The organism is Solwaraspora sp. WMMD937 (genome assembly GCF_029581175.1).
Classification (GTDB): domain Bacteria; phylum Actinomycetota; class Actinomycetes; order Mycobacteriales; family Micromonosporaceae; genus Micromonospora_E.
Genome location: NZ_CP120738.1, coordinates 1,267,602 through 1,382,944, shown reverse-complemented (window position 1 = coordinate 1,382,944; position 115,343 = coordinate 1,267,602). Strand labels below are relative to the sequence as shown.

The window sequence follows — 115,343 nt, the reverse complement described above, 5'->3', positions numbered from 1 at the left end:
CGCACCGCGTACGCGCTGTACGGCGGCATCCTCGACGAGATCGCCGCGCAGGGCTACGACGTGTTCCGTCGCCGGGCCACCGTTCCCAACCGTCGCCGGGCCGCTGTGGCGCTGCGGTCCCTGCTCACCCCGGCCGGCACCCCGGTCACCCTGCCCGGTCCGGTCGACGTCACCGCCCCGCCGACACCGACACCGACACCGACACAGTCGACACCGCCGCCGACCTCGCCCGCGCCCGCGCCAGCGCCAGCGCCAGCGCCCGAGCCTGAGCCGACCGTTCCCTCACCGACCGCACCGTAGCGCCGTGCGTACCGCTGTCGTGCTGTTCACCCGCGACCTGCGGGTGAACGACCAGCCGGCGCTGGCCACCGCCTGCGCCACCGCCGAACAGGTGGTGCCGCTGTTCGTCCTCGACCCACGGTTGGCCGGCCGGTCGGCCAATCGCGACCGGTTCCTGCGCCAGAGCCTCGCCGACCTGCGGGCGACCCTGCGTAGGCTCGGCGGCGACCTGCTGATCCGCCGCGGCGACCCGGTGGCCGAGACAGTTCGGCTGGCCCGTGAGGTCGACGCCGACGGCGTCGCCGTCTCCGCCGACGTCAGCCACTACGCCCGGGACCGGCAGCGGCGGCTGTCCGACGAATGCGAGCGGCACCGGATCGCGTTCCGCGCGTTTCCCGGGCTGACCGTCGTCGACCCGGGCGCGCTGACCCCGACCAACGGCGACCACTACAAGGTCTTCACGCCGTACTTCCGGGCCTGGGCCGGCGCCGACTGGCGCACCGCCTACGCCGCTCCGGAGCGGATCCGGCTACCCGGCGGTCCCGGCGTCGGACGGCTGCCAGCTGTGCCGGACGGAGAGTCGCCGCAGGCTGCAGCCGGGGGCGAGACCGCCGGGCGGCGCCGGCTGCGCGACTGGCTGGGCGACCTCGACCGGTACGGCGACAGCCGCCTCGACCGGTACGGCGACAGCCACGATGACCTGGCTGGCGACGCCACCTCGCGGCTCAGCCCCTACCTGCGGTTCGGCTGTCTGTCGCCGCTGGAGGTCGCCACCGCCGCCGGGGACCGCGCCGGTCCGTTCGTCCGGCAACTGTGCTGGCGGGACTTCCACTACCAGGTCGCGAACGCCTTCCCCGACCTGGCGACCACCGCGTACCGGCGCGGGGCCGCCGAGCAGTGGCGCTACGACGCCGACGCCCTCGACGCCTGGCAGACCGGGCACACCGGGGTGCCGATCGTCGACGCCGGCATGCGGCAGCTGCGGGCGCAAGGCTGGATGCACAACCGCGCCCGGCTGATCACCGCCGGGTACCTCACCAAGGAGCTCGGCCTGGACTGGCGGGACGGCCTCAGCTGGTTCGGCCGCTGGCTGCTCGACGGCGACCTGCCGAACAACTCCGGCAACTGGCAGTGGGTCGCCGGTACCGGCAACGACACCCGTCCGTACCGGGGTTTCAACCCGCTGCGCCAGGCGCACCGCTTCGACCCGGCCGGCGAGTACGTTCGGCGCTGGGTGCCGGAGCTGGCCAGCGTTGCCGGGGCGGCGGTGCATGAGCCGTGGCGGTTGCCGCTCGCCGTCCGCGCCGGCCTGGACTACCCGCCGCCGCTGTCGGACCGCTGAGTCGGCGTCCGGTCAGCGGGCCGCCCGGTCGGCGGGCCGCCGACGGTGGTGACATGCTGGCCGGATGAGTGAGCCGCAACAGGTGGACGTCGTCGTCGTCGGGTTGGGCGTGGCCGGTGAGGAGGTCGCCGGCCGGCTCAGCCAGGCCGGGCTGGACGTGGTCGGTGTGGAGCGCCGGTTGGTCGGCGGCGAGTGCCCGTACTGGGGCTGCGTACCGAGCAAGATGATGATCCGGGCGGCGAACGCGCTCGCTGAGGGCCGCCGGATCGACGGCCTGGCCGGCACCGCCGACATCCGTCCGGACTGGACGCCGGTGGCCCGACGGATCCGCGACGAGGCCACCGCCGACTGGTCGGACACGGCCGCCGTCGACCGGCTCACCGGCAAAGGGGTACGGGTGCTGCACGGTGCCGCCCGGCTCACCGGACCCGGGCGGGTCGACGTCGACGGGCAGGTGTTCAGCGCCCGCCGGGGCGTGGTGCTCGCCACCGGCACCGTGCCGGTGGTGCCGCCGATCGACGGACTGTCCGGCACGCCGTACTGGACCAACAAGGAAGCGATCGAGGTCACCGAGCTGCCTGAGTCGCTGGTCGTGCTCGGCGGCGGCGCGATCGGGCTGGAGCTGGCCCAGGTGTTCGCCCGGTTCGGCGTACGGGTGACCATCGTCGAGCCCAGTGAGCGGCTGCTGTCCCGGGAGGAGCCGGAGTCGTCGGCGCTGGCCGCCCGCGCCCTCGGTGACGACGGGATCCGGCTGCGGCTCGGCAGCCGCGCCGAGTGGGTCGAGCACCGCGACGACACCTTCGCCGTACACCTGTCGCAGGGCGGCCCGGAGAGCGGGCAGCGGCTGCTGGTCGCCACCGGTCGGCGCAGCGACCTCGGTGGACTCGGCCTCGACACCGTCGGACTGGACCCGGCGGCCCGGCACCTGCCGGTCGACGAGCGGATGCGGGTCGCCGACGAACGGATGCCGGTCACCGACGGGCTGTGGGCGGTCGGTGACGTCGCCGGCCACGGTGCCTTCACCCACCTGGCCATGTACCAGGCGGACGTGGCGGTGCGCGACATCCTCGACCAGGGCGGGCCGGCGGCCGAGTACCGGGCGGTCCCCCGGGTCACCTTCACCGACCCGGAGATCGGCGCGGTCGGCCTGACCGAACGCCAGGCCCGCGAGCAGGGCCTGAACGTCGCGGTGGCGGTGACCGACGTCGCCGAGTCGTCGCGTGGCTGGATCCACGGGCCGGGTAACGACGGCTTCATCAAGCTGGTCGCCGACGCCGACCGGGGATTGCTGGTCGGGGCGACCTCGGCGGGACCGACCGGCGGCGAGGTGCTCGGCGCGCTCGCCGTGGCGGTGCACGGTGAGGTGCCGTTGACCAGCCTGCGGCACATGATCTACGCGTACCCGACGGTGCACCGCGCCATCCAGTCCGCCGTACAGCAGCTCACCTGACCGGTAGCGGCCCGCCTCCATACTCGTTCTGGACGGACTCGGTCAGGCAAGCAATGATGTCCATCCATGAGACGCTTCCCGGACGGCTTCCTTTTCGGTGTCGCCACCTCCGGTCACCAGACCGAGGGTGACAACACCAGCAGCGACACCTGGTTCCTGGAGAACGTCGCGCCGACGGTCTTCGCCGAGCGGTCCGGCCGGGCCTGCAACAGCTGGCAGCTGTGGCGGACGGACCTCGACCTGGTGCAGGCGATGGGGCTGGGTGCCTTCCGGTTCTCCGTGGAGTGGGCCCGGGTCGAGCCAGAGGAGGGCAGCTTCTCCACCGAGACGTTGGACCACTACGCGGCGATCGTCGACAGCTGCTCGCGGCGGGGCCTGGCCGCGGTGGTGACGCTCAACCACATGACCTGCCCGCACTGGTTCGCCGTACGCGGCGGCTGGCTGGACCCGGCCGCTCCCGAGCTGTTCGCCCGCTACTGCGACCAGGTGATGCGCCACTTCGGTGACCGGATCACCATGGCCGTCACCCTCAACGAGCCGAACCTGCCGCAGTTGCTGTCCTGGGCGGACGTGCCGGAGTCGGCGCGGGAGTTGGAGCGGGCCACCCTGGAGGCGGCCGGCGCCGCGGCCGGGGTGCCCCGCTACCGGGTCAGCAACATCATGCTGCCGGAGGAGTTCGACGCGATGCGCGACGGCATGACGGCCGGTCATCTCGCCGCCCGTACGGCGATCAAGGCCAGCCGGCCCGACCTGCCGGTGGGGCTGTCCATCGCCATCGTCGACGACCGGGTGACCGGCGACGACGCCACGCTGCGCGACCGCAAGCGCGCCGAGCTGTACGACCGCTGGCTGCGGCTGGCCAGCGCCGACGACTTCATCGGCATCCAGAACTACGAGAGTGCCGTCTACGACGCGGACCGGATGTTGCCGCCGCCGCCCGGGGCCACCCTGCACCAACTGGGCTCGGCAATCGACCCGACGTCACTCGGCGGTGCCGTGCGGTACGCGTACCAGGTCAGCGGGGTGCCGGTCCTCGTGACCGAGCACGGTGTCGGTGTCGACGACGACGCCCTGCGGGCGGCCTTCATCGAGCCGTCGCTGGCCGGCCTGCTCGACGCGATCGACGACGGCGTCCCGGTGCTCGGCTACTGCCACTGGACGCTGCTGGACAACTTCGAGTGGGCAGCCGGCTACCGTTTCCACTTCGGCCTGCACATCGTCGACCGGGAGACGTTCGCGCGGACCCCGAAGCCGAGCACCGCCCGGTACGCCGCCGTCGCGACCAGCCGCGCCCTGCCCTGATCATCCCGCACCCTCCACTCATCATCCGGCGGTACCCCGCCGGTCAGCTCACCCGGTGCGGCGGCAGCCGGTAGCCGAGTTGCTGGCCGTAGGTCATCAGTGGACGCAGCGTCGGGACCAGGACGGTAGCCTCCGCCGACCAGTGGCGTCCCCGGTTTCCGTCGAGTCGACGGTGCCGGGCCGTCGTACGGCCGCGTTGGTGTTGTCCGTGCCGTTCGCGGCGCAGGTATTCGAGTCGCCTGGACGCCGTCGACCGGCCGGAGCGCCAGTCGAGCCAGCGCAGCCACCAGTCACGTACCATCTCGGTGATCATCTTTTCTCTCCTTGATCAATTGCTATGTCGACTGCCGTTTGGCCAGTCGGTAGAGTCCGTCGCGTTGCACGAATATCTCCCGCCGCTCGGCTGCGTACCCGCGTTCGTCTATGACGTAGCCGGTGAGCCAGACCCAGCCGTCGTAGGTCGGTTTCCGGTCCACCGAGATGACCCGAAATCGAATTCTCCGGTCGCCGGCGAACTGCATGCTCGCTTCCCGGCCGATCAACAGCACGTCCCCTGGTTTCGGCTCCGGCGTCCGCAGCAGCCGGCTACCCATCGGGCCTTCCATCGCCGCGTGGCCGTTGGACACCGTCGGCGCCCCGCTCCATCGGCCAGGTAGCGCGCCCGCAGCTGGGGCACCATCTGGATTTGACTTTGAACGACCACAGCCCGGCGCAGAAGCCGAGCAGCGCCGCCCCGACGAGCGCCCCCACCTCCACCGTCGCCCCCTCACTCGTCGAGTCAATCTCCCGTCGTGATCCACCCTGGACTCCTGCCCGAACATAGGGCAACATGAAAATCGCAGAGATAAAGATGAGCCCGAGTTATTGGAGGTTATAAACATGACTGAACTGCCTGTAGAGCTTCGACGGCTCCGGCTGTCCCAGCGCATGAACCAGACCCAGTTGGCCAAAGCGGCAGGCGTGTCGAAGTCGCTCATTGCCAGCTTCGAGACCGGTCGGCTGGTGCCCAAGGAGGACACCGCGAAGGATCTCGACAAGTTACTGAACTCCGGTGACCAGCTCCAGCAGCTGTCGAGAGAGGGCAGAGAGGACCGCCAACCTTGGCTGCGCTCCTGGGTCGACCACGAGCGACGCGCGGTGCTGCTGCGGGCCTGGGAGCCGACCCTGGTTCCTGGGCTGCTGCAGACCGAGGCGTACATGCGGCAGGTCTTCACGGGCGTGCCGTCCAACCGGGGCCGGCTCGAGGAGGTGATCGCGACCCGTCAGGAGCGGCAACGCGCGGTGCTGGACCGCGATCCCCCGGTGGACCTGGTGGTCCTGGTCGAGGAGACGGCGTTGCGTCGTGGTCCGCGCGAGGTGATGAAGGACCAGCTTGCCCACCTGGTCGACCTCGGGCACCGGCCAACCATCCGGATCCGTGCGGTCCCCGAGTCGGCCGGCCTCCACGCTGGCCTCAGCGGACCTCTGGCGCTGGCCACCATGAGCGACGGGAGGCGGGTCGGCTATCTGGACGATCTGCTGCGAGGACGCCTCGCCACCACCGCTGGTGACGTACTCGAACTGGAACTAATCTGGGAGGCAGTCAACGAGTTGGCGCTGTCCGCCGACCAGACCCGAGACCTGATGTTAAGGATGATCCAGTGATCAATGAACCAGCATGGCGGAAGTCGTCGCGGTCGAACGGTGCATCCGGCAACTGCGTCGAGGTGGCCGACAACCTGCCCGGCCGGGTGCTGGTCCGGGACACCAAGGACCGCGACGGCGGCACCCTGGCCTTCGGCCCGTCCGCCTGGCGCTCCTTCGTCGAGCTGGCCAAGCACCACCACTGACCAGCCGCGCCTACCCCTCCTCCGCCGACAACGTGTAGCAAGCGCCGGCCCTGGTCTCAGGGGATGGAGCCGTCCCGCACGCCCGCCGGACCGCCGGACCGCCGGACCGCCGGCGTAGCGTGACCGCAAATCGCGCATCTCGGTCCATCGAGTCTCGGTCCCGAGTCTCGGTGCGCCGTCGAGTGGAGGGCTCAGGCACATTATTCGCGCGAGTAACGTGCCTGAGCCCTCCACTCGAAGCAGCGTCGCCGATCGCGGGCGTCCGGATCTGAACCTGCCGCCACGCGCTGCTCCGGCGGTCGACGGTGGCGGGGCGGTACAGCGAGATCCGCTCACGCCGCGAACCGATCGTCCCAACGGGTGATGGCGGTGCCAGCTGCCGGCTCCGGACGCGCCGAGATCAGCACAGCTGATCATCCCAATGTTCGTACAGGTGCCCCGCTGGCAATCGTTTGCGCGACCCGACCACAGCCCACGCCGATGGTGCTGTCGTTTCTCGCTGCCGACCACCAAACCGCGATGCGCAACTCGGCGCGGCGTCTTCGCGTTGAGGTTAGGTAAGCCGGTTCATGGCAGCCCGGATCTTCAGCCATGACGGGTCGCTGTCTGATGCGTCGGTGACCGTTTGCAGATCGCTGGGCTGCCAGATCCGGCTTCCATCGGTGAGGTCAAGTTGGTTCATGTCGATGACCGAAGCCTCAGAGGTGCCGGCAAGGAACTCGGTTACTGCGGCGGTTGATGCCTCGGCTGGGCCGGCCCGTCCCCCCGACAGCACCAGAAGCGTGCCGTCGCGGCCGGCAACGATCAACTCGCCTGTAGCGGCAGCCGCCAGGGCCGTCACCATCGACCCGGGCAGCGCTTCATACTCGGCCGCCCGTTTCCCGTCGATCTCGAACTCGATGACGGCACCCTCCGGCGTACCGATCCAGAGAACACCCGGAGCTGGCCCGAACGCGACGTTGTGGCGCGACCAGGCGCGCATATTGTCCACCCGCTCCTGCGGGTACGGGTACCCCGGACTTGGGTCCCCGAGTGTCAGGCCGAGAACGCGACGCAGCGAAGGAAACTCGAACACCTCCAGCGATTCTTCGTAGGCGTTGCCCCGCACTACGAAATACCGCCCATCCGGGCTGAAGATAGGTGTCTCGTATCCGTCGCAGTCGAGGACCAACACCCGCCGCAATGGCCGCAGCACCGGCTCATCCCGAGAGAAGAGCACCAGCGTGGCACCCTGCTCGCTTTGTAGAGTGGCTAAGAGGCCACCGCCCGGATACGCCGCGACTCCGGTGTCCCAGCGCGGGCCGACTGCGGTTGCGCCGGAGGCGAGGTCGAGCGCGATGGAGGACTCCCAGCCGTTCTCTCCGCCGCTGGGCGACAACCAGAGCGTCTGACCGTCCGGACCGAATGCCACTTCCCGTTGGTACTCAGTCGACGGAACGCCATCGATTGTGGTGATGCCCAAAGGAGTCCAGCAGGCCGTACTGTTACCGTCCGCTACGATCAGCTGCGGCTCGTCCGGATGCCAGGCGGCGGAGGGTGTCCGCTTGCGCCGGGCATAGTCGGGGGCGTCGTAGACGGCCGAATCTGCACCGACACCGCCAACCTCACGCAACTGCCCGACCGTGTACTCCCAGATCCGGATCGCCGGGCGTTCGGTCTCCCAACCGGCTATCAACGGCAGCCTGGGATGGCAGAGCAACCGTTCGAGCGTTGGTACGGACCGCATCTGCGCCAAGATTTCCACCGGCGCATCGTACCGGTGAGAATCGCTCATGGACGGGCCACCGGGCCAGCGGATATGACCTTGAACTCGCCGATCTGCCGCTGCTGTCTGGATCTGCTGCGGACCGGGCGTTCAGGGGATCCGAGGGGGTCCAGCTACACCGTTACCGGGAACTGTGGTAGACGACGCCATCGAGTTCGTCGTCGGCGTAGGCGGCCGAGTTGGTGAGGTGTCCGTCGTACGGTCCCACCTTGGTCACTGTGGCACCGTCGCGGAACACGATCTGCAGGCCGTGCTCAGGTTCCCAGGCACACTCGCCCCCGATCGAGACATAGACGCGGCGATCGTCGTAGGGGTCGCGCACGACGATCGGCTCGTTGCCAAGCTGGACATGGGCCAGGACCTCGTCGGGGCCGCTGATCTCAACGTGCCACTCGTCGTCGCCGGCGGCCAGGAGGTCATCCGCGACATCGCGGTAGTAGGCGTAGATTGACGGCGCAGCCACCGCCAACGCCAATCGGTCGAGCGCGAGGAAGTTGCGAATCGCGGCGTGGAAGTCCTCCTGCGCCGGGTCGTCGTCGTAGCCGTCGACCCGGATGCGGCAAGGCCCACCGCCCAACACCGGCACCGGTATCGGCGCACTGCGATACCAGCCCGGCTCGGCGGTCTTCGTCACCGTACCGAGATGGGGAATCTGCACACCACCACCGTAGTCCTCGCGGTGAGGCAGCCTCTGATGAAGCATCCGCATCTGCCGCCGTCGGGCGTCACACCGAGTCGCAGGCGGCAATCGAGGCACGACCTTGCCGATGTAGTGGGCGGGGTGTCGAGTCGTCGCAGGACGACGACGGCCACCTCCGCGAACGGTTTGCGGACGTGCCCCTCCCGCGCCCCCTGGCATCCTCCCTTTGATGACCACGATACGCGCGCATCGGATCAGTCGAGCGTGATGCGAACAGCGTCGTGGGGTATCCAGGGGCTCGCGTCCGAAGTCCAGCCCTGGTCGTCCTGCTCCACGGCCTCGATGAACTCAGCCGGCGGTCGGTAGGAGTGGGCAGTGACGTAATGCCAGATGAGCGACGGTGCAGCGAACATCGCGCCTGGCCGTGATGGCACCCTGATCTCGGTGTGTCCCAACCAGACTCTGCCGCTCGGATGCTCCACGGAAACCATCGAGTCCCCCGGACGATTCGGGCAGAAGGGGCACCGGTGGAATCCGCGCACCGCGTTGATACGTGGAGCCACGATGATGTCGAGCAGCGTGTTCGCGAACCGGTCTGGCGTGGGTCCCACCTCGAACAGGTGCGAGGCATCGAGCCACCCGGTTGATCCGGTCGTATCCGGGCCGAAACTGTAGCCATTCCCGTTCCAGCTCGACGGTGTCGACCTCGCTATAGCTGTAGGTGGTCAAGTCGTCGAAGTAGGCCACCTGGCATTCGTACCAGATCGGCTGGTCGTTGCTCGCCTGCGAGCATCCGTTCCTGCCGGGGTCGTGCCCGACCGTCTATCGCGGTTGTGGACCGCGTACACGGCTGAGCAGGTGCTCGGTGTAGACCAGCGCCACGCTCAGGGCCACCGGCACAGCAAGGCTCCACGCCGCGTCAATGCATGGCAAGCCAAACTTGTCATTGACAAGATGCCCGCTCTGGACGATATCTTGTCATTGACAAGATATGGAGGTACGCGATGGCTCCCCTGATCGCCCTCATCGGCAGCTGGCTGGTCCTGCGCATGGCTGGACTGCTCGGCATCGACGCGCTCGACGGCTGGCAGCCGGCGCTGCGTGGCGGACTGGCCCTCATGTTTGTGCTGACCGGTGTGGCCCACTTCAGTGCGAAGCGGCGCGACTCGCTCATCGCGATGGTGCCACCTCGGCTGCCCCGGGCACCGCTGCTGGTCACCATCACCGGGGTTCTGGAGCTGGTCGGAGCCGTCGGCCTAGCGTTCCCGTCGACCGCCCCGGTCGCGGCGATCTGTCTCGCGCTCCTCCTCCTGGCGATGTTCCCAGCCAACGTGTCGGGGGCGCGGCGTCAGCTGAAGATTGCCGATCGGCCGGTCACGCCCCTGGTTCCGCGCACGCTACTGCAGGTGCTCTTCGTCGCCTCCTGCGTCGCCGCCGCACTCTGACCAGCGGATGGCCACTTTCGACGGGCTGCATGTCTGCTTGATCAGCGGGCGCGGCCCGGACACGACTCGCTACGCTGGCCTGGTGACCGCGGCCGATGAGATCGCCAGTAGCCGGTACGTCAGCCTGACCACCTACCGCAAGGACGGCGCCCCGGTGGCCACACCGGTCTGGCACGTACCGCACGGTGGCGAACTCTGGATCGTGACCGAAGCGGGCTCGGGCAAGGTCAAGCGGATCCGGAACAACCCGCACGTTCGGGTGCAGCCGTGTTCCTTACACGGGGCGGTGGCACCGGACGCGCCGAGTGTGACGGGAACGGCCCGGCTGCTGGACGGCGACGGGACGGCGCGGGCCCGCAAGCTACTGGCCCGCCGGTACTTCATGGCACGGGCAGGGAACTGGTTCGCTCGCCTGCTCCGGGTACGCCGCCCCCCAATGGTCGGCATCATCGTGTCGTTCTGATCGACCCGACTTTCCGACCCGTGACCAAGCCTAGCCAGCTGCGGAGCTGTCGCCGCCCGTGCAGGCCAGCCAACCGGAGGCCGTCACGATCCCTGGTTGGACCTCCCATGCCGGCCGACGCCACACATGCCGAGAAGCGCGCACCTCGGTCCGTCGAGTCTCGGTCCGCCGTCGAGTGGAGGGCTCAGGCACGTTATTCGCGCGAATAACGTGCCTGAGCCCTCCACTCGAAGCAGCGTCGCCGATCGCGGCGTCCGGATCTGAACCTGCCGCCACGCGCCGCTTCGGTGGTTGCAGGTGTCGGGGCGGTACAGCGAGATCCGCTCATGCCGCCGAGCGGGCGCTACGTACGTAGACACAGGCCTACGGTTGCTGGTTGACGATTCGGCGCACCGCAGCTGCGGCGATACCTCTGTCAGGTGGTAGCTTCCGGCGGTATGACGCGGGCGATCGGACGCAGTTTATCCATATGCCCCGAGGTCGACCGGATGCTCACCGCTCATGTCCAGCGCACGTCCGGGGCCACGATGTCCGCGACCGTCAACGCCGCACTGGCCGACTACCTGGAGGCTTCGGCGCTGAAGGCGTACCGGCGATGGGACGCCGAAGCCGACGAGGGTGAGCGGGCAGCCCTGGATGAGTTTGCCGCCCACCATGACGAGTCCTGCTCCCCTGGATGAGGTGGGGAGCACAACTCTCGCGGCATTGACAACCGCTGTCCGCAGCTACTTCGACGCGACGGACCGCGTTCCGTAGAGCTCCAACTTGGCCCGGCATGTGCAAGACCGTCGAGGTTTGGTGGTGGGTCAGGCGGGAACGTCGGGACGATGCGGGCACTGTTGATGAAGATCGAGCAGGCGACCGGGCTGGACCGGATCGGCGACCGGCTGCAGCAGAGCGTCCAGCGGCGGATCAGCAACGAACGGGTCCGCGACCTGCTGCACGGGGTGTGGCTGGGGCATCCGCTGCACCCGGTGCTGATCCAGGTGCCGATGGGTGCCTGGCTGAGCGCCGCCGTACTCGACATGCTGCCCGGCCAGCGACGGGCCGCGACCACCCTGGTCGGCGTCGGCACCGCCGCCGCGCTGCCGGCGGCGGTCACCGGGGCGAACGACTGGGCGAGCCTGTCCCGCGAGCAGCGCCGGGTCGGCCTGGTGCACGCGATCGCCAACACCGTCGGCCTGGCCTGCTACACCGGATCGCTGGTCGCCCGGCTGCGCGGCCGCCACCAGACCGGCCGTACGCTCGGATTCCTCGGCCTCGCCGCGGTCGGTGCCGGCGGCTTCCTCGGCGGTCATCTCGCCTACAAGCAGGCCGCCGGGGTCAACCACGCGGTGCCCGAGCTGCACCGGATCTCCGCCGGCTGGCACCCGATCGCCGAGTTCGCCAACCTGCCCGAATCGGGCATGATCAGCCGGCAGGTGGACGACGTACCGGTGCTGGTCTACCGGCACGGCGAGGACGTCACGGTGCTGCTGGCCCACTGCGCCCACCAGAACGGACCCCTCGACCAGGGTGAGGTGATCAGCGCGGACGGCCACGCCTGCGTGGTCTGCCCGTGGCACGGCAGCGCGTTCCGGCTGACCGACGGCACCGTCGCCCACGGCCCGGCCGCCACCGATCAGCAGGTGCTGCGCAGCCGGGTGGTGGCCGGCGTCGTGCAGGCCCAACTGCCCTGATCCGACAGTGCCACGGCAGCCGGCAACCGTACGGTGAACTTCGCACCGGCACCGGGGTGGCCGGCGGCCTCGATGGTGCCACGGTGCGCGGTCACCACCTCGCGTAGCAGCGCCAGGCCCAGGCCGATGTGCAGCCGGTCCGCCCCGGCTCCGCGATGGAACCGGTCGAAGATGCGCTCGTCGGGGTCGAAGCCCTCGCCGGTGTCCGCCACGGTCAGTTCGATCGTGTCGCCGACGGCGGCACGGCAGACGACGACGTCGATCCGCCCGCCCGGTCGGGAATGCCGCAACGCGTTGGTCAGCAGTTCGGACACCACCCTGCGCAGCGCCGAGGAGACCCCGGCCACCGGCAGCGGACCATCCGACCGGTCCAGGGCGATGACCACGCCGTACTCCTGTGCCCGGTCGCTCTCGGCGAGGACCGCGTTCTCGACGACGGCTGCCAGGTCGACCGGCACGTCCGACACCCGGTCGGCCGGGGCGGCGCCGAGCCGGGCGGACAGCAGCAGGTCGTCGACCACCTCACCGAGCTGCCGGGTGGTGCCGACCAGCCGGTCCAGGTCGGCGGCGTAGTCAGAGGGAATGTTGCCGTTGCCGTTGCCGGTACGGGCCCGGCGGGCGAGCACCTGCGCCCTGGTATGTACCTGGGCGATGGGCGTACGCAGCTCGTGGCTGGCGTCGGCGATGAACCGCCGCTGACGCACGAGTGCCTCGGCGAGTGGCGCGACCGTGAGCCAGCCGACGACCATCCCGCTGGCCAACGCGGCCAGCAGCCCGATCCCCTCGGTGATGGACAGGGCCAGGAGCAGCTGGCGACGGTCGGCGAGGTGGTAACGGGCGTCGAAGACTGCCTGGATGGTGTCGTCGCCACGGGGCTGGGTGAGGACGAAGTAGACGGTTCCGTTGCGCTCGATCCTGGTCACCTGCTCGATTCCGGTCGCGGCGACCGTCTCCATCACCTGACGTAGCGGGAATCCGGCCGGCGCGGGGACTCCTGCGGTCTGCGGCGCGAGGGCCGCCGCGTCCTGCGGCTCGCCGCCGCCGCGCAGGAACAACCAGGTGCAGCCCGGCGGGCCGGACGGGTCGCCGCGGCTGGCGGTGTACCGCAACTCCCGGTCGATCTGCTTCTCCTGCCCGTGCACGAGCATGCCGTAGGCGATCCCGCCGACCAGGGTGACCAGCGCGGTGACCGCGAGGCCGACCAGCGCGCCGACGCGCAGCCTGGCCCGCGCAATGACCTTGCGTTCGGCGGCGGCCCAGGAGGTGCCGAACGGCTCGGCCGACGATCGGGGCATCAGAGCTCACCGAGCCGGTAGCCAAGGCCGTGGACGGTTCGGATCACCGATCGACCGAGCTTGCGACGCAGGTAGTAGACGTACGTGTCGACGATAGAGGTGGCGTGGGCGTCCTCGAAGACCTGCCGACGCAGCCCGGACCGGGAGTGCACCCTTGTCGGCGCGGTGGCGATAACCCGGAGCAGGTCGAACTCCCGCAGCGACAGCGCGACCCGGGACCCGTCGGGCAGCACCACGTCACGCAGCCCGAGGTCGAGCCAACCGGCGCCGACGCGAACCGTCTCGGCCGTGTGCAGGCTCCGCCGGCACAGTGCTCGCAGCCGGGCCGCCAGCTCGTCCAGTTCGAACGGTTTCACCAGATAGTCGTCGGCGCCCGCGTCGAGGCCGGCGACCCGGTCGTCGACCGTGCCGAGCGCGGTCAGGATCAACGCACGGGCCTGCACCGCACGCGATCGCAGCCGGGCTAGCAGGTGCAGCCCGTCGATCGCGGGTAGCATGCGGTCGATGACCATGACGTCGTACGGTCGGGTCAGCCCCAGGTGCAGTCCGCGTTGTCCGTCATGAGCTGCGTCGACCCGGTAGCCTTCGTCGGCGAGCGTCTCGCTCAGCAGGCTCGCGAGGTCCGCGTCGTCCTCGATCAGGAGCAGGCGGTGTGCCGGTGGCGCCGCCACACTTGCCGTCATCACCCGTTGAGAATCGCACACCCGGACCCGGTTACCCCATAGACATTTGTCTATTCCTAGTAATCTCGACATGCGCCGGCACGGCCATGCCGCCACATGTCGCACAGCGTCAGTGGACGGCCCGCTCGAAGTAGTCGGCGCACAGTCGCAGCCGTCGCGCGTGGATCACCATCACGCTACCGAGGACCAGCTGGACCAGGCTGCGCCGAACGTCGGCCCACCGGTCCCCGGTGCGCATCAACCACATCCGCAGCCGCCCCGGAACCCCGACCGCCGCCGATCCAGCCGTGACCCCCGCCGGCCCAGCGTCGGTCGCCGGGTCGGCCGGGATGAGGAAACACGGACCCCGGCTCGGCAACGACCGGTCGTGACGTACCGAGGAGGCCAATGCGTACCGGCGCAGCACCTCACGGGTCACGGCGCGCATCATCACCGGCGCGACGCCGCGCGCCGGACAGGCACGGTTCGCGGTGACGCCGAACGGCACGAAGTGCGCCTCCCGCCGGGACACCCGCAACCAGCGGTCCGGATCGAATTCGTCATCGGCAGCCGGTCCGGTGCGCTGGTAGGCGAGATAGTTGAACAGCAGCACCGAGCCGGCCGGCAGGGTGGTATCGGCGTCCACCTCGATCGGTGCCGAGGTGATCCGGTGCGCCACGCCGAACAGCGGATGCACCCGCAACGCCTCGTCGATGACCCGGTCGAGCAGCCGATCGGCGTCGGCCGGCGGCCCGTCCAGCGCCCGGCGCACCGCGAGCTGCGTCGGCGGATGCTGGGCGATGGCCAGGAGCAGATGCGCCATCGCCTCGGACATCTGCACCACCGCCGTGTTGAAGAACGCACCCTGCAGCCACCAGGCGGTCTCCTGCGCGGTGAACGGCTCCGGCAACACGACCGGAGCGGTGCCCGCGTCGACCCGGGCCCGCAGGTAGCGGGTCAGCCGGTCGCGCCGGTCCATGTGCCGCAGCCCGCAGCACTTCAACGCAGTCACCACGTCGTCGGCGTTCGCGACGATCAGCGCCCGGGCGTCCGGCGAGCACGCCTCACCGAAGACCAGCTCGTAGTAGACCTCGGCCCAGACCGGCAGCATCATGTCCCGCAGCCGCACCCGGCTGACCCGGTCGGTAGGCAGCCGGTCCAACTGCCGGCGGGCGGCGGCCGCAGCCAACTCCGCCGACCGTTGCTGCGGCACCGCCAACACCCGCCGGGTGGTACGGGCGACCGCAAGGTACCGCTCACCTGGTTCCAGGTGCTCCTGGTGCATGTGCGGGCCCGGGGCCAGCCAGTACCAGAACAGGTCAGACAGCCCGGCGCCGCGACTGCGACCGTCCGCCGCCGGATTCGCGTACACCCGCTCGAAGTGTTCCGCGCCGACCAGCGGGCCGGGCACCGGGATCCCCTCGGTGCCGTTGACCCGGGCGAACACCCACTGCCGCAGGCCGATCACCGCCGGCGGAAGCCACCGGGGCAGCGTCCACAGCAGCACCGCCGCCGCAGCGACCAGCAGCACTGGTACGGCGAGCCCGGTCACCGCCGTACCCCCCGGTTGATCAAGTCCGGAGTGACCTCAGCCGGGCGAGCCGCCCCGGCCAGCGCCAACGTCCGGTCCAGGTCGGCCCGCAGCAGCTCCAGCACCTGCCGCACACCGGCTTCACCGGCGGCGGCCAGACCCCACAGGACCGGCCGGCCGATGCCGACCGCGACGGCGCCCAACGCCAGCGCGGTGAGTACGTCGGTGCCGCGCCGTACCCCGCCGTCGAGCAGCACCGGCAGGCGACCCGCCACCGCGTCGACGACGGCGGGCAGTGCGTCGAGGCTGGCCGGTACGCCGTCGAGCTGCCGGCCGCCGTGGTTGGACACCAGCACCGCGTCGGCGCCGTGTTCGACCGCCAGTGCGGCGTCGGCGGGATGCAGAACTCCTTTGAGTACGATGGGCAGCCGGGTCGTTGCCCGCAGCCACTCGATCCGCTGCCAGTCCAGCCCGGCGTCCATCTCGATCGACCGGACCTCCCCGGTCGCCGGATCGCGCATGTTCTCGCAGCACAACCCGTCCGGCAGGTCCAGGAAGCCGTTGCGCAGGTCCCGTTCCCGCCGGCCGAACACCGGCGAGTCGACGGTGACCACCAGGGCACCGCAGCCCGCCGCCTCCGCGCGCCGGATCAGCGACTCGGTGAACGCCAGGTCCGGCTGCGGGTAGAGCTGGAACCACAGCTTCGGCCGAGGCGTCGCCGCAGCCGCGATCTTCTCCACCGCGGTGGTGGCGGCCATGCTCACCACCATGATCGTGCCGGCCGCCGCAGTAGCGCGGGCGGAGCCCACCTCACCGTCCGGATGGGCGAGCCGGTGGAACGCCGTCGGCGCCACCAGCACCGGCATCGAGACCGTCTCGCCGAACAGCTCCGTGCGCAGGTCGCGGTCACCGACACCGCGCAGCACCCGGGGCAGTACGCGGTAGGCGTCGAAGGCGGCCTCGTTGTCCCGTACCGTCCGTTCGTCGCCGGCACCGCCAGCGAAGAAGTCGTCGTGTGCCGGGTCGAGCCGGCGACCGGCCGCCGCCCGCAGATCGGCCAGGTTCACCGGGGCAGGGCCGCTGGCCAGGGCGTACCCGTTCATCGGCGCACGGCGACCGGGTGACGGGACGGATGGTGACCCTGCACCCGGCCGCGTATCGCCGCAGTGACCTCGATGTGCACTGCGGCAGCCACGCGCCGTAGGTTGGCCGGGTGCAAGGAGCCAGTCAGATCGAAAACATCGATCCTGGTCGCCTTATGGCTGATCACCTCCCTGACCGTAGCCACAGATTCTCAGAACGGTCTCAGCCCGACCGTCCGGTGTGGTGCCACAGTCCGGGATCCGGCCTCCCGTAACAGAATCCGGATCTGAGTAATTTCTGATTTCGAGCCGCTAGCATCGCCGCATGCCGGCCGCGTCCATCAAGGAGCTCGTCGACCATGCCAGCAACTGAGCCGGGCACCCCGCCTGCAGCGTACCCACGGCAGATCCTGGACCTGCTGGCAGCCGCCGCCGACCGGACAGTGTTCGAGTACGGCGCGCGCGAGGTCACCGGCGCCGAGCTGCTGGACGCCGTCGGGCGGATCAGCACCGGTCTGCGGGCGGCGGGAATCGGGCCGGGCGACGGGGTGGCGATGACGCTCGGCGTCTCACCGGAGGCGTTCGCCGCCATGATCGCCGCCCAGGTGGTCGGCGCCCGGGTCTCCGGGGTGCGATCGGGTCTGACCCCCAAGCAGTTGCGTCACGTCCTCACCGGTGCCGGTACCGCTACCACGCCGGCCAACCGGGCGGTGGTGGTCGACCGGTCGACGGCGACCGGCGAACTGCAGCTCGCAGCCGACGGGCTCGACCTACTCGCCGTCGGCGACCTGCTCGCCGGACCACCGTCGGCGACCGCGCTGGACTGCGCCGGCCGTCCGGCCGACGCCGGGCGCATCGTCTACACCAGCGGCAGCACCGGCGACCCGAAAGGCTGCGTCGAGACGTACGCCGGGCTCGGCGCGGGATGGGCGGCCTACCCCGACCGATGGCCGACAGCCATCCGCGACCTGGCCACGAAGCTGGACCGCTTCCTGGTCTTCGGATCGCTGAGCAGCCAGGTGATGATGGAGTACACCGTGCTGACCCTGGCCGCCGGTGGTATCAACGTGATCGCCGAACCCACCGGCGGGCCGGAGCCGTTCCTGCCGTCCGCGATCACCCGGCTGCGGGCGACCGCCAGCGTGGCCGCCGTGCCCCGACTGCACCAGCTGGTCACCGGCCAGCGCACCGACCCGGTCGACCTCAGCGCCTTGCGTGCCCTGCTGGTCTCCGGGTCACCACTGGAACCCGGCCGGCTAACGCAGGCCGAGGCGGTGCTGGGGCCGATCGTCTACAACGGGTACGGCCAGACCGAAGCCGGCCTGATCTCGATTCTGACCCCGGCCGAGACGGCCGGGGCACCGGCCCGGCTGGCCAGCGTCGGCCGTCCCGCCGAGATGGTGCAGACGCAGATCCGGGACGGTTCCGGCAACCCGGTACCGGACGGAGGTGAGGGCGAGCTGTTCGTCCGTAGCCCCGGCCAGGGCACCGGCTACTGGGGCGACCCGGTCGAGACGGCGGACGTCTTCGCCGACGGTTGGGTACGGACCCGCGATCTCGCCCGCTTCGACGCCGACGGCTACCTGTACCTGCTCGGCCGGATCCGGGACGTGATCATCGTGCACGCCGACGTCCGGTACGCCGGCCCGATCGAACGGGTCCTGGCCAGCCATCCCGGCGTGGCCGAGGCGTACGTGGTCGGGATACCCGACGAGCAGAGCGGGGAGGCTGTGCACGCGTTCGTCGTGCCGACCAGCGCCGCGCGGCCGGACCCGGCCGAGCTGGGCGAGCTGGTGGCCGACCGGCTCGGCCAGGCCAGCCGGCCCCGTACCGTCACCTTCATCGACGTGGTGCCGGTCGGGCCGAGCGGTAAGCCGGACAAGCGGCAGCTCCGGCCGGGCGGCGGCTGAGCAGCCGGACACCGGCGCGGTCGCGGCGGTGCCGCCCGAGTCAGCCCCGGTCGCGACGGTACGGGCTCAGGTCAGCCCCGGTCGCGGCGGTGTCGACCGGTCTCGCCGGACGTTCCGGCGGTGCGCCGCTTCAACCCGAGCATGGTGCCGATCTGCGCGCCGACGATGCTCGCTGCGGTGATCACCGCAGTCACCGCGAGTGGACGGTTCAGGTTCTGCTCCGGGCCGGAGCGGCCGGCGGAGACGCCGCCGCCGAGGTTGCCGGTGGCGTCGTTGTCCACCTGCCAGGCGGGGCGGTCGGCATCTGACGGTACATCGACCGGCGGCGGGGTCTGTGGAGCCGCCGGCTGCTCCGGCGTCGGCGTGGGCTGTTCCGGCGTGGGCGTCACCGCCGGGGTGACGACCGTGCCGGTGGCGTGCGGCCGTACACCGGTGTCCGTCGCCTCGGCCGGCAACCGCAGCAGCTGGCCGGCCCGGATCCGGTCCGGATCGTTGATCTCGTTGAGGTCGGCCAGCTCCCGGTAGTCACTGAACCCGCCGAGGTAGCGGTCGGCGATGTGGCCGAGGTAGTCGCCCTTGGCGACCCGGTACACGGCCGGCTCCGCCGCCTCGTCCGGCTGGTCCGTCGGTGCTGTGTCGCCGCCTTCCGGGCCGGTGGGGGCTGCGGCGAGCGTGTGCAACGCCGCTGGCGAGACCAGCGGGGCCGGCGAGCCAACTGCGGCCGGTGCCGGCGCGGCGGACCGCCCGCTGGCACCGACGAGCTGGTTCGGTGTCGCCTGCTGGCCGGCGGGCGCGGCAAGCTTAGGGGCGCTGCCGAACCCGGTGCCCACCACCGCCGCCGCCGAGGTCGCCTCGACCGGCCCCGGTGCGGCGAACGCCGCCGCCGGACCGGCGACCAGGATCAACGAGATCGATCCGACCAGTGCGGCGGCGACGCGCTGCTGCCGGCCCATGCCGGGCAGTCTCGGTGTCGGCCGGCGCAGCAGTCGGGCCGGTACCTCCACCAGCACCGACAGCAGGAACGTCGCCCAACCCAACCAGCCGGCAACCGCCAACACCCGGATGAACAACTGTCCGTCGTCGCGGCTGGTCAGCGCGGTGCCGATCTCGTCGATGCCGGGCAGGTGGTCGGGCAGCGGGTTGCCGGCGAACGCGATCAGCGCGACCGGTGCGCCGGCGAGCAGGATCAACAGGACGGCCAGCGCACCCAGGCCGGTGAGGACCTGCCCGAGCCGCCGGACGGGGGAAACGCGGGTCGCGCGCATTGTGCCGCTCCTCTCGAGGGGTCAGCTTCCCGTCACGGGTCGGTCCGGAGCACGGCGGTGGCCTGCCCGGTCACCGGGATCCCCGGCGGGAAACCGAAGAGGCTGAGCATGGTGGTCTCGTAGGTCATGTCGACGGTCACCGTCATCTGCTGCTGATCGGGGGCGACCTCGACCGTGTACCCGGTCACCCCGGGCAGGTCGTCGAAGTAGTGGTCGACTGCGGCGGTGGCCGCCGGGACGTCGATGAACTGGCCCTCCCCGCTGACCGCCAGACCGATGTCGATCTGCTGCCCGCCGGTGCGGGCCGCCTCAGCGGCCAGGTTGTCCGCCCGTTGCTTGGTGCGGTACTTGCCGGCGGCGTCCACGGTGATCCCGAGGACGGTGGCCACGGCGAGGAAGGCCACGGCGAGGAAGACACTCACCCGCCCCGCGTCGCGGTGATCGTACGCACCGCCGTCGACGCCCGGCTGCTGGCGGCTTCCGCCCGGCCGCTGGCGGCTCATCCCCGCCCCCGGTAGCGGTCCAGCGGGGAACGGAAGTCGGCGCTGAGCAGCCGGTCCTGCGCCACCCAGGGCAGCCCCAGGTCGCCGAACTGGACCGTGCAGCTCACCCGGACGTGGATCAGCGCGGTGGTGCTGCCGGGCGCGGTGGCGAACGCATTGGTCAGGGTGTCCACCCCGTTCGGGGCGAAGTCGGCGGCCGGTTCCCCGGTGCAGGCGATGCCCTCCCAGTCGAGGCGCTGCTGCGCGGCGTACTCGGCGTTGGTCTGCGCCTCGGCCACGGACCGGGAGATGGAGGCGGCGCGGGCGGCGTCGTGCGCCGCCGCGTCCAGGGCGTTGCGGGCCAGCACGGTCCGCCCGGTCACCCAGGCGACGACGACCAGCAGCAGGAACGCCGGGGTCAGGATGGCCACCTCCACCGAGACGGATCCCCGGTCGCGGCCCCGTTCGGAGCCCTGGCCGGAACCCGCATGGCGTCGCCGCACGATCAGCCTCCCGCGACCTGCTCGAACCGCTCGATCTCGCCGTTGGCGGTCTCGCTGACGGTGAACGTCACGCCCGGCACCAGCGACAGTGCCTTACCGCTGACGGTGTACGACACGTACCGCCCGTCCGGGCCGACCGACGGCGCCGGCAGCGGGTCCGGGTCGAGCCAGTCACCGGCGTCGGCGAGGAACGCGGCAGCGCGTTGCGCACCCACCCCGGTGTCGGCGTTGCCGCTGCCCAACGCGTCGTAGCCGCGTTCGGCGGTGACCGCCTGCTGGGCTGCGCTCAACGCCACGGTACGGGCCAGGAACAGCGCGGCGACCTGGATCGAGGCGAACAGCAGCAGCAGGATCGCCGGCAGCAGGATCGCCAACTCGACCGGCGCCGCGCCCCGGTCCCGGGCGGGCCGGGCCACCGGGGTGCCGGCGGGCCGGACCACCGGGGTGGGGATGGTCCGGCCCGCGGCGGGCTCGGCGGGAACCTCGGTGGCCCGGCCGGCGAAGTGACGGCACATGTCGCCGATCAATCGCCGCCGCCCGGGAAGTTGCCCGAATCCGGCAGGTCGCTCGACGGGTCCGGGTTGGCGTTCATGAAGTCGAACGCCAGGTTCGACGCCCAGGCGAGGACGGCGATCGCGACGAGCGCCAGGCCGACGATGATCACCGCGGTGGGGACCGGGCTGTCGCCCCTGTCCCGTTCGTCGGCGCCGCGCAGTTCGCCGATCCGGTCGGCCACCGCGAGGTAGAGGCGGGTGAATATCTGCATCGTGACGGGTCCTTTCGGGGGTCTGGCCGATGGCCGCCGGGCGGTCATATCCGGGCCAGGAAGGGATAGAGGACGAATCCGATCAGGACGAAAACCAGGAACGCTCCCGGGATGTCGAGCCGGCCGGTGACCGCCTCCGCCCGAGCCAGGTTGTCGGTCCTGATCTGGTCGCGCAACGAGTCGGCGCGGCTCCGCAACGTCTCGTGCACCTGGGCACCTTCGGTGCCCGACGACTGCATGATCGATCCGACGTCACCGAGCTCCGGTACGCCGATCTGGTCGGACAGGTCGCGCAACTCGTCCCAGGGCGAATGCATCTGCAGCTGGGCCAGCCGCAGCGCCTCCCGGATCCGTTCGAAGACCCACCCGTCACACACCTTTGCCGCCCGTTCCAACGCCTGCACCGGCCCGTGCGCGGCGGACAGCTGCAACGCGACGAGGTCCAGATAGGTGCAGACCGCCCGGCTGAACTCCCGCCGGGCCTGCCGGGCCTTGCTGACCACGTCCTGGTGGGCGATCAGCGCGGCCGCCGCCGCCAGCACCAGGCTGGCGGCCACCGGTACGGCGACCGGCAGGTCGATGCCGACCACACCGAGCGCCATGCCCAGCACCGGTGGCGCGACCAGCCCGATCAACGCCGACAGCAGCAGCGACAGGGCGTACTGCTCCGGGGTCCGGCCGAGCAGGGCGAGTTCCTTGTGCGGTGGCCGCAGCCACCGGACCACGCCGGTCAGCCAGGCCAGATCGCTGTCTACGGCGACCACACCCGGCCGGCCCTGGGTGTGGTGCAGCCGGCGCAGCGCCGGCCCGAGCGCCGGCGTGGCCGGGCTGGTCTCCCGCAGCAGCAGGAAGACCCCGAGGCCGACCAGCGCTCCGCTGACCACCGCGACGGTCAACTGCCAGTTGAGGATCATGACAGCACCTCATCCGGATCCGGGGCGGCGAGGAACCGGGCCGGTCGGGGCGGAATGCTCATCTGCCGCACCCAGACGAGCAGCGCAACGAACAGGCCGCCCAGCGCGACCATGACCAGTTGGCCGGTCGGCGTGCCGTACGGCGCCATGTAGTCCGGGTTGACCAGCCCGTACCCGAGGACCAGCAGGGTCATCACGGTGAGGAACCGCACCGCGAACCGGGGCTGGGTGCGTTTGGCCTCCACCTCGCGGCGAGTGGCGACCTCGGCGGCGGCCGCGTTCGCGATCGACCCCAGGACGTCACCGAGCCGCTCGCCCCGGTCGGTGAGGTGCAGGATCAACGCCGCCACGACCTGGTCGCAGACCGGGTCGCCGATCTCGTCGGCGAACGCCAGCAGCGCGGTCCGGCCCAGCCAGCCGGCCTGTAGCCGGGACGCCAGATCCCGTACCTCCGGGTTGATCTGCTCAGGAGCGGTGCTGACCGTGCCGATGATTGCCTGCTGCAGGCCCTGGCCGGTGCCGGAGACATCCTTGAGTCGGCGGGTCCACTCGCCGACGGCTTCGATCCGGGCGATCGCCCGCCGCTCCGCCTTGCCGACGCTGAACAGCCACGGCGCCCCCGGCACGGCGACCGCGACCAGGATGCCGGCCACCGGCAGGCCGGTGACCAGGAAGGCGAACGCGCCGACCAGCCCGGCGGCGACCAGCAGCGCCTGATGCTGGCGCTGCTCGCGGCGGCTGGCGCCGGAGCCCAGCCAGAGCCGACGCACCAGCAGCCCGGCGCGCGACGGCGGCCCGGGTGGCCGGCTGGTGCCGATCAGCGCGACGACGGCGAGGACCAGGCCACCGATGCAGGCCGCGCCAGCGACCACCGCGATGACTTCGATGTTGGCAGGCAGGTTCACCGCTGCCCCCGCAGGACGGTGTGCCGTGGCCGACGCCAGGCACCGACTCCGGCCTCGATGTAGCGGGACAACGTCCGGGCGTCGTAGCCGACCCGCAGCAGCTGCTCCCGGATTCGTTCCGGCAGGTGCCGGGGGACCGCCCGGCCGTCCGCCCCGGGACCGAAGACGGTGGTGGTGGCGATCCGACCGCCCTCACCGACCCCGATCACCTCCTCGACGTGCGAGACGAACCGGTGTTTACGTCCGCCGATGCCGGTCTCGTCCTCGACGGTGACGTAGACGATCAGGTCGAGGGCGTTGCCGGCCATCCGGCGGGCCTGGTCGACGGTCATCTCCCGGCCGTGCGACAGGGCCAGCTCGACGATCCGCTCGCCGACCCCCGACGGGGTACGGGCGTGGATGGTGCACATCGAGCCACGGCTGGTCGTCATCGCCTGCAGCATCGGCACGATCTCCCGGGACCGGACCTCACCGACGACGATCCGCAGTACACCCATCCGCAGCGAGACCGGGATCAGGTCGGCGATGCTCACCTCACCGGCCGGACGGCCGTCGAAACCGCGTTCGCCGTGACCCTCGCGGGCCTCGAAGCTCATCACCGCCCGGTGCCGATCGGTACGCCGGGCCGGCAGCAGTTCCCGGCTCTCCTCCAGCAGCACGTACGGCTCGTCGGGTGGGATCTCGTCCATCAGCGCCCGTACCACGGTCGTCTTGCCGGCCCCGGCCAGCCCGGCGACCATGATGTTCAGCCCGGCCCGCATCGACGCCCGCAGGAAGTCGCGGACCAGCACGTCGATCATCTCGTCCAGGTCGGGTCGGCCGCCGGCCACGTCGTCGAGGCTGATGTCCAGGGTGTTGTGCTTGCGGATCACCGCGTACGGGCGGTGGCTGACCAGGTAGACGGCGGCCAGCCGGCTGCCGTCGGGCAGTTGCAGGTCCAGCGTCGGCTTCGAGGTGGACAGCGACCGTTCGGTGGCCCCGGCCCGTCGGGCGGCCGCCTGCAGGATCTCCACCAGTTCGTCGTCGCTGTCGGCGATCGGGGCGTGCCAGTCCACCTGCCCGTTGCGCCGGGTGATCCGCACCTGGTCACAGCCGAGGATGTGAACCTCTTCGATGGTGTCGTCGACCAGCAGGGTCTGCAGCCGGCCGAGCCCGACGAGTTCGGCGGTGACCTGGTCGAGCAGCACCCGTTCCTCGTACGCGGTCAGCGGGGTGCCGGCCCGGCGGACCTGGTCGGCGTACTCGGCGACGACCGCGACGGCGAGCCGGGCCCGCTCGACGTCCTCCTCGTCGATGGTGAACTCGCGACCCCGCTGCCAGCGGGTGAGCCGGGTGCTGAGCTCCCGGCGCAGCTCGCGGACCAGCGCGAAGTCGGTACGCGGCCGGGCCAGCGCACCGGTGCCGGTGGTGTCGGAGGTGGCCGGTGGCGTGGTGGCTGGAGCCAGCGCGGTCGGCGGCGGAGCGACGGGGCGCGAGGCGACGGGTGGCGGAGCGACGGGGCGCGAGGCGACGGGTGGCGGAGCCGTCGGCGGCGGGGTCACCTGGGGCAGCGCGGTCGGCGGCAGGGTGGCCGGGGCGGCACCGGGCTGGATGCCGGGCCGGGGTGCGCCCGTGGGCCGGGCGGTGGGCGGCGCGCTGACCGGGACGACCAGCGGCCAACTGTGCCGCGCGCTGTGGCCGTGCTGCGCGGGACGCAGCGGCACGCCGCTGTGCCGCGTCGCGGCGGGCGGTACGGCTTCGCCGGGGGCGGCTTCGCCCGGAATGCCGTTCGGACCGAGTGGCGGGGTGATCGAGGTGAGCGGGTCCGGCCGGTCCCGGGCCGGCCGCTGCGGCCGGCCGGCGGTGTTGTCGGACTCGTCGCGGGGATCGCTCAGAACTGGCTCAAATCGCATTCGGCACCCCTTCCGGCGTTGCCCACCGCAGCCGGGCCTGCCGTCGCTCGATCAGCGAACGGACCGGGACCTCCAACGCGCCGGCCGCCCGCAGCAGCGGCCGGTTGAGCTTGACCGTGCCGCCGTGGCTGAGCACCTCGGCGGTACGGGGGTCGGCCGGCAACCGGGAGATCACCGGCAACTGCAGGGCCCTGCTGATCTCGGCGCGGCTGTGGCCGTCACCGACCAGCAGCAGCCGCAGTGAACCGGGCGGCACCCGGTGCTCGGCGAAGTCCCGCTCGATCGTGGTCACCGCCGCGCGGGCGCTGGACAGGTCGGGCAGGTGCGCGGCCGCCACCACCAGGACGACGGTCGCCGCCCGCAGGATCGGCCACGGTGGATTAGCGACGTAGAGCCGACCACAGTCGACGATCACGTCGTACGGTGGACGGCCGCGTTCCAGGCCGACGAAGAAGTCGGCGAACCGTTGCCAAAGAGGGGTGACGCTGCCGATCTGCGTCGGGTCGACCACGCCGGGCAGCAGCAGCCGCTCCCGACGGGGGGCGTCCAGGTCGACCAACTGGCTCCAGAAGGCCTCCTCCAGGTTGCCGTCGCGCAACTCGCTGACCGCCAGTTCCCCGATCCCCCGCCGGCCCTCCAGGGCACCGCCGAGGTAGCCGGCCATCAACGTCCCGCCGGCCGGATCGCACTCGGCGAGCACCACCCGGTGATGCCAGGAGAGCGTGCAGGCGAGTGCACTGGTGGTGACGCCGGGGGAACCCTTGGCGGAGACGAGCGCGACGATGGCCATCCGTCAGGCCGCCGGGGCCAGCACGACCGCGATCCTGTCCTCGGCGGCGAGCACCACCACCGCCGGCACGTCCCGTGCGGCGAGTGCCAGGTAGGCGATGACCCCGCTGCGGTCGTCGGCGGCCACGTCGATCACGGTCGCGTCGAACCGGGTGACCGCGTTCTCGCTGGCGTTACGCGTCGGCGTGCCGACGAGGATCAGCTTGTCGCCAGGGTTCAGCTGCCGGGCCGGCACCTGGTCGGCCCGCAGCCCGATGGCGATCTGCTGCTGGTCCGGCCCGATCATCGGCTCGTTGGTCAGCTGCGCCGGGGTGAGCAGACTGCCGGGCACCAGGGCGACCGCGGCCCGCAGCCCGACGACCTGGTCGAGCTGGCTGGCCGGCACCGGCTTGATCGCCTGCCCACCGGCCACCTGCACGGTCACCAGGTCGTCGGCGGACAGCACCGCACCGACCGACACGTCCCGGGCGACGGCCAGGTAGGAACCGGTGGCCCGGACCGAGGTGACCGCGAAGGCGGACCCGAGCCCGCCGAGGGCGATCAGCAGCACCGCCAGCCCGAGCAGGCCGGGCCGGACCCGCCGCTGCCGGACGATCTTCGGCGGGGTGACCGGCGCGTCGACGCCGCTCTGGCCGGTACGTGTCGTCGCCACGGTCATCGCCGTACCACCTGCAGTTCGTCGATCTCGATCTCGATGGGGTCGCTGCTGACCTGCGGGCTGGCGAAGATGTCCTGCTCGACCCCGTTGATGAACCAGGTGACGTCCCAACTGACCGTTGCGGTGATCCGGTAGTTGCCCGGCGTCGGGTAGCCGTTGTCGTAGCCGCAGCCGGGGTTCCAGGGGTTGTCGGCCGCCGGGTCGTACGCGTCGAAGACCTCGGCCCGTTCGCAGCTGAAGCTGTCGCCGTTGCCCATGTTGAAGGTGATCTCGTCGACTTCGGCGACCACCCGGACGCTGACGTCGCGGTCCGCCTCGTCCTCATCAAGCGGCCCCCAGACGGCGTCGGACTCCTCGGACCACACCCAGACCGGCAGACCGACCAGGCCGGGCTTGTCCGGGTCGGGCGCGGTGTGGATGACCGGAGGTACGAACTGGATCCGGGCGTACGCGCGGCGGCGCAGCTCGTACGGGTCCGGTGGCGCCTCGTAGCCCGGCGGCGGGTCGGTGAGCCACACCGTGATCCGGTTGACCACACCGGCGGCGCAGCTGCGCTGGTACGCGGTTTGGCCGGGCTCTCCGTCCGGCGGTTGCGGCTCGGCTCGCATGTAGTAGCACCCGTCGTCCCGGTTGAACCAGCCGAGGATCTCGTCGTAGCAGGGCAGCTCGACGCCGTCGCGGTAGCAGGGCTCGGCTCCGCCGTCCCCACCGCCGCCGTCGCCGGGTCCGCCACCGCCGTCGTGACCGGGGCCGCCGGGGTTGCCCGGCCCCTCGACCCAGCCGTCGCATTCGGGTTGGGTGACCGCGCAGCCGCCGCCGGATGACTGGGCGGCAGCCGGCCCGGCGGCGGTCAGCCCGGCAGCGGTCAGCAGGGCGATGAGGACCAGCCCGGCGAACCGGGGACGGTTGGTGGCAGCGGCCCCGGTCAGCATGGCTGGTCCCGGTGCGAGAAGCCGCCGCTGATCAGCCAGCGACCGTCGTCGTAGCGGGTCGCGGTGGCGGTGGCCAGGTAGCGACTCACCTCGGTGCCGGGAACGACCGTGTCGGTGTCGTCGGCGTAGACCATCCGGTAATTCGTGGCGTCCAGGCAGTCCTGGATAACCACGGTTACCGGGACCGAATCCAGATTCACCTCGGTCACCGTCGGTTCGGAGATTAGCGAGCCGGTCCGCATCGCGCCGTGCTCCTTCGCGTCTCGAATGCTCAGCCGGACCTGCGCCAGGAGCGGATCCGCCAGATACTTCTTCAACTCGGGGTGGTGGGGGTCGGCCGCGTGTTCGGCCTTCTCGGCGGCGGCGAGGTAGCCGTTGTACGCGGCGAGCGCGGCTTCGGCGGCCTCGGCGGCGGCCGGGTCGTCGGTCGCCGCCGGTACGCGCAGTGGTGGCAGGGTGGCGGACTGCTCGCTGGCGCAGCCGGCGAGTGCGGCAGCCGCGAGCACCGACGCGGCCAGCATCACCGCTGGCCAGGGGCGCTGACTTGGCCTCACGTCCGTCCTCCTCGGTGCCCGCCGGGCCGGCCAGGGTGGCGCAGGGCGACAAGCACTATTGCCAACATCGATGTGTTGGGTGTTGCCGTACTGTCCGCTGGAATGATCCAGTGCTGCCTCCGGCTGGTCCGGCCAGGTGTCGACCGACGCATTTCCGCCGGTCGGTCGGATGTTTCCCGGCGGTAGTGCATCGCTCAAGGGGGGAGCATAGGCTGACGCCCGCGACAGCAACAGGGGCAATTCAGAACAATACTCAGGGTTACGATCTTCGAGTCCGGTCCCGGCGGAGGGTGGTGCGATGCCCGGTCATTCCGATCACCGCACTAAGACGCGTCGGAGTACGTCTGTCAAGTGGGCAGCGGTGATCGAAAACCGACACTCGTCATCGCGAATTGCCAGCCTGGGCCGGATTCTGTCCCATTTGGAAGTCGACGGTCGGCGCGACCACTGTCAGCCGGCGAGCCGACCACGGTGCGCGTCGGAACCGGTCGACCGGACCCCGCCAGGCCGACCGACACCGAAAGTAAGCGATCATGAAAACACGGAACGTGACCGACGTCGCGGACGCCGGGAGAGGGCGCAGGGATGATCACCGGTAACGAGCGCCCGATCGGGACCGGGCCGGCACCGGCCCCCGCCGGGCGACAGCCTGGCCAGGCCGGCAGGCTGCTCGGCGTACTGCTGGTGCTGCCCGTGCTGCGCCGGGCCGTCGCCGTTCACTCGGTGGCACCCGGCGAACCGTGGCGGACCGGCTGTCCACGGTGCGGCGCGCCGCTAGGCGCGGCCGGCCCGGCGGGGTCACTGTCTCCCATGGCGTCGCTGTCCCCACTGGCCAGATGCGGCGGCTGCGGCACCCGGGTCGGCCCGCCACCGTTCGCCGTCGAGGTGGTCGCCGTCGCGGCGCTGGCAGCGTTGGTCTCCGCCGGCCTTCCCTGGCCGGTCCTTCTGGCGCTGATCTGGTGGGCGGCCTGGATGGTCCCGCTGGTCTTCGTCGATCTCGCGGTGCACCGGCTGCCGGACCGACTCACCTACCCGGCCGCCGCCGGGACCTGGGCGCTGTTCGGTGCGGCGGTGCTGCTGGGTGAGCCGTCAACGGCCTGGCTGCGGGCGGTCATCGCCGGTACGGGCGTCGCGGCGCTGTTCGCCGCCACCACCCTGGCGTTCGGCGCCAGAGGGTTCGGGCTGGGCGATGCCAAACTGGCGCTCAGTGTCTGCGCGGTGCTCGGCTGGTTCGGATGGCCGATCGTGCTGCTCGGGCTGCTGGTCGCCTTCGTCGGCTCGGGCGGCGTGGCGGTGGTCCTGCTGGTCGCCCGGCGGATCCGGTGGACCCAGCAACTGCCGTTCGGGCCGTTCCTGGTGCTCGGAGCCGTCGTCGGGGTACTGCTGGCCGGTCGACTGCCGGCGGCCTGAGCGTCCGTCGCCCCCAGATGCGTCACAGATGCCTCGGAAGCACCCGGGCTCCGTGTCGTGCCGACGGGTTTCAGAGGCGGCGGATCACCAGCCCTGGCTTGACGTCCGAGGCATCCGACAGGTGCGCGATGTCCTCCGGGTCGCTGGTGAAGACGATCGCGCCGCAGGCAAGCGCGATGGTGACCACGCTGGCGTCGACCACGTCACGCGTACCGGCCTTCCCGCACAACACCCCGGCCGATTTGGCCAGTTCCAGACCGACTGGAACGATTTCGCAGCTGCTCAGGAACCGTCCGAGCTGGACCTGCCGGCGGGCATCTCGCCAGGCCTGGCCGACCACGACGGAAGGGACGAGCAGACGTCGCCCTTCCTCGACGGCCAGATGGTGTATCGCCCAGATCCGTCGGTCATTGCTGCCGATAGCCAGCAGCACCCCTGTGTCGTAGACGTAGGGGATGGTCACGCGGCGGCCCGGCCGGGCGCGCTGAGCGCCTGGGCGTCGGCGGCAGCCATCTCCGCACGTGCCGCAGCAATCTCTTCTACGGTGAACGCACCGTGCTCGGCCTGCCAGTCGGCGACCAGCCGCCGCCCGACCCGCCGCCGGAGCTCACTTTCCGCAGCGCTCGCCACCAGCCGCGACAAGGGGACGCCATCCTCGCGAGCAGCCTCGCCGAGCGCCTCGACCAGTTCCTCGGGGAGGGTCACAGTCACCTTCTTCGCCGCCACACATACACCATACAGCGATATGGCGGCGCCTGAGGCGAGTGCTGCCGCCCTCCCGACCGGTTCGCCACCTGCGAACCGGGGCAGGATGGGGTGCATGGGCAGGGCGAACGAGCGACGCAGCGTGCTGCGGATCGACGTCGGCGGCGGGCCGACCCGGCGGGTCCGTCGGATGGACACCGTCGCCGGGGAGGAGCCGCTGGAGATCCGGGTCGGCCCGGCCGGTGCGGCGCGGCGTCCCCCGCTGGCCGTCACCATGCGTACGCCGGGAAACGATATCGACCTCGCGATCGGCTTCCTGCTGACCGAGGGTCTGATCGGGGCCGCCGAGGACGTGGTGACCGCCCAGCTGTGCGCCGGCACCGACACACCGAACACGTACAACGTGGTTGACGTGACGCTCGCCGGGCATGTTCCGCCGCCGCAGACCGACCCGTCCCGCAACTTCTACACCACCAGCTCATGTGGGGTCTGCGGGAAGGCGAGCATCGACGCCGTCCGCACCCGGTCCCGGTTCGACGTGGCTGCCGACCGGGCCACGTTCAGCCCGCAGACCCTGGTCGGCCTGCCGGACCAGCTGCGCGCCGCCCAGCAGGGCTTCGACCGCACCGGTGGGCTGCACGCCGCCGGCCTGTTCACTGCCGATGGGCAACTCCGAGCGGTACGCGAGGACGTCGGCCGGCACAACGCCGTCGACAAGCTGATCGGCTGGGCGGCCCGAGAGGACCTGCTGCCGCTGCGCGGTCATCTGCTGCTGGTCTCCGGGCGGGCCAGCTTCGAGCTCACCCAGAAGGCGTGGATGGCCGGCATCCCGGTGCTCGCGGCGATCTCCGCGCCGAGCAGCCTGGCGGTCGCCCTCGCCGAAGAAGCGGGGATGACCCTGGTCGGGTTCCTACGCGGATCGACGATGAACGTCTACGCGGGCACCGACCGCCTCACCGACTGACCCGGACGTGCCCGACGCTGCCGTTCGCCGTACGGCTCGCCGGACTCCGCGTGCCCGATAAGTTCACGTCTGTCGCCGGTTCTCCTGGATCCAGCGCTCGACGTCCGACTTCAGCCCACACCGGACCCATTGCGAGGGCTGTGGTCGTTCAAGGTCAAATCCAGCTGGTGCCCGGAATGCCGGCGTACGACGTCAGCAACTCGGCTACCGGGTCATCCGGCACGGCTCACCCGCGGCGTCAGCGATCCGCGAAGCCGGGGAGCAGAGGATCTGTGTCGTCGGCTCCGTACACCTCACTTGCGGACGTACCCGGACGTGTACTGCGACCGCACGGCCAACGGCGCGCACTCGTGACGCGCGCCGCGTACCCCCGCAAGATCCCTGCCGTGTCTATGCTCGGCCCTGAACAGCGCAGACAGCCTCAGATCGGAGACGGGGACATGCAGGTCGCCGAAGTCCTGGAGGTGCTCGAAGCACTGTTCCAGACCAGCAAGCACCCGGACATCACCGACGTCCGTCGGTACGGGCAGGACACCGAGCCCGGCGGCAATTCGCCAGCCGGGGTACGGGTCTACTACTCGACGGGATCGACCGGGATGCTGTGGGCGGCCGTCGGCAAGCCCGCACCGGCACCGGCGTCGTTGCCGGCCGAGATGCCCGCACCTCGCGAGCGGGCGCGCCGCACGCTCGCGTTCGCCGTACAACTTCTGGACTTCGCCCGACCCGAGGAGTTCACCTCATGGGAGCCGTGCGCCTTCACCGGGGTGCACAGCTCCCCGTCCGGGGTGAAGATCACCTGCCGGGACGGCAGCGCCGTCCACCTCCGGGCGACCGCCACCACCGGGCCGGGCGGCATCGCAGGTGAGCCGAACGAGGACCCGCACCCGGACTACCAGATTCCCGAAGGAGTCCGTTCATGGCGTCAGGAGGTAGGTGCTCGGTCTGCGGTCAGCAGGTGACCACCGCCCCCCGGCCAGGCCGCACCGCCGCACCAGAGCCCGGGAAGCCGAACCAGATGCGCCGGACCGGGGCAGCCCACGTCCTGACCCCGGTGCAACCCCGGAAGACCCCGGGACGAGCCCGGGGTCTTTCCGCGACGCGCCCGCGCGGGGCGGGTTCACGGGCGGCGGCGGCCGGCGGGGCGGGCCCGGTCGAGCCGCTCGCCGTCGGGTCGACGGCGCGGGCGGGTGTCCGACCGGCCCTTACGTCCGCTGCGGTCCGGCTTGGGCCACGGACCAAGTGCCGCCGGTGGGATGCCGCGGACCAGGACGTCGTCCATCAGTTTGGCCATCGAGTAGCCGGGTTCGACGTCGAGCGCCCGGTCGAGGGCGACCCGGGCCAGGGCTCCGTTGCCGGCCCGCCAGGCGGCGAAGGCCAGCAGGCTGGCCGGCCCGGCGGCGAGCTCCGGCTCGGCCCGGCGGGCGATGTCCTGCCAGAAGGTGACCTGCCACAGCTCGTCGGTGACCCGCTCCCAGGCGTAGTCGCGCACCTCCAGGTCGGTCAGCAGCAGACTGAGCCAGGCGATGTCCTCGTCGGTCGGGGCGATGCCCCGGCCCTGCCGTTCCAGCAGCATCCGTACCGTCTTCTCCCCGGCCCGGCGCAGGGTGCGGGCACCGAGCAGGTCGGCTGGCGGGGCGTGGTCGACCAGCGCGGAGCGGCGGGTCCGGGCACGTTCGGTGGCGGCCCGCATCGCTGCGCGGGCCGGGCCGGTGACCGGTTCCACCTGGCGACGCAGCGCGGCCCGGTCGGGCAGGGCGACCTGCCCGGCGACGGTGGCCGCGACCGCGACCGGGTTGATCTCGGCGTCGAACCGGTGGCCCTCCGGCGGGCAGCAGGTCGGATCGTCGCAGAAGGAGGACCAGTAGCGACCGTCGGCCACCCGCAGCGCGTCGAGCAGCACGGTGCCCTGGCGGCGCAGCGCGTCGGTGGTGTCCCGCAGGACCGGGTCGACGGTGTCGGCCGGACCGTAGCCGAGCACGACGGCGGCGCTGACCTGCTGACGATCGACGATAGCGGTCAGCTGGGCGGTTGCCGCCGCGCGGACGTCGGCCGGGACCGTGGCGTCGGGCAGATCGGCGCGGGCGGCGATGACGACCGTGTGGTCGCGCATCCCGACTACCACCACGCTGTCGGCGGGGTGGAAGCCGATCAGGTAGGGCACGGCGGCGATCAGGTCGGCCGGCTCGCGGACGGTGAGCGCGGCGCCCTGGGCCGTCCCGGCAGCCGGGTCAGCAGCCGGATCAGCAGCCGGGTCGGGAACGGAATCGGGGGTGGGTACCGGTTCGGTAGGTGTCATGCCGGAAACTGTCGCGCCGGACGGTGACCGGTTGTGGCCGTCCCGACCCGACCTGTGGACGACACGCCAGGTTATCCACAGGCACGCAGAGTAGTTTCCCTGGTGACGGCGTTTCTGCTCACCACTGGTTGCGCCACTGGGCTGGACGGCAAGCGGCGCGGGTTACCGTGCCGCCATGGATCTGGCGTACCTGCGGGCCCACCCGGAACACCTGCCGACCTTCCTCACCCATCAGCGGATCCGGGAAACGCCGGTCTCCGGTGGGTCGATCTGCGCGGCGAGCCGGCTCACCCTCGACGACGGCAACTCGGTGTTCGCCAAGTCCTGGCCGGAGCGGTCCGCCAGGCCGCTGCCGGACGGCCTGTTCGTCGCCGAGGCGGCCGGGTTGCGTTGGCTGGCCGCCGCCGGCGGGGCACCGGTGCCGGAGGTGCTGGTGGCGCTGCCGCAACTGCTGGCCCTGGAGTGGGTCGAGCCGGGCGAGCCGGACCCAACCGCCGCCGAGCGGTTCGGCCGGGAGCTGGCGATCACCCATCGGGCCGGCGCAACCGGGTTCGGGGCGGACTGGCCGGGGTTCGTCGGCGCGCTGCCGCAGGACAACGAACTAACGACCGACCGACCCTGGTCGACCTGGTTCGGGCAGCGCCGGCTGCTGCCGTACCTGCGGATGTCGGTCGACAACGGCGCGCTCACCGCCGCCGAGACCGGCCTGGTCGAGCAGGTGGTCGACAACATCGACGGGTACGGCGGCGACGAGCCGCCCGCTCGGATCCACGGCGACCTGTGGCCCGGCAACCTGCTCTGGGGCGCGGACGGGCGCTGCCGGCTGGTCGACCCGGCGGCGCACGGCGGGCACCGGGAGACCGACCTGGCGCAGCTGGCGCTGTTCGGCGGTGCCCCGCACCTGGACCGGATCCTCGACGCCTACCAGGAGCAGTGGCCGCTGGCCGACGGATGGGGGGCCCGGGTGCCGGTGCACCAACTGCATCTGCTGCTGGTGCACACCGCTCTGTTCGGGGCGGCGTACCGCTCGGCCGTCGCGGACGCGGCCCGCGCCGCACTGCGGTCCTGACGCACCGGCGCGCTACGGTCGGCGCATGGCATCGAGCGCACGGCCCGCCGACGGCCGGCTCACCGATCGGTACGGGCGGGTCGCCACCGACCTCCGGGTGTCCCTGACCGACCGGTGCAACCTGCGCTGCTCCTACTGCATGCCGCCGGAAGGTCTGCCCTGGCTGCCCAGCCCGGACATCCTGACCGACGACGAGGTGACCCGGCTGATCAGGGTCGCGGTGTGCCAGCTCGGGGTGACCGAGGTGCGGTTCACCGGCGGCGAGCCGCTGCTGCGCCCCGGGCTGACCCGGATCGTCGCCGCTGCTGCGGCGCTGCGGCCCCGACCGGTGCTGTCGTTGACCACCAACGGGATCGGTCTGGACCGCTTGGCGCCCGGCCTGCAGGCCGCCGGCCTGGACCGGGTGAACGTGTCGTTGGACACCCTCGACCCGCAGCGGTTCGCCCAGTTGGCGTACCGCCGGCGGCTGCCCGACGTGCTCGCCGGGCTGGCCGGCGCGGCGGCGGCCGGGCTGACCCCGGTCAAGATCAACGCGGTGCTGCTGCGCGGGGTCAACGACGACGAGGCCCCGGCGCTGCTGCGGTACGCCCTGAGCCGCGGCTACGAGCTGCGCTTCATCGAGCAGATGCCGCTGGACGCGCAGCAGTCCTGGGACCGCGACCGGATGGTCACCGCCGCCGAGATCCTCGACCGGCTGCGGGCCGAGTTCACCCTGCTGCCGGATCCCGCCGAACGGGGCGCCGCACCGGCCGAGACCTGGCTGGTGGCCGGCGCCGAGCGGTCGGACGGCAGCCCGGCCAAGGTCGGGGTGATCGGCACGGTGACCCGGCCGTTCTGCGGTGACTGTGACCGGACCCGGCTCACCGCCGACGGGCAGGTACGCGACTGCCTGTTCGCCCGGAAGGAGTCGGACCTGCGTGGCGCGTTGCGGTCCGGGGCCGACGACGACGAGTTGGCCCGGCGGTGGCGGCGGGCGATGGCCGGGAAGCTGGCCGGGCACGGCATCGACGATCCGGCGTTCCTGCAGCCGGCCCGACCGATGTCGGCGATAGGCGGCTGACCGTGGGCGACCCGACACGGGATGGAGCCGAGCAATCGGTGACGGTGCGTTACTTCGCCGGGGCGCGGGCGGCGGCCGGGCGGACCACCGAGTCCGTTCCGGCCGGGCTGGACCGGGCCGGGCTGGTGATCGAGCTGACCGGTCGGCACGGCGACCGGCTGGGTCGGGTGCTGGCGGCGGCGAGCTTCCTGGTCGACGGCGTCGTCTGGCATGATCGTCACACACCGTTGCCGGCCGATGCCACGGTCGACGTGCTGCCACCGTTCGCCGGCGGCTGAGGAGGACCGCGTCCGTGCTCGCCGTACTCGGGTTCGTCGCAACGCTGACCCTGATCACCGGCCTGATCCACGGTTACCTGTGGTGGCGGCTGGTCCGGGACACCACCCGGCCGGGGCGGTGGCGACGGGCCGGCACGCTGCTGGCCGTCGGGTTGGCGGTCCTGGTGCCGGTGACGATGGTGAGCACCCGGTCCGCCGGGATGTCCTGGCTGGCCTGGCCCGGCTACGTCTGGCTGGCGGTGATGTTCTACCTGCTGGTCGTCCTGCTGGTGCTGGAGCCGCCGATGCTGGTGGCCCGGCTGGTCGGCCGGGCCCGCAGCCGCCAACTGAGCAGGGTGGGCACGGTGCCGGTGACCGTACCGGCCGAGACGTCCGCCCCGCCGCCGGCCGAGCTGCCCGGCGGCCGGCCGGCCGACGACTCGGTGCCCGACCCCGGCCGACGGCTGTTGCTCGCCCGCAGTGCCGCGATCTTCGCCGGGCTGACCGCGACCGGCGTCACCGGATACGGCATCCGGACCGCCCTCGGCCCGCCCCGGCTGGACCGGGTGCAGGTGCCGATCGCCCGGCTGCCCCGGGCCATGGACGGCCTGCGTATCGCCACCGTCTCGGACATCCACATCGGCCCGCTGACCGGGCCGGCGCACACCGCCCGGATCGTCGAGCTGATCAACAGCCTGGACGCCGACCTGGTCGCGGTCGTCGGCGACCTGGTCGACGGCACCGTCTCCGAGCTCGGCGGCACCGCCGCCCCGCTGGCCGATCTGCGCGCCCGCTACGGCAGCTTCTTCGTCACCGGCAACCACGAGTACTACTCCGGCGTCGAGGAATGGGTCGCCGAGGTGGACCGGCTCGGCCTGCGGGTGCTGGTCAACGAACGCCGGGAGATCGTCACCCCGGGCGGGGTGCTCGACCTGGCCGGGGTGAACGATCCGACCGCGGAGACCGCGCGGCCGGCCGGGCAGACCGCCGCCGGGTCCGGGCCACTGGCCGGCCCGGACTACGACCGGGCGCTCGGCGACCGGGACCCGGACCGCCCGGTGGTGCTGCTCGCCCACCAGCCGGTGCAGGCCCACGAAGCCGCCCGCTACGGCGTCGACCTGCAACTGTCCGGGCACACCCATGGCGGTCAGATCGCCCCGTTCAACCTGGCGGTACGGCTGGTGCAACCGGTCGTCTCCGGCCTCGCCACGGTCGACGGCACCCAGGTCTACGTCACCAACGGCGCCGGGTTCTGGGGTCCGCCGGTGCGGGTCGGCGCGCCGCCACAGGTCTCCCTGGTCGAGCTGCGCAGCGAATAGGAGCGCAACGAGTCAGCCGGCGGCGAGTGAGAGTCACGTCTCGCGGGTTTCCGCGCGTGGCGACACGCCGGGCGGCCCGGTCACGTGACAGGATGCGGCGTGCCCCCGTACCGCGCCGTGCCCTCTCCCGGCTCCGCCACGGGACCCGGGCCCTTCATCGCCGACCTGCACATCCACTCCCGGTACTCGCGTGCCTGCAGCCGGGACCTGAACATGTCGAACCTGGCCTGGTGGGCCCGGCGCAAGGGCGTCAGCCTGCTCGGCACCGGTGACTTCACCCACCCGGCGTGGTTCGAGCATCTGCGGGAGTCGCTGCGCCCGGCCGAGCCGGGGCTGTTCCGGCTCAGCCCGGAGGCCGAGCGGGACGTCGCCCGCCGGCTGCCGCCCCGGCTGGCCAGCGAGTCCGAGACCAACCCGGTGCGGTACATGCTCAGCGTCGAGATCTCGACGATCTACAAGCGCGGGGACCGGACCCGCAAGGTGCACCACCTGATCTACCTGCCGGACCTGGATGCGGTGGCCCGGTTCAACACGGCGCTGGGCCGGATCGGCAACCTCGGCTCCGACGGCCGGCCGATTCTCGGGCTGGACTCCCGCGACCTGCTGGAGATCACCCTGGAGGCGAGCGCGGACGGCTACCTGGTGCCGGCGCACATCTGGACGCCGTGGTTCTCCGCGCTCGGCTCCAAGTCCGGCTTCGACGCGATCGCCGACTGCTACGCCGACCTGGCCGGGCACATCTTCGCCGTCGAGACCGGGCTGTCGTCGGATCCGGCGATGAACTGGCGGGTGTCCAGCCTCGACGGCTACCAACTGGTTTCGAACTCCGACGCGCATTCGCCGCCGGCGTTGGCCCGGGAGGCCACCGTGCTGGACAGCCCGCTCGACTACTACGCGGTACGTGAGGCGCTGCGCACCGGCGACGGGCTGGTCGGCACCATCGAGTTCTTCCCCGAGGAGGGCAAGTACCACGCCGACGGGCACCGCAACTGCGGCGTCAGCTGGGCCCCGGAGCAAACCCGACAGGCTGCCGGTCGCTGCCCGCAGTGCGGCAAGCCGCTCACCGTCGGGGTGCTCAGCCGGGTCGAGGATCTCGCCGACCGGCCGGACGGGCACCGGCCGGCCAACGCCAAGCAGGTCACCCACCTGGTGGCGCTGCCGGAGATCGTCGGTGAGATCAACCAGGTCGGCGCCCGGTCGAAGACCGTCGAGGGTCAGGTGGTCAACCTGGTCGCCGCGCTCGGCCCCGAACTGGACATCCTGACCAAGGTGCCGGTGGACGACATCCGGCGGGCCGGCGGCGAACTGCTCGGTGAGGCGATCACCCGGCTGCGTCGCGGCGAGGTCCGCCGGGTGCCGGGCTACGACGGAGAGTACGGGGTGATCACCCTGTTCGCGCCCGGTGAGCTGGTCACCGGTGGTGGTGCCGGTCAGCCGGAGGCGCTGTTCGACGTACCCGTGCCGGCGCAGCGCCCGGCCGACGGGCCGATGGCCGCCGACGAACCGGCACCGGCCGGTGTCCGACGCGGCGGACAGTCCAGGGCCGGGACCGGACAGTCCAAGGCCGGGGCCGGCCGGTCCGGTTCCGGTGGGCGGCCGACGCGGCCGGGCCGGGCCGGGCGGTCCGGGCAGGAGCCGGCGGCACCGCCGATCCCGCCGCCACCGACGCCGTCGCCGCACGAGCCGTTCGAGCCGATGCTGGCCGGCATGGAGGAGGTCGGCACCGGGCTGCTGGACCGACTCGACGCGATGCAGCGGGTCGCCGCGTCCGCGCCGGGCGGGCCGCTGCTGATCGTCGCCGGGCCGGGCACCGGCAAGACCCGGACGCTCACCCACCGGATCGCGTACCTGTGCGCCGAGCTGAACGTCTTTCCGGAGCGCTGCCTGGCGATCACCTTCACCCGCCGGGCCGCCGAGGAGCTTCGCCACCGGCTCGACGGACTACTCGGCCCGGTGGCCGAGGACGTCACCGTGGCCACTTTCCACTCGCTGGGGTTGACGATCCTGCGGGAGAACCCGAAGGCGGCCGGGTTGCCGGCGACGTTGCGCATCGCCGACGACACCGAGCGGGAGCGGGCCCGCGCCGAGTCCGGCGAGGACGATGCCACGTACGCCAAGCTGTTGCGCGCGGCCGGCCTGGTCGATCTGGACGAGCTGGTCACCCTGCCGCTGCGGCTGCTGCGCGAGGACCAGAAGCTGGTGGCCCGCTACCGGGACCGCTGGCGGTGGATCTTCGTCGACGAGTACCAGGACGTCGATGCCGACCAGTACGAGCTGCTGCGGCTACTCAGCCCGGCGGACGGCAACCTGTGCGCGATCGGCGACCCGGACCAGGCAATCTACTCGTTCCGGGGGGCGGACGTCCGCTACTTCCTGCGCTTCTCCGAGGATTTCGTCGACGCCCGGCTGGTCCGGCTGGCCCGCAACTACCGGTCGGCGGCCCCGATCCTGGCCGCCGCGGTGCAGGCCATCGCGCCCGGCTCGCTGGTCCGCGGCCGGCGGCTGGAGCCGGCCCGACTCGATCCGCAGGCGCCGCTGATCGGGCTCTACCCGGCTGGCACGGCCGCCGACGAGGCGACGTTCGTGGTGCGTACGGTCGACGAACTTGTCGGCGGAATCTCGCACCGATCGCTGGATTCCGGGCGGATCGACGGGCAGACGTCCTCGGTGTCGTTCTCCGACATCGCCGTGCTGTACCGCACCGACGCGCAGGCCGGCCCGATCATGGACGCACTGACCCGGGCCGGTGTCCCGGTGCAGAAGCGGTCGCACAACCGGCTGCGGGACCGGCCGGGGGTGACGGCGATCGCCCGCGAGCTACGGCACGCCGGTGGCGGGCTGGACGGTTCGCTGGCCGCCCGGGTCCGGCTCGCTGGGCAGGTGCTGGCCGACCGGCTCACCACGCCGACGCTGGACGTGCCGGCCGGTCCGCAGCTGTCGCCGGCGGACATCTGGTCCGCGGTGGAGCTGCTCACCCCGTTGGCCCGCCGCTGCGGCGACGACCTGCCGATGCTGCTGTCCCAGTTGGAGACCGGCGCCGAGGTGGACGCGCTGGACCCACGGGCCGAAGCGGTGACCCTGCTCACCCTGCACGCGGCGAAGGGCCTGGAGTTTCCGGTGGTCTTCCTGGTCGGCTGTGAGGACGGCCTGCTACCGCTGCGCTTCCCCGGTACTACGCCGACCGACGACGACGTGGCCGAGGAGCGGCGGCTGTTCTTCGTCGGCCTGACCCGGGCCCAGGACCGGCTCTACCTCTCGCACGCCCGCCGCCGGGTCCGGCACGGCAGCGAGCGGGAGACCCGGCCGACGCCGTTCCTGGACGCGATCGACGCGGGGCTGTTCGACCGGCTCGGCGACGAAGGGCCGCGCCGCCCCAAGGACCGCCAGCTGCGCCTGCTGTAGGGGCTGGTCGGACCGCCACCGGCCCGGTCACTCGCGACCGCCGGACCTGGTGCAGCGTCGGACCATCATGCGGTTGGCCGGCGGTTGGCGCGCTTCGGGGAGGTGAGCGGCTGGGGTGCTCACGCTACGGTGACGTCTGTCATCGCCGACCCGAGCGGACAGCCGGGGCCGGAACCGCCGCGCAGGAGGACAGGAAATGTCGCAATACGGACCGCCCGGCGGGCCGTACCCGGGTGAGCAGCCAGACCGGTGGCCCGAGCATCGGCAGCCGTCGGAGCCGTACCGGGAGCCGTCCGACCCCTGGGGCGGACCGCCCGGTCCCTGGGGTGACGCACCTACCGAGGCACCGGGCCAGCAGTGGCCCGGCGGTGCGCAGCCGGATTGGTCGACCGGGCAGCCTCCGCCCGCCGGTCCCGACTGGCAGGGGTACGGGCAGCACACGTCGGCCGGCGACCAGAACTGGCAGTCGCCGGATCAACCGGCCCAGGGCTGGGCCGGTGCCGATGATCAGACGTGGCAGCAGTCGGGCGGTGACCAGCCGTGGCAGCAGCCGGGCGGGGGCCAGCAGCCGTACTCCGACGGCAGCCAGCAGCACCCGGCCGCGACACCAGCGTGGGAGCCGGCGGCGGAGCCACGCCGGTCCGGGCGCGGTGGGCTGAGCGGCGGGCTACTCGCCGTGTTGATCGGTTTGACGGTGCTGCTCTGCGGGGGCGGCGCGGCCGGCATCTATGTTCTGACCCGCGACGAGACGCCGGACACCGGGGCGGAGTTGACGGCACCGACTACCGAGCCGGACGAGGCGCCGTCCACGGCCCCGTCGGAGCAGCCCGAGCCGACGGCCGAGGTCGACCAGCCGAGCCCCACTCCGACACCGACCTCGTCGAACGACGCGCGGTTCGTCGACGTAGGGCAGTGTGTCCGCAACGAGGCCGAGGCAGCGGAGGAGACGCCGGTCCTGACGATCACGGATTGTGACTCCGGCGCGTACGAAGTGCTCGCCCGCTTCGATGGTGTGACCGACGGCGAAGAGGACGCCAAGACCAAGTGCGCGGCCGTCGAGGGCTACACCAACTGGTATTTCTTCAACAGTCAGCTCGACGCCCTGGATTTCGTGCTCTGTCTCAGGCAGCGGTGAACTGACCGGTGAGGCTGCCGCCGGATGGCAGCCGTTGGTTACCGTTCCGGTAGCACAATTGATCCGCTGGACCCCTGCCCGGCGGGTGAGATTCGTGCCAGGCGGGCAGCGTTCCGCCTGATCCAGCGACGACGCTAGGGAGATCATGTCCAGCTACGGTCCGCCGGGCTACCCCGGTCCGGGACAGCCCGACGACCCCGCCGGTCAGTCCGGTTACCCGCCTCCGGGCTCTGGTTACCCGCCTCCGGGCTCCGGTGCCCCTGATCCGACCACGCCCTACTCCTCGCCGTACCAGCCCGGCGGCTACCCACCGCCGACTTCCGGTGGCGGCGCCTACCCGCCACCGCCGGCCTCGGGTGGCGGCGCCTACCCGCCACCGCCGGCCTCGGGTGGCGGTGGCTACCCGCCACCGCCCGGATCGGGTGGTGGCTTCCCACCGCCACCGCCACCGCCACCGGGTTGGGGTCCGCCGCCCGGGATGCCCGGTGGCCCACCGCCGAAGAAGTCGCGCACCGGGCTCATCATCGGGCTGGTGATCGGCGCGGTGGTGTTACTGCTGCTGCTCTGCGGCTGCGGTGTGATCGGGTTGTTCGCGTTGACCGACAGCAGCACCTCGACCGCCAGCGAGGAATTGCCGACGGTCGACGTTTCGACCGGCACGCCCGACGATCAGCAGGGCGAGGACTCCAGTTCGCTGCCGCCGCCCGACAGCAGTCTCGACCTAATCGTGGTCGGTGACTGTGTGGTCAACGACGGTTCCGACGAGGACGCGGTGCTGCGCAAGGTCGCCTGCGATCCGGGCACCTTCGAGGTGCTGGCCCGCATTCCGCTGACCACCGACACGGAACGCTGTGACGATCCGATCTTCGGCCACCCGGACACCGACACCACCTACACGCACGACACCGGTGAGCAGCTGCTCAACTATGTGCTCTGCATGAAGGAGCTCTGACTGGGAACCGCTTTCGACCGATGACTAGGGCTCTCTAGCGTGACAGCTAGAGAGCCCTAGTCACTGCTCGACGGTCCGACAAGGGCTCGGCGAGCGGCTCGGCCGAGGTGTCGGCGGACGACGGCCGACACGATCGGGACCTATACCCGGTTCTAGCCCAGACGCTAGACGGCCCGATACGGTGCCAGACATGGATCCGATCCGGAATCCGTACGCCCCCGGCGCCGGCCAACGCCCGCCCGAGTTGGCCGGCCGCGGCCGCGAGCTGGACGTCTTCGACGTGGTCCTGGAACGCGTCGCCCGAGGCCGTCCGGAGCGCAGCCTGATGCTCACCGGACTGCGCGGGGTGGGCAAGACCGTCCTGCTCAACGCGCTCCGGTCGCAGGCCATCGCCCGGCTCTGGGGCACCGGCAAGATCGAGGCCCGGCCGGACCAGTCGCTGCGCCGCCCGGTTGCCGCCGCACTACACATGGCGGTACGCGAGCTCGCCCCCCGGCACCGGGCACCCGAGCGGATCGACGACTTTCTCGGCGTACTGAAGGCCTTCGCGCTGCGCGCCAACCCGCCGGCGGCCGGCGGACGTGGCAACGCCCGGCCTCGGCTGCGCGACCGCTGGCAGCCGGGCATCGACGTGCCGGCGGCGACCGGGCGGGCCGACTCCGGCGACATCGAGATCGACCTCGTGGAGCTGTTCACCGACGCCGCCGCGGTGGCCACCGACGTCGGCACCGGAATCGCGCTTTTCATCGACGAGATGCAGGACGTCGACGCGACCGACGTCTCCGCGCTCTGTGCGGCCTGTCACGAGTTGTCGCAGCTCGGCGGGCCGCTGATCGTCGTCGGAGCCGGGCTGCCGCACCTGCCGGCGGTGCTCTCCGCCGCCAAGTCCTACTCCGAACGGCTGTTCCGCTACCAGCGGATCGACCGGTTGGACCGGGTCGCCGCCGACCAGGCGCTCACCGCGCCGGCCGCCCGCGAGCAGGTCGAGTACGAGGCGAAGGCGCTCGACCTGCTCTACGACAAGTCCGGCGGGTACCCGTACTTCGTACAGGCATACGGCAAGGCCACCTGGGACCATGCTCCGCGCTCGCCGATCACCGCCGCCGACGTGCGGGTCGCCGCGCCGGAGGCGGAAGCGGAACTCGCGGTCGGGTTCTTCGGGTCCCGGTTCGAACGGGCCACCCCGGCGGAGCGCGAGTACATGCGGGCGATGGCGGTGCTCGCCTCGGCGACCCCGGGGGGCGGCCCGGCACCAACTGTCGAGGGATACCACGACGAAACGAGCGGTGGGCCACTGGACCCGGCGACGGCGGACATCGACCCGGCGGTGCCGACCGCCGAGATCGCCCGGTCCCTCGGCCGGAAACCGGCCAGCTTGTCGCCGGCCCGGGATGCCCTGATCAAGAAGGGGCTGATTTACTCGGGCGAGCGTGGCACGGTCGCGTTCACCGTGCCGCACTTCGGCCGGTACCTGCGCACCCAACCCGGTTGACCACGCCCGGAGCGGCCCGGCAACCTCGCCGCGGGATGCGACAGCTCACCGGTTTGCCGGGTAACAGACCGCCCAACCGGGTATGACAAGGAGCATGAGACCCGTACGCACCACTGCCCGCGCTCTGCTCAGCGGCATCTTCATCGTCAGCGGCGCCCGAGCGGTGGCCAGCCCCGCGCAGTACGCCGACCGGGCGAAGACGGTCACCGACCGGGTCGCTCCGATGATCGAACGGGCCGCGCCCCGACTGCCGACCGACACCGAGAGCCTGGTCCGGCTGCACGGGGCCACCCAGCTCACCGGTGGCCTGCTGTTGGCGACCGGTCGACTGACCCGGCCGGCCGCAGCGGTGCTGGCGGCCTCGCTGGTGCCCACCACGGTGGCCGGTCATCCATTCTGGTCGGCGACGGAACCGACCGAACGACAACTCCATCAGGTGCACTTTCTCAAGAATCTGGGCCTTCTGGGCGGGCTGCTGCTCGCTGCTGCGGATACTGAGGGTCGGCCGGGTCTACGCTGGCGGACCAGCCGGGCCATCCGGCAGAGCCGACGCTCGGTGCGGCGGAGCCGACGGTCGGTGCGGCGGGCGGTGCACTCGGCGCGTCGGGACGCCCGGATCGCGGTCCGGTCCGCCGCCACCGCCCGGCGACTGCCCGGCTGACCAGTAGATCCGGCCGAACGACGACCTGAACGATGGGCGGTAGATATCGGACTTCAGTGCGTAGTGGGCACCGAAAACCACGAAAGAGATAGAACACAGCACACAGCGTTAACGCGGTGGAAATATCGCGAACTAGTGTGGGATCGGACACGGTAGGGTAACGCGCCCGCCTCCGGACGCCGTTGCGTTCTAGGCTCGGACGGGCACTGAGCAGACTCTGCATTCAACGACCGGGGGTGGGTAGATCATGGTGACGGACGTCCGATCCCGGGTCCGTCGTCTCGCCCCACTGGGTCGGCGTCGCCTCGCGCCACTGAGCCGCCTGGTTCGCGACGTCGAGCGCGGCACGCTCGTGCGGCTCGGCCTCGTCGCGCTGGCCTGCTACGCCGCCTGGTACGCAATCGGCATGTTCGGCCGACCGTACAACTTCTTCGACATGCGCATCTACCACGGTGCGATCATGTGGTGGGCCAACGGCGGCGACCTGTACGCATTCATCGCACCGGAAACCACCCTGGGCTTCACCTATCCACCATTCGCCGGCCTCACCATGCTGCCGATGGCGGTGGTTCCGATGATCACCGCCGGCTGGCTCAACGTCGCATTCGGTATCGCCGCCCTCACCGTCGTGCTGGCGGTGCTACTCGGCCCGATCGCTGACCGCTGCGGCTGGCCGCGCTGGTTCACCGTCGGTCTCGCGGTGCCCCTCGCGGTGGCCATCGAACCGTCCCGGGAAACCCTCGGGTACGGGCAGGTGAACCTGCTGCTGTTCGGCCTGATCATCGCCGACCTGGTCGCGTTGCGCTGGCGCGCCGCGCCCACGCCGCACCGGCTGGTCGCCGCCGGCCCACTGCGGCGGATCTTCTTCAGCGGCATCTGGGCCGGCGCCGGCATCGGTCTGGCCAGCTCGATCAAGCTGACTCCCGCCCTGTTCATCGTCTACCTGCTGATCACCAAGCAGTGGCGGGCGGCCACCACCGCGATCGGCACCGCCGCCGCGGTCACTGTCGGCGCGATGATCGTCGCCGCCGACGAGTCGGCCGCCTACTTCACCTCGGTGCTGTGGGACACCGGCCGGGTCGGGGTGTCGGACATGACCCCGAACCAGTCGCTGGCCGGCCTGCTGGCCCGGCTCTACGACTCGATGGAGACCCCCGGCCTGCTCTGGATCTCGTTCGCCCTGCTACTGCTGGCGCTCGGGCTGTCCCGGGCCGCTCACGCCCACGCGGACGGCGACGAGTTGACCGCGTTCACCCTGATCGGCCTCACCGCCAACGTGATCAGCCCGATCAGCTGGTCGCACCACCTGGTCTTCGTGATCCCGGCGATCATCGTGCTGGCCGACGCGGCGCTGCGGCGACGCAGCGCCAGCAAGGGGCTGATCTCGCGGCGCACCTACCCGCCCACTGGTGCCGGTATCAGCGGCGTGGCCGGGCTACGGACCCCGATCTGGTTCCCCGCCCTCACCGGGATGCGGCACGCCACCGCCGCAATCGCGCTCTACCTGCTCTTCCTGGTGTCGCCGATCTGGCCCTACGAACACCAGTTGCCACAGGTCTCGCACTACCATGACGGCCTGTTCGGCGTACTGATGGAGAACTCACTCGCCCTGGCGCTGATCGCGCTCGTCGCGGCGCTGCCCTGGCGGCCCGGAGCCGAGCCGGCGTTCTACACCGACCCGCGACCGCAGATCCGGCACCGCCAACCGGCTGCTCCGACCGGCACCGGGCTTCCTAACGCCCGAACCGGCACCGGGCAGCCCGACGCCCGAACCTCCGGTCAGGTCAGGGGCAGTTGACCCACTCCTCGGTGCCGTCGGCGAAAATCTGCCGCTTCCAGATCGGCAGCCGGGCCTTCGCCTCGTCGACGAGCCGGGCGCAGGCGGCGAAGGCCGCCGCCCGGTGCGCGGTGCTGACCGCCGCCACCAGGGCCACCTCACCGATGGCAAGCGGCCCCAGCCGGTGCGACACGGCGACGGCGTGCACCGCCGGATCGGCAGCCACCTCGTCGGCGACCTCCCGCAGCACGTCCTCGGCGCTGGGATGGCCCTCGTACTCCAGGCTGAGCACCGACCGGCCGTGGTCGTGATCGCGGACCACGCCCTGAAAGGACACCACCGCGCCGGCCCGTGGGTCGGCGACCGCCGCCTCGTGGGCGGCCAGGTCGAGCGGTTGCGAGGTCACCGACACCAGAACGACAGGTCGGGTGGTTGGAACGGTCACGGCAGACGCTCCCCGGGCAGCAGCGGCAACGGTACGACGGGCACCTCGTCGTCGGGGCGGCCGTCGCCGCCCGGCGGAATCACCGCGAAGCCGGCGGCGGCGGCCAGTCCGCGCAGCATCGCCGACCCGACGTGCCGCAGCGGGTACGCGGCGCAATTCACCGGATCGATCCGTACCAGGGCGAGGTGGGTGAAAGCACCACGGCCCGGCACCGCCGCCCCCAGCCGGTGCCGGGACAGGGTCGGCAGCGGCCTGCCCTGCAACCCGGCGAGCAGCGGCGCGACCAGTGACACCAGGGCGACGATCGCGGACTGCGGGTTGCCGGGCAGCCCGGCGACGAACCGGTCCCGCCCGTCGGCACCGGTCACCCGGGCTACCAGCATCGGGAACCCGGGTCGGACCGCGACCGTGTTGACCACGTACTCGGCACCGAGCTCGGCCAGCGCCGGATGCAGGTGGTCCACCGGACCGTGCATGGTGCCGCCCGTGGTGCAGACCAGATCGGCGCCGGCCAGCGCCGAGCGCAGCCCGTCGACGTGTGCGGCGAGGGTGTCGGCAACCGGCCCGGTCACCTCCTCGGCAGGCAGTTCGCAGCCGTACCGGCGCAGCCACCCGGGCACCGCCGGACCGAGCGCGTCGCGCACCCGGCCGTGGCCGGGTGGCCCGGTGGTCAGCAGTTCGTCGCCGAAGACCAGCAGGCCGGCCCGGATCCGCTGATACACCGGCAGGTCGTCGTAGCCGCAGGAGGCGGCGAGGCCGATCACCCCGGGGTCGACCGGCGTACCGGCTGCCAGCAGTTCCTCGCCGGCCGACGCCTCCTCGCCGGGCGAGCGCCACTCCGGCTGCGGCCGCAGCTCGCCGCGTACCAGCCCGGTGTCGTCTCGCGTCGACTCCTCGATGCGCAACACACTGGTGGCCCCGGCAGGGACCATCGCGCCGGTGGCGATCTGCACCGCGGTGCCGTCGTCGGACAACTCCGGCGGCACTCCGCCAGCCAGCACCCGGCCCACTACCCGCCACGGGGGACCGCCGCGCACCGCCCAACCGTCGACACTGGCGGTGCGGAAGGCCGGCAGGTCGGTCAGGGTGGTCAGCGGCGCGGCGAGGGTGGTCCCGTCGGCCTGCGGCAACGGCAGCCGGACCGGCGGGCGGCGCGCGGCCAGGCCGGCGGCGTGCACCAGGGCGCGGGCCTGCCCCCAGTCGACGGGTGGGTGCCCGGCGGCCGGGGCAGCCCTGCCGGTCGTCGGTTCGGCGCTCACCGACCGAGCCTATCCGCCGGCCGGGTGCGGCCGGGGTGCGGTGGTGTCAGGCGCGGGGGTGGTCGCCGCCGGCCAGCTGGTCGAGCGCGTGGCGCAGGATCGGCCCGAGCACGGCCAGGCCGTCGCGGGCACCGCCGGTGGAGCCAGGCAGGTTGACGATCAACGTACGACCGGCCACCCCGGCGATACCCCGGGACAGCGCAGCGGTCGGCACCGCCGACCGGCTGACCGCCCGGATCGCCTCGGCGATCCCCGGGATTTCGTAGTCGAGCACCGAGCGGGTCGCCTCCGGGGTGCGGTCGGTAGGGGTGATCCCGGTACCGCCGCTGGTGACGACCAGCTGGACCGCGTCGGCCACTGCCCGGCGCAGTGCCTGCGTGACCGGTTCGCCGTCGGCGACCACCAACGGGTCGTCGACCCGGCAGCCGAGGTCCTGCAGGCCGGACACCAGCAGCGGACCGCTGGTGTCGGAGTAGACACCGGCGGCGGCGCGGTTGGAGGCGACCACCACCCGGGCGTACGGGTTCACGACCGGTCCGCCGGACGCTGCCAGTCGCCGGTCTTGCCGCCTTCCTTGGACAGCACCCGAACGTCGTCCAGCGACGCTGCCGGGTCGACCGCCTTGATCATGTCGATCAGGGTCAGCCCGGCGGTGGCGACCGAGGTGAGGGCCTCCATCTCGACCCCGGTCCGGTCAGCGGTCCGCACCGTGGCGGTGATCTCGATGGAATCCGCAGTCAGCGCCAGGTCGACGACCACACCGTGCAGCGCGATCGGATGACACAGCGGGACCAGGTCGGGGGTGCGCTTGGCACCCATGATGCCGGCGATCCGGGCGACGGCCAGTGCGTCGCCCTTGGGCAGGCCGTCGCGGCGCAGCAACTCGACGACCTCGCCGGTGGTACGCAGTCGTCCCGCTGCCACGGCACGGCGGGCGGTCGGCGGCTTGGCGGTGACGTCCACCATCCGCGCAGCGCCCGCTTCATCGACATGGGTCAGGTTCGGTACCTCGGTCACCTGAACGAGCCTATCGAGCAAACCAGTCGGCCCTGGCTCGACCGCCACGGTTGGCGGCAGAGTTGGCATCAGGCTGGCCGTACCGGCGACCTGCCGGCCCGGATGTCACCTTCCACTTCTCCACCGACCCGCACTTCCCGGATCACCTTCGCGGATACCTACTACAGCCCCAAATCGTGCACGCCTAAGGAATCCATAAGGTTATGAGCGAACCTGTTCGAATGCATTCCGTCGGCGATCAATAACCAACGGTGACAAACCGCCGCCATCTTCACTAATCATGCGCATATGGACATTTATCCGTATGCAAGTGGCATATCGCAACTCTATGGTTCTCCTGTCAGCAAGAGCCGGCAGCACCAACTGCCCAATCGAGTGGAGGGGAAGACCATGCGCAGCAACGAATGGTACTGATACTGTCGTCTACCGATGACGAGCAGTAGTTCTGCGGGCCACGCAGCGCAACAAGATCAGGAACGGGTGTGACCCGCACGGTTCGACGCGACAACGAGACCGATCGGCAGCTGGTGCTGCTCGTCGGTCTCGTCGCCGTTTGTGCCGTGGCCGTCGGCGTCTCGTCGCTCTACCTCGTCGCCGGGTCGCTGGTCAGCACTGCCGACGAACTGGCGCTCGTCGCCGCCTTGGTCTTCCTCGCCGCGGTCGGGGTCACCGTCAAATGGTTCGTCCGTATCCGGTCGACGGCCCACGCCATCGCCTGGAGTGAAGTCGCCATCCTGGTCGGACTCGCGGTGGCACCCGCCACCCTGGTGGTGCTCTGCACCGGCCTGGGTGTCGGCCTCGCGATGATCGTGCAACGGATGGCCCGGATAAAGGCGACTTTCGCCGTCGCGAAGAACATGCTCGTCGCCGCCGCCGCTGGTGCCGTCCTGCACACGCTGAACTGGGATCCGGAGCTGGCGATCTACAGCACGGCGTTCTTCGGGCCACTCCTCACCGCCTATGTCGTAGCGGTCGTGCTCGACGAGGTACTCACCATCCCGGTCATCGCCCGCGCCACCGGAACCAGGCTATGTGCCATTTTTCGGCACAATCTCGGAGTTAGAATCTCCAGCGCGGTGATCCGGTTCCCGCTGATCGTCGCCATCCTGCTGATCCTCAAGGCGGACCAGTGGCTGCTGGTGACGATCCCACCCGTAGTGCTCTGCATCCACCTGGCCTACGCCGGACATGCCAGGGCCCGCGACGACCAGCAGGCCTGGCAGCGGCTCGCCCGGGCCACCGACGCGCTCAACGTCGTCGACCTCGACGCGGTGCTGTCCATCGCGGTGGTGCAGGCAGCCGACCTGTTCTCCACCGACCGGGTCGAGGTCGAGCTCAACGAACCTGCCCGGCTGGTCCAGGGCAACAGCGACGGTGTGCAGTACGACGGCCCCACCGGCAGCGCCCCCACCCCGCACATGCGGACCGTGATCGCCGTACCGCTCGCCGGCCCGGGCAGCACCCTCAGCGTAGGCACCCTGCGGCTCTGCCTGACCGGCCCGGTCAAGTTCTCCGACCGGGAGCACTACACGCTGCGTACCTTCGCGTCCGCACTGTGCACGGCAGTCCGCAACGCCTCGCTCTACCGGCAGCTGAACCAGGACGCCGAACGGCACGCCCGCGAGGCCGCACAGGACGAACTGACCGGGCTGGCGAACCGGCGCCGGCTGATGGAGCACGGCTCCGAACTGCTCGGCCGACGGCGCACCCGCGGGATCACCGCGCTGCTCCTCGTCGACCTCAACCACTTCAAGGAGATCAACGACACGCTCGGCCACGGCGCCGGCGACAAGGTGCTGATCCAGGTCGCCCGGCGACTGTCCGCGAACGTGCAGCCTGGTGATCTGGTGGCCCGGCTCGGCGGCGACGAATTCGCCGTACTGCTGACCACGCTGCCGGCTCCCGCGATCGCCGCGCACCGCGCGGACGCGCTACTCACCGCGATCTGTGCACCGATGGAACTCGACGGCATGCGGATAAACGTCGAGGCCAGTGGCGGCATCGCCGTCGCACCGGGCAGCGGCGGAATGGCCGAACTGCTGCGCCGCGCCGATGTGGCGATGTACCAGGCGAAGCGATCCGGCGGCCGGACCGCCGTCTACGCCCGCAGCCGGGACACCGCCGACGTCGGTCGGCTGGCGCTCGGCGGAGACCTGCGTCGGGCAGTCGCCCAGCACGAGTTCAACGTCGACTTCCAACCGATCGTCGACCTCGGCACCGGGGAGGTGATCGCCGCCGAGGCGCTCGCCCGCTGGCAGCACCCCGACCGGGGGCGTCTCGACCCGAAGCGCTTCCTGGAGACCGTCGAACGCTCCGGTCTGCTCCCCGCCTTCGCCGACGCGGTCCTGGAGCAGTCCCTGATCGCCGCCGCCACCTGGCACGAAGCCGGCTTCGTGCTGCCGGTCGCGGTCAACCTGTCCCCGCGCAGCCTGCTCGACCGGCGGTTCCCCGGTGCCGTACTGGCCCGGTTGCAGGCCCACGACGTCCCGCCCGACCGGCTCATCATGGAGCTGACCGAGACCCTCACCCTCAGCCAGCTCGAAGTGGTCGACCAGGTGCTCGGCCAGCTGCGCGACGCCGGAGTACGGCTCGCTATGGACGAGTTCGGCACCGGCTACTCGTCGCTGTCCATGCTGTCCCGGGTCCCGGTGCACGAGCTCAAGATCGCGCGTTCGTTCGTGATGAGCATGGAGACCTCCTCCGAATCGGCCGCCGTCATCCGGTCGACCGTCGACCTCGGCCGCAGCCTCGGCCTGGCCGTCGTCGCCGAGGGCGTGGAGAGCGAGCCACAGCGCCGCGCGTTGTGGACGATCGGCTGCACCGCCGGGCAGGGACACCTGTTCGCCCGGCCGATGCCGGCCCACCGGCTGCTCACCGCGCTGCAGTGCGGATCCGGCGGCCGACCCGGCAGCCTGGCCAGTCCACTGCACGACGAAGGCGCCGTCGTCCGCATCGACCAGACCCGCCGGGCCGGCCAACGGCACCGGAACGAGAAGGTACCGCACCTACCAGCCTGACCGTTCTGTCAGACTTGCCGGCGTGACCGTCACGGCGGCCGGGCCCGCAGCTCGCCAGCGCCGCCCGGCTGGCCCGGCCCGGCGGTGGCGGGCCGTCGCCACCCGCCGCTGGGTGCAACTGGACCGGAGCGCCGACGGCCTCGTCGGCGATCTGGCCCTCTATCTGCTCTCCGCAGTCTTCGCGGCGGTCACCGCGGTCGCCTCCACGCTCGCCCCGCACCGAGCCTGGGGGGCCGTCGCGGTTGTCGGCTACGCGGCCGCCGCCCTCGTGGTGGTCGGCCAACTCGTCGTCCGACGCGCGGCGGCCCGCCAGCGGCTGACCGGCGGCGTCGCCCGCGCGTGGCTGACCGGAGTCACCTGGGCGGCGGTGGTCGCGGTGCCCCTGGTCCTGCAGGCCGAGCAGCGGGCCGATGGCCGCACCGACCGGGCCCAGGAAGAGGTGGTCGTGGTCGACGACGGCGGTGCCTCCCGGCTGCTCGCCGACGGCAGCCCGTACCTGTCCGAACAGCAGATCGCGGAGCTGCCGGCGGACGAACGGCTACTCGGGTACCTGCCGTACCAGCCCGGCATGGCGATCTTCGGACTGCCCCGGGCGCTGGCCGGCACCGGTTGGTGGACCGACGCCCGGGTCTGGTTCGCCGTCGCCACCCTCGCCGCCCTGGCCGCGGCCCTCACTCTGGCGCGCCGTCGGGCCGGCCCGGCCGGCGATCGGGTACTCGTGCGCGCCGCTCAGCTCAGCACCGTACTGCCGATCGCCGCGCTGGCCATGAGCACCGGCGGCGATGATCTGCCGGTGCTGGCCCTCGCCCTGCTCGCCCTGGTGCTCTGCGCCGGCGGCCGGTACGCGGCAGCCGGGACGGCCATCGGCGCGGCCGCCGCGCTCAAGCTTTTCGCCTGGCCGGTCCTGCTGGTGCTGCTCTGCCACGCCGCCACCCGTGGTCGACGGGCCATGGGCCGGGTCGCGGCCGGTGGGATCACTCTGCCGCTGCTCGCCCTGCTGCCGGTGGCAGTGGTCGACCACGCCGCGCTGATCCACAACGTGCTCGGCTTCCCACTCGGTGCCGGCATGGTCTCCAGCCCGGCGGCCTCGCCGCTGCCCGGCATGCTGATCGCCACCTGGATGCCCGGCGGGCGGATCGTCGCCGGCGGGTTGCTGCTGCTCGCCGGATTCGCCATCGCGGTACGGCTGGTCCGCCGGCCGCCGCAGACCGCCGCCACCGCGGCCCTGATCTGCGGCCTCGGCCTGCTGGCCGCGACGCTGCTGCTGCCGTCGACCCGGTTCGGCTACCTGCTCTACCCGGTCGCCCTGTTCAGCTGGGTCCCTGTGCTCCGGGTCGCCGAAGTGCCGGCGCAGGCGTTCGCGCCGGACCGTGACGGGCTGGTGCCGGCGTACGGGCCCGACCGGTGATGCCCCGGGGGTCGGCGGCACCGACGGTCCTCGCCGCAGTGGCTGTCGGCGGCGCAGCCGGAGCGGCCGCCCGCTACGGCATCGCCGCCAGCTGGCCGGGCTCGGCCGAGGATGGGCTGCCCTGGCCGACCCTGGTCACCAATGTCGTCGGATGTGCGTTGATCGGTGTCCTGATGCGGGTGGTCACCGCCGTGCCCCACCCGCACCGGTTGCTCCGGCCGTTCCTCGGTGCCGGCGTACTCGGCGGCTTCACCACCTTCTCGGTCCAGACCCTGGAGGTCGCCGACCTGCTCGCCGCCGGACGGCCCTGGCTGGCCGGCGGCTACGCGCTCGGCACCCTGGTGGGCGCACTGGTCGCGGTCTGGCTCGGCGGCTCGGCGGCCCGGCCGACCGCCGACCGGCTCGCGCGGCGGGTCCGGTGACCCGCCCCGTTCATCCGAAACATTCGGGAGGTACGGGATGAGTCTGCTCCTGGTGATGTGTGGCGGGGCGGTCGGCGCGCTGGTTCGCTACCTCACCGACCGTGTCGTGGTGGGACTCGGTCAGCCCAGTTTCTGGGGCACCTTCCTGGTCAACCTGGCCGGGGCCGTGCTGATCGGCGTACTCGCCGGTGCCGGACTGGCCGGTGCCGGCTGGCTGGCCCGGCTACTCGCCACCGGCCTCTGCGGCGCGCTGACCACGTACTCGACCTTCGCCTACGAGGTGGTCCAGCTGGCCGGCGGCTCCGCGCGGGATCGCTGGACGGCCGCCGGCTACGCCACCGGCACCCTGCTGGCTGGATTCGCCGCGCTGCTGGTCGGCCGCCTGGCCGGCGACGCCCTGGCAGGGTGACCGCGACCGTCGATGCGGAAAGGCGACGGCGACCGTCGGTGTGGAATCCGCCGACCGGGCGGCGGGCGGGCGGGAAACGGCGTACACCTTGAGGACATGGAGATGGAATACCGGGACCGCCGCGACGCCGGGGAGCAGTTGGCCGGGCAGTTGGCGCAGCTGCGGGGGCGACCGGGCGTCGTCGTCCTCGGTCTGTTGCGGGGCGGGGCACCGGTCGCGGCGGTGGTCGCCGACCAGCTCGACGTGGCGTACGACGTGCTGGTCATCCGCAAACTCGGTCTGCCGTCGGCGGCCGAGGTCGCCTTCGGCGCGATCGGGCCGGGCGGGGTGCGGGTGCTGAACCCGGAGATCGCCGACCAGCTCGCTCCGGGACAGATTGCCCGAATCACCACTGCGGAGACCACCGAGTTGCGCCGCCGCGAGCGGCTGTTCCGGGGCGACCGGCCGCCGCTGGACCTGCGCGGCCGGACCGCCGTTCTGGTCGACGACGGGCTGGCCACCGGCGCGTCGGCCCGGGCGGCGGTCACGGTGAGTCGAAGCCTCGGTGCGGACCGAGTGGTGCTGGCGGTGCCGGTCGGCTCGGCCGAGGCGATCGGCACGCTTCAAGACGTGGTCGACGAGGTCGTCTGCCCGCTGCGGCCAACTGACTTTCGCGCCGTCGGTTGTTACTACCAGGATTTCCACCAGGTGTCCGACGACGAGGTCACCGCGTTGCCGGTCGGCAGGTGAGGATCCCAGCCGGTACCGTCGAGTCATGCAGATGAACTGTCCCAAGTGTCACGGCGCCATGCGGCAGTACGAGCGCAGTGGGATCACCGTCGACCAGTGCACCGAGTGTCGCGGCATTTTTCTGGACCGGGGCGAGTTGGAGCGCCTGCTGGACGCGGAGGCAGCCTGGAACGGTGGTGCCGGCGGCCAGCAGCCCGGTCAACCGCCCCGCCCGGCACCGGGCCCGGCCGGCGGCTACCCGCCGCCTCCGCCGCCCCCGCCGACGCACCACCAGCCCGGCTACCCGCCGCCGGCCCCGGCCTACCCGCCAGCTCCCGCCTACGGGCACCACGGCTACCACGGGCACTACCGGCACAAGCGGCAGAAGAGCTTCCTCAACCAGCTGTTCGACTGAGCCTGTGCCCCCGGCGGTCCGGAACTCTGCGCTGGTCCGGGCCGCCGCACTGGTCCGGGCCCCCGCACTGGTCCGGGCCGCCGCGTCGCCGGGATCGGGCGGCCGTCCCGGCATGGTGACTCAGATCGCCATGTCGACGAACCGGGATAGGTGCAGTTGCGCGGCGACGGTCACCGTGTCGGTCGGCCCGTTCCGGTGCTTCGCGACGATGAAGTCCGCCTCGCCCGCCCGAGGCGACTCCTTGTCGTAGTAGTCATCTCGGTGCAACAGAATGACCACGTCCGCGTCCTGCTCGATCGACCCTGACTCGCGCAAATCGGACAATTGCGGCCGTTTGTCGGTACGCTGCTCAGGGCCACGGTTCAGCTGGCTGACCGCGATCACCGGGCACTCGACCTCCTTGGCCAGCAGCTTGAGCCCACGGGACAGGTCCGCGACCTCCTGCTGACGGCTCTCGGTGCGTTTCGGTGAGGTCATCAGCTGCAGGTAGTCGACGACGATCATCTTCAGGTCGTGCCGCTGCCGTAGCCGCCGCGCCTTGGCTCTGATCTCCATCAGGTTCATGTTCGGCGTGTCGTCGACGAAGAGCGGCGCCTCACTGATCTCGCCCATCCGCCGGGCCAGCTTCGTCCAGTCGTCGTCGGAGAGCTGGCCGGAGCGCAGGACATGCAACGGCACCTTCGCCTCGGCGGAGAGCAGCCGCATGACGATCTCCACCTTGCTCATCTCCAGCGAGAAGATCGCGCTGGCGTGACCGGCCCTGATCGCCGCGTTGCGGGCGAAGTCCATTGACGCGGTCGAGTTGTGCGTCGGGATCATCGTCCGGCCGGCGAGATACAGGTGGTCGGCGTTGTCCACGGTGACGCAGCGCACCGGCACGCTGCGGACCGGTCGGACCGAGGTGATTCGTCGCTGCTGCTCGTCGTCGGTCTGGATGGTCACCGTGTAGACGGTTGATGGCGAGGTCATTCGGCCCTGGACGGTGGCCGCTGACACCGTGCAGTGCAGACCGAGGCTCGCCACCAACTCGCGTACCGCCTCGACCATCAGACGCGAAGTGGTCCGGTACTCGTCCAGCCCGCCCGGGTTGCGGGTGCCGGCGGTGTCCAACAGACCGGTCAGCAGCGCCCTCCGCTGCCGCTCGGAACTCCGCAGGTACGCGTCGGGGATCCGCCGGTCGTCCTGGCGGTGGTCGGCAGCCGGGTCACCACCGGCAAGATCAACCCCCAACTGGTACGGCGGCACCGGCAGGTCGTCGCGGTCGGGCAGCGCCAGGGCACGGCAGTTCGCGACGGTGACCTCGGAATGCTCCGCCGGTGACCGGTCGAGCAGGTCCAGGATCTCCTCGGTGGTCAGTACCTGGGTGGCCCGTGCAGGTGCGGACTGGGTCGGTCGTGGCCGGGACCGGCCGGCCAGGGCCGGATCGGCCGAGACCGGTGCCGGGGTGACGGTGGCCAGCGCTGCGGCGGCCGCTGCCGGTACCGGCACGGCGGGCCGGTGCGTCACCTGCCAGAGATGGTCAGCGTCGGCGACGATGGCCGAGCCGTCGCAGAACTCGACCTGGTAGGACCGTCCGCCGAGCAGGACGGCAGAGGTGCCGACGACCGTGGTGGGTCGACCGGCGGCGTCAAGTAGTCGGTCACCGACCGCGACCTCACCCATGGTGGTCCAGCCGGTCGGGGTGGGCAGCGGGGTGTCCAGCGCCAGCGCCTTGCCGAGGCCGGGCCGGCCGGCGACGATGATCAACTGCCCGGGGTGCAGCCCGTTGAGCAACCGGTCCAGGTCGGTGAACCCGGTGGGCACCCCGGTCATCATGCCGGCCTGGGCACCGACCGCCTCGATCTCGTCGAGGGTCGGCTGCAGCATGTCGGCCAGGACCGCGAAGTCCTCGCTCACCCGCCGTTCCGTGACGTCGTACACCGCCTGCTGGGCGAGGTCGACGACGTCGTCGATGTCCCGGCCGCCGCCGGCGGCGGAACCGTACCCGAGCTGCACGATCTTGGTGCCGGCCTCGACGATGCGGCGCAGCACCGCGCGCTCGGCCACGATCCTGGCGTAGTAGGAGGCGTTGGCCGCGGTGGGCACGCTCGCGATCAGGGTGTGCAGGTACGGCGCGCCGCCGATCCGGCCCAGGTCACCTGAGTTGGCGAGCGCGGCGGAGACGGTGATCGCGTCCGCTGGCTCGCCTCGCCCGTACAGGTCCAGCACCGCGTCGAAGACCGTGGCGTGGATCGGGCGGTAGAAGTCGTTTGGTTTGAGGATCTCCACGACGTCGGCGATGGCGTCCTTGGAGAGCAGCATTCCGCCGAGGACGCACTGCTCAGCGGCGACGTCCTGGGGTGGCGTGCGGTCAAAGGGCTCACCGCCGGTGGGTGGACCGGGTGGCTTGGCCGGCGGGCCGGGTGGACCGGACGGGCGGGTCGGTGGCCGAGGCTCGGTCTGCAGGTCGTCCGTGATGGACATCCGGGCACCCCCCTTCACTACATCACTGCCGCGAGTCAACTGCGCGGGTACGACATCGTCTGCTCGTGCGTCGTCGACGACCTGCGGTCGGGCCCACCAGGGACCGGGCGACCGGGGGACGTCGCATCGGCGTGGGAGGGCTCCGGGAAACGATACGGACTTGCGGCGGCATGCCCAAACACGGCGGTGGATGAACCTCTGGACAAGCTGTGGACAGGGGGGCACAGGCTGTGCACAACCTTGTGCACAGCCTGTGGAAAACTTGCCGCCAACTCGAGGAGAGGCCCGCTGAGCTGGGACTTTGCGATCCACAGCCGGTGGACAAAAATCTGCACCGGGCTGCCCACCTGGCTACCGGCTACTATCGGGCGGGAACTGATTCGCCGGCCCAGCCGATCACGGCTCGATAGCGAAGGGGCGAGGCTCCGGCGGTGGACTACCGGGACTGGGAGTACGGCGACCGCCCTCCACGCGAGCGGCGGTCGGCTGCCCGGTGGCCCGACGACGCCGATGCCGACCCGGCACCACGCTCTCGTCGGTCACGGCGCTACGACCCGGCCGAGGATGACGCGGCGCCCCGCGGCCGACGCCGCTACGAGGACCGACGTGGCCGCGACGAGGACCAGCGCGACGGTGCCCGGCACCAGGCAGACCGGGGCAGCCCGGCGTCGGGCCGGTGGGCGCTGCCCGCCGGCCCGACGCCGCCATCGGGTGAGCCGGTCCACCGGGACTCGCCGGCTAGCCGGGCCGGGCGGCACCGCGACGAATCGTGGCAGATTCCCGAACAGCCGGTACGGAACCGCCGGTCCCGTGGCCGTCCGGCGCTGCCAGCGGCCGGGCCCGAGATGGACGCCCCCGCCTGGGACCGGCCCCGGCGGGCACCGGGCCGGCGCCGCGCGGCCGAGGACCCGATCTCCGGCGGTCCGATCTCGGGCAGCCCGTTGTCCCGGAACCCGATCTCCGGCAGCCCGGTGTCCGGCGATCCAGCGGGCTGGCGGCGTGAATTGCCCGATAGCCGTTCCAGGCCGGTGTCGGGTGCCGGTCCGCTCGACCCGGGCGGTCCAGCCACTACGCCACCCGCTAGCTGGTCGACCACGCCGGCGCGGTGGTCGGCGTCGCCCAGTGATCCAGGTGAACCCGGTGACCTGGAGGGGTACGGCGGTCGCAGTCGTCGGTCGTCCCGACGTACCGGTCCGCCGTCCGACTCCGACCGTCCCGGCCGCCGACGGCGCGACCGCGACGACATCCGGCGTCGCCTCGACGACGACCACGCGGCGCAGTGGCTACGCGACGACGAGCCCACCAGCGGGTGGTCCGGTGGATCGGACCACACCGGCGAGTGGTCGAGGCGTTCCGACCCCACCAGCGGATGGTCCAGCGCGACTGACCACACCAGCGAGTGGTCCCGGGGTACCGACTACACCAGCGAATGGTCCCGGGCCAGCGAGCGCACCGGCGGGTGGTCGCGGGAGGCGGACCAGGTTGGGCGATGGGACCGGCCCGCCCGTCGCGAGATCGAACCGCCCCGGCGCGAGTTCACCGACGAGACCGGCACCTGGCCGCGTACCGCGTCCTCGCCACGGGCGATCGGTGCCGGCCCGGCGCAGCCGCCCAGCGGCCGGGCCGGGGAGCTCAGCCGCGGGGCGTACCGCCCGAAACCGGTCGACAGTTGGCGCGAGATCGGCGACCAGACCGATCAGTGGCACCGGGGCGACGACCCGGAAAGCTGGCCGGTCGGTAGCCGCACCGGGGCGCGAAAAAGACGCGCGGCCGAGGTCGGCGACGTCGACGCCGATATCCTTCCGCCGGTCGATCCGTGGCCACAGGTCGAGCCGGGCCGGGAAGGTACCTTCTGGTCGGGGACCCGCCTGGCGGCAGACGACCCCAGGTGGGTGGAGACGCCGGCTTCGGCACCCCGGTCACCGATCGCCCTGCCGAGTGCGCCCCGCTCCCGGGTGCTGCCCGAGCAACGACCACGGCCGAGGTACGAACCGCCGTCGCAGCGTCGGCTGACGTACCGGATCGACGACGAACTGATCGACGCCGACCAGGGCGGCTACTTGTCGTCGCTGCTGTACACGGCTGCCTGGTACGCCCTGCCGGTGGTGGCGTTTCTGATCTGGAGCCTCACCCTGGACGGCACCCCGGCGACCACCGACTGCGTCCTCGGGGTGGACGGCGACTGCCTCTCCGCTCGGGCGCAGGCGATCAACTCGCTGCTGGCCGCCGCGCCGGACTTCGCGTACGCGCTGATGATCTCGCTGGTCCTGGCGGTGTCGATCAGGTGGGTCAGCGGCACGTGGCGCGCCTCGAGTGTCGGCCTGGCGTCGGCAGTGATCGGCGGCGGCATGTCGACCGTGCTCGCCAGCGCAATCACCGGCCAGCCGATCGGTTGACGCCGGACCTACCGGGCGGCCCCGGATCCCCGACTGTTCGTGCTGTTCGTCGCGGGTGCCGTGCTCCTAGGATCGACCAGTGTTCAGCCGCAGCCGAAGGATCAACCCGACCGTGGCCGGGCCGCTTCTCGCCGGGCTGGTGACCGGGCTGGTGACCGGGTGCGGCGCGGCCGGCGACGGCTCGGCGGTCGGTGACGGTCCTCCTCTCACCAGTGCGCAGCCTGGGGCGTCGTCCGCTACCACCGCGCCGGCCACTGTCCCGTCGGACGGCACACCACCACCGTCCGGCGCGGCCGGGCTGGGCGCGGCCCCGGTGTCGCCGGAGGCTCCCGACCGGACGACGGCGGCCGGTCCGGCGGCCGGCAACCCGGATGGACGAGCTCAGGTGCCGGCGCGGGCCCGCGCGGTGGACACCAGCCGGCCGACCCGCACGATCGGCGACGGTACGCCGGCCAGTTGCACCTCCCAGGCGGTCGTCGCGGCGGTCGCAGCCGGCGGGATCATCACCTTCGCCTGCGGGCCGGAACCGGTGGTGATCACGATGGACCGGACGGCGAAGGTACGTAACGCGGCCAACCGGCAGGTGGTGCTGGACGGCGGCGGGCTGGTCACTCTCAGCGGTGCCGGGCAACGACGAATTCTGTACATGAACACCTGCGACCAGGCGCAGGGCTGGACGACCTCGCACTGCAATGATCAGGACCATCCCGAACTGGTCGTACAGAACCTGACCTTTGCCGATGGCGATTCCACCGGTGAGCAGGTCGACGGTGGCGGCGGCGGCGCGATTTTCGTCCGGGGCGGCCAGTTCCGGGTGGTCAACTCCCGATTCTTCGGTAACCGGTGCGACCCGACCGGACCGGATCTCGGGGGCGCGGCGATTCGGGTGCTGGACCAGTGGCAGGACCAGCCGGTGTACGTGGTGCAGAGCACCTTCGGCGGGGCACCCGGCGACGGCGGAGTGTGTGCGAACGGCGGTGCGTTGAGCAGCATCGGTGTCTCGTGGATCGTGCTGAACAGCGTACTGACGCACAACTCGGCAACCGGCAACGGTGCGAATCCAGCCAAGCCCGGCACCCCGGGCGGCGGCAGCGGTGGGGCGATCTACGCCGACGGCAACCGGTTCACCGTCTCGATCGCCGGCACCGTCATCGCCGACAACGAGGCGCGGGAGGGTGGCGGAGCCATCTTCTTCGTCAGCAACGACCGGTCCGGCACCCTCGAACTGACCGATTCGGTGCTGCGCCGCAACACCAGTCACGGCTTCGCAACCGCCGGCTACCCGGGCATCTTCTACCTCGGGTCCGGGGATCCGGTCGTCGTCTCCAGCATTCTGCGCTGAGCATGGTCAGGGGCCACACCGTCTGGTGTGGCCCCTGAGCCGGATGTCTCGCTCGCTGTGGCTGCCGGAAGCTACCTGGCCTGCAGCACACTGAGGTCGAACTTGGCGGTGACGTCCGGGTGCAGCTTGACCTTCACCGGGTAGGTGCCGACCGACTTGATGTGGCCGGGCAGTTCCAGCCGCCGCCGGTCCAGGGCCGGACCGCCAGCGGTACGGACGGCGTCGACGACCTCGGCCGGGGTGACCGAGCCGAACAGTCGACCGCCTTCGCCGGCCCGAGCGGTCAGGGTGACCTTCAGGCTCTCCAGCTGACCCTTGACCTCGTTGGCGTGCCCGAGGTCGCGGATCTCCCGGGCGGAACGGGCCCGCTTGATCGAGGTGACCTGCTTCTCGGCACCCTTGGTCCAGGAGATCGCGAACCCTTGGGGCAGCAGGTAGTTACGGCCGTAGCCGTCCTTCACCTCGACGATGTCCCCGGGGGAACCGAGCCCAGACACCTCCTGCGTGAGGATGATCTTCATATCGGTGCCTCCGCTCAGCGGGCCGTCGTGGTGTACGGCAGGAGCGCCATCTCGCGGGCGTTCTTGACCGCGCGGGCGATCTGTCGCTGCTGCTGGGAGGTCACCCCAGTCACCCGCCGGGCACGGATCTTGCCCCGGTCGGAGATGAACTTGCGCAGCAGCGCGGTGTCCTTGTAGTCGATGTAGGTGATCCCGTCCTTGTCGAGCGGGTTCACCTTCTTCTTCGGCTTGCGAAGTGCCGCAGCCTTGGCCATTGCTCGTGCTCCTGGTTTGCGATCGCGGGCGTTGGAAGCCATATCAGAATGGAGGTTCCTCGTCGAAGTTCCCGCCGCCCGAACGGGCGGACGAGGCGGCCGGCGCGGCCGGCGCGGCCGTGGCCCATGGGTCGTCGAAGCCGCCCTGGTTGCCACCGCCGCCGGAGCCGCCGAAGCCGCCGCCGGATCGGGACATCTTCTGCACCTTCGCCGTGGCGTACCGCAGCGACGGGCCGATCTCGTCGACCTCCAACTCGATGACGGTCCGCTTCTCGCCCTCACGGGTTTCGTACGACCGCTGCCGCAGCCGACCCGAGACGATCACCCGGGCACCCCGCTGGAGCGACTCGGCGACGTGCTCCGCCGCCTGGCGCCACACCGTGCAGGACAGGAAGAGCGGCTCGCCGTCCTTCCACTCGCCGGAAGCTCGGTCCATGTACCGGGGGGTCGAGGCCACCCGGAACTTGGCGACCGCTGCTCCCGACGGGGTAAAGCGCAACTCAGGGTCATCGGTCAGGTTGCCGATGACCGTGATGGTGGTATCTCCTGCCATGACCATCTCCTCGCGCACTCAGTCGACGTCCTCGTCATCAGGCTGCCAGAGCCGTGTGACAGGACCGACGAGGGCTGTCGGGCGGACCGGTGGGACGCGGTCAGCGCGTCTCCGGCCGAATGACCTTGGTACGCAGCACCGACTCGTTGAGTCGCAGCTGGCGGTCCAGCTCAGCGACAGCATCCGGGGTGGCCTGCAGGTCGATGACCGCGTAGATGCCTTCCGCCTTCTTGTTGATTTCGAAGGAGAGGCGGCGGCGGCCCCAGACGTCGAGCTTCTCGACCGAGCCTTCGGCGGTGCGGATCACGTTGAGGTACGTGTCGAGCGAGGGCGCGACCGTGCGCTCCTCGAGGCTGGGGTCGAGGATGACCATGATCTCGTAATGACGCAAGACGTACTCACCTCCTGTGGGCTGACGGCCACGGTCCTTCCGTGGCAGGAGGTCCAGCGTCGTGACGCCGACGACCAGTCAGGCAACTGACGTCGGCGCAACCGAACAAGGATAGCCGGCTGCGGGCACGAGCCGCGGGGCGCCCCCTGTCCGCATTCTTTGGGTGGGACCTGGGGAGGAACGACCACACCGACGAGGTTGGACGTGAGGCGCCCCGCGGAGCCTGTGCCGTTGTGCGCTGGTCAGGGCAGGTGTTTGAACTTCTGCCCGTGTTGCACAACTATAACCCTTATTGCTGCTACAGACACGCCAATCACAGCAATTAACGCAAGGAGCGCTAATAGTCCGATTGGATGATCTTGTCCGGTCAGACCGGCGAGCCAGGGGGCCGCCACGCCCTCCGTGAGCGACAGTTCGATCGGCACGTCCTCTCCCAGCACGAACGGTGGCGCCGGTCCCGGCACGAAGACGAGGACGAAGACCTCGGTGTCTCCGCCGATCGGCGGAGACACCGAGCCGGTTCTCTACCCGGAGCAACGACCGCGACCGGCGACGGTGACGCGGCCGGCTCGCCGGGCGGCCGGCCCACGTCCACCGGCACGAACCGGTGGTCGCACGAACCGCCGGTGTCCGGATCGTCAGGCTTGCCACGTAGGCTCGGCCCATGCGTATCGGAGCACACGTCGACCCCAGCGACCCGCTCACCGCAGCCGCCGACCGACGGGCAGACGCGGTCCAGTTCTTCCTCTCCGACCCGCAGGGCTGGAAGGCCCCGCAGCCACGCACCGACGCGGATCAGCTGACCAGCTCGGACGTGGACCGGTACGTGCATGCTCCGTACGTGATCAACGTCGCCACCTCGAACAACCGGATCCGGATTCCGAGTCGCAAGCTCCTGCTGAGCCATGCCACCGGCGCCCGCCAGGTGGGGGCGAAGGGTCTGATCGTGCACGGCGGCCACGTCAGCCGGGGCGACGACGCAGCGGTGGGTTTCGACAACTGGCGCAAGGCCTTCGCCTACGCACAGGACCAGGGCGGATTCCCGGTGCCGGTGCTGATCGAGAACACCGCAGGCGGCGAGAACGCCTGCGCCCGACGGTTCGACGCGCTGGCCCGACTGTGGGACACGATCGGCGAGTTCGGGCCGGGTTTCTGTCTGGACACCTGCCACGCCCACGCCGCAGGTGAGGAGCTGCTCGGCATCGTCGACCGGGTCAAGGCGATCACCGGCCGGATCGACCTGATCCACGCCAACGGGTCCAAGGACGCCTTCGACAGCAGCCGGGACCGCCACGAGAACCTCCAGGCCGGCATGATCGACCCGGAACTCATCGTCGCGGTGATCCGATCCGCCGACGCACCGGTCATCGTCGAGACTCCCGGTGGCACCGACGGCCAGGCGGCGGACATCGCCTTCCTGCGAGATCGGCTGGGGCAGCAGGATACGGCCCGATGACCGGCAAACGAGCAGCCGCCGACGGCGACCGGGCTGGCACGGCCGACCCGGTCCGCCCCGACCCGGCATCGACCAACGGCACCGAACAGCAGCTCGACGAGACGACGGTGGGCCGGCCGGAGGCCGAGCTGGTCACGACCGACGACCCGCCGCAGAGCAAGGCCGAGCCGACCGACGACCCGCCGGAGACCAGGGCCGAGCCGACCGACGACCCGTTCACCGCGTTCGGTCCGGCGCCGGAGCGCCGGCCGGGTCGGCTGGTGCGGGCCCGGCGGGCCGTCGTCCGGGTACTGATCCACGAATGGAGCCTGGCCACGGTCGCGGCGCTCGTCGTCGCGGTGGCGATGACCTGGCCCACGCTGCGCTACCCGCTCTACACGATCCCGCAGGACACCTGGGATCCGACCTTGCAGGCCTGGCAGATGGCCTGGTCCGGGCATATTCTGCTGACCGACCCGACCCAGCTGTGGCAGTCGAACACCTTCTACCCGCAGTCGTGGAGTTTCGCCTTCTCCGACACCCTGCTCGGCTACGCGCCCGCCGGCATGATCGGAGACGGGCCGGTGGCGGCGGTCCTGCGCTACAACATCATCTTCGTGCTGGCCCACGCCCTGGCGGCGCTCGGCGCGTACGCACTGATCCGCCAGCTCGGCACCGGGCGGACCGCGGCAGCCGTCGGTGCGGCCGGCTACGCGTACGCGCCGTGGCTGCTGTCCCAGGCCGGGCACCTGCACATCGTCTCCAACGGCGGCATCCCATTGGCGCTGGCCATGCTGGCCCGGGGACACGGCTGGTCGCTGCGGTACGGCTACCGACCGCAGCGGCGCAGCGTCAGCTGGGCGCTGGCCGGCTGGCTCACCGCAGCCTGGCAGATCAGCCTCGGATTCGGTATCGGACTGCCGTTCATCTACATCCTGGCGGTCATCTGCCTGGTCTCGCTGGCCATGTACCTGGTCCGGCGCACCTGGTTCTGGCCGCAGCGAAAGCCGTTCGGAGCCGTACTGCTGCTCACCGACCTGGCCGGCGGCGCGCTGTTCACCGCCGTCGGGGTGCTGCTGGCGATCCCGTACTTCCGGGTCGCCGAACTGCACCCGAACGCCGCTCGGACCATGGCCGACCTGGCCGCGTACTCGCCGCCGGTGTCCGGGTTCTTCACCGCGCCGGCGGAGTCGCTGATCTGGGGCGACCGGCACGCCGATGCCCGCGCGGCACTGCCCTGGCACCCGGAGATGACCCTGTTGCCCGGCTTCGTGCTGTACGCGCTGGCGCTCGCCGGGCTGGTGTTGTCCATCTGGACCTGGCGGCAACGGCTGTTGCTGCTCGCCGGGGTGCTGCTCACCGGGATCCTAGCGATGGGCAGCAGCTTCTTCGGCGGCACCTACAGCTACGGTCTGCTCTTCGAATACGTACCCGGCTGGGACGGAATCCGCACACCGGGCCGGATGATGTTGTGGACCACGCTGCTGCTGGCGATCCTTGCCGCCGGCGCGGTGGCGGCGTTCGTCGGCCGAGTCGACGACATCGCCCGGCAACGGGTCACCGAACGGCCCGGCGCGCTGCTGCGGCTGGCTACCCTGCTGCCCCTGCTGCTGGTCCTGGTGGAGGGGCTGAACGTCACCCCGCACCCGGAGGTGCCCGAGCAGCCGCAGATCATGCGGGTCGACGACGGTCCGATCCTGGTGCTGCCCAGCAGCCAGAATCTCGACCAGCACGTGATGCTCTGGTCGACGACCCGGTTCCAGCCGGTGGTGAACGGCGGCAGCGGCTTCACTCCGGACCAGTTGGCCGAGGTACGGGAGATCACCCGGACGTTCCCCGATCAGTCCAGCATCGGGTACCTGCGGGAGTTGGGCGTGCGTACCGTGGTGCTCCGGCGTGACGAGGTGCCCGGTACGCCGTGGCAGACCACCATCGACCTACCGGTTGACGGGCTCGGCATCGACCGGGTCGACATCGGCGACACCGTCGTCTACCGACTGTGATCCTCCGGCGGCCGGCCTGGGTTCGCGTTCGTCGTTGAACCAGCGGCGGACCTTGGTCACCCAGCCGGCGTCCGGCGCGCCGTCGAAGACGCCGCCGTCCGGGTCGTCGGAGTAGTTGCGGCGCACCACGTCCCGCTCCGGGTGGAGAATGTCGCGGATCACGAACACGCACAGCGCCACCACCGTGCCGAGCCGCAGCGTGGCGGCCAGCACGAAGACCCCGTCGGGAATGACCTGACTGCCGGTCGCGGTGCCGAGCAGCTGCCCGTAGAAAGCAAGGAAGTACCCGACCTCGGCGGCCTGCCAAGCGAGGAAGGCACCCCAGCGCGGCCGGGCCAGCACGATCAACGGCAACAGCCACAGGGTGAACTGCTGTGACCAGACCTTGCTGAAGATGAGGAACGCGGCGACCACCAGGAAGGCCAACGCGGCCAGCCGGGGTCGACGCGGCGCGAGCACGGCCAACGCGCCGACACCGAGGCAGGCCAGCCCGAACAGTACGTACGACAGGGTGTTCAGCGTCGGAATGTTGTCGCCGAGCCACTGGAACGGACCCTGACTACCGGACGCACCGCCGGCCCACTTGCCGTCCAGGTAGCGCCCGATGTACCACAGCGTTCCCCAGTCGATCGGCCGTTCGGAGTTGAGTTCGAAGAACCGCCGCCACCCGTCGTGGGCGAAGAGGTAGACCGGCAGGTTGACCGCGACCACGGTGCCGACCGCCGCGACGATCGCGGTGACGATGGCCCGGATCCGGCCCGACCGCAGGCCGAGGACGAGGATCGGTCCGAGCAGGAACAGCGGCCACATCTTGGCGGCACCGCCGATGCCGAGCAGGACGCCGGCGAGCAGCGGACGCTGCCGAACCCAGGCGAACAGGCCGAACATCGCGAACCCGATCGGCAGCATGTCCCAGTTGACGGTGGCGGTCAGCACCAGCGCAGGGGCGAGGGCGAACATCGCGGCGTCCCACGGCCGGCGGCGGCGCAGGGCGAGGATCGCCGCCACGGCGGCCACCCCCAGCGCGCAGAGCACCAGGGCGTTGGCGTTGTAGAACCACATCGCCTGGTTGAGCTCGGGTCGGTCTGTGCCGAGCGCGTGCACCGGCAGCCCGATCGCCCCCATGAAGTAGCCGGTCACCACCGGGTACTCGACGGGATGGTCGAGGTAGGGGACCTTGCCTTCGTTGAGCCCTTCGGCGTAGTAAAGGGCGAGTACGTCGGTGTAGCAGAACCGGGTGTACTGGATGTTGTCCTGCCAGGCGCCGTCCATGCAGGGCGACTTCTGCACCCAGTGCGCCGCAAGGCTGAGGCAGATCAGCGCGAGGACGATCCGGGCGGCGGTCCAGAACCGGCCGGGCCGGCCGCCGGGCTGGTCCTGGCCGGCGGCGTGCCGGCCGAGCGGGCCGCCGATCGCTTCGGACAGGCCACGGACGAACCGGTCAGCGCGCGACGGGTGGTCGACGGGTGGCCGCTCGACCGTTTCGCCCTCCGCTGCGGTGGCCGGTCCAGGTTGCTCGGCCCGCTCAACTCCATCGATACCGTTCGGCCGCTGCACGCTCATGAACAGGCATCCTGCCGTACTCGACCTGCTTTCGTCTGCCCAGGACCGGCATGTCGAGTTCACCGATGTACCGCGCCGGCCGGTGACCAGGTCAGTTGACCTGGTCACCGGCCGGCGCGATGGTTGGTGATCTACGTCCGTCGATCAGCGTGTCGGCGGCGGCAGCGTCGGCGGCACCGTGGTGCCGCCAGCACCACCGCCGAAGTCGAACCCGATGCCGCCGTCGCCACCCTGGTCGTCACCGTCGTTCGGGTCAACCCCGTTACCAGGAGTTCTGGTGGGGTTACCGGCGCCGTCGTCGCCCTGGTCGCCGTCGTTGTTCCCGTCGTTGTTCCCGCCGCCCGGGCAGAACAGGTCGCCCAGCGGACCATCGCAGATTCCGCCGCGGCCCGGCCGTTGCGGGTCCGGCGGCGGCGGGGCGGGAGACTTGCCATTGCCGGCGTCGACGCTGCCGATCTCCCGGGCAGCCGGGAACTGTTCGACGTCCATCCCCTTGTGTGCCTCGTTCATGAAGCGCTGCCAGATGATGGCGGGCAGTCCGCTACCACCGATCTTGTTGTTGTTCTTGTCGCGGATCGCCTTGCGGTCTCCGACGTTGCCGACCCACACCGCCGTCGCGATCTGCGGGGTGTAGCCGACCATCCAAGCATCGCCGTTCTCGCCGCTGGACTCGTTGAGCTCCCAGGTGCCGGTCTTGCCAGCGACCGGACGCCCGCCGTTGAGGTCCCTGTTGATGTTGCTCGGGATCTGGGTCAGCACGTCGGTCAGGTCCGCCACGACCTCCTGCCGGATCCGCTGCTCCGGCTTGAGCTGCTCGCCTCCGGCCGTCACCCATTCACCGCTGACCAGGTTCTTCTTCTCGACCGATATCACGAAGTGGGCCTTGTTGTAGACCCCACGGTTGGCCAGCGTCGCCACCCCGTTGGCGTGGTCGAGCACCGTCACCGGGTACTGCCCGTACCCGACCACGTTGAAGAACGGCGACGGAGCAACCTCCTTCGGGTCGGCCGTGGTCAGGTCGTACGGCTTGTTGTCGGCGGTGTTCCACATGGTGGCGACGCCGGCCGCCTTGGCCATGCCGACCACCTTGTCGGCGCCGATCTGCTCGGTGACGTGGTAGAAGGGCACGTTGTAGGACTGGACGGTGGAGAAGTCCAGCGAGCACCACTCGCCACAGCTTGCGTTCCGGCCGGCGTTCTGCACCTGAATCTCGGTGCCCTCGACCTTGAACGGCTTGGCCGTCCAGTGCGAGTCGACCGAGATGTCGTTGTCCAGGGCGGCGGCCAACGTGTAGATCTTGAACGTCGAGCCGGGCGAGTGGCCGCCGGTCCACTGGCCGTTCTCGTAGTTGCGGCCGGCGTAGTCGTGCCCGGTGCCGTTGTCGCCGCCGAAGTAGGCGAGCACCCGGCCGGTCTCCGGATCGATCGCGACCATCGCCGCCATCAGATTCTCCGGCTGGCCCTCCATGGCCGACCCCTTGACCTTACGCCAAATCGCCTTCTCCGCGGCGTCCTGCATCTTCGCGTCGATCGTCGTGACGACCCGGTAGCCGCCCTGCCGCAGCTCCTGCGAGCAGGTGTCCGGCGTGCAGATGCCCATCTGCACCATCTCGTCGCGAACGTAGTTGATGACGTTGCCCTCGGGGGTGTTGATCCCGCAGTCGATGATGCAGCTGTTCGGGTCGACCTCCCGGATCTCCGGGTACTCGGTCGGTCGCTCGGCCTCGGGCAGCCAACCCATCTCGACCATGCCACCGATCACGTACTCCCAGCGGACCTTGGCCTCGGCCTCGTTGACTGCCGGGTCGTAGCCCTGGTGCCCGGTGGTCGCGTCCGGCTCCGGCTGCTTGATCACTGCCGCGATCACCGCGCCCTCGGCGACCGACAGGTCGGCGACCGACTTGCCGAAGTACTGCTGCGCGGCGGCCTCGATGCCGTAGGCGCCGCGGCCGAAGTAGATGGTGTTGAGGTAGAAGCCCATGATCTCGGACTTGTCGTACCGGTCGGTGAGCTTCGAGGCCAGCACCGCCTCGCGGACCTTGCGGGCGTAGGAGACCTCCTGCAGGTCCATCGCGTTTCGCGCGTACTGCTGGGTGATCGTCGAGGCACCCTGCCGGGTGCCGCCGGTGAAGTTGTTCCAGGCCGCCCGGGCGATACCGACGTAGTCGACGCCGGAGTGCTCGTAGAACTTACGGTCCTCGGCGGAGGCCACCGCCCGCTGCACGTGCTCAGGGATCTGGTCGACCGTGACGAACACCCGGTTGAACTCGCCCAGCTTGGCGATCCGGGTGGTGCCGTCGCTGGCGTACATCGTGCTGGCCAGCGGCAGCGGCAGCTCCTCGGGCAGGGTCACCGTCGTCGAGTAGTAGGTGCCGCCGACGACCGCACCACCGGTGAGCATGATCAGGACAGCGAACGACGCGATCAGCAGGTTGATCCGCCGACGTTGCTTGGCCCGTTTCGCCGCGGCAGGGTCGCCGCCGCGACCGCCCCGGCCACGGCGTCCCGGCCCGGACGGGCCGTCGGGTCCGCCGGGACCGCCCGGTCCGCCGGGACCGCCGCCGAACCCACCGGCCGGCGAGACCGGTCGTACGCTGGCCCGCCCGACGGTCGCCCGGCCGACTCCGGCCCGGCCGGCGGCACCACCGACCGGGGCACCACCGCTGACCGGAGCCCGGCCACCGACCGAGGCCCGACCGGCTGGGCCGCCGCCGACCGATGCGCTACCCACCGACGCTCGTCCGGCGGAGGCGCCGCTGACCGGGGCCCGGCCACCGACCGAGGCCCGACCGGTGCCGGGGCTGGCTGGTCCGCGGAAGGTTTCTCCGCCGTGCCAACCCGCTTCGGAGTCGCCCCGCGCGGAGTGGCCGCGGGCCGGCCCGGCGTCGTCCGCCCCGGCCCATTGGTAGTCATCCGGCTCGGATCCGTATCCGCCACCGCTGCCTGGACTGTAGGCACGCCCGTGGGCGGAGTTGGGGTCGCCGTACGAGTTCATGTGTCACACCCTGCCGGTTGCGGTGGTGCGCTCCAGCGCCACCACCGGTCTGCCGTGAGTTGGCCCACTACCGGTGCCGGAGCGACACCAGCAGCCGAAAGCCACTTCATCAGAAATATCGTGACTTGTCCGGTTAACCAGAAACGTTGCCCTGCCTACTCTCTGGTGCCTACGCAGCGACCGGGCAATCAGGTTCACCGTTGGGCCTCTCGCCTTCGTTTGGTCATCGATGGACGGCCGCCGCCGGACACGGCGACGGCGTCGTCCGCCTCGCCGTCACCGCCGACGCCTAGGCCATCCCGGCCGAGAAGATACTGCTCCACCAGGTGGTTCCAGTTGCAGACGCGACACACCTCGACGACGTACACCTGGAACTCACGCAGCGTCATCGCCAGCAACGACAACTCGGCCCGGTTTCGGGCCTGTCCGGCGGACTGCTTCAGCTCATCGCCATAGATGTAGTGCACATGGGTCAGGTTCTCGCGGCGACAGATCGGGCAGCTCTCGTCGGTCGGCTCGCCGTGGAACCGGGCAGCACTCTTCAGGTAGGGCGAGGCATCGCAGACCTCGTGGCTGCTCACCCGGCCGGAGAACACCTCGCGCAGCACGGCTCGCCGCTGAAGCGAGTAGTCGACGACCTGACGCTGCGAACGCATGGCCACGAGCGTACGCGGTCTCGGCTGACCTTGGCGACTACGGTCACGATCAGTAGCCGACCGTACGCAAGGAACCATTTGCCCGGTGTCCGGTTTCCGTCTACCGTGTCGATGTATCGGCGCGATACATCGAGTCGACGATGCCGGGCAGATCACGAGGTAGGAGGGGCAGCGTGCTCGAACTCGCCATCCTCGGCCTGCTTCAGGAGTCCCCTATGCACGGTTACGAGCTCCGCAAGGAGCTCGCCGCCAAACTCGGGGCGATCCGCGCCGCGATCAGCTACGGCTCGCTCTACCCCACCCTGCGCAGGCTGCAGGCCAACGGCCTGATCGCCGAAGCCGACGACCCCACGACCGCCGACGCGGAGATCCCGGCACTGACCAGCCGCCGCGGCCGGGTCGTCTACACCATCACCGCCGAAGGCAAGGAACGGTTCGCCGACCTGATCGCCCAGACCGGTCCGGAGACCTACGAGGACACCGGGTTCGGCGTGCACTTCGCCTTCTTCTCCCGGACCGACCGGGCCACCCGGCTGCGAATCCTGGAGGGGCGGCGGCGCAAGATCGAGGAGCGCCGGGAAGGGCTCCGCGAGGTGCTCGGTCGAGCCGCGGAACGGCTCGACGCGTACACCCTCGAACTCCAGCGGCACGGACTCGACGCCTGCGAACGCGAGGTCCGGTGGCTGGAGGAGCTGATCGCCAGCGAGCGGTCCGGCCGGGCCCCACGCACCGGCCACCCCGATCCCATGAAGTTCGAACCCGCAGAGAACGATCCGCCCCCGCCTGGACAGACCAGGGAGGCTCCGCCGGGACAGCCCGGAGACGAGCCGGAGCGGCCGTGAAAAACAAGAAGGAGGCAAACGCGATGGGCTCCGTCCGCGTCGCCATCGTCGGTGTCGGAAACTGCGCCTCGTCCCTGGTCCAGGGCGTGGAGTACTACCGCAACGCCGACCCCAACGACCGCGTTCCGGGTCTCATGCACGTCACCTTCGGCGACTACCACGTCTCGGACGTGGAGTTCGTCGCGGCGTTCGACGTGGACGCCAAGAAGGTCGGCATGGACCTCGCCGAGGCGATCAACGCCAGCGAGAACAACACCATCACCTTCTGCGACGTACCGCCCACCGGGGTGCTGGTGCAGCGTGGCCCCACCCTCGACGGGGTAGGCGAGTACTACCAGGAGGTCATCCAGGAATCCGACCAGCAGCCGGTCGACATCGCCCAGGCGCTGCGCGACGCGCGCGCTGAGGTGGTCGTCTGCTACCTGCCGGTCGGCTCCGAGCAGGCCGCCCGACACTACGCGCAGGCCGCCATCGACGCCGGTTGCGCCTTCGTCAACGCCCTGCCGGTGTTCATCGCCTCGGACCCGGTCTGGGCGCAGAAGTTCACCGACGCCGGGCTGCCGATCGTCGGCGACGACATCAAGAGCCAGGTCGGCGCAACCATCGTGCACCGGGCCCTGGCCAAGCTGTTCGAGGACCGGGGCGTCGAGCTGCTGCGCACGTACCAGCTGAACTTCGGCGGCAACATGGACTTCATGAACATGCTGGAGCGCACCCGACTGGTCTCCAAGAAGATCTCGAAGACCCAGTCGGTGACCTCCCAGGTGCCGCACGAGATGGCCAAGAGCGACGTGCACATCGGCCCGTCCGACCACGTGCCGTGGCTCGACGACCGCAAGTGGGCGTACATCCGGCTGGAGGGCCGCTCGTTCGGTGACACCCCGCTGAACGCCGAACTCAAGCTTGAGGTCTGGGACTCACCCAACTCCGCCGGCGTGATCATCGACGCGCTGCGCGCCGCGAAGATCGCCCTCGACCGGGGCGTCGGCGGCCCGGTCCTGTCGGCCTCGTCCTACTTCATGAAGTCGCCGCCGGAGCAGTACGCCGACCACGACGCCCGCCAGGCGGTCGAGGACTTCATCGTCAACAAGATCGAGCGCTGATCCCCGGCCGTTCGCCGGCCGATCGGCACCTCGCATCGCCGGGCGGTCCCGCTGCAGCGGGACCGCCCGGAGCCGTTCAGGTCCATGCCTGGCGCAGCGCCACCGCCGCCTCCAGCTCCAGCAGGTGCCGTTTGCGGGGCAGCCCGCCACCGAAGCCGACCAGCTTGCCGCCGGCCCCGACGATCCGGTGGCAGGGCACGATCACCGGGATCGGGTTGCGGTTGCAGGCCACCCCGACCGCCCGCGCCGCCTGCGGGTCGCCCACCGCCGCAGCGACCGCACCGTAGGTTTCGGTCTGTCCGTACGGGATGTCGGTCATCCGCCGCCACACGGCCCGCTCGAACTCCGTGCCCCGCCGCACCGACAGCGGCACCGTGAAATCGGTGGACGCACCGGCGAAGTAGCCGCGCAGTTGGTCGAGCGCCGCGCACAGCACCGGGTCCGTCGGCGCGGTGTCGACCACCTCGTCGGTACGCCCGAACAGCACCCGGCACACGCCGACGTCGTCAGCCGCCACCGACAGCTCACCGATCGGTGAGTCCAGCACCGCCCATCGCATCCGCCGATTGTCCGCCGGTCGGCTGACTGGCCGGGTCACCGGGTGCGGGCGGCACCGCAGCCGACATGAACAGGGCCACCTCGTCGGCGTACGGCGGCGGGTAGCGGGTGGTGTCGATGCCGGTCAGGGCGAAGCCGAGCCGGCGGTACGCGCGTACCGCCGCGACGTTGACGTTCTGGGTCTCCAACCAGATCTCCCGGGCGGCGTTCTCCCGGGCGGTGACCTGTGCGATGCCGATCAGCTCCCGGGCCACCCCGCGCCGACGGTACGTCGGGGCCACGTGCAGCTCGTTGACCACCTGCCGCCCGTTCCACCGCTGGTAGGTGGTCGCCATGAAGCCGGCCGGCTGGTCGCCGTCGATCGCGAGCGCGTACAGGTCCCACAGCCGACCGCCCTCGGTGACTCCTTCGGTCAGGTCGTACCGTTTGCGCACCGGCGGCGACACCGGAACCTCCCGCAGCCTGAACCCGTCGGCACCGCCCACGACCTGCAGTACGGCGGTAGCGGTGAAGCCGGTGTCGAGCCGGCGGAGCAGGTCGATCTCGAAACTCCCGAGTACGGTCCTGATCCGGATCTCCACCGATGCATGGTCGCATGCAAACTATCCGCACCCCGGGACGTCTGCACTCAGTGGAGGTGCTTCGTGGGCCGGACTGAGGATCAGGACTTCACCGCGTTCGTCGCCGCACGCGGTGCGTCACTGCTCCGGATCGCGTACGCGCTGACCGGGGACCGGCACGCCGCCGAGGACCTGGTCCAGTCGGCGCTGGCCAAGGCGTACGCCCGGTGGGGCTTGATCCGCGGCGCCGCCGAGCCGTACGTACATCGGGTGCTCTACCACGAGCAGGTGTCCCGGTGGCGGTGGAGCGGTCGACGCCCGGAAGTCATGTACGCCAGCGTGCCGGACCGGCCGGTGACCGGGCCGGACGAGCACACCGCGCTGCGGATGATGCTGCGCGACGCGCTGCGTCAGCTTCCGCCTCGACAGCGCGCGGTGCTGGTGCTGCGCTATCTGGAGGATCTGAGCGTGGAGCAGACGGCGCAGATCTTGGGCTGCCGGACCGGGACCGTCGCGAGTCAGGCGAGTCGGGCGCTGGAGCGGTTGCGCAAGCTGGTGCCCGATTTCGCGGAGTTGACAGACCAGTCGGAGGCGCTGCGATGAGGCAGACGGAAGCCGAACGGCTGCTCCGCACGGTAGTGCGCGACCTCGCCGACGAGGTCGACGTCGGAGGCTGGGCGCCGGTCGGACCGACCGGGGAGCCGACCGGCAGGATCGCGGCAGCGGCGATCCGCCGTGGGCGTTGGCTGCGCCGTCGACGGCGGGCGGCGGTCGCACTGGCCGCGGTGGCGGCGGTGGCCGCAGTGGCGGTGCCGTACCAGTTGCTCGGCCGCTCCGGCGACGCGCTGGTCCCGCCGGCGGGCCCGCTGCACGCGACGCCGACCCCCGCCTCACCGGGCCCGGCCGAGGTGCCGGTCGTCGAGCTGAGCGCCGCCAACTGGGCCGACGCCCCGGTCGAACTGGCCGACGGCTGGGTGGTGATCGGCGCGATTTCGCAATCATGGTCTGCTCCGGCGACCGGCCCGGACCCGTCGATCGTGCTGAACCGGCCGGCCGGCCGGTATCGGGAGATCCCGCTGCCCGCGCCGGCCTATCCCGCGCCGACCGGTGCGATGCTGGCGATCAGCGACGACAACCGGCCGTTCGAGATCGGGTTGCTCGAGGCGACCCCCGACGCACAGGTGCGGTGGGTCCGTACCGGGCAGCGCATCCTGACGCCGCAGTGGTCGCCGGACGGCCGGCGGTTGCTATTGACCGTCCTGGACAAGGAGAGCGCCGAAACCAGGTTGACCATCGTCGACGCCGACAGCGGTACCGTCGTGAGCTGGCCGGTCGACACCGACCGAGCGTTCTACTGCACCGACTACTGCGAGTTCACCTGGTCGCCGGACGGTCGGGAGGTGGCGCTGAGCCAGACGGATCCGGTCGGCCCGCGCTCGGAATCGGTCCGCCACCCCCGGCGTGGGATCCAGTTTTTCTCGGCGCGCGACGGATCCGCAACTCGGTTCGTGCCGGTTCGAGGGGACGTCGCCTGGCCGTGGTCGTGGTCGCCAGACGGCAGTCAGGTCGTCGTCCAGGGTCAACAGAGTGCCCAACTGGTCGACGTGGCCACTGGGGAGGTGCGCTCCGAGCTGCCGACCAGCCGGGTCTACTGGACCAGCGACGACCGACTGTTGTACGTGGACTCGGCCGCCGCCATGGTCGTGGCCATCGGACCGGACGGCACCCCGCACACCCGCTACCGCCTCCCGGAGCGGCTGGCCGGTCGAGAGCTGTTCCTCGCCCCTGGCTGATGCCCTGCACCCTGGCTGGACAGGCAGGTTGCCTAACCGGGCTACCGTTGCGGAATGTGGACACGGGGACGTTGGTCTTCCTCATCATCGGTGGTCTGGGCGTGGTGGTGCTCGCCGTCGGGCTGCTCGGCGGCGAGTTCCTGCATCTCGGTGACGTCAGTGCCGACGGGCCGGTGTCGGTCGAGGTGGTCGCCGGATTCGCCGGAGCGTTCGGGTTCGCCGCGGCGATCGCCAACGAGTTGCTGGGTGCCGGCGACGCCGGCGCGGGCGGACCGCTGGGTGCCGGTGCCGGTCTGACGGTCGCGGCCGCTGCGATCGGCGTCGCCGCCGCGCTGCCGGCCGGCTGGCTGACGATGCGGCTGTCCCGGGCCGCCCGGAACATGCCGACGGACGGCACCCCGACCCGCGACCACCTGGTCGGCACGCTCGGCGTGGTGATCACCCCGATCCACCCCGGCGGGTACGGCGAGATCCGGGTCCGGCTCGGCGGGCAGCCGGTGAAGCTGAGTGCCCGCGCCGACCTGCCGATCCCGCTCGGTGCCCAGGTCTTCGTGGTGGAAGCAGTCAGCGACACCAGTGTCGTCGTCGAGCAGACCCCCACGATCCAGTGACGTCGAACCCCACCTCATCTTTCTAAGGAACCCGCATGACCCCACTGCTCATCGCGATCATCGGTGCTGCGGCACTGGTGCTCGTACTCATCCTCTTCGTGCTCTCCCGGATCAAGGTCGCCGGCTCCAACGAGGCGTTCATCGTCACCGGCCGCAAGGGGCGCACCACTCAGGCCCTCGACGGCACCCGGTCCACTGACATGTCCGGGCAGAAGGTGGTGATGGGCGCTTCGGTGTTCGTCCTGCCGGTGGTGCAGAAACTGCAGGTGCTCGACCTGTCCAGCCGCCGGATCCATGTCGAGATCGCTGGCGCGGTCAGCAAACAGGGCATCCGGGCCAACCTGCAGGGCGTTGCGATCGTCAAGATCGGCGGTACGGAGGGCGCGATCCGCGCGGCGGCGCAGCGCTTCCTGCACCAGCAGGACGAGATCGAGGACTTCACCCGCGAGGTGCTCGCCGGCGCGTTGCGGTCGATCGTCGGCCGGCTGACCATCGAGGAGATCATCCGGGACCGGGCGGCCTTCGCCAGCGCGGTCGCCGAGGAGGCCGAGCATTCGATGACCAACCAGGGTCTGGTGCTCGACACCTTCCAACTGCAGGACATCATCGCCGAAGGCTCCTACCTGCAGGACCTCGGTCGGCCGGAGGCCGCCCGAGTGCTCAAGGACGCCGCGATCGCCGAGGCACGGGCCCGGCAGGCCGCTGAGCAGGAGCGGCTACTCGCCGAGGAGGCGATCGCCGAGGCCAACCGGAACCTGTCGCTGAAGCAGGCGTCCATCCAGGCCGAGATCGACGCGGCGAAAGCCAGGTCGGCGGCGGCCGGACCACTCGCCCAGGCCGAGCGGGACCAGGCCATCCTCTCCGAGCAGCAGAAGGTCGCCGAACGCAACGCCGAGCTGAAGGAACGCCAGCTCGACACCGAGGTCCGCAAGCCGGCCGACGCCGCCCGCTACCGGGTCGAGCAGGAGGCCGAGGCGGCTCGCAGCGCCGCCGTACTGGCTGCCGACGCCGAACGGCAGGCGACGATCGCCGGCGCGCAGGCCTCCGCCGAGCAGGCCCGGCTCACCGGTGAGGGCGAGCGGGCCCGGCGGGCCGCGCTGGCTGAGGCGAACGCCATCGAAGGCGCCAAGGAGGGCGAGGCCGAGCAGCGGCGGCGCAGCGCGATCGCCGACGCCGTCGAACGGGAAGGCACCGCGGAGGCGTCCGCGATCCTGGCCCGCGGTGAGGCGGAAGCTCAGGCGATGGCCCGCAAGGCCGAGGCGTTCGCCGCGTACGGCGAGGCCGCCGTGCTGGACCTGCTGGTCAAGGTGCTGCCGCAGGTGGTCGAGGCGGCGAGTGCCCCGATGGGCTCGATCGACAAGATGACGGTGATCTCCACCGACGGGGCCTCGTCGCTGGCCAAGTCGGTGGCCAGCAACGTGGCGCAGGGTCTGCAGCTCGGCAACGACCTGACCGGGATCGACCTCGCGGGCATGCTGGCCAGACTGGGCGGCGGTGCCGAGCCGGCCAACGGCGCGCGCCCTGAGCGCAGGCCACTGACCGGTTCCGCGAGCGACACCGGCGCGGACCAGGGCTGACCGGTCTTCGCCACCGACGGGCCCGGGAGTCGTCCCGGGCCCGTGGTGTGGGTGCCGACGGTCAGCGCTTGGACATCTCTGCGGTGTAGAGCGTCGTGCGCTGCGTCATGGTGTCGCCGTCGCACTGGTAGCTGGCCGGGTCGAACTCGACGACCAGGGTCTGGCTCTCCGAGCCGACACCCGGGGCGCTCAACGTGACCGTGCCGTCCGCGTCGACGTCGCTGAAGGAGACCGTGCCGTCGAGGGCACGGAAGCGGTAGGTGACCTGCCCGCTGATGGTGAGGGTGACGACGGTCCCAGCTACGAATCCTTCGAAGGTGGTGCTGTCGCCGTAGTCGGTGGTGCCCGATCCGTCCTCGCGCAACTCGACACGGGCACCGGGGCCGACGCCGCTGAACCTGGTCTTGCCGAACGGCTCTTCCAGCGCGATGTCCTCCTCGTATGAGTCCACCTGCCAGGTGCCGACCACGCAGGGGTCGACCAGCGGCGGCGAGGCTTCCCTCGGAGTCGGCAAGGCACTGGAAGTCGCGGACGCGCTGGGGGTCGGGGAGACACTCGGATCGGCCGTGACCCGGTTGCCGTCGCCAGTGCCGCGGACCGCGATCACCACGCCGATCGCCGCCACCAGCACGACGAACGTCGCGCCGAGGGCCACCAGCGGGACCAGGTAGGACCGACCCCGGTCGGGCGGCTGCGGCGCCATCGGGTAGCCCGGATAGCTCGGCGCGCCGCTGCCCGGGTAGCCGGGCGGCGCACTGCCGGGGTAGCTGGGTCCCCCGCTGCCGGGGTAGACCGGTGCCGGTGGCTGCTGCGGCGGGTGTCCGGGGTAGCCGGCCTGGCTGGACGGAACACCGCGGAACGTGCCGCACTGGAGGCAGTAGCCGGCCTGGTTGACGGACACACCGCCGCAGACCGCACACGGCTGCATCTGGGCCCTCCCGGTTGATCAGCTGTCGGTGGCGCGCGACCGCCAGCAAGATCGCTGCACCGTCCGTCCTGCGACGGTAGTCGAGCGGCACAACGCCCGGTAACCACCGGTTCGGGCGCGACAGGTGGCTAACCGGCGTCGGACAGGATCCCTTCGTCCCGTGCCCACCGGAGCAACTCCGCCTCGGCCTCGTCGCGGTCCAGCGGGCCGCGCTCCAGCCGGACCTCCTTGAGATGCCGCCAGGCCCGGCCGACGACCGGCCCCGGCGGTACGCCGAGCAGCTCCATGATCGCGTTGCCGTCCAGGTCCGGCCGGACCCGGGCCAGATCCTCCTCCGCCTGGATCCGGGCGATCCGCTCCTCCAGCGCGTCGTAGTCGGCGGCCAGCGCGGCGGCCTTGCGCCGGTTGCGGGTGGTGCAGTCGGACCGGGTCAGTTTGTGCAGTCGGGGCAGCAGATCTTCGGCGTCGGTGACGTAGCGGCGGACCGCCGAGTCGGTCCACTCCCCCCGGCCGTACCCGTAGAACCGCAGGTGCAGGCCGACCAGCTTGGCCACCTGGGTGGTGACCTCCTTGGGGTAGCGCAGCGCCTTCATCCGGTGCCGGGTCATCCGGGCACCGACCACCTCGTGGTGGTGGAAGCTGACCCGGCCGTCCGACCCGACCGCCTTGGTCGCCGGCTTACCGACGTCGTGCATCAGCGCCGCCATCCGCAGGACGAAGTCGCAGCCGTCGCTTTCCAGCCGGACGGCGTTGCTCACCACGGTCAGCGTGTGTTCGTACACGTCCTTGTGCTGGGCGTGCTCGTCGATCTCCAGCCGCAGCCCGGACAGCTCGGGCAGGAACCGGTCGGCCAGCCCGGAGTCGACCAGCAGCCGTAACCCGGCGACCGGGTCGGCACCGCACAGCAGCTTGCTGAACTCGTCCCGGATCCGCTCGGCGGTGATCCGGTCCAGGTCGGCCGCCATGGCGGCCATCGCCGCGCGGACGTCCGGATGCACGGCGAACCTCAGCTGCGCGGCGAACCGGGCGGCCCGCAGCATCCGCAGCGGGTCGTCGCCGAACGAGTCCTGCGGCGTCCCCGGGGTTCGGATGATCTTCGCGGCCAGATCGCTGACCCCGCCGTACGGATCGGTGAACCGGTGCTCGGGCAGGCTGACCGCCATCGCGTTGATGGTGAAGTCGCGCCGCCGCAGGTCGTCGGCGAGACTGGTGCCGTAGGCGACCACCGGGTTACGGGTCACCCCGTCGTAGGCTTCCGCCCGGTAGGTGGTGATCTCCAGGGTCATCCCACCCCGCCGCGCGCCGATGGTGCCGAATTCGCGGCCGGTCTCCCAGATCGCCTCCGCCCAGCCTTTGAGCACCCCCAACGTCTGGTCCGGGTGCGCGTCGGTGCAGAAGTCCAGGTCGCTGCCGAGTCGGCCGAGCAGCGCGTCGCGGACCGAGCCGCCGACCAGGTGCAGCTCGTGGCCGGCGGCGGCGAACCGGTTGCCGAGTTCGTCGGCGACCGGGGAGACCCGGAGCAGTTCGGCGACGGCGTTGCGTTGCACGGCGGTCAGGTCACCCGGGGTCGCCGCAGTGCGGTCGGACCCGACGGCGGCACGAGCATCGGTGGCGCGAGGCGCGGAGGTTTCGGACATGGGATCGCCAGAGTAGTCGCTGTGGCCGTCGCCGCCCCCGCCGGGCAGGATGAGTCACCGTGCCGATTCCCGAACCGTTGGCCAGCCTGACCACCGATCCGACCTTCTGGGCGGCGTACCTGCCGCCGGTGGACGGACCCGCACCGGCCCACCACGCGCAGACCCGGGTGGTGCTGCCGGTCGCCGACGGCTACGGCCTGGTGCTGGAGATCGACCTCGGGTACGGCGAGTGCCTGCTCGGCCTGCGCCAGCCGGGAGCGACCGAGCCGCTGCCGCTGGCCCGGCTGGATCCGGGCCGGCCGTACGCGGCGGTGCTGCGCTGGGCGGAGCTGGACCTGATCGGCCAGTTGCTCGCCCTGGACGATCCGGCGTGGCCGCATCCCGGTCTGCTGGTGGCGCTGCTGCACCGGTACGCACCACCGGCCGGTGACCCGCCGGAGGCGGACCGGGCAGCCACCATGCTGGCCACCGCGCTGCGCGCACTACGCCGCGACGAGCCGTCGGGAACCGACGACCCGGCAACACCTGATGGCCCGGCGACCACTGGCGACGGCCCGACGGGTGGCACCGGTGGCACCGATACGGCGGCCAGGGCGACGACGGATCCGGTGCAGCCGCCACTGGAGCTGTTCGCCGACCCGTCCTGGTGGCCGGCACCGGCCACGGTCGACCCTCGGATCCTCGACGACGAGTCGGTGGCCCGGCAGGTGCGCGACCATCTCGACCACGGCGCCCGGACACACTGGCGGTACGCCGTCGGCTGGGGGTGGGTGGCCGCCGGGCAGCCGGACGGCCCCGGCGCACCGGCCCGCGTCCTCGGTGCCGAGTCGTTCCCGTTCGACGAGGTCACCGAGTTGGTACGCCGGGCGGCGGCCCGGCACCGCCGGCTGCTCGACACTCCGTGGCGTACCCCGGCCGTGGCCGAACTGGCCCGGCGGGCCCGCGACACCGGCGACCTGGCGGTGGTGCCGGTGCTCGGTCGGACGCTGGCCGACGCCGGCTGCGACCATCCGACGCTGCTGGACGCGCTGACCGAGCCGGTGGTGCCGGCCGAGGCCGCCTGGGTGGTCGACGCGCTGTCGGGCATCGTCCCGGCCGAAGACGACGGCCGATAGGCTCGAGCCTGCGTCCGGCGCGGCGGTTCCGGCGTACCGGCGGGGTGGAGGTCCGATGAGTAGCGGGTTGTACCGGAGCACGAACGCCGACCCCGGTCGGGGCGGCCCGGAGCCGGACGGCGCCACGCTGATCTCCGTCGGACCGGGCGGCCAGCCGGTGGTGGAGTCGACCGCGCCACCATCCGAGCCGCCGGCGGCCGGGCCGGATTCGGCGGTGCAGGAGCCGCAGGAGGGCGGCAGCGCCGCCACCAACAGCGCGGTCATGGCGCTGGGCAGCCTGGTCAGCCGAGGCACCGGCTTTCTGCGGACCCTGGTGCTGGCGGCAGCGCTCGGCGGATCGCTGGTCGGCAACGCCTACACCACGGCGCAGATCTTCCCCGGCATGGTGTACGAGTTCCTGCTCGGCGGGATCCTGACCAGCGTCCTGGTGCCGGTGCTGGTGCGGCGACGCAAGTCGGACCCGGACCGCGGTCAGGCGTACGCGCAGCGGCTGCTGTCGCTGGCGGTGCTGGCGTTGGCCGTCGCCACCCTGGTCGCGATGGCCGCGGCGCCGCTGCTGACGCTGCTCTACTCCAGTGACCGCACCACGGAGGAGTTCCGTGACCTGGTCACTCTGCTGTCGTACCTGATGCTGCCGATGATCTTCTTCACCGGGTTGTCGGCGCTGGTCAGTGCATTGTTGAACACCCGGGGGCACTTCGCGGCGCCGATGTGGGCGCCGATCCTCAACAACCTGGTGGTGATCGCCACCCTGGGCACGTACATCGCGATCTTCGGTGCTCGGGTCATCGAACCGGGCGAGATGACCCCCAACCGGATCGTGCTGCTCGGCGGCGGCACCCTGCTCGGCGTGGTGGTGCAGGCCGCCGGCCTGGTCCCGGCGCTGCGCAAGGTCGGTTTCCGGTGGCGCTGGCGGTTCGACTTCCGCCAATTGGGCCTCGCCGAACTGGGTCGGCTCGGGGTCTGGATGTTCTGCTACGTGGCGGTCAGCCAACTCGGCCTGGTAGTGGTGTTCAACCTGCTGAACCGGGCGGGCGACGAGGACGAAGCCGGCCCGCTGATCTACAACAACGTGTTCCTGCTGTTGATGATGGCGCACGGCATCATCGCCGTCTCGGTGATCACCGCGCTGATGCCGCGGATGAGCTCGGCCGCTGCCGACGGCCGCTACTCGGACATGGCCGTCGACCTGGCGCGCGGCACCCGGACGGTGACGGCGGTACTCGCGCCGATCGCCGTCTGCTACGCGGTGCTGGCCACCCCGGTTTCCTTTTCTCTGTTCCGGTACGGCGCGTTCGACACCGAAGCCGCCGACGCCACCGCCGTGGTGCTGCTGGCGGCGGCGGTCGCCCTGGTGCCGTTCGCGGTCAGTCAGCTGTTCACCTTCGGCTTCTACGCCCTGCCGGACACCCGCACCCCAGCGTTGATCAACATCCCGGTGGTGGCGCTCCGGATTCTCGTCCAGATCGGGCTGTTCGTCGCCCTGTCGGTGCAGTTCGCGGCGGCCGGCCTGATGATCGGCAACGGGGTCTCGTACCTGGCGGCGGCGGTGCTGTCGGCCTGGTTGCTGCGCCGCCGGGTCGGTCGGATCGGGTTCGGCGGCATCATGGTCACCTTCGGCAAGGTGGCGCTGGCGGCCGGCGGTGCCGCCCTGGCCGGATGGCTCGTTGTCACGTTGCTGCCCGGTGGTGACACGCCGAGTCAGCCGTTGGCGATCCTGCAACTCGTGGTCGGCGGTGCCGCCGTCGGGCTGGTCTACCTCGGGTTGGCGGTGGTCCTGCGAATCCGCGAGATCGTCGACGTATTGACGATGGTGCGCCGTCGCCTCGGCCGCTGACCGTTGAGATCAGCCTGTGGACTGACCTGTGGATAACCGGGTTGGACACGCTTGACACCAGGTCAGCGCCTGTGGATAACTCAGAACCAGGATCCTCGTTACGGGCGGTGTCGGAGTGTCGGTGGCCCCGGTCACGTGGGCGGTCGGGTGGGCGGTCTTGGTTCGCTGTCGCGGCGGGCTGGGAGCGGCACCCGGGCGGTACAACGTATATTTGCGATGGAGGTTATGCGTCCGGCCGTACGGGCCGGGTGGCGTTGACCGGATCCGGTCGGCGCGGATCCGCCCGTCGGCAGGTCGATCCCCGGTCGGCATTGCGGGAGCTGCGGGAAGCTGACATGTTGGTGGTGCCGCAACGCAGGTAAGGTCGTTCTGGACAGATTCGTGCGACACCGGGTCGTGAACGGTGACGTTCCACCGCTGCGGGGCCGGCCGGTGCCGGCAGCACGACGACCAGCACGGCAAGAGCGACCAGTAGACGATCGGACAACCGGCAGAACACCGGACGACCAGCACCAGGGTTCGACCGAGACGATCCACAGGGAGGACGGGTGACCCAGGTCGGCGAAGGCCAGGAGGCGGACGAGGCCAGTCCGCCGATGATGGCCTTCGATGCACCCTCCGCCGGCGAGGTCCTCGCCGAGCGATACCAGCTGGCTCAGCACGTCAACAACGACAGTGCGGGTCGGCAGGTCTGGCGTGGGGTCGACGTGGTGCTGCGCCGTCCGGTCGCGGTGGTGCTGCGCTACCCCGGTGGCGATTCCGCCATGGAGATGCTGCAGGCCGCGGTCCGGGCCAGTCGGGTCATCCACTCCAACCTGGTCGGCGTCTACGACGCCATCGACGAGGGGCAGCGGGCCTACGTGGTCCGCGAGTGGGTGGAGGGCGACTCGCTGCGCGAGGTGATCGCCGCCGCCGGTCCGTTGGACGCGGCCCGGGCCACCATGATCGCTCACTCGGTCGCCTCCGCCATCGCTGCGGTGCACGCCACCGGCATGGTGCACGGCAACATTCACCCCGGCACGGTGATGATCGGCCACGACGGCCGGGTGGTGCTGGCCGACGCACGGGCCGACAGCTCCGACACCTACGAAACCGACATCCGGGCGATCGGTGGAGTGCTCTACTTCGCGATGACCGGCCACTGGCCACAGCACGAGGCCGGCAGCACGACGCTGCCGGACGCGGTCCGGGATGCGACCGGGGCGGTCGCCGCCCCCCGTCAGGTGCGCTCCGGTGTTCCGGCGTACCTCGACGACCTGACCATGGATCTGCTCGACCCGCGACTCGCGCTGCCCTCCTCGGAGGTGCTCGCCGCCGAGCTGGGTCGGCTCGACGCCAGCACCGAGGAGCACTACCTCGACAGCGTCGGACCGCTGCGGTTCTCGGCGGCCGACGACGACGAGCCGACCGGCACCCCACTCGCTTCCCGCCGCAAGATCGCCGCCGGTGTCGCCGGTCTGCTGGTCATCGCGGTGACCGGGCTGTACTTCGGGATCAGCGCGCTCGGCAACGACGGTGCCGGCGAGGACGGTCGGTCCACGCCGCCCGAGACCCAGGTGACCTCGACCCCGGGTCCCACCGAGACCAGTGCCCCGGCCCAGCCCCAGCCGATCGCCCTCTCCGGCGACCAGGTCCGCATCGTCGACGCCGACGGTGCCCGCGACGAACTCGACGGGGCGGAGGCCGCCGTCGACGGCGACACCAACACCGGCTGGGAGACCGACGCTTACGAGCGCAACCCCAACTTCGGCAACCTGAAGCGGGGCATGGGGGTGCTGATCGACCTGCAGGAGCCCCGGGCGGTGACCAGCGTCAAGGTCGAGCTGTCCGCGGCCGGTGCCACCGCCGAGCTACTGGCCGGTCCGAACGACCCGGGAGCGACCCGGGAAGGCGACGACGAGATCCTCGAGACGTTCACCGACCGGATCGGGGCCCGGTTCGAGAACGCCGACGGAGCGACCCTTACCTTCAGCGGATTCTCGCCCGACGAGACGTACCAGTACCTCCTGGTGTGGATCACCAAACTGCCTCCGATCGGCAACGACAAGTACCAGATCGGCGTTCAGGAGATCACGGTCGAGGGGCCATGACCGGACGCCGGGCCGACCTCGGCGACGAGGAACTGCTCCGGGCACACGTCGACGGCGACCCGGAGGCGTTCGGCGAGTTGGTACGGCGGCACCAGGACCGGCTCTGGGCCGTTGCCCTGCGGACGCTCAGCGACCGCGAGGAGGCCGCCGACGCGCTACAGGACGCGCTGCTGTCGGCACACCGCGCGGCCGCCCGGTTCCGGGGCGACGCTGCGGTCACCACCTGGCTGCACCGCATCGTGGTCAACGCGTGCCTGGACCGGGTACGCCGCCGCAAGTCCCACCCCACGGTCCCGCTGCCCGACGGTGGCCGCGACGACGGCGTACGCGGCACCGAGCCGGCGGCACCCCCGGTCGATCACGACACCGCCCTGGTCGTCCGCCAGGCCCTGGCCGAGCTGCCGGCGGAACAGCGGGCCGCGTTGATCCTGGTCGACGTGCAGGGCTACCCGGTCGCCGACGCGGCGGTAATGCTCGGCGTCGCCGAGGGCACGGTGAAGAGCCGCTGCGCCAGGGGGCGGACCCGGCTGGCCGGGCTTCTCGGGCATCTGCGACCACAGCGGGCGAACACGCAGGTGGCACCACCACGCGCCCAGGTGTCGTCGCTCACCCCACGGAACCCGCAGCGGCTCGACGACGTCCCATCAGGGTCCGCACGTGGCGACGGTGGCAAGGAGGAACGGTGACCGCCGACCGGTTCCAGGAGGTCGATCGAGAGCTGCTCGCCGACTATGTCGGTGGGGCGCTCGACGGCACCCCGGACGAGGTCACCGTGGCCCGGCTGATCGTGGATCGACCGTCCTGGCGGGCTGCCCACGACGAGCTGGTCGAGGCCACCCAGCTGGTCCAGACGATGCTCGCCGAGTGGGGCAGCGTCGTCGAGCCGATCCCACCCGACGTCGCCGACCGGGTGCATGCCGCCCTGGCCGCCGAGCCGCTACCGCAGCCGACCCCGGACCCGGCGACCAGCCCGGATCTGGCCACCGTCGCGGCACCGGTGCCGCTGGCGGCGGCCCGCACGCGGCGGGACCGTCGCCGCCGCTGGCAGCGGTACGCCGCTCCGATCACCGTCGCGGCGGCCGCCGTGGCGTTCGCCGGCCTCGGGGTCGGCCAGCTGCTCGGTGCCGGGTCCGCCGACGACGCGAGCACCTCGGCGGGTAGCCGGTCGGACGATGCTGGCAGCGCTGAGAGCCAGAGCGCCGAGACCCGGCAGGAGGGCCAGCCGGGCACGATGATGGACACCTCCGCACCTCGGCGACTGGCCAGCGGCACCGACTACCAGCGGGCGACGATCGTGCCGATGTTCGAGGCCGTGGGGCGGACCGGCGTCGACGGGGGGCAACCGGCGGCCGGCGAGGACACCGTACTGCAGGAGTCGCCCGCCTCGACGGCGCTGGCCAGACTGGCCGACCCGGCCGCGTTGGCCGACTGCGTGGCCGCGGTGACCGCCGAGCACGGCAACGGCGTGCTCGGCGTCGATCTGGTGGACTTCGCGGCGTTCGAAGGTGAACCGGCGCTGGTCCTCTCGTTCAGCGACAGCTTCGGTGCCAGCTGGATCTGGGTGAGCGGCACCGGCTGCGGTACGCCTGCGGCCGGCGCGGACACCAGGTACTCGGCACAGGTAGGGTGACCCTGCCGGTCGCGTGACGTGGGACACGCGGCACCGGAGCGGGATTACTCCCCAGCTCCGAGGCGTTGTCGTCAACGGTCGCCGTTGCGCAGAAATCAGACTTTGGGAGTCGGCAGTGGACGAGGTCCGCAACCTGATCATCATCGGCTCGGGGCCGGCCGGTTACACCGCTGCGGTGTACGCCGCACGCGCCAACCTGCGCCCACTCGTCATCGAGGGGGTGCAGTCCGGCGGGGCGCTGATGACCACCACCGAGGTGGAGAACTTCCCGGGCTTCCCGGACGGCATCATGGGTCCGGAGCTGATGGACTCGATCCGCAAGCAGGCCGAGCGCTTCGGTGCCGAGTTCGTCACCGACGACGTGACGCGGGTCGAGTTGGCCGACACCGGCACCCCGGGCGCCACCGAGGCCAGCACGGTGTACGTGGGCGAAACCGGCTACCGGGCCAAGGCGATCATCCTGGCCACCGGCTCCGCGTGGCGTCCCCTGAACGTCCCCGGCGAGCAGGAGTTCCTCGGCCACGGGGTGTCCTCCTGCGCAACCTGTGACGGCTTCTTCTTCCGGGGGCAGCACGTCGTGGTGGTCGGCGGTGGCGACTCGGCGATGGAGGAGGCCACCTTCCTCACCCGGTTCGCCGAATCGGTGACCATCGTGCACCGCCGCGACGAGTTCCGGGCCAGCCAGATCATGGCGGCCCGCGCGCTCGGCAACGACAAGATCCGGGTCGAGTGGAACAGTGTCGTCGAGGAGATTCTCGGCGCCGACGGTAAGGTCTCCGGAATCCGGTTGCGCAACACGCACACCGGCGAGTCCCGGACACTCGACGTCACCGGGGTCTTCGTCGCGATCGGTCACGACCCACGGAGCGAAATGTTCCGCGGCCAGGTGGAGCTCGACGAGAACGGCTACGTGCTGGTCGACTCGCCGAGCACCCGAACCAGCGTGCCGGGCGTGTTCGCCGCCGGTGACCTGGTCGACCACACCTACCAGCAGGCGATCACCGCTGCCGGCAGCGGTTGCGCGGCGGCGCTCGACGCCGAGCGTTACCTCGCCACACTCGAAGAGGTCTGACCGCCGGCGCACCGGCGGTCGAGGAGGAGGATTTTCCCGTGGGAGCTACCCGAGCGGTGACCGAGGCCAGCTTCGCCACCGACGTACTGATGTCCGACAAGCCGGTGCTGGTGGACTTCTGGGCCGAGTGGTGCCAGCCGTGCCGCAAGGTCGCACCGCTGCTCGAGGAGATCGCCACCGAGATGGGTGACAAGGTGTCGATCGTCAAACTGAACATCGACGAGAACCCGGAGATCGCCCGCCGGTACCGGGTGATGTCGGTTCCCACGCTCACCGTGTTCAAGGCCGGTGAGCCGGTGCAGTCGGTGGCCGGCGCCCGGCCCAAGGGCGACCTGGTCAAGCTGATCGAGTCGGCCTTCTGAACCCCAGCGGGGCTGCCCCGCGCGGCACGGCGGACCGGCCGGTCCCACCCGACAAGGTGGGACCGGCCGGTCCGTTTCCAGGCTGCTGGCGGCGCCGTTACAGGGCTGCTGGATGCTCGGTTCCCGGGCTGATCGTCCGGACACCGGGCGCTCCCCGTACGGTCCGCTTCGCCGTAACCCGGGTACGGGCGCCTGCCGGCCGGGTTACGCTCCGGATCGTCCGCGCCTGCAGGGGGGAGGTCCACGTCCCGTGCGCCCGATCCGCCGTGACGATCAGGGTCCCGCCGTCGCCGAGATCCGCTCCATCCTGGTCAACCTGGAGCTGCTCGAGCCAACCTCGGGGGCCGACGTGTTCGACGCCCGCACCGAGCACGCCGTACGCGCCTTCCAGCAGCTCCGTGGACTGAGCATCGACGGCCGGGTAGGCGCGGAGACCTGGCGGGCGTTGGACGCCGCCCGTTGGCGGCTCGGCGACCGGGCGCTCTACCACTCGATACCGCAGCCGCTGGTCGGCGAGGACGTCCGGGCGCTGCAGGAACGGCTGCTGGAGATGGGCTACGACGTGGGCCGCGCCGACGGCGTGTACGGCGGGCGCACCGCCCGCTCGGTCACCCAGTTCCAGCGGGAGGTGGGACTGACCGCCGACGGCAGCTGCGGGCCGTACACCATGCACGCGATGCGCAGGTTGGGCCGCAAGGTGGTCGGCGGACGCCCGCAGTGGCTGCGGGAAGCAGACGCGTTCCGCGAGTCCGGCCCCAACCTGATGGGCAAGACGATCGTCGTCGACCCTGGTCACGGGGGACCCGATCCCGGCGTGGTGGTCATCGACAGCGGCCGGCGCTGGTCTGAGGCGGAGCTGGCGTACGACCTCGCCGCCCGGTTGGAGGGGCGGCTGGCGGCAGCCGGGATGCGGGTGCATCTCACCCGGGGTCCGGCCACCACCTCGGTGCTCAGCGACCCGGCGCGGACCCGGCTGGCCAACGACGTCGGCGCGGACCTGTTCATCTCCCTGCACGTGGACGGGCATGCCAACCCGGCCGCCGACGGGGTGGCAACCTACCACTACGGCACCGGCAACGGGGTCACGTCGACGGTCGGCGAGCGGCTGGCCGGGCTGGTACAGCGGGAGATCGCGGTACGTACCGGCCTGCGCGACTGCCGGGTCCACGCGAAGAGCTGGGAGTTGCTACGGCTGACCCGGATGCCGGCGGTACGGGTGGACGTGGGTTATCTGACCTGCTCGGCCGACCGGGCCCGGCTGATCCGGCCCGGGTTTCGCGACCAGGTGGCAGAGGCGCTGGTCGCGGCGGTGCAGCGGATGTACTACCCGGTGGAGCTGGACGTGCCGACCGGGTCGATCGACGTACACACGCTGCGGGCGGTGGTCGACGCGACGACGGAGGCCTGAACCACGTCAGTCAGTTCGTCGCCGCGCGGGTGGCCGGGCGCAGCAGGCTCTCCGGAGTCATCGAGCCGAGCAGCTTCTCCAGGGCGTACTCGACGTCCGACTTCCACGACAACGCGGTCCGCAACTCCAGCCGTAGCCGGGGGAACCGGGGGTGCTGCCGGACCGTCTTGAAGCCGACCGACAGGTAGAAGTCGGCTGGGGCAAGACAGCCCCGACCGGCCGTCTCCTCCGGATCGGCGGTGGCGTCGCCGAACGCCTCGATCGCCTTGATGCCCCGCTTGGTGAGATCCCGGGCCACGCCCTGCACCAGCATTCGCCCGAGGCCACCGCCGGCGAACGGCTGCACCACGTGCGCCGTGGTCAGCAGTACCGCATCGGCGGAGACCGGGGACGTCGGGAACGCCATCGACCTCGGTAGGTAGGCCGGCGGCGCGTACATCACGAAGCCGGCCGGCATGCCGTCGACGTAGGCGAGCTTGCCGCAGGAACCCCACTCCAGGAGAGTCTGGGAGACCCACGCCTCCTTTTCCAGCGCCGGGTCGCCGGAGGTCCGGGCGCGGTCGGCCGCCACCGGATCGAGCTCCCAGAAGACACACCGCCGGCAGGATCTGGGCAGCTCCTCCAGCGTGTCCAGCGTCAGACTGACCAGACGTCGCGACATTGGCGATCCCCCACCACCGAACCGGTCAAGCGTTGAAACCCGCCGAGCTTCACCACGCGCCGTCTCCTGTCCCCAACGAGCGATCGTACGCCGCAACCTCGCGTCAGGGGAGAGGTCGGGCGTCCGGTCGCTGTCTTCGCAGGCCAATCCGGGTTCGCTGGTCCGACATGTGGTCGGTGTGGTAATGCCCAAGCCGGACGGCGACACGCCGGACTACCATCAGACGATCAGTGCGTGTCGCGGCCCGACCCGGCACCACCGGTGCGACGCGTTTCGAGGGTGAGGTCATGACCGGCACGACGCTCGACGACTACACCGACCGCTATGCCCGCCGGGTCCGGGGGATGACCGCCTCGGAGATCCGGGCGCTGTTCGCCGTCGCCAGTCGGCCGGAGGTGGTGTCGCTTGCCGGCGGAGCCCCGTACGTCGCCGCGCTGCCGCTGGACGCGGTCGGCGAGATGCTCGGTCGCCTCGCCGCCGAGACCGGCACCTCGACCCTGCAGTACGGCATCGGCCAGGGCACCCTCGACCTGCGGGAACGGATCTGCGAAGTGATGTCGCTGTCCGGGATCGACGTCTCGTCCGGGGCTTCCCCTGAGGACGTGGTGGTGACCGTCGGCGGGCAGCAGGCCCTCGATCTGGTCGCCCGGCTCTTCCTGGACCCGGGCGACGTGGTCCTCGCCGAGGGCCCCACCTATGTCGGCGCCCTCGGCGTGTTCCAGGCGGCGCAGGCCCAGGTGGTGCACGTGCCGATGGACGCCGACGGGCTGATCCCCGAGGCGCTGGAGCAGGCGATCACCGAGGTGGCCCGGTCCGGCCGACGGGCGAAGTTCCTCTACACCATCCCGACGTTTCAGAACCCGGCTGGCGTGACGCTGACCGACGAGCGCCGCGACCGGGTACTCGACATCTGCGAACGCGCCGGCCTGCTGGTCGTCGAGGACGACCCGTACGGCCAGCTGAGCTTCGACGGCGAAGCGCCGGTGCCGCTGCGGGCTCGACGCCGGCACGGCGTCTTCTACCTGAGCACCTTCTCCAAGACCTTTGCGCCAGGGCTGCGGGTCGGTTGGATTCTCGCTCCGCACGCGGTACGCGAGAAGCTGGTCATCGCCAGTGAGGCGCAGATCCTCTGCCCCAGTGCCTACGCCCAGGCCGCGGTCGCCACCTACCTGGCCACCATGCCGTGGCGGGAGCAGCTCAAGACGTACCGGGAGGTCTACCGGGAGCGGCGGGACGCACTGCTGTCCGCGCTGACCGACCTGATGCCGGCCGGGACGACCTGGACCCGACCGAGCGGCGGCCTGTTCGTCTGGGCGTCGCTGCCGGACGGGTTGGACGCCAAAGCCATGGTTCCCCGGGCCATCGCCGCCCGGGTGGCCTACGTTCCCGGCACCGGCTTCTACGCTGACGGCTCCGGGGCCGGCAACATGCGGCTCAACTTTTCCTACCCCCCGCCGGAGCGGATCCGGGAAGGCGTCCGGCGGCTGGCCGGCGTGATGGAGCGGGAGTCGGCGATGCGCGAGGTCTTCGGACCGGTCGCCGGCGGATCCGGCCGACGCCAGCGCCCCGGCGCGGACGCGCCCGGGCCTGACTTGGCATGATTCGGGCATGAGCCCAGCGCTGGACCCCACCGCAACCGAATCCTCGTCGTCGTCCGCCGCCCCGGATCTGCGCGTGCTCGTTCTCGCCGGCGGGTTGTCGTACGAGCGGGACGTCTCGCTGAAGTCCGGTCGCCGGGTGCTGGACGCGCTCCGCTCGGTCGGCGTCGAGGCTGGGATGCGCGACGCCGACGTCTCGCTGATTCCAGCGCTGCGCTCCGACCCGCCGGACGCGGTGGTCATCGCGCTGCACGGGGCGACCGGTGAGGACGGCTCGCTGCGCGGCGTACTGGATCTCTGCGGCGTGCCGTACATCGGCTGCGACGCCCGCGCCGCCCGCCTGGCCTGGGACAAGCCGTCGGCCAAGGCGGTGCTGCGCGAGGCGGGCATCCCGACCCCGGACTGGGTCGCGCTGCCCCACGACCGATTCTCCGAACTGGGTGCGGTCGCCGTGCTGGAGCGGATCGTCGAACGGCTCGGCCTGCCGCTGATGGTCAAGCCTGCGCAGGGCGGCTCCGGGCTTGGCGCGGCAGTGGTACGCGAGGCGGCGGAACTCTCCGCAGCGATGGTCGGCTGCTTCGCGTACGACTCGACGGCGTTGGTCGAGCGGTATGTCACCGGGATGGACGTCGCCGTATCGGTCGTCGACCGAGGCGCCGGCCCGGAGGCGCTACCGGCCGTCGAGATCGTGCCACGCAACGGTGTCTACGACTACGCTGCCCGCTACACCGCCGGACTGACGACGTGGCACGCGCCGGCCCGGCTGGACGAGCCGGCTGCCGAGCAGGTGGCGGCGACCGCCGTCGCCGCTCACCGGGCACTCGGGCTGCGGGACCTCTCCCGCGTCGACATGATCGTCGACCCCGACGGCCGGCCGCACGTCCTGGAGGTCAACGTCTCACCCGGGATGACCGAGACCTCGCTCTTGCCGCTGGCGGTCCAGGCTGGCGGACTGGACCTCGGTGAACTGCTCGCCACGCTGGTGGTCCGAGCCGCAGGCCGACCGGACGACCCGGCGAGCTGATCACCGGGCGCTGCCGGTCGGCGACGTCGCCGAATCGCTCGCAGCCGGCACTTCGGGCCCGTCCTGGTCCGTAGCGCCTTCCAGGTCCGGGTCGTCGTCCTTTTTCGCCTCAGTACCGGCATCTGTCGCGGCGCTGTCGTCGGCGGGGGCAGCGGCATCCGCAACGTCGGCCGGGTCGGCAGCAAGTGGTTCACCCTGCTGGGTCGTAGCAACGTCGCTGGCGAGTTCGCCGAGATCAGCAGCTGGTTCGATGCTCTCCATCGGCACCACGAGCTCAGCCACGGCTGGCCCTGCACCATCGATCTCATCGAAGTCGTCGACGCTGACCGGATGGCTCGCCTGTTCGGTGAGGTTCGACGGTGCCCGCCACTGAATACGCGGCGGCTCAGCGAGCTGACGACCGCCGAACTCCGCCAGCCACGCGGCGACCAGCGCCAGGTTCTCCCGCCAGCGTGACTCGGAGATCGGCGGCAGGATGCTGTCCCACAGGGAGAGGAACGTGCCACGGAGCTGCAGCTGCCCGTACGGCCGAGCCAGGAACCACAGGTGCAGGTGCGCCGAGCCGTCCCCCCACCGGTTCACGTGGACCCGGGCCACGCCGTCGAGCGACCGGATCGCCCGCTCGAGCCGGACGGTCATCACGCCGAGTTCGGCCGCGAGCAGGTTCGGCAGATCGCCGAGGTCGAAGTGGGACCGGGACTCCAGGATGAGGACCATCGGTAGCCCGGTCGGGCGGTCCATCGCGCGGACCCGCCAGCGTTCGCTGACCCAGATGTACGCGTCGTCCGGGGCGGAACAGGACGAGCACTCCGCCGTGCCCTCACCCTTGCGAGGCGGTTCGACGTCAACCGGGTCGTCGAGTCGCTTGACCCGCAGGTCGCCCTCGAAGGGGAAGGATGGCCATCGCGCGAAGTCGGGAACCGAGGCAGGGGTGTCTGGCACGACGCTGACCCTAACCGAGTCTGCGCCGCCTGTCGTTCCCCGTTTCGGCCGGCCCGCGACTCTCATCCGGAGGGACGGCCGGTCTCTGGTCGGCAGCCGACCACGGTCCGCCGTCCCGGTTTTCCACAGGAGTTATCCACAGGGCGACAGCCCGGTCTACCCGCTGTTTCACGTGAAACGAGGCACCCTGTGGAAAACGCCTGTGGAAAACGCCCGGCCCCGTACCGGATCGATCCCGGGGACACCCGGGACCCGTCCGGTCGGCGGCGGATGCGCCTTGGTGCCTCCGGTGGCCCGGTCTTCTCAACGAACCATCGGCCGAGTGGTAACCGGGCTCGGCGGACCGTTTGGCGCCGCCCGGAACAGCCGTAGTCGGCTCCCGGGGCAGTCGGGCGAGACCGTCGTTCAGTTCCACGTGGAACATCGCCACCGGGGCGCCTCCTCCGGGCAGCTACCGGCCGGGTAGCGGCCCCCACCGGCCCACCGTTTCACGTGAAACGACCCGCGTGATCGCCTCCGCCCGGCCGACTGGCGAGAAGCGGGTGCCGACCCCCGGGTGGACTGCCGGCGAGGGTGCACGGCCGGCAGTGGCGGGGGCCGGGGCGTTGTGGCGGCGCGGGCAGGGGCCACAGGAAGAAGGGCTGGTGTTTCACGTGAAACACCAGCCCTTGCGGGGACATGCCATCTGCCGGGTCGACGGACCGGCCCCGGGCAGATCAGTCGACGTCGCCCGAGGCGTCGTCCCCGTCGCCCACTCCGATGATCCCGACGATCCGTTCCAGGTCGTCGACCGTGGCGAACTCAATCGTGATCTTGCCCTTGCTCCGCCCGATGTCGACCTTGACCCGGGTGTCGAATCGGTCAGACAGGCGATCGGCGAGATCGGTGAGGGCCGGGGCATGGGCCTTCGGGCGACGCTGCGGACTGGCCGTACGCTTCGCTGAGTCCTCGGTCCCGGCGAGCGCCACCAGTTCCTCGGTGGCCCGGACCGAGAGCCCTTCGGCGACGATGCGCAGCGCCAGGGCGTCCTGGGCGTCGGGATCGTCGAGGCTCAGCAGCGCCCGGGCGTGACCGGCCGACAGCACGCCGGCGGCCACCCTCCGCTGCACCTGAGCCGGCAGATTCAACAGCCGGATCGTGTTGGAGATCTGCGGCCGGCTCCGGCCGATGCGCCTGGCGAGTTCTTCGTGGGTCGCCCCGAACTCGTCGAGCAACTGCTGGTACGCGGCCGCCTCCTCGAGCGGGTTGAGGTTGGCCCGGTGGATGTTCTCCAGCAGCGCGTCCCGGAGCATCGCGTCGTCCCTGGTGTCCCGGACGATCGCGGGGATGGACTCCCGGCCGATCGCCTGCGCGGCACGCCAGCGGCGTTCCCCCATCACCAGCTCGTACTGCTCACCGTCGTCCAGCTGTCGTACGACGATCGGCTGCAGGAACCCGACCTGCTCGATGGAGACCTTCAGCTCCTCGAGCGCCTCGTCGTCGAAGACCTGGCGAGGCTGCTTCGGGTTCGGGATGATCGCGGCGACCGGCAGCTCGGCGAACCGGGCACCGGGCACCGGCGACAGGTCGGCGGGCGGCGCCACGGCCGGTTCCGTCGCGACGGCGGCAGCGGTCCCGACGCTGCCGGAGACGGCCGCAGTGGCCGGGGACGGAGTCACCGGAGCCGGGGCCGGCTGTGCGACACCGGACTGGACCGGAGCGGTGGTGGGGATGAGGGCACCGAGCCCGCGCCCGAGCCCGCCCTTCGGACGGTTCTTCATGCCCTGCCTCCCGCTCCAACCACCGTGTCAGACATTGCGACTGAGCCGAGCGACACCGCGCTCGGCGATTTCCTGGGCCGCCTCGAAGTAGCTTGTCGCACCCCGCGATCCGGGATCGTAGGTCATCACCGACTGGCCGTAGCTCGGTGCCTCCGACACCCGGACGTTGCGGGGGATGACCGACTGGAGCACCTTGTCCCCGAAGTGGTTCCGCACATCCTGCTCGACGGCGTCGGCCAGCCGGGTCCGGCGGTCGTACATGGTGAGCAGGATGGTGGAGACGTCCAGGGTCGGGTTGAGATGCTGCCGGACCAGGTTGATGTTGTTGATCAACTGGTTGAGTCCTTCCAGCGCGTAGTACTCGCACTGGATCGGGATCAGCACCTCCTGTGCGGCGACCAGCGCGTTGACCGTCAGCAGACCCAACGACGGTGGGCAGTCGATGAACACGTAGTCCAGCTCGACCGGGTACGCCGTGATGGCCCGCGACAGCCGCGACTCCCGGGCCACGACGGAGACCAGCTCGATCTCGGCCCCGGCCAGATCGATCGTCGCGGGAACGCACCAGAGGTCGGGTATCCCCTCGACCGGCTGCGCCACCTCGGTCAGCGGCACGTTGTCGATCAGGCAGTCGTAGACGTCCGGTACGCCTGCGTGGTGCGGGACGTTGAGTCCCGTCGAGGCGTTCCCCTGGGGGTCGAGGTCGACGACCATCACCCGGTTCCCGTGCAGCGCCAGCGCTACCGCGAGGTTCACCGTGGTGGTCGTTTTACCGACGCCCCCCTTCTGGTTGGCCACGCACATCACCCGGGTCCGGTCCGGCCGGGGCATGGTCACCTCGCCGCTGGGGTTCAGAATCTGCACGGCGCGCAAAGCCTCCATTGCCAAGGGGGGATCATCCTCTTCCCGATTCGGTGTTTCACGTGAAACGTACGGCTCGTCGGCGGCCGGGGAGGTCGGGTCGGGCGCCGGTTGCTCCGGCGTCGGGGGTACGGCGCCGACCGACGTGTCCGCTACGAGCGGCACGCCGGCCCGGGTCGGGACGCCCGGCGTTGTGGGCGGCTGAGGTGCCCCACTGACCGGCACCGCCCCGCCCTCCGGCCCACCCGGGTGGTACGCCGTTTCACGTGAAACCAACGTGGGGTCGCCGACACCGTGGCGCTCGCCGGCCAACCGCGGATCCTCGTAACTACCGTTGTCATGCACCGTGTCATCCCTGCCCGCGTTGGATGGATCGGCACCGCCAGCGCTCACGACCGCGCTTCGGGCGTGGCGTGCGGACCGGCATGGGGCGGCAGGAGTCGTGCAACTACGCGTTGCCGCCCGGTCCAGACTATCGACGCGCGGTCAGCCTACGGGGATCAGGGCCGGTGTGGCCACGGCTGACTGTCCGACGTGCGCAGCCTGCACGTCGCACAGCACCCCCGCCGTCAGGATGGGTTCGGCGGTCATCCCCGGGTTCGCCGCGACGACCGCGGCCGTCCCCGGTCGCCGCGCTCCGAGCGGCGTCGGCCACCCGCCCCGGGCACCGGAGCGGACCGCTCAATCTCCACCACGGTGGTCGGCGGGTCGAGCCATCGTTCGCCGCAGCGACGCAGCACCGGATCACCGCCACCAGACCTGATCACAGCCGCCCGGTGTTCGGTGATCTCCGCCCCGGCCGAGTCGCCCTTCATGGCGAGCAGCCGCCCACCGGGCTCGACCAGTGGTAGACACCAGCCAGCCAGCCGGTCGAGTGGGGCCACCGCTCGAGCGGTGACCACCGGCGCCGCTCCGTCGGGAAAATCCCGGCGGAGTTCCTCGGCCCGGCCACGCAGCACGTCGACCCGGGCGGTGAGGCCAAGCACCGACACCGCCTCGACGAGAAACGCGGTGCGCCGGGCCAACGGCTCAACCAGGATGACGCTGAGGTCCGGCCGCGCCACGGCCAGGACCAGCCCGGGTAGACCGGCTCCGGATCCGACGTCCAGCACCGTCGCTCCGTCGGGGACGAGTTCACCGAGGACCGCGCAGTTCAGCAGGTGCCGCTCCCAGAGCCGGGGTACCTCGCGCGGCCCGATGAGTCCACGCAGCAGTCCTTCCGAGGCCAGCAGGCCGGCGTACCGGACCGCTAGCCGCAGTTGCTCGGCACCGAAGATCTCACGGGCGGACTCGGGGGGCGACGCCAGCGTGGCCGGTCCTGACGGAACGGGCGCTCCCGACGGAACCGGCCCGGACGGGTTCCCGTCCGGGCCGGTAGCCACCCGATCAGTCTGCTCGGGCAAATCGGTCATGGTGCTCAGTCGGCCGGGCGGACGACGATGCGCCGGGTCGGTTCGACACCCTCGGACTCGCTCAGCACGCCGTCGAGTGCATTCACCACGTCGTGTACGCACTTGCGCTCGAAGGCGGACATCGGCTCCAGCCGCACCGGCTCGCCGTACTCCTTGACCTTCTCCACCGCGTTCTTCGCCACCGCGGCCAACTCCTTGCGTCGGTTGTTCCGGTAACCGCCGACGTCCAGCAGTAGCCGGCTGGGCGATCCGGTCTGCCGGAAGACCGCAAGCCTGGTCAGCTCCTGGAGCGCCTCCAGGGTCGCACCCCGCTGCCCGACCAGGGCACTGAGCTGCCCGCCGACCACCTCCACCACGGGACGGCCGCCGGAGACCAGCTCGTCGATGTCGCCGTCGTAGTCGAGGATGTCCAGCAGTCCCTCGACGTAGTCGGCGGCAATTTCGCTCTGCTGGAACAGGTCGTTGTCGGTGGCGGCGGAAGCCTGCGCTGACGCGCCCTTGCCGGCCGCGTCCTCGTCAGCCTCGTCGGTGCCCGCGTCGTCGGCGTCGCCGGGACGGTCGTCGGCGCGGTCGGCGGCCGAGGCCGGGACAATCTCCTCGTCGACAGACGGGTCGGCACTGGGCAGGCTGGTATCGGTCACGGTGTCATCTCCGTACTCGCTCGGCGGAACCGGTCGGTCCGCTGGTTACCGAGGACCGGCGGACGGGCGCCGTGCCCTCGGGAGGTCTACGTTGCCGCCGTTGCGGCTGTGCGGGACGCCCCGCCGGCCACCGGGAACGCCCGCCAGCAGGAGCCGGCCGCCGGGACGGCTGCCCGGTCAACCCGGACGCTTCGCCGGCCGCCGCTTCTTCGGGTTGACCGGCTTGGCACCAGGCTTGGGCTTGAGACCCTCGCGGACCGGGGCCGGCTCCGGGGCGGCGGCCTCGGCACCGTTGCCGCGTCGGGCGAAGACACCGGCCGACTTGGGCTTGGCGTCGGTCGTGCCGGGCTTGCGTGACTGACCGCCACCGGACTTCGCCGCCGGCCGACCGGCCGGTTTCGAGGTCGAGGTCGATTTCGCAGCCGGCCTCCCCTTGCCGGCCGGCATCGGCGGGGGCGGGAACTTGCGCAGTACCCACTGCTGCTGGCCAAGCGTGACCATGTTGTTCACCACCCAGTAGATGATGACGCCGATCGGGAAGATCGCGCCGGAGATGAGCAGCGAGGCCGGGATGCCGTAGAGCATCAGCCGCTGGATCATCTTCTGCTGCGGGTCCTCCGCCCAGCCGGTCTTGAGGATCATCTGTCGGCTGGTCAGGTAGGTGGTCACGATCATGACGACCACCAGGATCCCGGCGATCACCTTGACCGTGGTGCCGCTGGCACCCATCGCCGCCAGCTCGTCGGCCGTCGAGCCGAACCGCCCGGCGATCGGCGCGGTGAACAGGCTGGCCCGGGAGGCCTCGTAGAACTGGTCCGCGGTCCAGCCGTACAGGTCGACGTTGCGGGTCTGCTCAGGGTTCAGCCGGCGCAGGATGTGGAACAGGCCGAGGAAGACCGGGATCTGCAGGAACATCGGAAGGCAGCCCATCAGCGGGTTGGCCTTCTCCTTCCGGTACAGCTCCATCATTTCCTTCTGGAGCGTCTCCCGGTCACCCTTGTGCTTCTCCTGCAGCTCCTTGACCTTCGGCTGCAGCGCCTGCATTGCCCGCTGTGACTTGATCTGCTTGACGAAGACCGGGAACAGGATCACCCGGACCGTGACCACCAGGAAGATGATGGCCAGGATCCACGACCAGTTGGTGCCGAGCACCTCGGTCGACGGCACACCGATCCGGTCCCAGGCCGAGTGCCAGAACAGGAGGATCCACGAGATGGCCCAGTAGATCCAGTCGAGACTCAATTCGGGGCTCCAGTCGCATCGGCACGGCGGCCGCCCGGCATCGGTACCGGGTCATATCCACCGGGGTGGAAGGGATGACAGCGCAGCAGGCGCCAACCCGCCAACAGCACCCCCCGAAGTGCTCCGCGCCGGGCGATCGCCTCCTGGGCGTACGCACTGCACGACGGGTAGAACCGACAGCGGGCCGGCAGTGCCGGGCTTATCCAACGACGGTACGCGACGATCGCACCTGTCAGCAGGCGGCCACCCGGTGTCGCGGGGCGAGGTAGATCGTCGGAGGCGGTCATCAAGCGTCCCCCGCCCTGGCCCGGGTCCGGCCTCCGGTGCGCGGCACGCCGGACGGGTGATCACCGGAGGTGCCGCGGGAACGGCGGTCGGCGGCGCGGACCGCGGCGGACAACGCGGCGTCAAGGTCGACGGCCAGCCCTGCCGAGGAGGCTCCTGCGGCCGGCGGGAGGGCCCGGACGACCAGCAGGGCACCGCCCGGTAACGCTGCCAGCCGGGACCGGACAAGGTGTCGCAGCCGACGACGCACCCGGTTGCGGATGACCGCGTTGCCGACCGCCTTGGAGACGATGAAGCCGGCCCGGGCACCGGAGCCACCGATCGGCCCCGGTCGGTCGCCCGGCACCGCAGACGGCAGCAACAGGTGTACGACGAGCGAGCCACGGCCGGCCCGCCGACCCATGCGTACGACCTCGGTGAAGTCGGCACGATTCCGTACGCGCTCAGCGGCGGCCAGCATGGCGGTTAGATCTCCACGACGCCCGCGAAGACCATCAGGCGGACAGGCGGGCGCGGCCCTTGGCGCGGCGGGTGGAGAGGATGGCACGGCCGGCACGCGTACGCATCCGCAGCCGGAAGCCGTGGGTCTTGGCACGCCGGCGGTTGTTCGGCTGGAAGGTGCGCTTGCTCACGTCAGACTCTCCGTCAGGTGTGGCTCCTGGCCGGCGGCCCGGAGTCAGATGATCAGACCGGCTGTCGGTCAGGCCGGCGGTTGGTCAGATCCGGCCGTTGGTCGGGCCGGCGGTTGGTCAGAACTGACGGTTCGGAACCGACGGTTCGGAACCGACGGTGCAGAACCGGCGGTGCAGATCTGATCCGGCCCGTTGGTCAGGCCGACGGTGCAGGTCTGCGCCGGTGCGTCGTGAGGGCACAACGCACCCGACTAGCTTATCAGAGGGGACCAGCGCCGACGGCTGGCCCGCCGCCGGCCACCTCCGGTGATCGGGCCGTGGAGCAACGCGGCCAGTGCCGCTACACGGTTTTCGCCGGAACCGACAACGGGGACCGGCGACCGCCGGTTGAACGGTTGTGGACAACGCTGTTAGCGTGCCCGATTGCCGGTCAAGCATCAGGCAGCACCTGGCACCGCTTCATCGGTACGAACCAGGCAGCCGGGCCGGTCGCCCGCGACGGTGATCGACACCGGGCGCCGAGCCGGCAGGGGGCAGGTTCGGCGGACGACGGGGAGCCGCGGTCAGCAGTACACACAGGTTGTGGATAACTTGTGGATGACGGTCAGTTCAGCGGCCCGCAGCATGGCTCGTCGTACCTGTTCGAGAGCGGGACCGATCCCGACCGGCGGCCGACACAGAGACAGTGCCGGCGGCCGGGTACTCGGATGCGATGGGGGTGGCGCTACGGTGGCCGAGACGATAGACCTCGGCGCGGTCTGGTTGGCGACCACGGACGAGCTGGCGGACGAGATCGTCTCCGCTCAGCAGCGGGCCTATCTGCGGCTCACCCGGCTGCGCGCCATCGTCGAGGACACCGCGCTGTTGTCCGTACCCGACGCGTTCACCCGCGACGTCATCGAATCGCGACTGCGCCCGGCGATCACCGAGGCGCTGTCGCGGCGGCTCGGTCGACCGATCCAGGTGGCGGTCACCGTCCGTCCGCCGGAGGACGGTCAGGGTCGACCGGTCGGCACGGTGTACGGCACCGCGACCGTCGAGACCCGGCTGCACCACCCGGACGAGCCCGACCCACGGCTGGGTCCGCCCCCGCCCGGACCGGACCACCGCGACACCGACAACCACCGCTGGGACCGCGAGGGCATTGCCGCACCCGAGGCGCCGGAGCCGATCAGCGGCGTGCCGGACACGCCCGACGGACCCCGTGAGCCGGAGCACCGCGTCGGCGTACCCGAGGCATTGGACGGCGCCACCAGCCGGCTGCCGGTGGTGCCAGCGGCCCGGACCGGCGACCAGGGCGCGCTCTTCGGTGACGACTACGCCGCGGGACCGTCAGGTCCGCAACGGATCGACCACGACCTCGAACCGCCGGCGCAGCAACGCCCGGCCCGGCCGCCGACCGACTACCGCCCACCGGACCAACGGTACGGCGGCGGCGGCGGCGTCGGCGTCGGCGTCGGCGACAGCCTGCCGACCAGCCCGCCCGACAGCGGCCCGGGGCGGGGTGGGCTGGACCACCGCGGCACCGGCCGGGACGACCGCCGGCTGACCGGACCGGGGGTGGACACCGGTGGAAACCGGCTCAACCCGAAGTACATGTTCGAGACGTTCGTCATCGGCTCATCGAACCGGTTCGCGCACGCCGCGTCGGTCGCGGTGGCCGAGTCACCGGCGAAGGCGTACAACCCGCTGTTCATCTACGGCAGCTCGGGGTTGGGCAAGACCCACCTGCTGCATGCCATCGGTCACTACGCCACCACCCTCGGACACGCCCGGTCGGTGCGGTACGTGTCGACCGAAGAGTTCACCAACGACTTCATCAACTCGCTGCGTGACGACAAGACCAGCGCCTTCCAGCGCCGCTACCGTGACGTGGACATCCTCCTGATCGACGACATCCAGTTCCTGGAGAACCGGGAGCGGACCCAGGAGGAGTTCTTCCACACCTTCAACACGCTGCACAACGCGAACAAGCAGATCGTGATCACCTCGGACCGGTCGCCCAAACAGCTGGCCACCCTCGAGGATCGGCTGCGGACCCGCTTCGAGTGGGGCCTGCTCGCCGACATCCAGCCGCCCGACCTGGAGACCCGGATCGCCATCCTGCAGAAGAAGGCGGCCCAGGAGCGCCTGTACGCGCCCCCGGACGTGCTGGAGTTCATCGCGTCCCGGATCGCCAACTCGATCCGGGAGCTGGAGGGCGCGTTGATCCGGGTCACCGCGTTCGCCAGCCTCACCCGGTCACCGGTCGAGTTGAGCCTGGCGGAGGAGGTCCTGCGGGACTTCATCCCGGACGGAGCCGGCCCGGAGATCACCGCCGACCAGATCATGGTGGCCACCGCCGACTACTTCGGGGTCAGCCTGGAGGACCTGCGCGGTCACTCACGTTCCCGGGTGCTGGTCAACGCCCGCCAGGTCGCCATGTACCTGTGTCGCGAGCTGACCGATCTGTCGCTGCCCCGGATCGGACAGGCGTTCGGTGGCCGGGACCACACCACGGTAATGCACGCCGACCGCAAGATCCGGCAGCAGATGGCGGAACGCAGGTCCCTCTACAACCAGATCGCCGAGCTGACCAACCGGATCAAGCAGATCGCCTGACGCCCCGCCGCCCCGCCACCGGGGCCGCCCGCCGGTTGATCCGGCGGATCACGCACAGGTTCATCCACAGGTTTTCCACCGCAGCCGCCGCCGGACGGTGGATGACAGCTGCATCCTGCCCGCCCAGTTGTCCACAGCCTGTGGACAACCATTGGGGAAACCGCTGTGGACAATCACTGTCAGTCACAGCTTGTCCACAGGCCAGCCACCGCCTGTGGGGATCCTGTTGAAGGTTCTGGGGACGACGGACCGGCATGGCGCCGGCACCTTGTCCACAGCTGGGGACGAACCCTCGGGATAACCGGTGGACAACCGGTGGATAACTCGGCACGGCTGTGGGCAGCGGGGCAGCCTGTGGATGACGACCCCGGTTGTACCCAGCCCTCTCCACAGGTAATCCACCGCCATCGAACCCATCTGACCTGCGTAAACGCGAGATGTCCACAGAGTGCACAGCCCCGATGAAGACGATGAGATCTATCTTCTAGACAACAAAAACCAATCACCGGCGTTGGGGATAGGTGTGGATGCAGCCGACCTGCCGCACCTGCCGGTCCGGTCGACCGGCAGAAGTCCGGGGCCGGACGCACGGGCCCGGCGGTCTGGCCTATCGTTCGGTGAGGTCCGTCGACCGATGACGGTCGAGCCGCCCAGGGACCGCCTCGGGTCCGGCACCACCGAAGATCGTTCGACCGAGTCGACGCGGAGGCACGGCATGAAGTGCGGAGGCATGGGATGAAGTTCCGGGTGGAGCGCGATGCGCTCGCCGACGCGGTGGCCTGGACGGCCAAGAGCCTGCCGAACCGGCCGTCGGTGCCGGTGCTGGCCGGCGCGATGCTCCGGGTCACCGACGGTTCCCTGCAGGTCTCGGGGTTCGACTACGAGGTTTCCAGCCAGGTGACCGTCGACGTGCAGGGCGATGCCGACGGCTCGGCCCTGGTCTCCGGTCGGCTGCTCGCCGAGATCACCAAGTCGCTTCCGGCCAAGCCGGTCGACATCGCGGCGGTCGGTGCGCATCTGGAGCTGGTCTGCGGCAGCGCCCGGTTCACCCTGCCGACCATGCCGGTGGAGGACTATCCGACCCTGCCCGAGATGCCGGCCAGCGCCGGCCGGGTCGACGCCCCGACGTTCGCCGCCGCGGTCGCCCAGGTCGCGGTGGCCGCTGGCCGCGACGAGACGCTGCCGATGATGACCGGGGTCCGGGTCGAGCTGGAGGGCAGCCGGCTCGCCATGCTCGCCACCGACCGGTACCGGCTGGCCATCCGGGAGATCGACTGGCAGCCGGACGATCCGGAGATCAGCCTGAACGCACTGGTGCCCGCCCGTACCCTGGCCGACACGGCCAAGACGCTCGGTCCGATCGGCGGCGAGGTCACCATCGCGTTGGCGCACGGTGGGGCCGGCGAAGGCATGATCGGATTCGCCGGCGGCACCCGCCGGACCACCAGCCGGCTGCTGGACGGTGCCAACTACCCGCCGGTCCGGTCGCTCTTCCCGAGCAGCCACAACGCCGAGGCCCGGGTGGCCGTGAGCACTCTCGTCGAGGTGGTACGCCGGGTCGCCCTGGTCGCCGAGCGCACCACCCCGGTGCTGCTCAGTTTCAGCGCGGACGGGCTCGTGGTGGAGGCCGGCAACACCGAGGAGGCGCGGGCCAGCGAGGCGATGGAGGCCGCGTTCACCGGTGAGCCGCTGACCATCGGGTTCAACCCGCAGTACCTGATCGACGGCCTGCAGAACCTCGGCTCGGCCACGGCGGTGTTCACCTTCGTCGACGCGTTCAAGCCAGCGGTGATCTCGCCGGCCGGCGAGGACGATCAGATCATCCCCGGCTACCGCTATCTGATCATGCCCATCCGGGTAACCCGGTAACACCGGGACACCCGGTGGGCGACGATCGGGCAGCGACGAAGGGGGCACACCGTGCAGTTGGGCATCATCGGCCTGGGCCGGATGGGCGGCAACATGCGGGACCGGCTACGCGACGCCGGTCACCAGGCGTACGGCTATGACCGGGATCCGGCGGTCAGCGACGTGGCCAGCCTCGCCGAGCTGGTCGACCGGCTCGCCGCCCCGCGGGCCGTCTGGATGATGGTCCCGGCCCAGGTCACATCGTCGGTCGTCGATGAGCTGTGCGGCCTGCTCGACGCCGGCGATCTGGTGATCGACGGCGGCAACTCGCGGTTCAGCGACGACGGGCCGCGCGCGGCCCGGCTGGCCGAGCACGGCGTCGGCTACCTCGACGTCGGGGTGTCCGGCGGGGTGTGGGGCCGGCAGGCTGGGTACGGGCTGATGGTCGGCGGCGACGCCGAGCACGTACAGCGGATGATGCCGATCTTCGAGGCGCTGAAGCCGCCGACGGAGCACGGCTTCGTGCACGCCGGCCCGGTCGGCGCCGGACACTACGCGAAGATGGTGCACAACGGCGTGGAGTACGCGTTGATGCACGCCTACGCCGAGGGCTACGAGCTGATGCTGCAGAGTGAGCTGATCACCGACGTCCCCGGGGTGATCAAGTCTTGGCGGGACGGCACCGTGGTCCGGTCCTGGCTGCTGGATCTGCTGGACGCCGCGCTCGACGAGGACCCGCAACTGGCTGCGCTGCGCGGGTACGCCGAGGACACCGGCGAAGGGCGCTGGACGGTCGACGAGGCGATCCGGCTCGGGGTGCCGTTGAACGTGATCGCGGCGTCGCTGTTCGCCCGGTTCACCTCGCGGCAGGACGACTCTCCGGCGATGAAGGCGGTCGCCGCCCTGCGCAACCAGTTCGGCGGGCACGCCGTGCAGTCCAGCCCCTGACCTCCGTGTACGTCCGCCGTCTCGAACTGATCGACTTCCGCTCGTACCAGCGGGTCGAGCTCACCTTCGAACCGGGTGGCAGCGTGCTGGTCGGGCCGAACGGGGTCGGCAAGACCAACCTCGTCGAGGCGCTCGGCTACCTGGCGACGCTGGGTAGTCACCGGGTCGCCACCGACGCGCCGCTGGTCCGGGTCGGCGCCGATTCGGCGATCATCCGCTGCCTGGTCGTGCACGACCAACGGGAGCTGTTGGTCGAACTGGAGATCGTTCCGGGTCGGGCCAACCGGGCCAGGCTGGGTCGGTCGCCGGCCCGCCGGGCGCGGGAGGTGATCGGTGCGCTGCGGCTGGTGCTGTTCGCCCCCGAGGATCTGGAGATCGTCCGGGGCGACCCGGCCGAACGCCGCCGCTACCTGGACGAGCTGCTGGTCACCCGGCTGCCCCGGTTCGCCGGCGTGCGGGCCGACTACGACCGGGTGGTCAGGCAGCGCAACGCGTTGCTGCGCAGCGCGTACCTCGCCCGCAAGACCGGTGGTGACCGGGGCGGTGATCTGAGCACGCTGGACGTCTGGGACGCCCATCTGGCCCGGCACGGAGCCGAGCTGCTCGCCGGCCGGTTGGAGCTGGTCACCGCACTGGCCCCGCACGTGGCCAAGGCGTATGACGCGGTGGCGGCCACCAGCGCGGCGGCCGGCGTCAGCTACCGGCCGTCGATCGATCTGCCGGACAGCGGAGCGGTGCAGCAGCTGGCGGCGGACCGGTCCGTGCTGGAGTCAGCGCTGCTGGCCGCGCTGAGCGACGCCCGCCGCAGTGAGGTCGACCGTGGCGTCACCCTGGTCGGCCCGCACCGCGACGACCTGCATCTGACGATCGGCAGCCTGCCGGTGAAGGGGTACGCCAGCCACGGCGAATCCTGGTCCTGCGCGCTGGCGCTGCGGCTGGCCGCGTACGACCTGCTCCGCGCGGAAGGCATCGAGCCGGTCCTGGTCCTCGACGACGTGTTCGCCGAACTGGACAGCGGCCGCCGGGAACGGCTCGCCGAGCTGGTCGCCGGGGCCAGCCAACTGCTGGTGACCTGTGCGGTGGCCGAGGACGTCCCGGTAGCGTTGCGCGGGGCACGCTTCGAGGTCAGCCGTGGGGAGGTACGCCATGTCGGATGAGCCGCAGCACGGTGAGCCGGCGCAGGCTGCCGACCAGCCACCGATCCTGCCACCGCCGTCCACCGGCCCGCAGCTGGCCAGGGCGGTGCTTGACGCGGCCCGCGCCCGTCGGGAGGCAAATCGGCCCCGCCGCCGGACCGGTGGCGGCAGCGACACGGGCGGAGCCGGGTCGGGCGGCCGACGACTGCGCGGCTACTCTGGTCCGGGGCCTGACCCCCGCGATCCCCAGCTGTTCGGCGACGTGCTGGCCCGGCTGGTCAAGGCGCGCGGCTGGCAACGGCCGGCTGCCGAGGCGACCGTCTTCGGTGCCTGGGAACGGGTGGTCGGGCCGGAGGTGGCCAAGCACAGCCGCCCGGTCAAGTTGGAGAACGGCGAGTTGACGGTCGAGGCGGAGTCGACCGCGTGGGCGACCCAGCTACGTCTGCTCGCCCGATCACTGCTGCGCCAGATCGCCGCTGAGGTCGGGCACAACGTGGTGACGAAACTGCACATCCACGGCCCGGCCGCGCCGTCCTGGTCGAAGGGTCCGCGGCGGGTCCGCGGTCGTGGCCCGCGGGACACGTACGGTTGATCCCCACCCGGCCGGTCCGCTCCCTGGCCGACGCCGGCCGCCCGGAAGTCGCCGGCCGCCCAGGATCAGGCTTCCGCGTCGGCGTAGACGGCGAAGCCGCGGTCGGCGCAGCGGCGGTAGAAGCGGGACAGCACCGCCAGCTCCGACCGGGGGAAGCTCCACTGCGGCGCGTCACCGGCGTCGTCGCGGAGCGCGTCGAGCCGGCTGTCCAGCCAGCGCAGCTGCTGTTCGGCGAGCCGGGCCCCGGCGAGGGCGTCGCGCAGCACCGCCCCGACCGTGTCGAAGGTGACGGTGTCGCCGTACCGGTCGTGGCCGTCGACGAACCGCTCCAGGCCGCCGGCGATCCAGGCACAGCCGTCCGGGTCGATCACCGGGTCCTCGTCCTCGGCGGCCGCCTCGGTGGCGTACAGCACTCCGGTCAGCCCCAGCAGCAGGTCCACCAGCTCGGTGTAGGCGGTGGCCCGGACACTGCCGGTCTTCGCGATGTAACCGGCGAGCGCGGCGGTCGGCGCCGCGACGTCGGCCTGCTCCGCCAGCTTGTCGAAGTCGACGAACTCGGCCGGTGCGACCGGTTCGTAGAACTCGCCGACCCGTGGCCATTGCACCGCGACGTTGTCCAGCCCCATCGCAAGCGTCACCCTTCTCCAGCTGGTGGCCCGGGTCGGGTGCGCATCCGCGATGCTGCTGCCCGGTGCGAGCCTGTGCGGTAGCGGCACTGTAGCGGCATCCGGGTAGTCGTTTCATCTTCAGGTGGCCCAGCGGGCCGCCGCACCGACGGTGCGGTGCCCCGTGGCCGACCGATGATGGATCTGGTGCGTGTGGGGGTGGTCGCGGTGGGTGGGGTGCGGCCGGCTACGAACCTCTCAGCCGCTTTACGGGGGTGCCGCGTCCCGGTTATGTCGGCTCGGCACAGTAGGATCGGAGACAGAGACGAGGGAGACCCGCGCGGCGCGACGATCCGGAGCCCGCCCGGCAGGATCACCGACGAGGTGACCACCGGCAGCCGTGATCGCCGGACCGTACGGGGCCCAGCCGTTCGTGATCCGCGGGTCCGCTGCGGCGTACGGCGCGTTTCGCCACCCGTCGGCGATCCACCCGGAAGATGCGGGTTGTCGGCCATGGTGCCGGTTCGCGTCCGTCCGCCGTCGGAAGATCCGCCGAACCCCGCGTCCCTGTGCCGTCGCGGCCCAGGTGTGCGAGAAAGTGGCTGAGGGTGTCAGCGGAGAACAACCAGGAGTACGGCGCCGAGTCGATCACCGTGCTGGAGGGCCTTGAGGCGGTCCGCAAGCGACCGGGCATGTACATCGGTTCGACCGGTGAGCGCGGCCTGCACCACCTGGTCTGGGAGGTCGTGGACAACGCGGTCGACGAGGCGCTGGCCGGGCACTGCGACACCATCGAGGTGGTGCTGCTCGCCGACGGCGGGGTGCGGGTCACCGACAACGGCCGCGGTTTTCCGGTGGACCTGCATCCGAAGCTGAAGAAGCCGGGTGTCGAGGTCGCCCTGACCGTGCTGCACGCCGGCGGCAAGTTCGACGGCAAGGCGTACGCGGTCTCCGGTGGCCTGCACGGGGTCGGTGTCTCGGTGGTCAACGCGCTCTCCGTGAAGATGGAGGTCGAGATCCACAAGGACGGCCACGTCTGGCGGCAGCAGTACGCCAACTCGAAGCCGACGCCGCTGGACAAGGGCGAGACGACGAACCGGACCGGGTCCGCGGTCGCCTTCTGGCCGGATCCGTCGATCTTCGAGACCACCGAGTACGCGTTCGAGACGATCTACCGCCGCCTGCAGGAGATGGCCTTCCTCAACCGTGGGCTGACCATTCAGCTGCGCGACGAGCGGGTGGCCGACGACGACGGAAAGCACCGCGAGGTCACTTTCTGCTACAAGGGTGGTATTTCGGACTTCGTCCGCCATCTCAACGCCTCGAAGAACCCGATCCACAAGAGCGTGGTCGAGTTCGGCGCGGAGGAGGAGGGCATGTCGGTCGAGATCGCCATGCAGTGGAACGAATCGTACGGCGAGTCGGTCTACACCTTCGCCAACACCATCAACACCCACGAGGGCGGCACGCACGAGGAGGGCTTCCGGTCCGCGTTGACCAGCGTGGTCAACAAGTACGCCATGGACAAGAAGCTACTCAAGGGTGACGAGAAGCTCTCCGGCGAGGACATCCGGGAAGGGCTCGCCGCGATCATCTCGGTCAAGCTGGCCAACCCGCAGTTCGAGGGCCAGACCAAGACCAAGCTGGGCAACACCCCGGTGAAGAGCTTCGTGCAGCGGGTCTGCAACGAGTGGCTGGTCGACTGGCTGGACCGCAACCCGGCCGAAGGCAAGATGATCATCACGAAGGCCACCCAGGCGGCCCGCGCCCGGATCGCCGCCCAGCAGGCCCGCAAGCTGGCCCGGCGCAAGTCGTTGCTGGAGTCCGGGTCGATGCCGGGCAAGCTGGCCGACTGCCAGTCCACCGACCCGCGCGAGTCGGAGGTCTTCATCGTCGAGGGCGACTCGGCCGGCGGCTCGGCCAAGCAGGGGCGGGATCCGCGTACTCAGGCGATCCTGCCGATCCGGGGCAAGATCCTCAACGTGGAGAAGGCCCGGATCGACCGGGTGCTGAAGAACAACGAGGTCCAGGCGTTGATCACCGCGCTGGGCACCGGCATCCACGACGACTTCGACATCGACAAGCTGCGCTACCACAAGATCGTGTTGATGGCCGACGCGGACGTGGACGGCCAGCACATCCAGACGCTGCTGCTGACCCTGCTGTTCCGGTTCATGCGTCCGCTGGTCGAGCTGGGCCACGTCTACCTCGCCGCCCCGCCGCTGTACAAGATCAAGTGGAACCGGAAGGGCGACGACGCGCAGTACGCGTACTCCGACCGGGAACGCGACGGACTGATCGTGCTGCGCCAGCAGAAGAAGCCGAACGCCAAGCCGGACGACATCCAGCGCTTCAAGGGCCTGGGCGAGATGAACTACCCCGAGCTGTGGGAGACGACGATGAACCCGGCGACGCGTACGCTGCGTCAGGTGACTCTGGACGACGCCGCAACCGCCGACGAGCTGTTCAGCGTTCTGATGGGTGAGGACGTCGAGGCGAGGCGCTCCTTCATCCAGCGCAACGCCAAGGACGTCCGCTTCCTGGACATCTAGCGCCCCGCGCGGCCGGGCGACCCCGAACCGGGGCCGACCCGGCCGCGTCATCAGCAACTTCGCCAGCTTCCACAGCCGTTGTCCAGCACGGTACGACGGTTTAAAGGTTGATAAGGGTTAACTGTGACGGATACTCCCGAGTCCTTCGGCAGCGAGCCGGATCCCGTGGCAGCCGCCGCGGCGGCGGTCGCCCGGCACGACCGCATCGAGCCGGTCGGGCTGGAAGTCGAGATGCAGCGTTCGTACCTCGACTATGCGATGAGCGTGATCGTCGGGCGGGCGCTGCCGGACGTACGGGACGGGCTCAAGCCCGTACACCGCAAGATCCTCTACGCCATGTTCGACTCGGGCTACCGGCCGGACCGGGGCTACGTCAAGTGCTCCCGGGTCGTCGGCGACGTGATGGGTCAGTTCCACCCGCACGGCGACTCGGCCATCTACGACGCGCTGGTCCGGATGGCGCAGCCCTGGTCGCTGCGGTACCCGCTGGTCGACGGCAACGGCAACTTCGGCTCCCCGGGCAACGATCCGGCAGCCGCGATGCGCTACACAGAGTGCAAGCTCGACCCGCTGGCGATGGAGATGCTGCGGGACATCGACGAGGACACCGTCGACTTCCAGGACAACTACGACGGGCGGGCCAAGGAACCGGTGATCCTGCCGGCCCGGATCCCCAACCTGCTGATCAACGGCTCCGAGGGCATCGCGGTCGGCATGGCCACCAAGATCCCGCCGCACAACCTGCGGGAGATCGCGGCGGCGGTGCAGTGGTGCCTGGAGAACCCGGAGGTCGACGAGGCCACCACGCTCGACGCGCTGATCGATATCGTCAAGGGCCCGGACTTCCCGACCGCCGGTCTGATCGTCGGCACCACCCCGATCCAGGACGCCTACCGCACTGGTCGCGGGTCGATCCGGATGCGCGCCGTGGTCGAGGTCGAGGAGGACAAGAAGGGCCGGACGTCGCTGGTCGTCACCGAGCTGCCGTACCAGGTCAACCCGGACAACCTTGCCGAGCGAGTCGCCGAGCTGATCAAGGAAGGCAAGATCGGCGGGATCGCCGACATCCGCGACGAGTCCTCCGGGCGTACCGGCATGCGGCTGGTGCTGGTGCTCAAGCGCGACGCCGTCGCCAAGGTGGTTCTCAACAACCTCTACAAGCACACCCAGCTGCAGGAGACGTTCGGCGCCAACATGCTGGCCCTGGTTGACGGGGTGCCGCGCACGCTGAACCTGGCGCAGTTCATCCGGTTCTACGTCGAGCACCAGATCGACGTGATCCGGCGGCGCACCGCGTACCGGCTGCGCAAGGCCGAGGAGCGGGCGCACATCCTGCGCGGTCTGGTCAAGGCGCTGGACATGCTCGACGAGGTGATCGCCCTGATCCGGCGGTCGCCGACGGTCGAGGACTCCCGGCAGGGCCTGATGCGGCTGCTCGACGTCGACGAGATCCAGGCCACCGCGATCCTGGACATGCAGCTGCGCCGGCTGGCGGCCCTCGAACGGCAGAAGATCATCGACGAGCTCGCCCGGATCGAGCTGGAAATCACCGACCTCAAGGACATTCTGGCCAAGCCCGAGCGGCAGCGGCGGATCGTCTCGGAGGAGCTCGGCGAAATTGTCGCCAAGTGGGGCGACGAGCGGCGGACGAAGATCGTGCCGTTCGACGGCGAGGTCTCGATGGAGGACCTGATCGCCCGCGAGGACGTGGTGGTCACCATCACCCGCACCGGGTACGCCAAGCGGACCAAGGTCGACCTCTACCGCTCGCAGCGCCGGGGCGGCAAGGGCGTCAGCGGTGCGACGCTGCGCCAGGACGACATTGTCAGCCACTTCTTCATCGCGTCCACCCATGACTGGATGCTGTTCTTCACCAACAAGGGCCGGGTCTACCGGGCGAAGGCGTACGAGTTGCCGGAGGCGTCGCGTACCGCCCGGGGCCAGCACGTGGCCAACCTGCTGGCCTTCCAGCCGGACGAACACATCGCCCAGGTCATCCGGATCCCGAACTACCAGGTGGCGCCCTACCTGGTGCTGGCGACCCGCAACGGCCTGGTGAAGAAGACCCGGCTGGAGGAGTTCGACTCGAACCGCTCCGGTGGCATCATCGGCATCAACCTGCGGGACGCCGACGAACTGGTCGGAGCGGCTCTCGCCGGCGGGGCCGACGACCTGCTGCTGGTCTCCAAGAACGCCCAGGCGATCCGGTTCACCGCGACCGACGAGGCGCTGCGTCCGATGGGGCGGGCTACGTCGGGGGTGATCGGGATGCGGTTCACCGATACCGACGAGCTGCTCGCCATGGCGGTCGTCCGGGAGGGGATGGACCTGGATGTTTTGGTCGCCACCAACGGCGGGTACGCGAAACGTACTCCG

At 71.0% G+C, this 115,343-nt stretch carries 106 protein-coding genes and 2 pseudogenes (2 of these 108 cut by a window edge); 57 read left to right on the top strand and 51 right to left on the bottom strand.

What is annotated here, in order from left to right; genetic code table 11:
• The 4 genes and pseudogenes from O7621_RS06105 to O7621_RS06090 form a co-directional block, all read left to right on the top strand.
• Positions 1 to 162: pseudogene (locus O7621_RS06105) on the top strand (phytoene/squalene synthase family protein); its annotated part reaches 738 nt to the left of the window's first position; the annotation flags it as partial.
• A 142-nt stretch (positions 163 to 304) separates the two neighbouring features.
• The gene (locus O7621_RS06100) at positions 305 to 1,621 is read left to right on the top strand and encodes a deoxyribodipyrimidine photo-lyase (RefSeq protein WP_282233125.1); all 1,317 of its coding nucleotides are present in this window, start codon (positions 305 to 307) and stop codon (positions 1,619 to 1,621) included.
• 64 nt (positions 1,622 to 1,685) lie between these two features.
• Positions 1,686 to 3,071 (top strand): NAD(P)/FAD-dependent oxidoreductase, encoded by a 1,386-nt coding sequence (locus O7621_RS06095; protein ID WP_282233124.1) that lies wholly within the window; start codon positions 1,686 to 1,688, stop codon positions 3,069 to 3,071.
• A gap of 66 nt (positions 3,072 to 3,137) precedes the next feature.
• The gene (locus O7621_RS06090) at positions 3,138 to 4,373 is read left to right on the top strand and encodes a family 1 glycosylhydrolase (protein WP_282233123.1); all 1,236 of its coding nucleotides are present in this window, start codon (positions 3,138 to 3,140) and stop codon (positions 4,371 to 4,373) included.
• A 43-nt stretch (positions 4,374 to 4,416) separates the two neighbouring features.
• On the opposite strand, the gene O7621_RS06085 is transcribed toward O7621_RS06090, so the two are convergent.
• Together O7621_RS06085 and O7621_RS06080 are read right to left on the bottom strand one after the other, a co-directional pair.
• A complete protein-coding gene (locus O7621_RS06085) occupies positions 4,417 to 4,686 on the bottom strand; it encodes a hypothetical protein (RefSeq protein ID WP_282233122.1) in 270 nt (89 codons plus the stop codon).
• 22 nt (positions 4,687 to 4,708) lie between these two features.
• Positions 4,709 to 4,999, bottom strand: a complete 291-nt coding sequence (locus tag O7621_RS06080) for a hypothetical protein (RefSeq protein ID WP_282233121.1) — start codon at positions 4,997 to 4,999, stop codon at positions 4,709 to 4,711.
• A 253-nt stretch (positions 5,000 to 5,252) separates the two neighbouring features.
• On the opposite strand from O7621_RS06080, the gene O7621_RS06075 reads away from it, so the two are divergent.
• A complete protein-coding gene (locus O7621_RS06075; RefSeq protein WP_282233120.1) occupies positions 5,253 to 6,017 on the top strand; it encodes a helix-turn-helix transcriptional regulator in 765 nt (254 codons plus the stop codon).
• Positions 6,017 to 6,202 carry a DUF397 domain-containing protein gene (locus O7621_RS06070; protein WP_278174709.1) on the top strand — a complete coding sequence of 62 codons (186 nt, stop codon included), beginning with the start codon at positions 6,017 to 6,019 and terminating at the stop codon, positions 6,200 to 6,202. Before O7621_RS06075 ends, O7621_RS06070 begins: the two co-directional genes overlap by 1 nt.
• A gap of 553 nt (positions 6,203 to 6,755) precedes the next feature.
• Here O7621_RS06070 and O7621_RS06065 read toward each other — a convergent pair.
• Both O7621_RS06065 and O7621_RS06060 read right to left on the bottom strand, forming a co-directional pair.
• Positions 6,756 to 7,946 carry a hypothetical protein gene (locus O7621_RS06065; RefSeq protein WP_282233119.1) on the bottom strand — a complete coding sequence of 397 codons (1,191 nt, stop codon included), beginning with the start codon at positions 7,944 to 7,946 and terminating at the stop codon, positions 6,756 to 6,758.
• A gap of 142 nt (positions 7,947 to 8,088) precedes the next feature.
• Positions 8,089 to 8,601, bottom strand: coding sequence for a hypothetical protein (locus O7621_RS06060; protein ID WP_282233118.1), 513 nt, complete (start codon positions 8,599 to 8,601; stop codon positions 8,089 to 8,091).
• Positions 8,602 to 9,611: 1,010 nt separating this feature from the next.
• Here O7621_RS06060 and O7621_RS06055 point away from each other — a divergent pair.
• The 4 genes from O7621_RS06055 to O7621_RS06040 all read left to right on the top strand — a co-directional run bounded on the left by O7621_RS06055 (position 9,612) and on the right by O7621_RS06040 (position 12,194).
• Positions 9,612 to 10,052, top strand: coding sequence for a DoxX family protein (locus tag O7621_RS06055; RefSeq protein ID WP_282233117.1), 441 nt, complete (start codon positions 9,612 to 9,614; stop codon positions 10,050 to 10,052).
• 82 nt (positions 10,053 to 10,134) lie between these two features.
• Positions 10,135 to 10,515: a PPOX class F420-dependent oxidoreductase gene (locus tag O7621_RS06050; RefSeq protein ID WP_282233116.1), complete on the top strand. Its 381-nt coding sequence runs from the start codon at positions 10,135 to 10,137 to the stop codon at positions 10,513 to 10,515.
• Between the two features lie 488 nt (positions 10,516 to 11,003).
• Positions 11,004 to 11,195, top strand: coding sequence for a hypothetical protein (locus O7621_RS06045; protein ID WP_282233115.1), 192 nt, complete (start codon positions 11,004 to 11,006; stop codon positions 11,193 to 11,195).
• A gap of 147 nt (positions 11,196 to 11,342) precedes the next feature.
• On the top strand, positions 11,343 to 12,194 hold the full coding sequence (locus O7621_RS06040; RefSeq protein WP_282233114.1) for a Rieske 2Fe-2S domain-containing protein: 852 nt from the start codon (positions 11,343 to 11,345) through the stop codon (positions 12,192 to 12,194).
• Here O7621_RS06040 and O7621_RS06035 read toward each other — a convergent pair.
• The 4 genes from O7621_RS06035 to O7621_RS06020 all read right to left on the bottom strand — a co-directional run bounded on the left by O7621_RS06035 (position 12,137) and on the right by O7621_RS06020 (position 16,785).
• Positions 12,137 to 13,489, bottom strand: coding sequence for a HAMP domain-containing sensor histidine kinase (locus O7621_RS06035; RefSeq protein WP_282233113.1), 1,353 nt, complete (start codon positions 13,487 to 13,489; stop codon positions 12,137 to 12,139). The two genes, O7621_RS06040 and O7621_RS06035, sit on opposite strands and share 58 nt — an antisense overlap.
• Positions 13,489 to 14,172 carry a response regulator transcription factor gene (locus O7621_RS06030; RefSeq protein ID WP_282234468.1) on the bottom strand — a complete coding sequence of 228 codons (684 nt, stop codon included), beginning with the start codon at positions 14,170 to 14,172 and terminating at the stop codon, positions 13,489 to 13,491. Before O7621_RS06030 ends, O7621_RS06035 begins: the two co-directional genes overlap by 1 nt.
• A gap of 109 nt (positions 14,173 to 14,281) precedes the next feature.
• Positions 14,282 to 15,703 (bottom strand): cytochrome P450, encoded by a 1,422-nt coding sequence (locus tag O7621_RS06025; RefSeq protein WP_282233112.1) that lies wholly within the window; start codon positions 15,701 to 15,703, stop codon positions 14,282 to 14,284.
• Complete coding sequence (locus O7621_RS06020; RefSeq protein WP_282233111.1) at positions 15,700 to 16,785, bottom strand: alpha-hydroxy acid oxidase; 1,086 nt, start codon at positions 16,783 to 16,785, stop codon at positions 15,700 to 15,702. Before O7621_RS06020 ends, O7621_RS06025 begins: the two co-directional genes overlap by 4 nt.
• A gap of 338 nt (positions 16,786 to 17,123) precedes the next feature.
• Between O7621_RS06020 and O7621_RS06015 the strand changes: the two genes are divergently transcribed.
• Positions 17,124 to 18,674, top strand: a complete 1,551-nt coding sequence (locus O7621_RS06015; RefSeq protein ID WP_282233110.1) for an AMP-binding protein — start codon at positions 17,124 to 17,126, stop codon at positions 18,672 to 18,674.
• 71 nt (positions 18,675 to 18,745) lie between these two features.
• Here O7621_RS06015 and O7621_RS06010 read toward each other — a convergent pair whose 3' ends face one another.
• From O7621_RS06010 to O7621_RS05955, 12 genes are read right to left on the bottom strand one after another with little or no spacing between them, the layout of a single operon-like run.
• Complete coding sequence (locus tag O7621_RS06010) at positions 18,746 to 19,939, bottom strand: LysM domain-containing protein (RefSeq protein WP_282233109.1); 1,194 nt, start codon at positions 19,937 to 19,939, stop codon at positions 18,746 to 18,748.
• 32 nt (positions 19,940 to 19,971) lie between these two features.
• A complete protein-coding gene (locus O7621_RS06005) occupies positions 19,972 to 20,442 on the bottom strand; it encodes a pilus assembly protein TadG-related protein (protein ID WP_281552287.1) in 471 nt (156 codons plus the stop codon).
• Positions 20,439 to 20,924, bottom strand: coding sequence for a TadE/TadG family type IV pilus assembly protein (locus O7621_RS06000; RefSeq protein WP_282233108.1), 486 nt, complete (start codon positions 20,922 to 20,924; stop codon positions 20,439 to 20,441). The genes O7621_RS06005 and O7621_RS06000 overlap by 4 nt, the downstream gene beginning before the upstream one ends.
• A gap of 2 nt (positions 20,925 to 20,926) precedes the next feature.
• On the bottom strand, positions 20,927 to 21,439 hold the full coding sequence (locus tag O7621_RS05995) for a TadE/TadG family type IV pilus assembly protein (protein WP_282233107.1): 513 nt from the start codon (positions 21,437 to 21,439) through the stop codon (positions 20,927 to 20,929).
• Positions 21,440 to 21,447: 8 nt separating this feature from the next.
• Positions 21,448 to 21,690, bottom strand: a complete 243-nt coding sequence (locus O7621_RS05990; RefSeq protein ID WP_281552290.1) for a hypothetical protein — start codon at positions 21,688 to 21,690, stop codon at positions 21,448 to 21,450.
• Positions 21,691 to 21,734: 44 nt separating this feature from the next.
• Positions 21,735 to 22,601 (bottom strand): type II secretion system F family protein, encoded by an 867-nt coding sequence (locus O7621_RS05985; protein WP_282234467.1) that lies wholly within the window; start codon positions 22,599 to 22,601, stop codon positions 21,735 to 21,737.
• Entirely contained in the window at positions 22,601 to 23,509 is a 909-nt protein-coding gene (locus O7621_RS05980) for a type II secretion system F family protein (RefSeq protein WP_282233106.1), read from the bottom strand. Before O7621_RS05980 ends, O7621_RS05985 begins: the two co-directional genes overlap by 1 nt.
• Positions 23,506 to 25,401 carry an ATPase, T2SS/T4P/T4SS family gene (locus tag O7621_RS05975; protein ID WP_282233105.1) on the bottom strand — a complete coding sequence of 632 codons (1,896 nt, stop codon included), beginning with the start codon at positions 25,399 to 25,401 and terminating at the stop codon, positions 23,506 to 23,508. Before O7621_RS05975 ends, O7621_RS05980 begins: the two co-directional genes overlap by 4 nt.
• The gene (locus tag O7621_RS05970) at positions 25,391 to 26,191 is read right to left on the bottom strand and encodes a ParA family protein (RefSeq protein ID WP_282233104.1); all 801 of its coding nucleotides are present in this window, start codon (positions 26,189 to 26,191) and stop codon (positions 25,391 to 25,393) included. Before O7621_RS05970 ends, O7621_RS05975 begins: the two co-directional genes overlap by 11 nt.
• 3 nt (positions 26,192 to 26,194) lie before the next feature.
• Positions 26,195 to 26,848, bottom strand: coding sequence for an SAF domain-containing protein (locus tag O7621_RS05965; RefSeq protein WP_282233103.1), 654 nt, complete (start codon positions 26,846 to 26,848; stop codon positions 26,195 to 26,197).
• A complete protein-coding gene (locus O7621_RS05960; RefSeq protein ID WP_282233102.1) occupies positions 26,845 to 27,780 on the bottom strand; it encodes a hypothetical protein in 936 nt (311 codons plus the stop codon). Before O7621_RS05960 ends, O7621_RS05965 begins: the two co-directional genes overlap by 4 nt.
• Positions 27,774 to 28,301 (bottom strand): hypothetical protein, encoded by a 528-nt coding sequence (locus tag O7621_RS05955; RefSeq protein WP_282234466.1) that lies wholly within the window; start codon positions 28,299 to 28,301, stop codon positions 27,774 to 27,776. Before O7621_RS05955 ends, O7621_RS05960 begins: the two co-directional genes overlap by 7 nt.
• A gap of 618 nt (positions 28,302 to 28,919) precedes the next feature.
• On the opposite strand from O7621_RS05955, the gene O7621_RS05950 reads away from it, so the two are divergent.
• Positions 28,920 to 29,744, top strand: a complete 825-nt coding sequence (locus O7621_RS05950; protein WP_282233101.1) for an A24 family peptidase — start codon at positions 28,920 to 28,922, stop codon at positions 29,742 to 29,744.
• 70 nt (positions 29,745 to 29,814) lie between these two features.
• On the opposite strand, the gene O7621_RS05945 is transcribed toward O7621_RS05950, so the two are convergent.
• Entirely contained in the window at positions 29,815 to 30,207 is a 393-nt protein-coding gene (locus O7621_RS05945; protein WP_282233100.1) for a PIN domain-containing protein, read from the bottom strand.
• Positions 30,204 to 30,470 carry a YlcI/YnfO family protein gene (locus tag O7621_RS05940; protein ID WP_282233099.1) on the bottom strand — a complete coding sequence of 89 codons (267 nt, stop codon included), beginning with the start codon at positions 30,468 to 30,470 and terminating at the stop codon, positions 30,204 to 30,206. Before O7621_RS05940 ends, O7621_RS05945 begins: the two co-directional genes overlap by 4 nt.
• A 94-nt stretch (positions 30,471 to 30,564) precedes the next feature.
• On the opposite strand from O7621_RS05940, the gene fdhD reads away from it, so the two are divergent.
• Positions 30,565 to 31,413, top strand: a complete 849-nt coding sequence (gene fdhD / locus O7621_RS05935; protein ID WP_282233098.1) for a formate dehydrogenase accessory sulfurtransferase FdhD — start codon at positions 30,565 to 30,567, stop codon at positions 31,411 to 31,413.
• 440 nt (positions 31,414 to 31,853) lie between these two features.
• A complete protein-coding gene (locus tag O7621_RS05930) occupies positions 31,854 to 32,372 on the top strand; it encodes a hypothetical protein (RefSeq protein WP_282233097.1) in 519 nt (172 codons plus the stop codon).
• Positions 32,373 to 32,530: 158 nt separating this feature from the next.
• Here the strand turns inward: O7621_RS05930 and O7621_RS05925 are convergent, their stop codons facing one another.
• Entirely contained in the window at positions 32,531 to 33,709 is a 1,179-nt protein-coding gene (locus O7621_RS05925) for a DUF4192 domain-containing protein (protein WP_282233096.1), read from the bottom strand.
• Between the two features lie 175 nt (positions 33,710 to 33,884).
• On the opposite strand from O7621_RS05925, the gene O7621_RS05920 reads away from it, so the two are divergent.
• The 10 genes from O7621_RS05920 (at position 33,885) to O7621_RS05875 (ending at position 46,854) form a co-directional block, all read left to right on the top strand.
• Positions 33,885 to 34,778, top strand: a complete 894-nt coding sequence (locus O7621_RS05920) for a fructosamine kinase family protein (RefSeq protein ID WP_282233095.1) — start codon at positions 33,885 to 33,887, stop codon at positions 34,776 to 34,778.
• Positions 34,779 to 34,803: 25 nt separating this feature from the next.
• Positions 34,804 to 35,838 (top strand): GTP 3',8-cyclase MoaA, encoded by a 1,035-nt coding sequence (gene moaA / locus O7621_RS05915; protein WP_282233094.1) that lies wholly within the window; start codon positions 34,804 to 34,806, stop codon positions 35,836 to 35,838.
• The gene (locus tag O7621_RS05910) at positions 35,835 to 36,116 is read left to right on the top strand and encodes a MoaD/ThiS family protein (protein ID WP_282234465.1); all 282 of its coding nucleotides are present in this window, start codon (positions 35,835 to 35,837) and stop codon (positions 36,114 to 36,116) included. Before moaA ends, O7621_RS05910 begins: the two co-directional genes overlap by 4 nt.
• 14 nt (positions 36,117 to 36,130) lie before the next feature.
• Positions 36,131 to 37,414: a metallophosphoesterase gene (locus O7621_RS05905; protein WP_282233093.1), complete on the top strand. Its 1,284-nt coding sequence runs from the start codon at positions 36,131 to 36,133 to the stop codon at positions 37,412 to 37,414.
• A gap of 99 nt (positions 37,415 to 37,513) precedes the next feature.
• Complete coding sequence (locus tag O7621_RS05900; protein ID WP_282233092.1) at positions 37,514 to 40,816, top strand: UvrD-helicase domain-containing protein; 3,303 nt, start codon at positions 37,514 to 37,516, stop codon at positions 40,814 to 40,816.
• 196 nt (positions 40,817 to 41,012) lie between these two features.
• Entirely contained in the window at positions 41,013 to 41,951 is a 939-nt protein-coding gene (locus O7621_RS05895; RefSeq protein WP_282233091.1) for a hypothetical protein, read from the top strand.
• A gap of 145 nt (positions 41,952 to 42,096) precedes the next feature.
• Complete coding sequence (locus O7621_RS05890) at positions 42,097 to 42,903, top strand: hypothetical protein (protein ID WP_282233090.1); 807 nt, start codon at positions 42,097 to 42,099, stop codon at positions 42,901 to 42,903.
• 190 nt (positions 42,904 to 43,093) lie between these two features.
• A complete protein-coding gene (locus O7621_RS05885; protein WP_282233089.1) occupies positions 43,094 to 44,395 on the top strand; it encodes an ATP-binding protein in 1,302 nt (433 codons plus the stop codon).
• A 94-nt stretch (positions 44,396 to 44,489) separates the two neighbouring features.
• Positions 44,490 to 45,056: a DoxX family membrane protein gene (locus O7621_RS05880; RefSeq protein WP_282233088.1), complete on the top strand. Its 567-nt coding sequence runs from the start codon at positions 44,490 to 44,492 to the stop codon at positions 45,054 to 45,056.
• 247 nt (positions 45,057 to 45,303) lie between these two features.
• Positions 45,304 to 46,854, top strand: a complete 1,551-nt coding sequence (locus O7621_RS05875; protein ID WP_282233087.1) for a glycosyltransferase 87 family protein — start codon at positions 45,304 to 45,306, stop codon at positions 46,852 to 46,854.
• Here O7621_RS05875 and O7621_RS05870 read toward each other — a convergent pair.
• The 4 genes from O7621_RS05870 to moaC form a co-directional block, all read right to left on the bottom strand.
• Positions 46,841 to 47,248, bottom strand: a complete 408-nt coding sequence (locus tag O7621_RS05870; RefSeq protein ID WP_282234464.1) for a molybdenum cofactor biosynthesis protein MoaE — start codon at positions 47,246 to 47,248, stop codon at positions 46,841 to 46,843. The two genes, O7621_RS05875 and O7621_RS05870, sit on opposite strands and share 14 nt — an antisense overlap.
• A gap of 26 nt (positions 47,249 to 47,274) precedes the next feature.
• Positions 47,275 to 48,456, bottom strand: a complete 1,182-nt coding sequence (locus tag O7621_RS05865; RefSeq protein WP_282234463.1) for a molybdopterin molybdotransferase MoeA — start codon at positions 48,454 to 48,456, stop codon at positions 47,275 to 47,277.
• A 127-nt stretch (positions 48,457 to 48,583) separates the two neighbouring features.
• Positions 48,584 to 49,066, bottom strand: coding sequence for a MogA/MoaB family molybdenum cofactor biosynthesis protein (locus O7621_RS05860; RefSeq protein ID WP_282233086.1), 483 nt, complete (start codon positions 49,064 to 49,066; stop codon positions 48,584 to 48,586).
• Positions 49,063 to 49,554 carry a cyclic pyranopterin monophosphate synthase MoaC gene (gene moaC, locus O7621_RS05855; RefSeq protein ID WP_282233085.1) on the bottom strand — a complete coding sequence of 164 codons (492 nt, stop codon included), beginning with the start codon at positions 49,552 to 49,554 and terminating at the stop codon, positions 49,063 to 49,065. Before moaC ends, O7621_RS05860 begins: the two co-directional genes overlap by 4 nt.
• Positions 49,555 to 50,036: 482 nt before the next feature.
• Between moaC and O7621_RS05850 the strand changes: the two genes are divergently transcribed.
• The 6 genes from O7621_RS05850 (at position 50,037) to O7621_RS05825 (ending at position 55,933) form a co-directional block, all read left to right on the top strand.
• Positions 50,037 to 52,571 carry a bifunctional diguanylate cyclase/phosphodiesterase gene (locus tag O7621_RS05850; protein ID WP_282233084.1) on the top strand — a complete coding sequence of 845 codons (2,535 nt, stop codon included), beginning with the start codon at positions 50,037 to 50,039 and terminating at the stop codon, positions 52,569 to 52,571.
• Positions 52,572 to 52,593: 22 nt separating this feature from the next.
• On the top strand, positions 52,594 to 53,979 hold the full coding sequence (locus O7621_RS05845; RefSeq protein ID WP_282233083.1) for a glycosyltransferase 87 family protein: 1,386 nt from the start codon (positions 52,594 to 52,596) through the stop codon (positions 53,977 to 53,979).
• Positions 53,979 to 54,401, top strand: coding sequence for a CrcB family protein (locus tag O7621_RS05840; protein WP_282234462.1), 423 nt, complete (start codon positions 53,979 to 53,981; stop codon positions 54,399 to 54,401). Before O7621_RS05845 ends, O7621_RS05840 begins: the two co-directional genes overlap by 1 nt.
• A gap of 37 nt (positions 54,402 to 54,438) precedes the next feature.
• A complete protein-coding gene (locus tag O7621_RS05835; RefSeq protein WP_282233082.1) occupies positions 54,439 to 54,810 on the top strand; it encodes a CrcB family protein in 372 nt (123 codons plus the stop codon).
• Positions 54,811 to 54,906: 96 nt separating this feature from the next.
• Positions 54,907 to 55,539 (top strand): phosphoribosyltransferase family protein, encoded by a 633-nt coding sequence (locus tag O7621_RS05830; RefSeq protein ID WP_282233081.1) that lies wholly within the window; start codon positions 54,907 to 54,909, stop codon positions 55,537 to 55,539.
• A gap of 25 nt (positions 55,540 to 55,564) precedes the next feature.
• Positions 55,565 to 55,933 carry a zf-TFIIB domain-containing protein gene (locus O7621_RS05825; RefSeq protein ID WP_282233080.1) on the top strand — a complete coding sequence of 123 codons (369 nt, stop codon included), beginning with the start codon at positions 55,565 to 55,567 and terminating at the stop codon, positions 55,931 to 55,933.
• 120 nt (positions 55,934 to 56,053) lie between these two features.
• Here the strand turns inward: O7621_RS05825 and dnaB are convergent, their stop codons facing one another.
• Entirely contained in the window at positions 56,054 to 58,396 is a 2,343-nt protein-coding gene (dnaB, locus tag O7621_RS05820) for a replicative DNA helicase (RefSeq protein WP_282233079.1), read from the bottom strand.
• Positions 58,397 to 58,827: 431 nt separating this feature from the next.
• On the opposite strand from dnaB, the gene O7621_RS05815 reads away from it, so the two are divergent.
• Both O7621_RS05815 and O7621_RS05810 read left to right on the top strand, forming a co-directional pair.
• Positions 58,828 to 60,792 carry a hypothetical protein gene (locus tag O7621_RS05815; RefSeq protein ID WP_282233078.1) on the top strand — a complete coding sequence of 655 codons (1,965 nt, stop codon included), beginning with the start codon at positions 58,828 to 58,830 and terminating at the stop codon, positions 60,790 to 60,792.
• A 79-nt stretch (positions 60,793 to 60,871) separates the two neighbouring features.
• A complete protein-coding gene (locus O7621_RS05810; protein ID WP_282233077.1) occupies positions 60,872 to 62,134 on the top strand; it encodes a hypothetical protein in 1,263 nt (420 codons plus the stop codon).
• 71 nt (positions 62,135 to 62,205) lie between these two features.
• On the opposite strand, the gene rplI is transcribed toward O7621_RS05810, so the two are convergent.
• From rplI to O7621_RS05785, 5 genes are all read right to left on the bottom strand, one after another.
• The gene (gene rplI / locus O7621_RS05805) at positions 62,206 to 62,655 is read right to left on the bottom strand and encodes a 50S ribosomal protein L9 (RefSeq protein ID WP_278172926.1); all 450 of its coding nucleotides are present in this window, start codon (positions 62,653 to 62,655) and stop codon (positions 62,206 to 62,208) included.
• 14 nt (positions 62,656 to 62,669) lie between these two features.
• Complete coding sequence (gene rpsR, locus O7621_RS05800) at positions 62,670 to 62,909, bottom strand: 30S ribosomal protein S18 (RefSeq protein WP_091551811.1); 240 nt, start codon at positions 62,907 to 62,909, stop codon at positions 62,670 to 62,672.
• 43 nt (positions 62,910 to 62,952) lie between these two features.
• Positions 62,953 to 63,480, bottom strand: coding sequence for a single-stranded DNA-binding protein (locus O7621_RS05795; RefSeq protein ID WP_282233076.1), 528 nt, complete (start codon positions 63,478 to 63,480; stop codon positions 62,953 to 62,955).
• Between the two features lie 82 nt (positions 63,481 to 63,562).
• Positions 63,563 to 63,853 carry a 30S ribosomal protein S6 gene (gene rpsF / locus O7621_RS05790; protein ID WP_282233075.1) on the bottom strand — a complete coding sequence of 97 codons (291 nt, stop codon included), beginning with the start codon at positions 63,851 to 63,853 and terminating at the stop codon, positions 63,563 to 63,565.
• Between the two features lie 242 nt (positions 63,854 to 64,095).
• Entirely contained in the window at positions 64,096 to 64,365 is a 270-nt protein-coding gene (locus tag O7621_RS05785; RefSeq protein WP_282233074.1) for a hypothetical protein, read from the bottom strand.
• A 152-nt stretch (positions 64,366 to 64,517) separates the two neighbouring features.
• Between O7621_RS05785 and O7621_RS05780 the strand changes: the two genes are divergently transcribed.
• Positions 64,518 to 65,309 (top strand): deoxyribonuclease IV, encoded by a 792-nt coding sequence (locus O7621_RS05780; RefSeq protein WP_282233073.1) that lies wholly within the window; start codon positions 64,518 to 64,520, stop codon positions 65,307 to 65,309.
• A complete protein-coding gene (locus O7621_RS05775; protein WP_282233072.1) occupies positions 65,306 to 67,291 on the top strand; it encodes a hypothetical protein in 1,986 nt (661 codons plus the stop codon). The genes O7621_RS05780 and O7621_RS05775 overlap by 4 nt, the downstream gene beginning before the upstream one ends.
• On the opposite strand, the gene O7621_RS05770 is transcribed toward O7621_RS05775, so the two are convergent.
• The 3 genes from O7621_RS05770 to O7621_RS05760 form a co-directional block, all read right to left on the bottom strand.
• A complete protein-coding gene (locus O7621_RS05770) occupies positions 67,226 to 68,854 on the bottom strand; it encodes a glycosyltransferase 87 family protein (RefSeq protein ID WP_282233071.1) in 1,629 nt (542 codons plus the stop codon). The two genes, O7621_RS05775 and O7621_RS05770, sit on opposite strands and share 66 nt — an antisense overlap.
• Positions 68,855 to 68,998: 144 nt before the next feature.
• A complete protein-coding gene (locus O7621_RS05765; protein WP_348775288.1) occupies positions 68,999 to 71,584 on the bottom strand; it encodes a transglycosylase domain-containing protein in 2,586 nt (861 codons plus the stop codon).
• A 458-nt stretch (positions 71,585 to 72,042) separates the two neighbouring features.
• Positions 72,043 to 72,504 carry a DUF5318 domain-containing protein gene (locus O7621_RS05760; RefSeq protein WP_282233069.1) on the bottom strand — a complete coding sequence of 154 codons (462 nt, stop codon included), beginning with the start codon at positions 72,502 to 72,504 and terminating at the stop codon, positions 72,043 to 72,045.
• A 173-nt stretch (positions 72,505 to 72,677) separates the two neighbouring features.
• On the opposite strand from O7621_RS05760, the gene O7621_RS05755 reads away from it, so the two are divergent.
• Both O7621_RS05755 and O7621_RS05750 read left to right on the top strand, forming a co-directional pair.
• On the top strand, positions 72,678 to 73,346 hold the full coding sequence (locus tag O7621_RS05755) for a PadR family transcriptional regulator (protein ID WP_278172913.1): 669 nt from the start codon (positions 72,678 to 72,680) through the stop codon (positions 73,344 to 73,346).
• A 23-nt stretch (positions 73,347 to 73,369) separates the two neighbouring features.
• A complete protein-coding gene (locus O7621_RS05750; protein WP_281555769.1) occupies positions 73,370 to 74,449 on the top strand; it encodes an inositol-3-phosphate synthase in 1,080 nt (359 codons plus the stop codon).
• Between the two features lie 76 nt (positions 74,450 to 74,525).
• Here O7621_RS05750 and O7621_RS05745 read toward each other — a convergent pair whose 3' ends face one another.
• The gene (locus O7621_RS05745; RefSeq protein ID WP_282233068.1) at positions 74,526 to 75,008 is read right to left on the bottom strand and encodes a methylated-DNA--[protein]-cysteine S-methyltransferase; all 483 of its coding nucleotides are present in this window, start codon (positions 75,006 to 75,008) and stop codon (positions 74,526 to 74,528) included.
• A complete protein-coding gene (locus tag O7621_RS05740; protein ID WP_282233067.1) occupies positions 74,974 to 75,588 on the bottom strand; it encodes a GNAT family N-acetyltransferase in 615 nt (204 codons plus the stop codon). Before O7621_RS05740 ends, O7621_RS05745 begins: the two co-directional genes overlap by 35 nt.
• Before the next feature lie 63 nt (positions 75,589 to 75,651).
• Between O7621_RS05740 and O7621_RS05735 the strand changes: the two genes are divergently transcribed.
• Genes O7621_RS05735 through O7621_RS05720 form a run of 4 tightly spaced genes read left to right on the top strand, consistent with a single transcriptional unit; the run spans position 75,652 to position 79,548 of the window.
• Positions 75,652 to 76,170: a SigE family RNA polymerase sigma factor gene (locus O7621_RS05735; RefSeq protein WP_282233066.1), complete on the top strand. Its 519-nt coding sequence runs from the start codon at positions 75,652 to 75,654 to the stop codon at positions 76,168 to 76,170.
• The gene (locus O7621_RS05730) at positions 76,167 to 77,360 is read left to right on the top strand and encodes a hypothetical protein (RefSeq protein WP_282233065.1); all 1,194 of its coding nucleotides are present in this window, start codon (positions 76,167 to 76,169) and stop codon (positions 77,358 to 77,360) included. The genes O7621_RS05735 and O7621_RS05730 overlap by 4 nt, the downstream gene beginning before the upstream one ends.
• Positions 77,360 to 77,971 (top strand): NfeD family protein, encoded by a 612-nt coding sequence (locus tag O7621_RS05725; RefSeq protein ID WP_282233064.1) that lies wholly within the window; start codon positions 77,360 to 77,362, stop codon positions 77,969 to 77,971. Before O7621_RS05730 ends, O7621_RS05725 begins: the two co-directional genes overlap by 1 nt.
• Positions 77,972 to 78,006: 35 nt before the next feature.
• The gene (locus O7621_RS05720) at positions 78,007 to 79,548 is read left to right on the top strand and encodes a flotillin family protein (RefSeq protein WP_282233063.1); all 1,542 of its coding nucleotides are present in this window, start codon (positions 78,007 to 78,009) and stop codon (positions 79,546 to 79,548) included.
• Positions 79,549 to 79,609: 61 nt separating this feature from the next.
• Here O7621_RS05720 and O7621_RS05715 read toward each other — a convergent pair whose 3' ends face one another.
• Both O7621_RS05715 and O7621_RS05710 read right to left on the bottom strand, forming a co-directional pair.
• Positions 79,610 to 80,476, bottom strand: a complete 867-nt coding sequence (locus tag O7621_RS05715; protein WP_282233062.1) for a hypothetical protein — start codon at positions 80,474 to 80,476, stop codon at positions 79,610 to 79,612.
• A gap of 128 nt (positions 80,477 to 80,604) precedes the next feature.
• A complete protein-coding gene (locus O7621_RS05710) occupies positions 80,605 to 82,113 on the bottom strand; it encodes a CCA tRNA nucleotidyltransferase (RefSeq protein WP_282233061.1) in 1,509 nt (502 codons plus the stop codon).
• A gap of 59 nt (positions 82,114 to 82,172) precedes the next feature.
• On the opposite strand from O7621_RS05710, the gene O7621_RS05705 reads away from it, so the two are divergent.
• The 8 genes from O7621_RS05705 (at position 82,173) to O7621_RS05670 (ending at position 91,627) form a co-directional block, all read left to right on the top strand.
• Positions 82,173 to 83,228 (top strand): hypothetical protein, encoded by a 1,056-nt coding sequence (locus O7621_RS05705; RefSeq protein WP_282233060.1) that lies wholly within the window; start codon positions 82,173 to 82,175, stop codon positions 83,226 to 83,228.
• 55 nt (positions 83,229 to 83,283) lie between these two features.
• Positions 83,284 to 85,065, top strand: coding sequence for a murein biosynthesis integral membrane protein MurJ (gene murJ, locus O7621_RS05700; RefSeq protein WP_282233059.1), 1,782 nt, complete (start codon positions 83,284 to 83,286; stop codon positions 85,063 to 85,065).
• Positions 85,066 to 85,613: 548 nt separating this feature from the next.
• Positions 85,614 to 87,155: a protein kinase gene (locus tag O7621_RS05695; RefSeq protein WP_282233058.1), complete on the top strand. Its 1,542-nt coding sequence runs from the start codon at positions 85,614 to 85,616 to the stop codon at positions 87,153 to 87,155.
• The gene (sigM, locus tag O7621_RS05690) at positions 87,152 to 87,841 is read left to right on the top strand and encodes an RNA polymerase sigma factor SigM (protein WP_282233057.1); all 690 of its coding nucleotides are present in this window, start codon (positions 87,152 to 87,154) and stop codon (positions 87,839 to 87,841) included. Before O7621_RS05695 ends, sigM begins: the two co-directional genes overlap by 4 nt.
• The gene (locus O7621_RS05685) at positions 87,838 to 88,785 is read left to right on the top strand and encodes a hypothetical protein (protein ID WP_282233056.1); all 948 of its coding nucleotides are present in this window, start codon (positions 87,838 to 87,840) and stop codon (positions 88,783 to 88,785) included. The genes sigM and O7621_RS05685 overlap by 4 nt, the downstream gene beginning before the upstream one ends.
• A gap of 115 nt (positions 88,786 to 88,900) precedes the next feature.
• On the top strand, positions 88,901 to 89,857 hold the full coding sequence (trxB, locus tag O7621_RS05680; protein ID WP_282233055.1) for a thioredoxin-disulfide reductase: 957 nt from the start codon (positions 88,901 to 88,903) through the stop codon (positions 89,855 to 89,857).
• A 38-nt stretch (positions 89,858 to 89,895) separates the two neighbouring features.
• Positions 89,896 to 90,219 (top strand): thioredoxin, encoded by a 324-nt coding sequence (trxA, locus tag O7621_RS05675; protein WP_123606654.1) that lies wholly within the window; start codon positions 89,896 to 89,898, stop codon positions 90,217 to 90,219.
• A 250-nt stretch (positions 90,220 to 90,469) separates the two neighbouring features.
• Complete coding sequence (locus O7621_RS05670) at positions 90,470 to 91,627, top strand: N-acetylmuramoyl-L-alanine amidase (protein WP_282233054.1); 1,158 nt, start codon at positions 90,470 to 90,472, stop codon at positions 91,625 to 91,627.
• Between the two features lie 10 nt (positions 91,628 to 91,637).
• On the opposite strand, the gene O7621_RS05665 is transcribed toward O7621_RS05670, so the two are convergent.
• A complete protein-coding gene (locus tag O7621_RS05665) occupies positions 91,638 to 92,288 on the bottom strand; it encodes a GNAT family N-acetyltransferase (protein WP_278172893.1) in 651 nt (216 codons plus the stop codon).
• A 287-nt stretch (positions 92,289 to 92,575) separates the two neighbouring features.
• On the opposite strand from O7621_RS05665, the gene O7621_RS05660 reads away from it, so the two are divergent.
• Positions 92,576 to 93,889 (top strand): PLP-dependent aminotransferase family protein, encoded by a 1,314-nt coding sequence (locus tag O7621_RS05660; RefSeq protein WP_282233053.1) that lies wholly within the window; start codon positions 92,576 to 92,578, stop codon positions 93,887 to 93,889.
• Between the two features lie 7 nt (positions 93,890 to 93,896).
• Entirely contained in the window at positions 93,897 to 94,910 is a 1,014-nt protein-coding gene (locus O7621_RS05655; RefSeq protein WP_282233052.1) for a D-alanine--D-alanine ligase, read from the top strand.
• Here O7621_RS05655 and O7621_RS05650 read toward each other — a convergent pair whose 3' ends face one another.
• The 9 genes and pseudogenes from O7621_RS05650 to rpmH form a co-directional block, all read right to left on the bottom strand.
• Positions 94,911 to 95,852 (bottom strand): hypothetical protein, encoded by a 942-nt coding sequence (locus O7621_RS05650; RefSeq protein ID WP_282233051.1) that lies wholly within the window; start codon positions 95,850 to 95,852, stop codon positions 94,911 to 94,913.
• A 716-nt stretch (positions 95,853 to 96,568) separates the two neighbouring features.
• On the bottom strand, positions 96,569 to 97,612 hold the full coding sequence (locus tag O7621_RS05645; protein ID WP_282233050.1) for a ParB/RepB/Spo0J family partition protein: 1,044 nt from the start codon (positions 97,610 to 97,612) through the stop codon (positions 96,569 to 96,571).
• Positions 97,613 to 97,639: 27 nt separating this feature from the next.
• Positions 97,640 to 98,818: an AAA family ATPase gene (locus tag O7621_RS05640; RefSeq protein WP_282233049.1), complete on the bottom strand. Its 1,179-nt coding sequence runs from the start codon at positions 98,816 to 98,818 to the stop codon at positions 97,640 to 97,642.
• 242 nt (positions 98,819 to 99,060) lie between these two features.
• Complete coding sequence (gene rsmG / locus O7621_RS05635) at positions 99,061 to 99,885, bottom strand: 16S rRNA (guanine(527)-N(7))-methyltransferase RsmG (RefSeq protein ID WP_282233048.1); 825 nt, start codon at positions 99,883 to 99,885, stop codon at positions 99,061 to 99,063.
• A 5-nt stretch (positions 99,886 to 99,890) separates the two neighbouring features.
• Positions 99,891 to 100,526, bottom strand: coding sequence for a R3H domain-containing nucleic acid-binding protein (locus tag O7621_RS05630; RefSeq protein ID WP_282233047.1), 636 nt, complete (start codon positions 100,524 to 100,526; stop codon positions 99,891 to 99,893).
• Between the two features lie 177 nt (positions 100,527 to 100,703).
• Positions 100,704 to 101,768, bottom strand: a complete 1,065-nt coding sequence (yidC, locus tag O7621_RS05625) for a membrane protein insertase YidC (RefSeq protein WP_282233046.1) — start codon at positions 101,766 to 101,768, stop codon at positions 100,704 to 100,706.
• A complete protein-coding gene (gene yidD / locus O7621_RS05620; protein ID WP_278172879.1) occupies positions 101,765 to 102,055 on the bottom strand; it encodes a membrane protein insertion efficiency factor YidD in 291 nt (96 codons plus the stop codon). The genes yidC and yidD overlap by 4 nt, the downstream gene beginning before the upstream one ends.
• A 101-nt stretch (positions 102,056 to 102,156) precedes the next feature.
• Positions 102,157 to 102,513, bottom strand: a pseudogene (rnpA, locus tag O7621_RS05615) (ribonuclease P protein component); the annotation flags it as partial.
• A gap of 34 nt (positions 102,514 to 102,547) precedes the next feature.
• Entirely contained in the window at positions 102,548 to 102,685 is a 138-nt protein-coding gene (gene rpmH, locus O7621_RS05610; protein WP_123606641.1) for a 50S ribosomal protein L34, read from the bottom strand.
• Positions 102,686 to 103,414: 729 nt separating this feature from the next.
• On the opposite strand from rpmH, the gene dnaA reads away from it, so the two are divergent.
• The 5 genes from dnaA (at position 103,415) to O7621_RS05585 (ending at position 109,810) form a co-directional block, all read left to right on the top strand.
• Complete coding sequence (dnaA, locus tag O7621_RS05605; RefSeq protein WP_282233045.1) at positions 103,415 to 105,286, top strand: chromosomal replication initiator protein DnaA; 1,872 nt, start codon at positions 103,415 to 103,417, stop codon at positions 105,284 to 105,286.
• A gap of 735 nt (positions 105,287 to 106,021) precedes the next feature.
• Positions 106,022 to 107,155: a DNA polymerase III subunit beta gene (gene dnaN, locus O7621_RS05600; protein WP_282233044.1), complete on the top strand. Its 1,134-nt coding sequence runs from the start codon at positions 106,022 to 106,024 to the stop codon at positions 107,153 to 107,155.
• A gap of 51 nt (positions 107,156 to 107,206) precedes the next feature.
• Positions 107,207 to 108,082, top strand: coding sequence for a phosphogluconate dehydrogenase (NAD(+)-dependent, decarboxylating) (gene gnd / locus O7621_RS05595; RefSeq protein ID WP_282233043.1), 876 nt, complete (start codon positions 107,207 to 107,209; stop codon positions 108,080 to 108,082).
• Between the two features lie 5 nt (positions 108,083 to 108,087).
• Positions 108,088 to 109,239, top strand: coding sequence for a DNA replication/repair protein RecF (recF, locus tag O7621_RS05590; RefSeq protein ID WP_282233042.1), 1,152 nt, complete (start codon positions 108,088 to 108,090; stop codon positions 109,237 to 109,239).
• Positions 109,229 to 109,810 (top strand): DciA family protein, encoded by a 582-nt coding sequence (locus tag O7621_RS05585; RefSeq protein ID WP_281552357.1) that lies wholly within the window; start codon positions 109,229 to 109,231, stop codon positions 109,808 to 109,810. Before recF ends, O7621_RS05585 begins: the two co-directional genes overlap by 11 nt.
• Before the next feature lie 65 nt (positions 109,811 to 109,875).
• Here O7621_RS05585 and O7621_RS05580 read toward each other — a convergent pair whose 3' ends face one another.
• Entirely contained in the window at positions 109,876 to 110,436 is a 561-nt protein-coding gene (locus O7621_RS05580) for a hypothetical protein (protein WP_123606635.1), read from the bottom strand.
• Positions 110,437 to 111,023: 587 nt separating this feature from the next.
• On the opposite strand from O7621_RS05580, the gene gyrB reads away from it, so the two are divergent.
• Together gyrB and gyrA are read left to right on the top strand one after the other, a co-directional pair.
• Complete coding sequence (gene gyrB, locus O7621_RS05575; protein ID WP_282233041.1) at positions 111,024 to 112,967, top strand: DNA topoisomerase (ATP-hydrolyzing) subunit B; 1,944 nt, start codon at positions 111,024 to 111,026, stop codon at positions 112,965 to 112,967.
• 123 nt (positions 112,968 to 113,090) lie between these two features.
• Positions 113,091 to 115,343, top strand: partial view of a DNA gyrase subunit A gene (gyrA, locus tag O7621_RS05570; RefSeq protein WP_282233040.1) — the 5' portion only. It continues 276 nt past the right edge of the window; 2,253 of the gene's 2,529 nt are visible here — the first part of the coding sequence; its start codon is at positions 113,091 to 113,093; its stop codon lies beyond the right edge, outside the window.

Excerpts from the sequence above, each read along its gene's own strand:
- rplI (WP_278172926.1), bottom strand. The coding sequence starts at position 62,655 with ATGAAGATCATCCTCACGCAGGAGGTGTCTGGGCTCGGTTCCCCCGGG.
- O7621_RS05730 (WP_282233065.1), top strand. The coding sequence starts at position 76,167 with ATGAGGCAGACGGAAGCCGAACGGCTGCTCCGCACGGTAGTGCGCGAC.
- O7621_RS05920 (WP_282233095.1), top strand. The coding sequence starts at position 33,885 with ATGGATCTGGCGTACCTGCGGGCCCACCCGGAACACCTGCCGACCTTC.
- murJ (WP_282233059.1), top strand. The coding sequence starts at position 83,284 with ATGAGTAGCGGGTTGTACCGGAGCACGAACGCCGACCCCGGTCGGGGC.
- O7621_RS06015 (WP_282233110.1), top strand. The coding sequence starts at position 17,124 with ATGCCAGCAACTGAGCCGGGCACCCCGCCTGCAGCGTACCCACGGCAG.
- O7621_RS05990 (WP_281552290.1), bottom strand. The coding sequence starts at position 21,690 with ATGCAGATATTCACCCGCCTCTACCTCGCGGTGGCCGACCGGATCGGC.
- O7621_RS05660 (WP_282233053.1), top strand. The coding sequence starts at position 92,576 with ATGACCGGCACGACGCTCGACGACTACACCGACCGCTATGCCCGCCGG.
- O7621_RS05965 (WP_282233103.1), bottom strand. The coding sequence starts at position 26,848 with ATGACCGTGGCGACGACACGTACCGGCCAGAGCGGCGTCGACGCGCCG.
- O7621_RS05720 (WP_282233063.1), top strand. The coding sequence starts at position 78,007 with ATGACCCCACTGCTCATCGCGATCATCGGTGCTGCGGCACTGGTGCTC.
- O7621_RS05780 (WP_282233073.1), top strand. The coding sequence starts at position 64,518 with ATGCGTATCGGAGCACACGTCGACCCCAGCGACCCGCTCACCGCAGCC.
- O7621_RS05960 (WP_282233102.1), bottom strand. The coding sequence starts at position 27,780 with ATGCTGACCGGGGCCGCTGCCACCAACCGTCCCCGGTTCGCCGGGCTG.
- dnaB (WP_282233079.1), bottom strand. The coding sequence starts at position 58,396 with ATGTCCATCACGGACGACCTGCAGACCGAGCCTCGGCCACCGACCCGC.
- O7621_RS05925 (WP_282233096.1), bottom strand. The coding sequence starts at position 33,709 with ATGACACCTACCGAACCGGTACCCACCCCCGATTCCGTTCCCGACCCG.
- O7621_RS05710 (WP_282233061.1), bottom strand. The coding sequence starts at position 82,113 with ATGTCCGAAACCTCCGCGCCTCGCGCCACCGATGCTCGTGCCGCCGTC.
- moaA (WP_282233094.1), top strand. The coding sequence starts at position 34,804 with ATGGCATCGAGCGCACGGCCCGCCGACGGCCGGCTCACCGATCGGTAC.
- O7621_RS05645 (WP_282233050.1), bottom strand. The coding sequence starts at position 97,612 with ATGAAGAACCGTCCGAAGGGCGGGCTCGGGCGCGGGCTCGGTGCCCTC.
- O7621_RS06075 (WP_282233120.1), top strand. The coding sequence starts at position 5,253 with ATGACTGAACTGCCTGTAGAGCTTCGACGGCTCCGGCTGTCCCAGCGC.
- O7621_RS05885 (WP_282233089.1), top strand. The coding sequence starts at position 43,094 with ATGGATCCGATCCGGAATCCGTACGCCCCCGGCGCCGGCCAACGCCCG.
- O7621_RS06035 (WP_282233113.1), bottom strand. The coding sequence starts at position 13,489 with ATGCCCCGATCGTCGGCCGAGCCGTTCGGCACCTCCTGGGCCGCCGCC.
- O7621_RS05725 (WP_282233064.1), top strand. The coding sequence starts at position 77,360 with ATGCCCTGCACCCTGGCTGGACAGGCAGGTTGCCTAACCGGGCTACCG.
- O7621_RS05995 (WP_282233107.1), bottom strand. The coding sequence starts at position 21,439 with ATGTGCCGTCACTTCGCCGGCCGGGCCACCGAGGTTCCCGCCGAGCCC.
- O7621_RS05880 (WP_282233088.1), top strand. The coding sequence starts at position 44,490 with ATGAGACCCGTACGCACCACTGCCCGCGCTCTGCTCAGCGGCATCTTC.
- O7621_RS06040 (WP_282233114.1), top strand. The coding sequence starts at position 11,343 with ATGCGGGCACTGTTGATGAAGATCGAGCAGGCGACCGGGCTGGACCGG.
- O7621_RS05655 (WP_282233052.1), top strand. The coding sequence starts at position 93,897 with ATGAGCCCAGCGCTGGACCCCACCGCAACCGAATCCTCGTCGTCGTCC.
- O7621_RS06030 (WP_282234468.1), bottom strand. The coding sequence starts at position 14,172 with ATGACGGCAAGTGTGGCGGCGCCACCGGCACACCGCCTGCTCCTGATC.
- rsmG (WP_282233048.1), bottom strand. The coding sequence starts at position 99,885 with ATGACCGATTTGCCCGAGCAGACTGATCGGGTGGCTACCGGCCCGGAC.
- O7621_RS05580 (WP_123606635.1), bottom strand. The coding sequence starts at position 110,436 with ATGGGGCTGGACAACGTCGCGGTGCAATGGCCACGGGTCGGCGAGTTC.
- O7621_RS05890 (WP_282233090.1), top strand. The coding sequence starts at position 42,097 with ATGTCCAGCTACGGTCCGCCGGGCTACCCCGGTCCGGGACAGCCCGAC.
- O7621_RS06045 (WP_282233115.1), top strand. The coding sequence starts at position 11,004 with ATGCTCACCGCTCATGTCCAGCGCACGTCCGGGGCCACGATGTCCGCG.
- O7621_RS05775 (WP_282233072.1), top strand. The coding sequence starts at position 65,306 with ATGACCGGCAAACGAGCAGCCGCCGACGGCGACCGGGCTGGCACGGCC.
- O7621_RS05715 (WP_282233062.1), bottom strand. The coding sequence starts at position 80,476 with ATGCAGCCGTGTGCGGTCTGCGGCGGTGTGTCCGTCAACCAGGCCGGC.
- fdhD (WP_282233098.1), top strand. The coding sequence starts at position 30,565 with ATGGGCAGGGCGAACGAGCGACGCAGCGTGCTGCGGATCGACGTCGGC.
- O7621_RS06090 (WP_282233123.1), top strand. The coding sequence starts at position 3,138 with ATGAGACGCTTCCCGGACGGCTTCCTTTTCGGTGTCGCCACCTCCGGT.
- O7621_RS06095 (WP_282233124.1), top strand. The coding sequence starts at position 1,686 with ATGAGTGAGCCGCAACAGGTGGACGTCGTCGTCGTCGGGTTGGGCGTG.
- O7621_RS05665 (WP_278172893.1), bottom strand. The coding sequence starts at position 92,288 with ATGTCGCGACGTCTGGTCAGTCTGACGCTGGACACGCTGGAGGAGCTG.
- O7621_RS05830 (WP_282233081.1), top strand. The coding sequence starts at position 54,907 with ATGGAGATGGAATACCGGGACCGCCGCGACGCCGGGGAGCAGTTGGCC.
- O7621_RS05835 (WP_282233082.1), top strand. The coding sequence starts at position 54,439 with ATGAGTCTGCTCCTGGTGATGTGTGGCGGGGCGGTCGGCGCGCTGGTT.
- O7621_RS05745 (WP_282233068.1), bottom strand. The coding sequence starts at position 75,008 with ATGCGATGGGCGGTGCTGGACTCACCGATCGGTGAGCTGTCGGTGGCG.
- rpsR (WP_091551811.1), bottom strand. The coding sequence starts at position 62,909 with ATGGCCAAGGCTGCGGCACTTCGCAAGCCGAAGAAGAAGGTGAACCCG.
- O7621_RS06020 (WP_282233111.1), bottom strand. The coding sequence starts at position 16,785 with ATGAACGGGTACGCCCTGGCCAGCGGCCCTGCCCCGGTGAACCTGGCC.
- yidD (WP_278172879.1), bottom strand. The coding sequence starts at position 102,055 with ATGACCGCCTCCGACGATCTACCTCGCCCCGCGACACCGGGTGGCCGC.
- O7621_RS05955 (WP_282234466.1), bottom strand. The coding sequence starts at position 28,301 with ATGCTGGCCGCGTCGGTGCTCGCGGCTGCCGCACTCGCCGGCTGCGCC.
- O7621_RS05950 (WP_282233101.1), top strand. The coding sequence starts at position 28,920 with ATGATCACCGGTAACGAGCGCCCGATCGGGACCGGGCCGGCACCGGCC.
- O7621_RS05970 (WP_282233104.1), bottom strand. The coding sequence starts at position 26,191 with ATGGCCATCGTCGCGCTCGTCTCCGCCAAGGGTTCCCCCGGCGTCACC.
- sigM (WP_282233057.1), top strand. The coding sequence starts at position 87,152 with ATGACCGGACGCCGGGCCGACCTCGGCGACGAGGAACTGCTCCGGGCA.
- O7621_RS06055 (WP_282233117.1), top strand. The coding sequence starts at position 9,612 with ATGGCTCCCCTGATCGCCCTCATCGGCAGCTGGCTGGTCCTGCGCATG.
- O7621_RS05840 (WP_282234462.1), top strand. The coding sequence starts at position 53,979 with ATGCCCCGGGGGTCGGCGGCACCGACGGTCCTCGCCGCAGTGGCTGTC.
- O7621_RS05895 (WP_282233091.1), top strand. The coding sequence starts at position 41,013 with ATGTCGCAATACGGACCGCCCGGCGGGCCGTACCCGGGTGAGCAGCCA.
- O7621_RS06005 (WP_281552287.1), bottom strand. The coding sequence starts at position 20,442 with ATGAGCCGCCAGCGGCCGGGCGGAAGCCGCCAGCAGCCGGGCGTCGAC.
- O7621_RS05750 (WP_281555769.1), top strand. The coding sequence starts at position 73,370 with ATGGGCTCCGTCCGCGTCGCCATCGTCGGTGTCGGAAACTGCGCCTCG.
- O7621_RS05930 (WP_282233097.1), top strand. The coding sequence starts at position 31,854 with ATGCAGGTCGCCGAAGTCCTGGAGGTGCTCGAAGCACTGTTCCAGACC.
- O7621_RS05875 (WP_282233087.1), top strand. The coding sequence starts at position 45,304 with ATGGTGACGGACGTCCGATCCCGGGTCCGTCGTCTCGCCCCACTGGGT.
- O7621_RS05760 (WP_282233069.1), bottom strand. The coding sequence starts at position 72,504 with ATGCGTTCGCAGCGTCAGGTCGTCGACTACTCGCTTCAGCGGCGAGCC.
- O7621_RS05585 (WP_281552357.1), top strand. The coding sequence starts at position 109,229 with ATGTCGGATGAGCCGCAGCACGGTGAGCCGGCGCAGGCTGCCGACCAG.
- O7621_RS06010 (WP_282233109.1), bottom strand. The coding sequence starts at position 19,939 with ATGCGCGCGACCCGCGTTTCCCCCGTCCGGCGGCTCGGGCAGGTCCTC.
- O7621_RS05975 (WP_282233105.1), bottom strand. The coding sequence starts at position 25,401 with ATGCGATTTGAGCCAGTTCTGAGCGATCCCCGCGACGAGTCCGACAAC.
- dnaN (WP_282233044.1), top strand. The coding sequence starts at position 106,022 with ATGAAGTTCCGGGTGGAGCGCGATGCGCTCGCCGACGCGGTGGCCTGG.
- O7621_RS05770 (WP_282233071.1), bottom strand. The coding sequence starts at position 68,854 with ATGAGCGTGCAGCGGCCGAACGGTATCGATGGAGTTGAGCGGGCCGAG.
- O7621_RS06085 (WP_282233122.1), bottom strand. The coding sequence starts at position 4,686 with ATGATCACCGAGATGGTACGTGACTGGTGGCTGCGCTGGCTCGACTGG.
- O7621_RS05825 (WP_282233080.1), top strand. The coding sequence starts at position 55,565 with ATGCAGATGAACTGTCCCAAGTGTCACGGCGCCATGCGGCAGTACGAG.